We start from the raw sequence: 114,113 nt of genomic DNA, 5'->3' as shown, positions 1-114,113 counted from the left end.
TGAACTGGTCGCCGGTGTTGGAGACCGCCGTCTCCGACATCGAGGTGGTGTACAAGGATGTCGACGGCGAGTTCGTGTCCATCCGCTATGGCTCGCTCAACGACGACGAGCCGCACCTGGTGGTGGCCACCACGCGCGTGGAGACGATGCTGGGCGACGTGGCGATCGCCGTCCACCCGGACGACGAGCGCTATGCCCACCTGATCGGCGAGGTCTTCGAGCACCCGCTGCGCGAAGGCATGGAAGTCAAGGTCATCGCCGACGACTACGTGGACATGGAGCTGGGCACCGGCGCGGTGAAGATCACCCCGGCGCACGACCCGAACGACTACGAGATGGGCCTGCGCCACAACCTGGACATGCCGATCGTCATGGACGAAAAGGGCCGCATCGCCGATACCGGCACCGAGTTCGACGGCATGACCCGCGAAGACGCCCGCGTGGCCGTGCGCGAGGCGCTTTCGCAGCAGGGCCGCATTGTCAAGGAGGTGCGCCCCTACGTGCACTCCGTGGGCCACTCGGAACGCTCCGGCGAGCCGATCGAGCCGCGCCTGTCGCTGCAGTGGTTTGTCAAGGTCGACGAGCTGGCGAAGATGTCCGGCGAGGCGGTGCGTTCGGGCGATACCGTCATCCACCCGGAGTCAATGGAGAAGCGCTACTTCGACTGGGTGGACAACATGCACGACTGGACCATCTCGCGCCAGCTGTGGTGGGGCCACCGCATCCCGATCTGGTACGGCCCGGCCGACGAGAACGGCGAGCGCGACGTGGTCTGCGTCGGCCCGGACGAGCAGCCGCCGGCAGGCTATGAGCAGGACCCGGACGTGCTGGACACCTGGTTCTCTTCCGCGCTGTGGCCGTTTTCCACCATGGGCTGGCCGGAAAAGACCCCGGAGCTGGAGAAGTTCTACCCGACCACGGTGCTGGTCACCGCCTACGACATCCTGTTTTTCTGGGTGGCGCGCATGATGATGTTCGGCACCTTCGCCGGCAAGAACACTCCTGAAGTCCTTGGGGCCGGAGCGGAGCGGAGGCCTCAAGTCCCGTTCGAGCACCTGTACCTGCACGGCCTGGTGCGCGACGAAAAGGGCCGCAAGATGTCCAAGTCGCTGGGCAACGGCATCGACCCGATGGACTGGGTGGAGCGCTACGGCGCGGACGCGCTGCGCTTCGCCCTGGCCCGTGGCGCGAACCCGGGCGTGGACCTGCCCATCGGCGAAGACCACGCCACCGCCGCCCGCAACTTCGCCACCAAGCTGTTCAACGCCACCAAGTTCGCGCTGATGAACGGCGCGCACGTCGGCGAGCTGCCGGCCCGCGAGGAGCTGACGGACGCCGACCGCTGGATCTTAGACCGCGCCGAAGAGGTGCGCGCCAAGGTGGACGCCTACCTTGACGACTACCAGTTTGCCAAGGCCAACGAGGCGCTCTACCACTTCGCGTGGGACGAGCTGTGCGACTGGTACCTCGAGATTGCCAAGACCCAGATCCCCCGCTCCTTCTCCTCCGACGTCGCTGAAGCGACGTCGGAGGAGAAGGAGCGGGGAGAAATCACCAAGATCGTGCTCGGCCGCGTTCTCGACGTCATGCTGCGCCTGCTGCACCCAACCATGCCGTTTGTCACCGAGGTGCTGTGGAAGGCGCTCACCGGCGAGGAGACCATCACCGTCGCCGCCTGGCCGACGGCCCAAGACACCAACGGCGGCGCGGACACCGACGCACAGGCCCGCACCCGCGTGGAAGATGCCATCAAGCTCATCACCGAGCTGCGCCGCTTCCGCTCCGACCAGGGCGTCAAGCCTTCGCAGAAGGTGCCCGCGCGCGTGGACTTCGCCTCCGCGGACCTGTCGGAGCTGGAGGACGTGGTTCGCCAGATCGCCAGGGTTGAGCAGCCGGGCGAGGACTTTGAGCCGTCGGCAAGCATTGAGATGCGCCTGAGCAAGGCCAACCTCGACGTCGCGCTGGACACGTCTGGCACCGTGGACGTCGCCGCCGAGCGCAAGCGCCTGGAAAAGGAGCTCGCCGCGGCGCAGAAGGAGCTGGACACCACCGGCGCGAAGCTGTCCAACGAGCAGTTCCTGGCCAACGCGCCGGAGCAGGTCGTGGAGAAGATCAAGGTCCGCCAGCAGGTGGCGCAGGAGGAGTTCGAGCGCGTCACCGCACGTCTGGAACAGCTGCCGGAGGCGTAAGTGGCGCAAGACGATTTTGAGCTGCCGGAGCTGCCCGAGCAGTACGACATCCAGCAGAACGACGCGGGCCTGACGCTCAACCTCGGCGCGCCGGGGGAGGGCCGCGAGGACGACCAGCTCGCCCCGCGCGGCGTGAGCGAGGCCGACCTGGTCGCGCTCGCGCAGGTGGAAGCGGAGCTCACCGCCCGCTGGCCGGAGACGGACATCGATCCGTCGCTGGAGCGCATCGAGCTGCTCATGGACTTTCTCGGCGAGCCGCAGAAGTCCTTCAAGGTCATCCACATCGCCGGCACCAACGGCAAAACGTCCACGGTGCGGATGGTGGAGTCGCTGTTGCGCTCGTTCGGCAACCGCGTGGGCCGCACGACCAGCCCGCACCTGCAGTCGGTCACCGAGCGCATCGGCATCGACGGCGAGCCGATCCATCCGGCCGATTTCGTGCGCATCTACCGCGAGATCGAGCCCTACATCCAGATGGTGGACGAGCGCACTGGCGTGCCCATGAGCTACTTCGAGGTCATGGTCGGCCTCGCGTTCGCGGCGTTCGCCGACGCGCCGGTGGATGTCGCCGTAGTCGAAGTCGGCATGGGCGGGCGCTGGGACGCGACCAACGTGGTCGACGCCGACGTGGACGTGATCATGCCGGTCGGTCTCGACCACACCGACTACCTGGGCGACACGATCGGGGAGATCGCCGGCGAGAAGGCCGGGATTATCCGCAGCGCGGATGCCGTGGCCGTGATCGGCCAGCAGGACCCGGACGCGATGCGCGTGATCCTGGAGCGCACCGTGGAAATCGGCGCGCCGGTGGCCCGCTTCGGCCAGGAGTTCGGCGTGGCCGCCTCCGAGGTGGCCGTGGGCGGGCAGACGCTCACGCTGAAGGGCCTGTCCGGCGAGTACCCGGAGGTGTTCCTCCCGCTGTCCGGCCCGCACCAGGCGCATAACGCGTCCGTGGCGTTGGCGGCGGTGGAGGCGTTTTTGGGCGCCTCGTCCGAGCGCACGCTGGACGCGGACACGGTGCGCGAAGGATTCGCCGCCACCACCTCGCCGGGGCGCTTGGAGCGCGTGCGCGCCACCCCGACGACGTTCATCGACGCTACTCACAACCCGCACGGCGCAAAGGCGCTGGCCGCGGCGTTGGAGCGCGACTTCGACTTCACCCGCCTGATCGGCGTGCTGGGCATTTTGGGCGACAAGGACGCGCGCGGGATCATGGAGGCACTCGAGCCGGTGCTCACCGAAGTCGTGATCACCCAGAACACCTCACCGCGCGCCACCGACGCCTACGAGCTGGCCGATACCGCCCGCGAGATCTTCGGCGACGAGCGCGTCCACGTCTCCGAGCACCTCCCGTCGGCCTACGAGCTGGCCGTGGAGCTGGCGGAAGAGGCGCTCGCCGAGGTGGGCGTGCAGTCCGGCTCCGGAGTCTTGATCACCGGCTCGGTGGTCACCGCCGGCGAGGCGCGCGCAATGTTTGGAAAGGACCCGCAATGACACGCCGCACACAGCAGATGGGCCCGCTCGGCCCCGGCAAGCAGCCCGTTAAAGACCCGATGTCGGGTTTGACCGGTGTGCTTGCCGGCACGCTGATCATGGAGGCGATCACGGTGCTGCTCATCCTCACCGTGATCCTCAAAGTCGACGACGGCGCGCACTGGACCACCTTCAACTGGGTCTACATCACCGTCATCGGCCTGGCGCACGTGGTCATGGCGTTCTTCCAGAAAAAACCGGCCGCCCTGTGGATCGACCTGGCGCTGCAGATCCCGCTCATCGCAGGATTTTTCATCCACTGGTCGGTCACCGCGGTGGGCATCATCTTCGGCGTTGTCTGGTACTTCGTCATCCGCATGCGCTCTGAGATCCTGCAGCGCATGCGCGGCGGCTACCTCACCACCCAGCATTTGGGCACTTAGAGGTCTTTGCGCAGAATCTTGCCTGCCGCGTTGCGCGGGATCGCGTCGACGAACGCGACCTCGCGCACTTTTTTGTAGGCGGTGACACGCTCGGCCACCCACGCCATGACGGCGTCTTCGTCCAAGCCTTCCCGCTTGACGACGAATGCCTTCGGTACCCCGCCCCGCTGCGCGACAGCCGCGTCGCTGATGAGCGGGTGGGTGAGCAAGACCGCCTCCAGCTCGGCGGGGGCGATCTGGAACCCGTGGTACTTAAACACGTCTTTGGCCCGGTCGACAACGGTGACGGTCTCGTCCGGGTTCACGCGCGCGATGTCGCCGGTGCGCAGCCAGCCGTCCGAAAGCGCGGCGCGGGTGGCTTCCGCGTCGTCTAAGTAGCCGCGCATGAGTTGGGGGCCCGCGACCTGCAGCTCGCCGTCCTCGCCGTCGGGCAGCTCGGCGCCGGTGTCCAGGTCCACCACCCGGAAACGCGTGTTGGGCAGGGCGAAGCCGATGGTGCCCGGGTTGGATTTGCCGGCGATGCCCACGTGCGTCACCGGCGAGGATTCGGTGGTGCCGTAGCCCTGCAGCACGACCGTGTCCAGGCGCTGCTCCACCCGGCGGGCTAGCGCCTCATCGAGCGGTGCCGCACCGCAGACCATGTGGGCGGTGTCGGCGAAGTCCGCCGGGTCGAGATCGGGGGAGTTGGCCAGCGCCAGCGCGATCGGCGGGGCGATGAAGCTCAGCTCGATGCCGTGGACGCGGTGGGCACGGGAAAACGCGGCCAGATCGAAGCGCGCGGCCGTGAACACATGGCGCCGCGCCGCCAGCGAGGACAGCAGCAGCGTGTTCAGCCCGTAGATGTGCGAAAAGGGCAGGGGAGCGGCCACGCGCGTGCCCTCGCCGATGCCGCTTGCTGCAAGGGCGGCGTTGAACTGGGCGGCGTTGGCGGCAATCGAGCGGTGCGTCAGCTCCACGCCCTTGGGCAGGCCCGTGGTGCCGGAGGAAAACGGGATGACGGCCACCGCGTCCGGCACCGCTGCCGAGGCGAAATGCGCGTTGCCCGGGGCGAGGTCGCCGGGTGCGATGCGGTGGGTGACGCCGGAGAGGGTGCGCAGGCGGGACGCTTCGTCGTCGATAAGCATGTGCCCGAGAAGGCACACCGTGGCACCCGTGCGGGCGACGGCGAGCAGTGCCACCACAAAGTCGATGGAGTTGGGCAGGCGCACCTCCACCACGCAGCCGGGGCCCACCCCGCGGCCGGCCAGGCGGGCTGCGGCGGCGCCGACGAGCGCGCCAAGCTTGGCGTAGGTGACGCTGCGCCCGGTGTCCAATTCCGTGAGCGCGGGCAGCGCCGAGTCGTACGGGACCATGCGGTCGAGGGTTGTGCCGGGCAGTGCGATATCCGGCAGCGGACTGCTATGCACCATGGCCCATAAGGCTACGGTATTGCCCATGCGCATCGTGAGCTTTGTCCTAGCGGCCGTGTTTTCCGTCGTCGCAGTCGCCGCCGTCTACACCACGCTGCCCGGATGGGTCGGCACTGTGGCGATCCTGGCCGGCGGGCTGTTTCTCTTGCTCGGCTTCTACGAGCAATACAAGCTGCGTGAAGAGGTGGAGCCCGAGCTCGATTCCGAGCAGCGGGCCACCGTCCAGCGCATGAAGTCCGAGGGCAATTTCCAGCTCGCGGTGCAGCAGGTGCAGCTGTGGTTTCGCGGCACCAACCCGGAGGACGCGGCGCGCATCGTACGCGAGGCATAAATAGGACTTTGGGGTAAGATTTTGGGCTATGACTGAACGTACTTTGATCCTGATCAAGCCCGACGGTGTTGCAAACGGCCACGTTGGCGACATCATCTCCCGCATCGAGCGCAAGGGCCTCAAGCTGGTGGAGCTGGACCTGCGCACCGCCGACCGCGAGACCGCCGAGAAGCACTACGCAGAGCACAAGGACAAGCCGTTCTTCGGCGAGCTGGTGGACTTCATCACCTCCGCACCGCTGGTCGCCGGCATCGTCGAGGGCGAGCGCGCCATCGAGGCATGGCGCCAGCTCGCCGGCGGCACCGACCCGGTGTCCAAGGCCACCCCGGGCACCATCCGCGGCGACTTCGCCCTGTCCGTGGCAGAAAATGTCGTCCACGGCTCCGACTCGCCGGAGTCCGCCGAGCGCGAGATTGGCATCTGGTTCCCCAACCTCTAAACGCCACCGAGCACAACACCGCAGCCAACCGGCTGCGGTTTTTTCACGGCTACAGCGGGGGAATGTCAAACGGCTCCGCGGGTTATTGTATAAATAGATTTGCATGTAAACGGCAAGTAAGAAAGGTGCTCAGAAGTGGCAACCCGCAGCGAACAGGCACGAGCGGTGGAAAAGCGCTCTGCAATCCTGGATGCGGCGACTAACTTGCTGCTGTCGGAGGGGCTGAAGGGCGTGACCCACCGCCAAGTTGCGTCGCTGGCGGGGGTTCCGGTGGGCTCGATCGGCTACTACTACTCCACCCGCGACAAGCTGGTGGCCACCTGCTTCGAGCGACTCGTGGAAGGGCGCCGCGCCGCGTTTGAGCGTGCAGTGGCGGACGGATCCGACCTGACCGACCCGGTCCACTTGGCGGAGGTGACCGTCGACGTGGTCGCGTGCGGGCTTACGGGGCGGGCGCGCGCCGTGATTTCCGCGTTCATTGAGGCGCAACGCGAAAACTCCGAAGTGGGCGAGGCTATGGAGCGCGACCTCGTCGAGCTTAAAGAGATGATCGCCGAGCTGCTGCAGCGCGCAGGGGTGGAGCAGCTCAACGCCTCGCGCGTGCTGCAGATTGTGGTGGGCACCGCAGTCACGGAGCACCACCACAACGCGCCGGTGGCGGCGGTGGCGGACTTGCTGCGGCTGGCGGGGACCTAAACCTCGCTCCCCGTAGCGTGCTGCGCTGTGCCACAATAGGCACCGCAGGCGCCGCGACGCGGTGCCAGGAAACTTTTACAAGTCCCGCACTGCGGGGTTCGCCGCGCGGCTGCTTCGGCACCGATATTGCCAGCGCCCGGCCCACCCCAGCGCGGTGCGGCTGAGCAAAATTGGAGAGTGACGCACTTTGGCTGGTCACAAGGCATCCCCAGCAAAGGACGACGCGCAAGAAAAGAACCCCTACGCGGCGTTCGACCGTTCCCAGCTTGCAGACAAGACCCGCGTGTTCGCGCTGGCGAAAGCCCTCGGCGTGCCCTCGAAGGAACTCGTGGTGGCGCTGTCTGAACTGGGCGTGGTCAAGGTGGCGCAATCGACGCTGACGCGCGCCGAGGCGGAGCAGCTTCTCGACGCGCTGGCGAACACCGCCGCCGCACCCGCCGCCGACGAGGCATCCGCCGCCGCGGACGCCGCGGACGAGAAGATCCGCCAGCGCGTGCGCAAGGACGTGGAAAACGAAATCCACCAGATCGAAGAAAAGGTCGAGGCGGACCTGCGCGAGACGGAAAGCGAAGATCCCCTCACCGACGTCGAACCGGACGTCACCCCGGTGCCGGAGGAGACCAGCAACCGCGCGCCGCTGTTCAAGGCCCCGGAGCGCAAGCGTCGCCGCGCCACCCGCTCGGCAGCGCCGACGCAACCTGAGGCGGCGGAAGTTGAGCAGGGGGAGGAACCGGAGGACGTTGATACGCACACCCCCGAGGTCATCGAGGAGCCCAAGGCGATCAAGGGATCTTCCCGCCTCGAGGCGCAGCGTCGCCGCCGCAGTGAAAAGCGTGAAGAGCAGCGCAAGCGCTCCCGCATTGTCAGCCAGGCCGAGTTCTTGGCGCGCCGCGAGTCCGTGGAGCGCCACATGGTGGTGCGCGAGCGCGACCGCCACGACGGCCACGGCAGGATCACCCAGGTTGGCGTGCTCGAAGACGGGCTGCTCGTGGAGCACTTCGTCACCGCGGAAAGCCAGTCCTCCATGATCGGCAACATCTATTTGGGCCGCGTGCAAAACGTGCTGTCCAGCATGGAGGCTGCCTTCATCGACATCGGGCAGGGCCGAAACGGCGTGCTCTACGCCAGCGAAGTGGATTGGAAGGCCGCTGGGTTGGGCGGGCGCTCGCGCCGCATCGAGCAGGCCCTCAAGTCGGGCGACCAGGTGCTGGTGCAGGTGACCAAAGACCCGGTCGGCCACAAGGGTGCGCGTCTGACCACGCAGATCTCGCTTGCTGGCCGCTACCTGGTGTACGTGCCGGGTGGGCGCAGTGCGGGCATCTCGCGCAAGCTGCCGGCGCCGGAGCGCAAGCGCCTCAAGGAGATCCTGAACAACGTCGTGCCCGGCAAGGGCGGCGCGATCATCCGCACCGCGGCCGAGAACGTGCCGGAAGAAGCCATCGCGGCGGACGTGAACCGCCTGCACAACCAGTGGACCGCCATCCAGGAACAGGCCGAGAAGGAGAAGCACTCCAAGGGCGCGAAGCCGGTGACCTTGTATGAGGAGCCGAACATCCTGGTCAAGGTCGTGCGCGACCTGTTCAACGAGGACTTCACCTCCTTGATCGTGGACGGCCGCAAGCCGTGGAACACGGTGCACGCCTACGTGCAGTCCGTTGCGCCCGACCTGCTGGACCGGCTGGAAAAGTTCGACCGCGCCGCACACGACGGCAAGGACGCCTTCGAGGTCCACCGCATCGACGAGCAGCTGCAGAAGGCGCTGTCGCGCACCGTGTGGCTGCCCTCCGGCGGCACCCTGGTGATCGACCGCACCGAGGCGATGACCGTCATCGACGTCAACACCGGCAAGTTCACCGGCTCCGGCGGCTCGCTGGAGGAGACGGTGACCTCCAACAACCTGGAGGCGGCCGAGGAAATCGTGCGTCAGATCCGCCTGCGCGACATCGGCGGCATGATCATCATCGACTTCATCGACATGATCCTGCCCGAAAACCAGGAGCTCGTGCTGCGCCGCCTCAACGAGGCGCTCGGCCGGGACCGCACCCGCCACCAGGTCTCCGAGGTGACCTCGCTGGGCCTGGTGCAGATGACGCGCAAGCGCCTGGGCAACGGCCTGCTCGAGACGTTTTCCACCGAATGCGAGTGCTGCGGAGGCCGCGGCATCATCGTCATGGACGACCCCGTCGAGCACGACCCGTACTCCGAGCGCGGCCGGGACGAGCGCTCCAAGCGCGGCACGCGTGACGACGAGCGCCGCACCGCCCGCGGCAGGGACAAAGGCGCGGGCAAGAGCTCCGAAAAGGGTGCCGATAAGGGTGGCAAGAAACACGCCGACAGGGACGCTGAGCGCGAGCAACAGCCGCACAAGTCGCGCCGCTCCAAGCACAAGCCGCTCAACGAAGACGAGATGGACAACCTGCTCAATTCCATCTTCAGTGAGGAACCCGCCGAGGAAAATGCCTCCGACGAGGTTTCCCGCGACGATTCCCGCGAAGAGGAAAGCGGCGAGGCCCGCCGCCGCTCCACGCGCCGGCGCGGACGCCGCGGCGGTAACCGCGGGCGCGGACGTCAGACCGACGTGCCGGAGCAGCAAGAGCAGCAGGAGCAGCCGGAAGCACAGGAACAGCAGGAACGCGCGCCTGAGGTGAGCTACGAAGAGGCGGTCCAGGAATTCGACAACTCTCCGCGCCGCAAGCGCCGCACCCGCGGCAACTCCCGCTCGGACCACCGCCCGCGCCGCGAGGACTACGACGACACGCCCGCTGAGGAAAGCGACGACAAGCCGAAGAAGAAGGCTGCGGCCTCCGCTTCGACTGCGGCCGCAGGACGGCGTCGCCGCCGCCGCGCCGTGCGCAAGTCCGGCGCATCCGCGGAGCAGACGGCGAAGGCGAGCTCTCCGCAGCGCGAGGAGGCCTCCGAGGGCAAGGCGACGGAACGCCGTCGTCAAGCAAAAGCTTCCCCGCGACGTGGACGCAGGCGCGCCGCACGCCGCAGCAGCTAACGCGGTTTGGAAAAACGCGAGGTGCCGGTGTAGTCTTGCCGAGTCGCTGTTTCGGGGCGTGCCGCCTCGTTGCCTACGCATGCGGGCACGGCAGGCTCACGATGGGCCCCGAAGCGCTCAAACTGTTCCATTTCCGCCCCCGTGCATGCCGGGGGCGGGCGAGTAGAGATAAGGGGTAACCCTCTATGTACGCGATCGTCAAGACCGGCGGCAAGCAGTACAAGGTTGCCGAGGGCGACCTCGTCAAGGTCGAGAAGCTTGAGGGTGAAGCAGGCGACAAGGTCGAACTCACCCCGGTCCTTCTCGTTGATGGCGCAGACGTCACCTCCGGTGCCGACGCCCTGTCCAAGGTGTCCGTGGAAGCGGAGATCGTTGAGCACGGCAAGGGCAAGAAGGTCGACATTCTGAAGTACAAGAACAAGACCGGCTACAAGGTTCGCCAGGGCCACCGCCAGCCGCAGACCACCGTTAAGATCACCGGCATCAAGTAACCACTAGGAGAATTTGAACAATGGCACACAAGAAGGGTGCATCCAGCTCCTCGAACGGTCGTGACTCTGAGTCCAAGCGCCTCGGTGTGAAGCGCTTCGGCGGCCAGCAGGTCAAGGCCGGCGAGATCCTCGTCCGCCAGCGCGGCACCAAGTTCCACCCGGGCGACAACGTCGGCCGCGGCGGCGACGACACGCTGTTCGCGCTGACCGCTGGCTCCGTCCAGTTCGGCATCAAGCGCAAGCGCCGCATCGTCAACATCGTCCCGGCCGATGGCGCCGGTGTCGCTTCCGAGGTCCTCGAGCAGGCTGAGGCAGCAGGCGTTGTCGACGAAGAGGCAACCGCCACCGCGTAACCGCGCGTTAACGGCGCCGCCGGTCCATTCGGGCCGACGGCGCTTTTTGCATATCATCGTCCGTGTCTTAAAGAAAGGCGGCAAACCCACCATGGCCCAATTCGTTGATCGCGCCACCCTGCACCTGCAAGCAGGCGACGGCGGCCACGGCTGCGCCTCCGTCCACCGCGAGAAGTTCAAGCCGCTCGGCGGCCCGGACGGCGGCAACGGCGGGCACGGCGGCGATATCGTCCTCGAAGTGTCCACCCAGGTGCACACCCTTCTGGACTTCCAGTACCGCCCGCACCTGAAATCGCAGCGCGGCGCGAACGGCGCAGGTGACTGGCGCAACGGCGCCCGCGGAGAGGACTTGGTGCTTGAGGTGCCGGTGGGCACGGTTGTGCGCAGCGAGGACGGAGAGGTGCTGGCGGACCTGACGGTGCCGGGCACCCGCTTCATCGCGGCGGAGGGCGGTTTCGGCGGCCTGGGCAACGCCGCCTTGGCCACGGCGAAGCGCAAAGCGCCCGGCTTCGCACTCAAAGGCGAGCCGGGGGAGGCGCACGATCTGATCCTGGAGCTGAAGTCGATGGCGGACGTGGGCCTGGTGGGGTTCCCGTCCGCCGGCAAGTCCTCGCTGATCTCCGTGCTCTCCGCGGCGAAACCGAAGATCGCGGACTACCCGTTTACCACGCTCGCGCCGAACCTGGGTGTGGTCAACGTCGGCCACGACACGTTCACCATCGCGGATGTGCCGGGCCTGATCCCGGGCGCCAGCGAGGGCAAGGGCCTCGGCCTCGACTTCTTGCGCCACATCGAGCGCACCGCGGTGCTGGCCCATATCGTTGATGTGGCGACGATGGAGCCTGGGCGCGACCCGATCTCCGATATTGAGGCGCTCGAGCACGAACTGGACTCCTACGCTGACGCGTTGGACATGGATTCGGGCCTGGGCGATCTGCGCGAGCGCCCCCGCCTGGTGGTGCTGAACAAGATGGATGTGCCGGAGGCGAAGGAGCTCGCGGAGTTCTTGCGCGGCGACATCGAGGAGAAGTTCGGCTGGCCGGTGTTCATGATCTCCACGGCCACCCGCGAAGGGCTCGATGAGCTGAAGTGGGCCATGTGGGACATTGTGAAGCGCTCGCGCAAAAAGCGCCGCAGCATGCCTGCCGACGAACCGCAGGTCATCCGCCCCAACTTCGTCGGTCGCAGCCGCGATGATGCCGGTGTGGAGGTCGTGCGCGACCCGATGTACCCGGAGGGCTGGCTGGTCACCGGCGAGAAGGTGGAGCGCTGGGTGCGCCAGACCGACTTCGAAAACGACGAGGCCGTGGGCTACCTGTCCGACCGCCTGAACAAGGCCGGTGTGGAGGAGATGCTGCGCAAGCAGGGCGCGCACGAGGGCGACACCGTGACCATCGGCGAGATTTCCTTCGACTGGGAACCTTCCATCGGCGGCGACCCCACGTTGGCCGGCCGTGGCCAGGACGCGCGCCTGGGTGGCACGGACCGCACCTCTGCGGCGGAGCGCAAGCGCGCCTCGCAGGCCCGCCGCGGCCTGATCGACGAGTACGACTACGGCACCGGCGAAGAGGCAGACCGCGAGCGTTGGCAGGGCTAGTGCCCCGCCCGGGCCTCCTCGGGGCTAAGCGGTGGAGCGTGGCCGATACACTGACTGGCTATGACTTCCCTGCGCGCACAGATCGCCTCCGCCCGCCGTATTGTGGTGAAACTGGGCACAAGCTCCCTGGTCAACGAGGTGGGCGAGCTGGATCCGGCGAAGATCGACCGGATCGTAGACGCCATCGAGCACCGCATCGCGCGGGGCAGCGACGTCATCGTGGTCTCTTCCGGCGCTATCGCCGCGGGCATGGCGCCGCTCGGGCTGAAAACGCGCCCGCGCGATTTGGCTACGAAGCAGGCGGCCGCTTCGGTGGGACAGATCCACCTGGCTCGCGCGTGGGGTGAATCCTTCGCCCGTTACGGCCGCACCACCGGCCAGGTGCTGCTCACCCAGTCGGACGCGGGTTCGCGCGAGCGCGCCCGCAACGCGCAGCGCACGATCGACCGCCTGCGCCAGATGGGGGCGGTGCCGATTGTCAACGAAAACGACACCGTGGCCACCTCCGAGATGCGCTTCGGCGACAACGACCGCCTCTCCGCCATCGTGGCCACGCTGATTTCTGCGGACGCGCTCGTGCTGCTGTCGGACGTGGACGGCCTGTACGACATGAACCCGGCTGATCCGGGTGCGCAGCTTATCGACGAAGTACGTTCCGGCAACGACCTCCACGGCGTGCAGGCCGGCGACGGGGGAGTCTTCGGCACCGGCGGCATGGCCGCGAAGGTCTCGGCGGCGCGCCTTGCCACCCGTGGCGGCGTGCCGGTGCTGCTCACCGCCACCGAGAAGATCGAAGACGCGCTTGACGCCGCGCAGGTGGGCACGGTGTTCCACACGCGCCCGGAAAGCAGGCTGAACGCCTGGAAGTTCTGGGCGCTCTACGCCGCGGACGCGGAAGGGGTCCTGCGCCTGGACGAAGGCGCCGTCGAGGCGGTCACCCGCGGCGGCACCAGTTTGCTCGCAGTCGGGATCACCGGCGTAGAGGGAGAGTTCCACGCCGGCGACATCGTGGAGATTTTGGGGCCCGATTCTGTGGCGGTGGGCCGCGGCGAGGTCGCCTACGACGCCGCGGAGCTCGCCTCTATGGTTGGCAAACCCACCAGCGAGCTGCCGCAGCACCAGCACCGCGCAGTGGTCCACGCGGACTACCTGTCCAACTACGCTTCGCGTTTGTAGCAGCTACCCTGGGCGGGCATGAAGTTTGCGTACCTGCCCAAGCCCAAAGACGAGCCGATCGCCGCACTGGAGGCAAAAGGCCATACCCACGTCGGCCTCGAGGACAACCCGGACATGGTGGTCTTCGGCGGCGGCCCGGAGGACTTCCCGGATGAGCTGCCGGCAAGCGTGAAGGTGGTCCAGATTATCTATGCGGGCGTGGAGAACCTGCAGGACGTCTTTGCCAAGCACTCGAAAAATGGTGTGCGCTTCGCCAACGCTGGAGGGCTTTACGACGACACCGTGGCCGAATCTACCCTCGCGCTGCTGCTCGCCGTCGAACACCGCCTTAAAGCCGTGACCGAGCAGTGGAACAACACGCAGCTGTTCGAAGAGAAGCAGTACCTCTTCGACAACAAGAAGCTGGCGCTGATCGGCGCGGGCGGCATCGGCAAAACGCTGATCCGCTTCCTCGAGCCGTTTGGCATGGAGGTCACTGCGGTGAACCGTTCCGGCAACCCTGTCGAGGGCGCGGACCGTACCGTCACGCTTTCCGACGAGGTGTGGGCCGAGCACGACTACTTTGTCCTGCTCACCCCGTTGACGGAGGAAACCCGCCACATGGTCAACGCGGAGACGATCGCGAAAATGCGCGACAGCGCTGTGATTGTCAACGTGGGGCGCGGTCCGCTCGTGGACACTGAAGCGCTCACCCAGGCGCTTGGGAGCGGCACCCTTCGGGGCGCCGGCCTCGACGTCACAGAGCCCGAGCCGCTGCCCGCTGACCATGAGCTATGGGACCTGGACAACTGCGTGATCACCCCGCACGTGGCCAACATCCCGAGGTTTACGCTGCGCCGCATCGGCGGCCTGGCTGCGAAGAACTGGGAGCTGTTCGAGGCCGGTGAAACAATGTCCACCGAGGTCGACGTAAAGACCGGGTACTGAGACCGGGTACTGAGGCCGGTGTATGAGGCTAGGATTGCCGCATGAGTGCGCAGCAAACTGACTTGGATCGTGCAGCCGAACGCGCGGAGGTGCTGGCAAAGGCCCGCCGCGCAAAGGAAGTGGCGCCCGAGGTTGCGGCGCTGCCCACCCCGGCCAAGGACGCGGTGCTTTACCGCGCAGCCGAGGCGCTTACAAAGCGCGTAGACGAGGTCCTGCAGGTTAACCAGCAGGACCTGGAGGCGGGCCGGGAAGCCGGCCTGGTGGAGTCGGTGCTGGACCGCCTGGCGTTAGATGCTGGCCGCATCGAAGGCATCGCCGACGGCCTGCGCCAGGTGGCCAGCCTGCAGGACCCGGTGGGGGAGGTGCTCACCGGTCGCACGCTGCCCAACGGCATTCAGATGAAGCAGGTGCGCGTGCCGCTGGGTGTGATGGGCATGGTCTACGAGGCCCGCCCGAACGTCACTGTCGACGCCTTCGGGCTGGCCCTGAAGTCGGGCAACGTAGCCCTTCTGCGAGGGTCCAAAACGGCGCGGCACTCCAACAAGAAGCTGGTGGAGGTGCTGCAGGACACCCTCGCTGCCCACGGTTTGCCGCGCGAGGCGGTGCAGCTGTTGCCGTGCGAGACGCACGATTCGGTCCAGGACCTCATCACCGCCCGCGGGCTGGTGGATGTGGTGATCCCGCGCGGCAGCGCGCGATTGATCGAGGCGGTGGTCACCGGCGCGACCGTGCCCACCATCGAAACGGGCACGGGCAACTGCCACTTCTACATCGACGCCTCCGCGGACCTGGACAAGGCGATTGCGATGCTGCTCAACGGAAAGACGCGCCGGGTCAGCGTGTGCAACGCCACGGAAACGGTGCTTTTAGACGCAGGCCTCGCGGACGCCGACAAGCAAGCGGTTGTCTCCGCGTTGCAGAAGGCGGGGGTTGTGGTGCACGGAGACGTCGCAAAGCATGCTGCGTTTGGTGCGGAAGTAGCCCCCGCCACGGAGGCTGACTTCGCTGAGGAGTACCTCAGCATGGACATCGCCAGCGCGGTCGTGGACGGTGTCGAGGGCGCAATCGCCCACATCACGCGCTATTCCAGCGGCCACACGGAAGCGATTGCGGCGCAAGACGCAGATGCTTTGCGACGTTTCGCCGACGGGGTCGACGCCGCCGCCGTCGTACTCAACGCGTCGACGGCGTTCACGGACGGCGAGCAGTACGGCATGGGCGCGGAGATCGGCATCTCCACCCAGAAATTGCACGCGCGCGGACCGATGGCGCTGCCGGAGCTGACCACCACGAAATGGATCCTGGAAGGTACAGGACAGGTGCGCTAGTCTATCCGCGTGAAAAAATCCCGGACCTCCTGGCGCGCCCGCTTTGGCCTGCTCGCCACCGCCGTCGCCACCGCAGTCACGGCCACTGTCACCCCCGTCGCTCCCGTTGAAGAAGCCCAGGCGCAAACCCGCTGCCCGGCCGTTGCAGTGATCGCCGCGCGCGGCTCCGGCCAGAACAACCAGATCTACCCCACGAAGTACTCGTGGGCCGCACCGTGGACCTCCAATGGCTGGGAGGCGGAGACCATCCGCGCCTTCCTGCAGCACGCGGAGCGCCGCTACACCGCCACCCACGGCGGCAACTCTCTGATGAAGGACGTGGAGGTCATCGGCCTGGAGCCGCGCTACTACCCGGCGACCTTCCCGGAGTACGACGTGCCCGAGGTGGCTGTGCCGTCCACGCTGCTGCAGGCGCTCGGCCTGGCTATCCAGTGGGCCAGCCCGGTGTTCCTCACCGCCCGCCGCGCTGGGAGCCAGTTCCTGGACTCCGTGCAGATCGGCCGCGGCGGCGTGATGCAGATGATCAACGACTACCAGGCGGCAACCGGATGCCGCCCGAAGTACATCCTGTCCGGCTACTCGCAGGGCGCGATGATTCTGCTGGAACACGAACGTGAGCTCGCCCGCCGCGGCCAGCTCGCCGGCGTGGTCTACTTCGGCAACCCGAACACCGCGCCGGGCGACTGGTCCACCGTGGGCGTGCCCGGCGGCGGCGCGGGCGGCATGCTGGGCCTGCTGCCGTTCAACAGCAAGACGGCTGGGGCGACGCGCAACCGCGTGAACTACTGCCTGCCGCAGGACGCAGTGTGCGACCTGTCCGTGCAGACGCTGCAGGCTTCTCAGCCCACTGGCGGCAACCACGCGCGCTACTTCCGCTGGCCCTCGCGCTGGGATAACCAGGTCTCCGACGCGTTTGGCCGGTTCGTGGATCAGGTACGCTACGGATAATGAAACACCTCATCAGGACTACCGCCGCTGCAACCACCTGCGCCGTCGCGCTGTGCGCCGCCCCCGCGCAGGCGCAGACCATCAAACGCGACTCCACGCAGCGCGTGGTGGTGGAAAAAACCTGCGAGTGGGAGGTCGACGAGGACGGCAAGCCGATCTACGGCGCGGACGGCAAGCCGCTGCCGGTAATGAAAAACGGCAAGCAGGTGTGCAAGGAGGAGCAGGTGTCGCAGTCCTCGAGCATTGGCTCGGACGGCCTGCCCAAAAAGTGGGCGGACGATACCCGGGACGAGCTGGGCATCGGTGCCGCCGTCGGCGTCGTCGGCGCGCTGCTGGCGCTCATCTTTGGCGCCGGCCTGCTGTTCATTGAGAACGTGAACATCATCCCGTTGCCGCAGGTGAGGTAGCCCGATGAGCGACCACTACGCCGCCTCCCTGGACAGGGCACGGCGCATCGGAGTCATGGGTGGCACCTTCGACCCGATCCACCACGGCCACCTGGTCGCCGCGAGCGAGGTGGCAGACCGGTTCAACCTGGACGAGGTCATCTTCGTGCCCACCGGACAGCCGTGGCAGAAGGCGGGCAAAACCATCAGCCCGGCGGAAGACCGCTACCTGATGACCGTGATCGCCACCGCCTCAAACCCGCGGTTTTCCGTCTCGCGCGTGGACATCGACCGTGACGGTCCGACCTACACCATCGACACGCTGCGGGACCTGCGCGAGCAGTTCCCCGACGAGGACCTGTACTTCATCACCGGCGCTGACGCACTGGCCTCCATCATGTCCTGGCACGACTGGGAGGAGATGTTCCAGCTCGCGGAGTTCGTCGGCGTGACCCGCCCGGGCTACGAGCTGCGCGAGGACATGCTGCCCGCGGACATTCAGCGGCGCGTGCACCTGGTGGAGATCCCCGCGATGGCCATCTCGTCCACCGACTGCCGCGCCCGCGCCGCCGAGGGGCGCCCCGTGTGGTACCTGGTGCCGGACGGGGTGGTGCAGTACATCGCCAAGAACCGCCTCTACGCCTAACTAGCACGACCGGGCTGTGTCGTGGGACAATGGCGAAGTCTGTCCGCATAACCAACGAAGGGTTTCCCACTTGACCGCTCCGCAGATCTCCATCGACCGGGCCAAGGTAGCCGCCAAGGCGGCCGACGAGAAGCTTGGCAAGAACATCGCCGTCATCGACGTCGCAGGCGTCATGGCCATCACCGACGTGTTCGTCATCGTCTCGGCGGACAATGAACGCCAGGTCGGCGCCATCGTCCAGGAGGTCGAGGACGACCTGACCGAGCTCGGCGTGGAGCCGAAGCGCCGCGAAGGCAACCGCGAGAACCGCTGGGTGCTGCTGGACTACGGCAACTTCGTCGTGCACATCCAGCGCGACGCGGAGCGCGAGTTCTACGGCCTGGACCGCCTGTACGCGGACTGCCCGGCCATCGAGGTCGAGGGCCTCGATCCCTACGAGCGCCCCGCCACCTTCGGCAACGAGGCGGAGATGCGCGAGGCCCAGCAGCTCGAGGACCTGCCCCTGGCGGGCGAGGGCCCGGCTGTCGCCGACGACGAGTACTAGGCCCTGCGCATGCAACGACGCTTAATCCTGCTGCGCCACGGCGAGACGGAATACAACGCCACCTCGCGTATGCAGGGACAATTGGACACCGTGCTGTCCCAGCGCGGCGTGGACCAAGCGCACGCGGCGGCCAAAGAACTGCTCGACCTGGGCATTTCCAAGATCGTTTCCTCCGACCTGATGCGCGCGAAAAACACGGCGGAGGTTGTGGCTGCGGATTTGGGGCTGCCTGTGGGCGTGGACGAGCGCCTGCGCGAGACGCACCTGGGCGAGTGGCAGGGCAAAACCCACAACGAAGTGGACTCGGCGCACGAAGGGGCGCGCGCCGTGTGGCGCACGGACGCCTCGTGGGCACCGCCGCGCGGCGAAAGCCGGCTGCAGGTCGCCGAGCGCTCCCGTGCAGTGGTGGACGAGCTCATGCGCGACTACGACGAGTGGGACAACTCTGCGGTGCTGTTGGTCTCCCACGGCGGCACGATCGCCGCGTTGACCGCCTCGCTGCTCGGCTTCGTGGTGGCGCAGTACCCGGCGATCAAGGGGCTCGGCAACGCCAACACCGCCCGGCTTGTGGCGATGCCGCGGTTGGACGAGCCGACGGAGACTCGCTGGTTCCTGGAAGCCTGGAACCGGGGGCTGAACTAAATGGCGGTACGCGTGGTGGTGGATTCGTCCGCCGGCCTGCCCGCTGAGGTTGTGCGCGAGCTGGACATCACGGTCGCGGACATGCACGTGATGGGCACCGGCGAGGAGAAGGGCACCTCCGGGCTGTCATCGTTGGAGCTGGCCGCCTGCTACGCGCGCCAGCTCGAGCGCGGCGACGACGACGGGGTGGTGGCGCTGCACTTGTCCAAGGCGCTGTCGTCCACCTGGTCCGCCGCCGTGGCCGCCTCCGGGGTGTTTCCCGGCACGGTGCGCGTGGTGGAGACGGACGCCGCTGGGATGACTATCGGCGCGGCCGCCATGGCCGCCGCCACCGTGGCGCAGGAGGGCGGGGATTTGGCCGCGTGCGAGGAGATGGCAAAGTCCACACTCGCCCGCTCCGAGACGTGGGTATACCTGCACCAGCTCGACGACCTGCGCAAGTCCGGCCGCCTGCCCACCGGCACCGCCGTGCTGTCCGCGGCGCTTCTGGCCAACAAGCCGATTTTGCGCATCCACGACGGCAAGCTGGAACTCGCCGGCAAAACCCGCACCCAGTCGAAGGCGTTTGCCAAGCTCACGGAGCTGGTGGTGGAGCGTGCCGGCGGCCAGCCGGTCTTCGCGGCGATCCAGCACGCGGACGCCGAGGAGGCGGCTGACCAGCTGGCGTCATCGCTTGAGTCCCAGCTGCCGGAGGGCTCGCGGGTGATGTGCGAGCCGCTTGTCGACGTCCTCGCGGTCCACACCGGACCCGGCGCCATTGGCCTGTCGGTTGTCTTTTCTTCTCGGGAATCTACCCAGTAGGTGTGGATAACCCGCCCTAATCGGTGACGCTGCAACAACGTTATCCACAGGTTTTCGGTTCAGGGCTTCCGGCGCGCGGCTGCCGGGCTTAGCGTGCCGGGCATGAACGCCATCGACCGTCTCCAGGAGCTCACCCGGCCCACCGGGGAAGAGGACCTGCTTGCCGTGCGCTATCCCGCGCCGCGTGTGTCCGTGCCGGTGAAGCCGGCCGCCGCGGCGGTGGTCGCACTGCTCGTTGTGGTGGGGGCGTGGGCGGCGCTGCGCGGCGGGGGCGGGGAGGGCGATGAGGTTTCGTGGGAGCAGGTGGCGTCGCCGACCGAGGTCAGCGAGGTGGTCGTCGTGGCGGTGGTGGGGGAGGTGGCCAACCCGGGGCTGATGACGCTGAACGAGGGCTCCCGCATCGCCGACGCCCTCCAAATCGCGCAGCCGCTGCCCCACGCCGATTTGTTGGCGCACAACCAGGCGCAACTGCTTGTGGACGGTCAGCAGATCCACGTCCAAGCCATCGGCGCCGCACCCCCGGCCGGCGGCGCATCCCAGGCCGGCGGTGCAGCAGGAGCGGCGCCTGCAGAGTCCGGCACCGTGTCGCTGAACTCCGCCTCCGCCGCCGAGCTGACTGCGCTTCCCGGGGTGGGGGAGGCGACCGCGGCGGCGATCGTGGCCCACCGGGAGGCCAACGGGCCATTTACCGCGGTGGAACAGCTCACGGATGTCCGCGGCATCGGGCCTGCGAAGTTCGAGGCCATGCGCGACATGGTGGGGCTGTAAGCGGTGTCGGAGCTGCGGCTGGTGCCGGCGGCGCTGGCGGTGTGGGCCGCGGCGGCGTGCTGCATCCTCTTCGGGGTCTGGGCGGCGCTTCTCGTCGCCGGGGTCCTCGCCGTATGTTGTCTGGCCGCGCGCGAGCCGGGCCAGGCTGTGCTCACCGCAGGCCTCGGCGCGGCGGCAACCCTCACAGCTGCGGTGCGCACCCGCGCAAGCGCCCCCGCCTCCGAGGTTGTGGGCACGATCAGCGGCACCCCGAAACAGACGGACACGGGTGCTTACCTGGTGCGTGTGCGGGTGCCGGGCAAGCCGTCGACGACGCCGGTGTTCGCCGACGAGCTGCCCGATGGGGCGGTCGCCGGCGCGCACGTGGTGGGCCGCGGGGTGTCCAAGGAGTCCGGCGTGCCGGGTGTGAACCCTTTCGTGCTCGACGGACACGTCGAAGTCCTCGGCCCGCCTGAAGGTTTGGCGGCGTTCGCGCACCACGTGCGTTCCACCTTCGCAGCGGCGGTGGAGGCGCAGGTGGGCGAAGGTGCGCGCGGGCTCATCCCGGGCATGGTGCTTGGCGACGTCTCCCTGCAACCCGCCGCCGAACAACAGACGTACATCGATACGGGCCTATCCCATTTGTCGGCGGTGTCTGGGGCAAATATCGCGATTGTGGCCACGTTCGCCACGGTGGCGGCGGCTGCGATAGGCGCGGGGCTGCGCGGCAGGATCGCCGCCTCCGCGGTTGCGCTTTTGGTCTACGCCGCGCTGGTGGGGCCGGAGCCGAGCGTGCTGCGCGCCTCAGTATCCGGCCTGGTGGGGCTGGTGGCGGTGCTTGCCTCCCGGCAGGCCGAGCCCATCCACGCGCTGTGCCTGTCCGTCGTCGGGTTGGTGCTGGTGGATTCGGACCTTGCGGTGCACCACGGGTTCGCCCTGTCGGTGGCGGCGACGGCGGGCATCGTGGCGCTCTACCCGCTGCTCTACCGCGCGCTGGCGGTGACTGCCTGGCCGGACATCCTCGTGCGGGCACTGGCCGTGGCGGTGGCGGCGGACCTGGCCACCATGCCGATTGTGGCGCTGATGGCGGGCAGAGTCTCGCTGGTCTCCGTCGGCGCCAACGTGCTGGTGGCGCCCGTGGTCGGGCCGGTGACGGTGCTCGGCCTCGTCGCCGCGGTTTGCTCACTGCTGCCCGGCGGCCTGGAGGTGCCGGTGCTGTGGTGCGTGGAGCCACTGGCGTGGTGGGTGCACACGGTCGCACGCATCGGCGCGGGACTGCCTGGTGCGACGGTGTCGGCGACCCCGCTTGCGGCCTTGGTGGCCTACGGGTGGGTGCTCGCTGGGTTTTTGGCGGGCCGCCCCCGCGCCACCGTGTGCGCGGCGGCCGCATGCGTGATTGTTGCCGCCGCGATGAATCAGCCCGCCGCACCGGTGGATTACACCGGGCTGCGCGCGTATGTGGTGGACACCGCCGAGGAGGCTGTGCCGGTGCCGCAGTGGGCGCAGCTGGTGGTTGTGCTTGAAAGCGGCCCGCCGAAGAAACGTCCTGTAGCCACCCGCGACGGCATCCCCGTGATCTTCCCCAACCGCAAAGGCACCTGACCGGCGGGCAAGTGCCACCGATCAGGTGCCTTTTGGGCTCAGCGAGGCCTACTCGCTGCTCGAGTCAGAGCTCAGCTGCTCGCCCGGGGTGCAGTTCTTCCACAGCAGCGTGACAACGAGTGCTGCCACGGCGACCGCGCCGGCGCCGCTGATCAACGTCTCGTGCTCGCGGCCGAACGCCTGCAACTGGCGGTTGATGCTGTCCACCTGTTGCGCAACATCCGGGTTGTACAGGCCCGTCTTCTGCTGCAGCTGGGTGTTGAAGTCCTGCAGTGCCGAGTGTGCTTGCTGCGAGAACTCGTCGACCCACGGCAGGTTGACCTGCGAGCCGATCGCGATCGGGATCAGCGCGAGCAGCGGCAGCCCGAATCCGACACCGGTGGCGATGCAGCGACCGCGCTCCTCATCCGTCAGCGCCGAGGAACCAGACGGCGCAGGGGCCGTGTCGGTGGGCTTTTCGGGCACCGGGGCGGGCTCGGTGACGGTGACGTCGATGGTGGCCTTGCTCGGGTCCTTGTCGGGGCGGGTGATTTCGACCTCGACGGGGTAGGTGCCCGGCTTGACGTCTTCCGGCGGGGTGACTACGACGTTGCCGTCGGGTTTGACCTCGACCCAGTCGGGCACGCTGGGTGCCGGGGTGACGGTGGCGTCGTCAGGCAGTGCCGGCGCCGGGATCTCTGTGGTGCCGCCCGGGGTGACGGTCACCTCCGGCGGGTAGACGTCGGTGGGCTTTTCGGGCTCGGTGACGGTGACGTCGATGGTGGCCTTGCTCGGGTCCTTGTCGGGGCGGGTGATTTCGACCTCGACGGGGTAGGTGCCCGGCTTGACGTCTTCCGGCGGGGTGACTACGACGTTGCCGTCGGGTTTGACCTCGACCCAGTCGGGCGTTTCCGGCGCCGGGGTGACGGTGGCGTCGTCCGGCAGCGTCGGTGCGGGGACCTCGGTGGAGCCGCCCGGGGTAACGGTGACTTCCGGCGGGTAGCCGCCGTTCGGCTGCTCCGGCTCGGGCTGCTCCGGCTCGGGCTGCTCCGGCTCCGTGTCGGTGCCGGCCGGCACGGATGCCGGGTCGAACGGGTTCGAGCCCTTGGCCACTTCGTCCTCGTTGGACACGCCGTCGCCGTCCCAGTCGGACACCTGGGACATCGGCGTGCCGTCGACAGCCACGAGCGTGAACCGTGCGGTGACATCCTCGTCGGCAGGGACGCCCGGGCGGTAGGTGACGGTGACGTCGGCGGAGGCGTCGAAAAGCGATGCGAGCTCCGCGATCGACTCCTTGCCGGTGTACATCTTCGCCAGCGTCTCCAACGTCGGGCCGACTGCGGTGATGTTGCCGTGCGCGTCCGGATCGGAGATGTGCCACAGCCCGTTGTGGTCGTGGGCCGCGGTGATGCGGGCCTCGGACACGTCCGGGACAACCTCGAAGGTCAGCAGCGCGGTGCCGGAGCCGCCGAGCGCCGCGGCGACGGGATCGCCGTAGCTCGGGTTGTAGGCCATCCCCGCCGTGATACGGATTTCCTCCGTCTCGTAGGAGCCGTCCGGGTAGCGGATGGTCACGGTGGTCGTGAACACGTCGCCGGGCTTCGCGTCGGCAGGCACGGTGAAGTAGGCCGTGCCGTCGTCGGCGATGACAAACGCCGGGTTGTCCACGGTGAACGTGGTGCCGGCCGGCAAGGAACGGTCGCCGACCTGCGGCAGGGTCACACGCGCGCCAGGCTGGGCGTGGGTCTGGTCCCAGAACGGCGTGTGCGTGGTGGCCAAGGACTGGCCCACGGTGAGGGTGGTCTCCACGACGTCCTTCGTACCGTCCGGGTACGTCACGGTGACGGACACGGTTTGCTCGCCGGGCACGGAGGTGTCCGGTTCGGCGGTCCACTCGATGTGAGTGCCCGGCGGGAAGGTGTCGGCGTTGACGACGGCGGTGGCGGCCGCAGGGGCGTCCACAAACTGTTTCGTGAACACCGGGCGGGTGTCGGGCTGGTAGGACTCGTTCATCGGCGTCGCGGGAGCCTCCACGACGGTGACCTCGACCGGCACGCGGTCCTCAGTCTTGTCCGGGTAAGTCACCACCACCGTCGCAGGGACGGTGCCCGGCTTGGAGGTGTCAGGCTCCTCGTCCCAGGTGATGGTGGTGCCGGCCGGCAGGTCGGAGGCGTTTTTGATTGCCGTGGCGGCGTTCGGCGCGGGTGTGTCCACCACGGCCTGGATGCCCTGGCCCTGCGGGTCCTGCTGCTCGGCCTGGCTTGCAACGTCGATGGTGACGTCGACGGTGTCCGTGGTGCCGTCCGGGTAGGTCACCACCACGGTGGCGTCCTTCGCACCCGGGGTGGAGGTGTCCGGGGCGGATTTCCAACCGGTTGTGGTGCCGGCCGGCAGGTCGGAGAGGTTGGCCACGGAGTTGCCGGCCTGCGGCACGTCGCCGCTATTGACGGTCTGGTCCTGGCCCACCGGGTCGTGCTGGTCCGCCATGGAGCCGACAGTGACCTTGACGTTGACCTTGTCGGTGGTGCCGTCCGGGTAGGTCACCACCACGGTGGCGTCCTTCGCACCCGGGGTGGAGGTGTCCGGCGCGGATTCCCAGGTGATGGTGGTTCCTTCGGGCAGCAGTTCCGGGTTGGCGATGGACCCGGACGCCTCAGGGGCCTCGCCCTCCTTCACGGACTGGTCCTGGCCCTGCGGGTTGAACTGCTGCGACTGCTCGCGGACGTCAACCTTGACCTTCACGGTCTCGCTGGAGCCGTCCGGGTAGGTCACCAGCACCTCGGCGTCCTTGGTGCCCGGCGCGGACACGTCCGGCTCGGTCTTCCAGGTCACAGTAGTGCCAGCGGGCAGCTCGGCAGCGTTGACGATGGAGCCGGTGGCCGCCGGCACCTGCCCGTGGTTGGTGCTCTGCGGCTGACCCTCTGGGGTGAACTGGTCGGCTTGGGAGCGCACGACGACGGTGACGTCGACCTTGTCGGTGGTGCGGTCCGGGTAGGTCACCACCACCGTGGCGTTCTTGGAACCCGGGGTGGAGGTGTCCACCGGCTGCTCGAACTCGAAGTAGGAGCCGGCCGGCAGGTCGGAGACGTTGTCAACGGAAGCGCGCGGCACGACGCTGTTGCCGACGTTGACCGTTTGCTCGGCGGGTTTCGGCGTGTGCTCCTCGTTCATCGGGGTTTTCGGTGCCGCGATGACGTGGACGGTGACCGGGACGCGGTCGACCGTGCCGTCGGGGTAGGTCACCAGCACCACTGCCGGGACGTCGCCGGTGGCGGAGGTGTCGGGGGCCACCGACCAGGTGTAGGTGGCGTCGGCGGGCAGGTCCGCCACGTTGGCGATGGCGGTGCGGGCCGGCGGCGCGTCCACGCCTTCGACGGCGGTGATGTCTTGGCCGGCGGCGTCGTACTGGTCAGTGTGGGTGCGCACGATGACCTTCGCCGGCACACGGTCCACGGAGCCGTCCGGGTAGGTCACCACCACTACGGCGTCCTTCACACCGGAGGTTGAGGTGTCCACCGGCTGTTCCCAGCTGAGGTTCGTGCCCTCCGGCAGGTCGCCGGTGAGGGAGTTGCGCGGGTCGGCGGAGTCGCCCTGGTTGACCACCTGGTCGGTGGCGGTGGGCTCGTGCATCGCGGCGTCGTCGCGCACCTGCACCACGACCGGGAGGGTCTCGGAGGTGCCGTCGGGGTAGGTCACCAGGACCTCGCCAGTCTTCTGGCCGGGCGAGGAGGTGTCGGGCTCGGTCACCCAGGTGATTTCGGTGCCCTCGGGAAGATCGCCGGCGTTGTCGACGGAGTCGGCGGCGGCCGGTTTTGCGCCCTTGTCCACCACCTGCAGCCCCGCGTGCGGGGTGTACTGCTGCTCGTTGGAGCGGACGTTCACGCTGACGTTGACGGTCTCGGAGGTGCCGTCCGGGTATTCCACGCGCACGACGGCGTCTTTCACGCCGGCGCTCGAGGTATCCGGTGCGCTCTCCCACGTCAGCTTGGTGCCCACCGGTAGCGAATCCGGGTTGACGATGGAGGCGGCGGGCGCCGGGTCGTCGCCGATGTTGACGGTCTGCGTCCTGCCGGTGGGCGCGTAGTACTGCTCGTCGGTGCGCACGTTGACCTGCACGCTGACGCGGTCGACGGAGCCGTCCGGGTAAGTCACCAGCACCACCGCGTCCTTGGCGCCGGACGTCGAGGTGTCCACGGGGGACTCGAAGGTGAAGGTGGTGCCTTCCGGCAGGTCGTTTGCATTGCTTATCGACGCCTTCGGGTCCACCGCAGCATCCCTATTCACCGTCTGCGGCTGGCCGGCCGGCTCGTTCGCGTCCGCAAGCGAGCTGACAACAATCTGGGTTGTGACCACCTCGGAGGAGCCGTCCGGGTAGGTGACGGTGATAGCGACGTCCTGGACGCCGGTCTTGCTGGTGTCCGGCTGCGTCTCCCAGGCGTAGGTGGCGCCGGGCAGCTCGTCCGTGTTCGCGATGGAGTCCTCCGGACGCAGGTCCTTGGCGCCGTTTTCCACGGTGCGCACCTTGGGCGCGGGGGTGGAGGTGTCGGCCTGCGGCCGCACGGTGACGGTGACCTCGACGGTGTCGGTGGAGCCGTCGGGGTAAGACACCTTCACGGTGCCGGTCTTGTCGCCGGGGGAGGAGGTGTCAGGCGCGCTGTCCCATTCCACCGTCGTGCCGGCCGGCAGGCCCGAAAGGTTGCCGATGGATGCGGCGGCGTCCGGGGTGGCGCCGTTGTCCACCGTCTGTTCCGTGGCGGTGGGAGCGTAGTCGTCCGCAAGCGGGGTGACGGTGACCGTCACGGTGATGGTGTCGACCGTGTCGTCCGGGTACACCACACGCACCTCGACGTTGTCGAACGTGCCGGGCTTGTCCGTCGACGGCGGGTTGACAAACTCGAAGTACGTGCCAGCCGGCAGCGAGTCCGCGTCTGCCACGGCATCGCGGGCGTTCAGTGCGCTGGTGGCCTGGACGGTGACGTCCTGGCCGGTGGGCTTGTTGGTCGTGTTCATCGGCTCCGCCGGCTTCTGCGTCACGTTGACCTGCACCGGAATGTCCTCGGTGGAGCCGTCCGGGTAGGTCACGCGCACCACCGCGTCCTGGGTGCCGGTCGTGCTGGTGTCAGGTTCGGTGGCCCAGGTGAACGTGGTGCCGGCGGGCAGGTCGCCGATGTTGGTGATCGCCGACTCGGGGTACGCCTTCGCACCTTCGACCACGTCGATGGTTTGGCTTTCAGGCGTGTTGGTGTCCGACTGCGGGCGCACCGTCACGGTCTTGGTGACCTTATCGGTGGAGCCGTCCGGGTACGTCACCACCACGGTGACCTGCTGCTGCCCCGGCTTCGAGGTGTCCACCGGGTTCTCCAGCGCGAGCGTGGTGCCTTCCGGCAAGTCGGCCTCGTTTGTCAGCACGTCTTCCGGGGTGACTGCTTGGCCGTTGTCGACGGTGATGTCGGCGCCCTTCGGGTCAGTGGTGTCCGAAAGCGGGCGCACGGTGACCTTCACCGGCACTGTGTCCACGCTGCCGTCGGGGTAGGTGACGATGACGTTGGTGGTGTACGTGCCTGGTTTGTTGGTCGAAGGCTGCGTCTCAAAGGCGAACTTGGTGCCCTCCGGCAGGTCGCCGGCGTTGGTGATGGAGTCCTTCGGGTCCAACGTGCTGCCGTTGTCCACGGTGCGGTCCTGGCTCTCGGGGGTGAGCGCGTCGGCCTGCGTGCGCACAACCACGCTCACCGGGATCTTTTCGGTGGACCCGTCCGGGTAGGTGACCACGACGACGGCGTCCTTCGATCCCGGGGAGGAGGTGTCGGGGGCGCTCTCCCAGGCAATCTTGGTGCCCTTCGGCAGCGACCCTGCGTCTGCGATGGAGTCTTCCGCCTTCGGTGTGGCGCCGTTGTCCACGGTCTGCGTCTTCGCCGCCGGGGCGTACTGGTCCGCCTGGGTGCGGACCTCCACCTGCACCTTGACTTCGTCGGTGGTGCCGTCCGGGTACGTCACGCGCACAACGCCGTCCTTGGTGCCCGGCGTGGAGGTGTCCGGGGTGGTGGCCCATTCGATGCGGGTGCCGTCGGGAAGCTGCTGGTTCGGCAGCAGGGACAGCGCCGGGTCGAGCTCGGTGTTCTGGTCCACCACCTGCACCGCGGGCTGCGGGTCGTACTGCTCATTTTGCGCCGTCACCGTGACCTTCACGGGGACCTTGTCCACGCTGCCGTCCGGGTACGTCACCACCACAACGGCATCCTTGGTGCCCGGCGTCGTGGTGTCCGGCGCCTTCTCAAACTCGAAGGTGGTGCCCTCGGGGAGGTCGCCTGCGTTGCTTATCGACGCCTTCGGGTCCACCTCAGCCCCATTGTCCACCGTCTGCTGCGTTCCGGACGGGTCGAACTGCTCCGCCTGGGAGCGCACGTGCACCGACACCGGCACGCGGTCCACGGTGTCGTCGGGGTAGGTGACAATGACGTCGGCCTGCTTGTCGCCGGACGTGGAGGTGTCCACCGGCGACTCGAAACGGTAGAACGTGCCTGCCGGCATGTCGTCTGCGTTGGCGATGGAAGCGCGCGCGACCGGCGTGTCGCCCAGGTTCACCGTCTGGTCCTGGCCGGCCGGGTCGTTGGTCTGGTTCAGCGGCTTCGCTGGCGCCGGGGTGATGCGCACCGTCACCGGCACGCGGTCCACGGAGCCGTCGGGGTAGGTCACAACCACCACGGCTGGGACGTCGCCGACGTTGTCGGTGGAGGGTGCTTTCTCCCAGGTGTACGTCGCATCGCCGGGCAGGTCCGCCACGTTCGAGATGGCGGAGCGGGCCTCCGGCACGGACGTGCCCACGACAGCCTCGGTGGTCTGGCCCTGCGGGGTGAACGTGTCCGCCTGCGCGGTCGGATTGACCGTGACGGCGGCGTAGACCGTCTCCTGGGAGCCGTCCGGGTAGACCACCTGCACGGGGATCTTGTACTCGCCCGGCTTGGCGCCCGCCGGCGGGGTGGCGGTGAACCCGCCGGTCCCCGCGTCCGATGCGGGCTGCGTGGTCCATCCGGAAACGGGGTTTCCGGAGGCGTCGACAGGCGTGCCGTACGTGAACTTCGTGCCAGCCGGGACCGACGTGTCCGTCTGATTCAGCGTGACGGCGCTGCCAGGGAAGGTTTCCTTGGCGGTGTAGGCCGGTTGGCTCACCGCGTTTTGGCCCTGGGCGACAATGAAGGAGTCGGAGGCGAGCAGATCGTCGACGCCGCTGTACAGCGTCGCGGAGTACACGGTGCCGGCGGCCGCAGACGGGTCCGAGGACACCGGGAAGGTGCACGCGTTTGCGTCGGCGAGGGAGGACACCGGGCATTCCTTGACCACCTTGCCGGTGGTTTCATTGCGCCAGACAATGCGGTTGCCCTGTATCGGCGGGAGGGTGCCGGTGACGTTGAGTTTCGCGGTGCCGCCCAGCGGCGCGGGGTTGAGCAGCTGGTCGTAGTTGGGGATGTCCAGCTTCACCGGGCCGTAGGGCAGGACCGCGAAGCCGAAGTTGTAGAAGTTGTCCGGCGCCGGGTTCATGCCCGGCACAATTGCCGCGGCCGGGCGGGGCGCTTCGCCTGCGTTGTCGTTGTACTTCTGGAACACGGGGGTGGGGAACGGCGAGTAGGCGTTGACCTGCTGGCCGTTCGGGTCCGTGACCCACATGTACATGCGCGAGTTGCCGGTGAGGTCCTTGTAGCCGGTGCGCAGGGTGTACTGGCCGTTCGCATCGGTCTTGCCGGTCACTGTCACCGCGATCGGCTCTGTGCCTTCCGCGCGCATGTCCTTGAGCATGGCCTGGATCGCGCCGGCGCGCTGCGCCTGCGTGATCGTGGAGTCTTTTTCGATTGCCTCGACGCGCTTCTGCGCCTCCGGAGTCAGCACAGAGGCGAAGACGTTGTAGCCCTCGAGGTTGGTGTCGCCGTCGCCTGTGTTGCGGGTGGGCGGACCGACCGTGCGGTCGCCCTTGAGCGTGTCCTGCCACACGAAGCCGGAAATGGTGTCCGTCACGGACAAGGTGGTTGCGGGGTTGGACAGTGGGCCGAGCGGGTCCACCTTGACGTTGGGGGCGGACATGTAGTTCTTGGCGGGGTCCACCGCTTCGGTGAGGAAGATGCCGGTGCGCTGCATGTTGGTGCCGGCCAGCTGGAACATGCCGGACGCGTCCGCCGGGTACTGGCCCGATCCCGGCGCCACGCCGACCCAGGAGTTGGGCACGATGCCGCCGGATTGGCGGGTGTACACGTACGGGTTGCCGGTCTCCGGGTTGACCAGGTCTTTCTCCGCCACCCACAGGCGGTAGGCCTGCTGGCCGTTGCCCACGCCGGAGGCGTCGAACAGGTGGGGCTTGCCGTTGGCGTCGTAGAAGGAGACGTAGTTGCCCTTTTTGTCCTTGACCAGGTTGCCCTTGGCGTCGCGCATGCGGAGGTCGAAGGCGTACGCGCCGGCCGCCTGTCCCGCCAGCTTCTGGGACTGGGCCGCGTAGACGGGCGAAAGCGTGCCGTCCTTGTCACGGAACTGCATGAACACCGTCACGCCGTTGAGACCCATGGTGTCGGAGATGCTCGACGGCGCGGTCGTTTCCATCACGCCGACGCGTCCCGACAGCAGGTTCGCGGCATTGGTGAGGTCGGTGGCACTGTTGACATAGCCGTTTTTGATGGCGTCTGCGTCAATCGTTCCGGCCGGGGCAGCCCACTTCGGGTCGGCTGGATTGCTGTTGGTCACAGCCTCGGCGTCGGCGGTGGACTCCGGGGAGACCACCGCGTGGGTGAGCGGGGCGACGGTGGCGATGGCGAGTGCGGCGGCCGCGATGGACGTGCCGCGGTGGCGGGAGGTCAGATGCGTACTCATAAGGGGGTCCTTCCGTTGTGTTGTGCCGGTCCGGTACTGGCGCGCGGATGCTCGCGGGCGGTGACGCTTTGCGCAGTCTCCAATACAAGTATGAAGACTCACTGCGGAATTTGCCAGGGTTTTACGGAAACTAAAAACCCTGTGGGTTTGTGGGGAATACCCCGGTGCGGAGTCGCTCTGTGGGAAGTGGGTGCAGGACGTAAGATGGCGCGCATGCTCAACCCCGTGCACCTGGTGCTCGGCGAGGATGATTTCCTCGCCGAGCGCGCAACCAAAGCCATCGTCGCCCAAGCCGGCGAGGGCGTGGAGGTGACCACCTTGCGCGCCGGCGATGTCTCCGAGGGCGAGATCGCGATGGCCACCAGCCCGTCGCTGTTCGCGGAGGACCGCGTGGTGGTGGTCAAGCACGCGGAACTCGCCGGCAAGGAACCCACACAGATCCTGCTGAAAGCCTGCGTCGACCCAGCACCCGGGATCACCTTGATCATTGAGCACACCGGCGGCGGGCGGCAAAAAGCGATGGTGAAAAAGTTTGCCAAGGTCGCCGAGGTGCACAAGGCAGATCCGCTCAAAGACAACGAGCGCCGCTCCTGGCTGATGGAGGAATTCCGCCGCCACGGCGTGCGCCCCACCCCCGACGTGGCGGCGGCAGTGTTGGAATCGGTCGGCTCGGATTTGCGCGAGCTCGCCTCAGCGGTGAGCCAGCTGGTCAGCGACACCGAGGGCGAGCTCACGGTCGAGTCCGTGCGCGCCTACTACGTGGGCGTGGCGGAGGTCGCCGGCTTCGACATCGCGGACCAGACGGTCGCCGGCCGCGCCGACCGGGCGCTGGCTTCCACCCGCCGGGCGCTGCAGTTGGGCGTGAGCCCGGTGTCCGTCTCTGCGGCGCTGGCCCGCAAAGTCGGCGACATTGCCAAGCTCCACGGTGTCCGCGGCAACCCGGACCAGCTCGCCCGCACGGTGGGCATGCACCCCTATGTGGCGAAAAAGACCATGCAGGTCGCGCGCCAATGGAGCACTGATGCGGTCTCCAACGCCGTGATCATCGTCTCCGACCTCGACGCCGAAGTGAAAGGCCAGGGCGGCGATCCGGAGTTCGCCCTCGAAAACGCGGTGCGGCGCATCGCGGAGCTCGTATGATCGCGCCGGGCGACCTGGCCGCCATCGTCGGCCTTAACCTTGTCGGCGCCGCGGCACCGGGACCGGACCTGGTGCTGATCATGCGCACCGCCACCCGCTCGCGGAAACATGCCTGGGCCACCAACCTGGGCATCCACACCGGCGCCGCGCTGTGGTTCACACTGACGGTCTTCGGGGCGGCGGCGCTGCTGCACGCGGTGCCGCAGGCCGTGACCGTGATTCAAACCGTCGGCGGCGGGGTACTCATCTGGATGGGGTTGCACAACGTGCGCGGGGGACTGCGCGACCGCCACGACCCGCCCTCAGACTTGGACGAAGCCGTCCAACGCCTCGGCTCTGTCCGCGCCGCCTACCGCCGCGGGGTGATGACCAACCTGGCCAACCCCAAGATCGTGGTGGCGCTGACGGCCATGATCGCCCCGCTGCTGCCAGCCAACCCCTCACTGGTCACCGCGCTGTTCGTGATCGCGTCGCTGTGGCTCAGCTCCTTTACGCTGTTCGGGCTGATCGCCCAGGTCACCTCAGGCGAGCGACTGCGCCGGAAATTCCTGCGAGCCGGCCCCTACATCGACATCGGCGCAGGCGCGTTTTTCATGGTTGTCGGCGCCGTGCTCATCGGGCGCGGGCTGGTCGGCGTGGTCTAGAGGTAGCGGCGCAAAAACTGCGCCGTCTGGCGCGTCGCGCTAGGCGAGTCGAACCAGGTGTGGCCGCCGCCCTCGACGCGCTCGATGCGCACAGGGGCGGAGCAGTGCTCGAAGTCGAAGGTAGTGATGCTGCCGGAGCGCGACTTTGACGCCACCATGGCGCAATCGTTTTTGCGGGCGAAGGTGCGCGCCACTTTCTCCACCGACTCGAAGGACGCGCCGTGGCGGGTACCTCCGTTGTAGCCCACCACGCCGTCGTTAGTGCCGTGCATGATCATCGTCGGCACTTCGCCGCTCGTGCAGCCGGTGACGGTGGGGGAGTAGAACGCGCCCGCCACCGACGCCACGCCGCGCACCGTCTCCGGGGCGTGGCAGGCCAGCGCGGCGACCAAGCCGCCGCCGTTGGACAGCCCCACGGCGACGGTGCGGGAGGTGTCGGCGTTATAGCGCGAAGCAACGTCGTTCAGCACGGCTTTTGTGTACGCGACATCCTCGTCGATGCTGGTGTCCGCGTAGGGCGCGCCGCCCCACGCATTGTCCACGCCCTGGCCGTAGACCACGATCGCGTCCGAGAACTGGCTTTCCAGGTTGGAGTAGTCGTGCATGTTGCGTGAGGTGTGGTGCCAGCCGCCGAAGCCCAGCACCACCGGGTAGGACTTCTCGGCGTCGAAGCCGCGCGGCAGCACCACGTCGTAGGTGCGGGCGCGCCCATCAACCTGCAGCGAGTGGGTGTGCTCGCGGCTGGGTGAGCCGACGGCGACGTTTTTCACCATCGGAATCGCGATAGCGATGCTGGCCACCAACGCCGCCAGCACCCCGAGCGCGCGCACCTGGTCCGGGTCCACGCCCGGAGCGTAGCGGGCCAACAGCGCCTCAAACTCGGGGGAGGAGCTGAACTGCTGCGCCTCGGCCGGCGCGACCGGCAAGGACAACGACAGGGAGGTGGCAAGCGCAGCTGCGAGCGCGCGGCGGGAGTGTTTCACAGCGGGTACATCGATTCTTAGTTCAAGGGGGTTACACACGAAACGCCCCGTGCACCAGTTGAGCGATGCACGGGGCGAAACACGATGGAATTAATCCATCTTGTTCAGGGCGCGAGCCATGTTGGACTTCTTGTTCGCCGCAGAGTTGCGGTGGAACACGCCCTTGGTCACAGCCTTGTCGAGCTTGCGGGAAGCCACGCGCAGCTGCGCCTCAGCGGCAGCCTTGTCGCCGGACTCCACAGCCTCGCGGAACTTGCGGATCTCCGTGCGGGTGGCGGAGCGGACGGACTTGTTGCGCATGCGGCGCTTCTCGTTGGTGAGGACGCGCTTCTTCTGCTGCTTGATGTTAGCCATCGTGATATACCTCTTGGTTTCTCAATCGAACATGGATGTCGTCGTCCCAGCTGGGGTTATCTGCGCACTGCTTTGGGTATGAACGCGAACCCAAGGTCCTGTCCGCGTAGCAACGCGCACCCGGAAAAGCTAGCCGGTGACGGGCAACTCGCGCAGAATACCAGGATGGACGGTGCAGTCCAAACCGCCTACGACCACTGGAAGCGCTCGCGCAGCGTGTTGGCAACCCGCTCGAAGCGGCGCTGCGGCACCGTGGTGCCGCGCCGGTGCACGTCCGCCTCCGGCACCACGAGCGTTTTGTCTAGGCGCACCCAGCACGGGCTGCCTGAGGCGTCCCAATCTCCGGGGCCGATTTCGAACCAGCGGTCGTCGTCCGCGTGCTCTTCTTCCGGAGAGATGAGCAGCCCCAAAATGTCGGTGTGCTCGCGTCCGACCACCAGCATGGAGCGCTCTTTCGGCGGGTGTGAAGGCACCGTCACCCACACCACTTCGCCAGCCTCGGCAACACTGTCCATGTCGGCGGCGTAGCACACGTAGCGCGGCACAGATCCGGTGGGGCGCACGTGCACACGGGAGGCGCGGTTGCGGCGGTGTTCGATCTGGTTGGTCACCCGCTCGTGCAGCTGGGCGAGTCCTTGGTCGAGCGAGGCCGTGCGCGGCCGCTCACCTTTGCGCGCCATGCGCTTCAGCCGCTCGAACGCCTTCATTAATCCTCCAGTGTGCAGTTGCCTCAAACCTTAAGCTGTCGTGTCCACAGTGACAAGCTGTTCCTGCCGTTGGTTAGAAACTTCTTCGCCCGCCAGCGACGACTGTGCGGTAACGCCCCGCAACACCCACAGCAACAGTGCGGTGCACGCCACCGTGAATAGGGAAGCAGACAGCATCTGCTGGACACCGATGTCGGTCGCGTTCGGGTCCGTCAGGCCCACCGCACCGGAGACGAAAAACACTGTGTTGCTAATGGCGTGCAGTGCGATCGAGGCCTCCAGCCCGCCGGTGCGCCAGGTCAGCACTGCGGTGCACACGGCAAAAATGGCGATGTCGATCAGCCCCACCCAGTTGTACGTGTGCCCGGCGATAAACAGCACCCCCGGTAGCGCGTAGGCGAGCCAGGCGGGTGCGCGCCACTGGCCGAGGATCTGCGGCAGCGCACCCCGGAACACGAACTCCTCGGCCGCGGACTGCAACGGCACGGCGACGATGAGGGCCACCACGATTTGTAGCCGGAACGGGGTGACGGTTGCGTCTTCGGGCAGGCCCCGGAGGACGTCGAAAAGTACTGTCGCCCCGTAGACCGCACCGACGACTAAAAGCGCACGCGACAGGACACTCCAGCGCAGCCGTAACGCGGTGCTGTACAGCGCCCGCGGGTCGCGCCCGGAGATGCGCGCCGCGAGAAACGGCGCCGGCAGCATCGCGGCGATGATGAGCACCTGCACAAGCGGGGTCAGCGGGTCGACCGAGCCCTCGATCAGCTGCGCGAAATCGCGCCCGGAGCGACCGGCCATAAACCCGATGACAACGATGATGCCGATGGTCAACGCGGCGGCTAATGCGGCGAGCACAACGAGTTCAATCAGCGCTCGCCACCACCTTGCGGGGCGGGAGCGGTGCGCAAGTCCTAAACGGTGGTACAGCATGGCACCTACCGTAGCTGCGGGGGCGCAAAGTAGGATGTGGCAACTATGGCCGCCAAATCGAAAAACTTTGCAGAAGAGACGTTCACGGACCCCGCCCGCATCCGCAACTTCTGCATCATCGCCCACATCGACCACGGCAAGTCCACGCTGGCAGACCGCATCCTGCAGCTGTCCCACGTGGTGGACGAGCGCGAAATGCGCGACCAGTACCTGGACAACATGGACATCGAGCGCGAACGTGGCATCACCATCAAGGCGCAGAACGTGCGCCTGCCGTGGGTGCCGAGCACCGGCGAACACGCCGGCGAGCAGATGGTCCTGCAGATGATCGACACCCCCGGCCACGTGGACTTCTCCTACGAGGTCGCGCGCAGCTTGGACGCGTGCGAGGGAGCGATTTTGCTTGTCGACGCAGCCCAAGGCATCGAGGCGCAAACCCTGGCCAACCTGTATATGGCCATCGACAACGACCTCGAGATCATCCCGGTGCTGAACAAGATCGACCTGCCGGCGGCGGACCCGGAGAAGTACGCCCTGGAGATCGCCAACATCATCGGCTGCGAGCCGGAGGACGTGCTGCGCGTCTCCGGCAAGACGGGCGAGGGCGTGCCGGAGCTTTTGGATAAGGTCGTCGACCTAATTCCGGCGCCCACCTCCCCGTCGGGCGCGTCAGCGACCGATGCTCCCGCACGTGCGCTGATCTTCGACTCGGTCTACGACACCTACCGCGGCGTGGTCACCTACGTGCGCATGATGGACGGCAAGCTCGAGCCGAACCAGAAGGTGCTCATGATGAACACCGGCAAGACCCTGGAGATCCTGGAGATCGGCGTGGTCTCGCCCACGATGAAGAAGACCAAGGGGCTGGGACCGGGCGAGGTGGGCTACCTCATCACCGGTGTCAAAGACGTGCGCGATACCCGCGTGGGCGACACGGTGACGTGGGCTTCCAAGGGTGCTTCGGAGCCCTTGGAAGGTTTTGAGGACGTCAAGCCGATGGTCTACTCGGGCCTGTTCCCGGTCAGCCAGGAGGACTTCCCGGCGCTGCGCGAGTCGCTGGAGAAGCTGCAGCTTAACGACGCATCCCTGACCTGGGAGCCCGAGACCTCCGTGGCACTCGGCTTCGGCTTCCGCTGCGGATTCTTGGGCCTTTTGCACATGGAGATCACCCGCACCCGCCTGGAGCGCGAGTTCGACCTGGACCTGATCTCCACCGCGCCGAGCGTGACCTACCGCGTGGTGGCCGAAGACGGCACCGAGCAGATCGTGCACAACCCCTCCGACTGGCCCGGTGGCAAGATCCCCGAGGTCTACGAACCGATTGTGAACATGACCATCATCGTGCCCCAGGAGTTCGTCGGCTCCACCATGGAGCTGTGCCAGTCCAAGCGCGGGCAGATGAAGAACATGGAATACCTCTCCGAAGACCGCGTGGAGCTGCGCTACATCATGCCGCTCGGCGAGATCATCTTCGACTTCTTCGACATGCTCAAGTCCCGCACGAAGGGCTACGCCTCGCTGAACTACGAGGAGGCCGGCGAGCAGCTCGCCGACCTGGTCAAGGTGGACATCCTGCTGCAGGGCGAGCCGGTGGACGCGTTTTCCGCCATCGTGCACAGGGATTCCGCTCAATGGTACGGCAACAAGATGACCAAAAAGCTCAAGGAACTCATCCCGCGCCAGCAGTTCGAGGTGCCGGTCCAGGCCGCGATCGGTTCCAAGATCATCGCCCGCGAAAACATCCGCGCCCTGCGCAAGGACGTGTTGTCCAAGTGCTACGGCGGCGACATCTCCCGCAAGCGCAAGCTGTTGGAGAAGCAGAAGGCCGGTAAGAAGCGCATGAAGAACATCGGCTCGGTCACCGTGCCGCAGGAGGCGTTCGTCGCCGCGCTGTCCACCGACGGCGACGAGTAGGCGGAAGGTTAGGCGCTAGTCCGCCTCGCCGAAGGTGAACCGCTTGCCCTGCTTGAACACTGCTTGCAGGGCCCACACCAGGGCGAACATCAGCACAAAGATGATGGCGGCCATGGCGAGGTTGCCCCACAGCCCGCTCCACCCGGCGGCCTCGGCCCAGTCCGGGGCACCGATGGCCGCGGCGACGAAGCCCAAGATCAGGTTCATCGCCTCGGAGCGTTTCGCTTCCTCCTCGGCGATCTGGCCAGAGACTTGCTCGAACTGGGTGCGGATCACGCCCTGGCGGGATTTGACCTTGGTGTCGAAGTCGTCGCGTAACTGGTCGAAGCCGGTGGCGCGCTGCAGGCCTTTGAGCACGCGGGTGTCGATGTCGCGGCCGGGAACTCGGCGGAACCACAGCTTGTCTCGGATCTCAATGTGGTCCAGCTGCAGCTTCTCCAGGCGCTCCAAATCCGCCTGCAGCGCCTTTTTCTCCAGCGTCGCCGTGCCGGAAGCATCAGCCCCCGCGCGGTGCGCGCCGCGGTCGCCGATGATTTTCAAGGATTTGCGCAGGTGTGTCTCCCCGGCCTGGGCGCGCATCTGCAGCACCACGATGTCCACGAACCGGGTGCTGGCCAGCGACCAGTAGCGCATCCCTTCGCGGCTGGCGGACTTGCTGCGCACCATGCCCACCCCCGAGTCCGATGTCATCACCGTCCAGGACGACAGCTTCGCGGCGACGAAACCGCTGAGCGCCTCCGGGGTCTGCAGGGGAACTTGCTCGGGGTAGGAGTCCGCCCCGGTGAGGATCTGCCAGGCCCACTGTTCGTGCCATTTCCAGGCACTGTCCGGGTCGTCGAGGACCAAAGGTGCGTCGATAAGCGAAGGCACTGAGCCGTTGTTGCCTTCGCTGAGGGTCTCTTCAAATTGCTCGGGCTTGGCGGGGTTGGGGATGGCCACGGCGACGCGCTGCGGCGCGGGCAGCGTGAAGGTGCTTTCGGCGCAGTCGGAGGTGCACGTGGAGATCAAACTGCCACTGGTGGTCAGCTTCATCGAGCAAGGGCGGGAAAGCGCTTTGTCGATCTGCGCGACGGCGAGGTTGGTGAATTTGGTCAGCGGGTAGAGCTGCGGCGGGCTGAAGTCGTAGTCGCCCGCGCGGTCGTAAAACTGCACGGAGTTGCGCGGTTTGGTCAATGCGGCGCTCAAAAACCCAAGCGTGGCCGACGAGATGTTTTCTGCGACCACGTTGAGCACGAGAAAGTCGCTGACCACGTGTGCAGGCTCCGGGACCTTGCCAGCTAAGTCGGTCAGGTGCAGGTCGTGGAACTGCAGCACCTCGGCGGACAAAAGCCGCAGCGTTGCGCTGCCGTGGCTGCCGCGCGCGCCGCGTATCTGGTCCTCCCACGCCACCTGGTGGTCGTAGTTGACCAGCTCGAACAGAGTCTCGTTTTCGACTGCCTGAAACTCGATGTGGTGCGCCGCGATGGTCGGATCCCAGCCGGCGTCTGAAAGCTCCACCTCTTGTGCCTTGGCCGGCGGGGCCAGGCGACGCTTGCGGTTTGCCGCCACCACACTGTCGAGCTCCGCGTGGTGGAAGACTTCCCGGGCCGCGTGCGGGCGGCTGTCCGCGGTGCGCTTGACATCGGCGTCGATCGAGCCGGCGCCGACCGCGTCGTGCAACGGCTCGAGGAAGCGGCTGCGTGCGTCGTTGTAGTAGGGCCGGCCACCTTCGACGATGAGATCGCCGTAGTAGCCCTCGCGCTCGTCCGGCTTGCGAAACACTCCCGCAGCCGGGTCCCACATCGGGTTTTCAATGGTGCGGATGCCCTTGTCCCGGCCGTAGTTCCAACCGTGCGCGGCGAAGTCGAACGGAGCCCCGTCCTTTGCCACGCTGGCGCTTTCGGGGATGGGCAGCACAAGCGAAAAAGATGCGAGACGCCACTGCGGTAGCATCTTTGCCCGGAACGACTCGGCAACGACAAAGTCGTGTCCGATGTCTTGGTACGAACGCACTTTCATATGAGGGAGGGTATCCCATGGGCTCCACAGTTTTCTGGCCTGGCGTAAACGTCAGGGAGCACGAGATCGAGGTGCCGGTGTCCCGTGAGGATGCGTCGCTAGGCAGCATCAGTGTGTTCTGCCGCGAGCTTTCTGTCGACGACAACCTCCCGGCCCTGGCGTACTTCCAGGGTGGACCCGGCAAGCCGGGGCCGCGCACCCTCATGGAGTGGATCCCGGAGGCGCTGAAACGCTACCGGGTGTTCCTCATCGACGAGCGAGGCACCGGCCGCTCCACCAAGATCGACCGCACCACGCCCGAGCGCATCACCGCAGACATGCTCGCGCACCTGCGCCCGCCGGACGTGGCCGCGGATGCAGAGGCCATGCGCCAGCACCTGGGGCTCGAGCAGTGGGATCTGTTGGGCAACTCCTTCGGCGCCGCGTGCGCGGGCTCCTACCTCACCTATTTCCCGGAAGGGCTGCGGCGGGTGCACCTGGCCGGCGCCGTGCCGGAGCCGGAGATGGATGTCGACGCGTTCAACCGCCAGACGTTCCAGTTGCTCGCCCAGCGCCAGCGCGAGCTTTTCGACGCGATCCCGTGGATGCGCTCCCGCGTGAGCGAAGTCGCGGACCACGTGGACAACCACGACGAGCGCATGCCGACGGGGGAGCGCCTGTCATCCACCCGCATGAAGATGGCGGGTGTGCTGCTGGGCGAAGATGACGATTTCGCGCGGCTGGCCAACCTCTTTGAAGCGCCGTTTACCACCAGCGGCGGCGAAAAACGCCTGCGCGGCGACTTCCTGGCGCAGCTGGGCAGCATTATCTCGCTGGAGACCATGCCGCTGTGGGCCGTGATCCACGAAACGGTCATGGCCCGGCCCGGGTATGCCGTGAACTGGTCCGCGGACCGCATCTGGCGCGAGGAGTTCGCCGACCTACCCCTTTTTGGCAACCACTTCTTCCGCACCCACTTCGAGGAGGACCCCGCGCTGCGGCCCTTCTACCGGGCCGTGGATGAGGTGCACCAGCGCACCGACTTAAATGCGCAGGCAATCGACCCTGCGGACAACGAGGTGCCTGCGGCGGCGATCCTGTACGAAAAGGACGTGTTCATCCCGTACGAGCTCACCGCGCGCTCTGCGGGCAAGACCCCGAACCTGAAGGTGTGGACGCACTCGGAGTGGTTCCACGACGGCATCTGGTCGCACGGCGCCGAGGTTGCCCGCGGCCTGTTTGAGATGCTGGACTAGCCGTGCGCGAGCGCCCCCGGCGCAACCCCGAAAGTTGAACCACAGGTAAATTCTGGGAAAACGGTTGATGGGGCGATGCTGTGCGCGCCATGCCCAGGTGCTGGGGTTTTGGGCGAAAACCCGTGTTCGGCGGCGGGAATTTCAGGTCTTGCACAGTAAGTATCAGCGGGCATTAAATCATTGCTGAAAGGGCCCGGACCTCTTGCAGGAGGCCCCCGCAGCTTTCGTCGTTTTCATCCTCGCCTGACTGAAAGTTGGACACCATGAAGCTCCGCACCCGTGCCATCGCAGCTTGCGCTGCCGCCGCCGCAACAGCCCCGTTTATCCCCGGCGTCGCAGACGCCGCAACCAAGACGCCGATCGAACACGTCGTGGTGATCTATTCGGAGAACATCTCCTTCGATCACTACTTCGCCACCTACCCCAACGCGTTGAACAAGGACGGTGAGACGCTGCAGGGCAGCGGCAAGGCCGCGCCGAAATTTGAGGCGAAGCCGGACACCCCGAAGGCCGACAACCTGGAAAACGCGGACCTGTTGGGCGAGAAGAACCCGAACTCGATCAAGCCGTTCCGCATCGGCCCGGGTAATGCGGTGACCACCGACCAGAACCACCACTACGGTGATGAACAGGCTGCCTACAACGGCGGCAAGATGGATAAGTTCCCGGAGACGGTGTCCACCGACATCGACAAGTACGGCCAAGACGCGTTTGCCACCCCCGGCATGACCATGGGCTACTACGACGGCAACACCGTGACGGGTCTGTGGAACTACGCACAGAACTTTGCGCTGAACGACAACAGCTTCTCCACCATCTTCGGCCCTTCCACTCCGGGTGCGCTGAACCTGATTTCGGGCACCTTGGCCGACGCCACAATGCACGATCCCGCCACCGGCGAGCAGCAGAAGATCAAGGACGGGGAGAACCACGCACTCGCGGGGGTGTCTGAAGACGGCATGACAGCCACCGTGGTGGGCGACCCGGACCCGCTATTCGACGACTGCTCCAACAAGTCCTCGGCAGGCACCAACCAGGTCACGGCGATGCACTCGAAGAACATCGGCGATCAGCTCAATGAAAAGGATGTGACCTGGGGCTGGTTCCAGGGCGGCTTCCGCCCGACTGAGGAAGCCACCGACAACAGCCGTGCTCGCTGCGGCGCGGCGCACAAGACGTTGAGCGGCCAGGATCAAACGGACTACAACCCGCACCACCAGCCGTTCCAGTACTACGCCTCCACCGCGAACCCGCATCACCTCGCCCCGTCGTCGGACGAGATGATCGGCAAGACGGACCGCGCGAACCACCAGTACGACCTGAAGGATTTCGACACCGCGCTTCAGCAGGGCAACCTGCCGGCCGTGTCCTTCCTCAAGGCCGCGAACTACCAGGACGGCCACGCCGGCTACTCCAACCCGCTGGATGAGCAGGCGTTTATCACTCACTACATCAACGAGCTGCAGAACTCCCCGCAGTGGGACTCCACCGCCGTGGTCATCGCGTACGACGACTCCGACGGCTGGTACGACCACAAGGCGCCCGAGATCCTCAACGGCTCCAACGATCCACACCAGGACAAGGAGATCTGCACCGCCGCTGCAAAGAAGGTCGGCGTCGCCGGCGACAAGCACGGCCAGTGCGGACCGGGTACCCGTCAGCCGCTGCTGGTGGTTTCGCCGTACTCCAAGGTCAACCACATCGACTCGACCTACACGGAGCAAACCTCCATCACCAAGTTCATCCAGGACAACTGGGGCTTGGGCCGTCTCGGCGGCATCGCCTTCGACGAGCGCGCCGGCGAGCTGAATTCGATGTTCGACTTCAGCGGCGCGAAGGCGCCGAAAGTGTTCCTCAACGAAACCGACGGCACCGTGGCGAAGGACTACGCCTCCATCGAGCGCGTGGACAACACCTCCCGCGAGACCACCAACCTCAAGCCGGTCGTCGAGGGCATGAACAACCCGCTGGTGACGGAGAAGGGGGTGCCGGCCTACACCACGCTGGCTAAGAAGGACGCCTCCCCGGCCGAGCAGCAGAGCAACTCCTCCGAGTCCAGCGATGCTGATGGTTCCTCCAAGGGCGGCATCATCGCCGCTGTGGTGCTGGCGCTGGCCATCGCGGTCGGCATTGGCAGCTGGTACATGAACGGCATGCCTGGTGTCGACCCGAAGATGGTTGAGAACTTCAAGCTGCCGTTCTAAACCCGAAGTATGGACACCTACCAGTACGCAATGGCGGCGCTGGCCGCGGTTCTTGCGATCGTGACTGCCATTATCCACGCACCGCAGTCGGGATCAAGCGGGTCCAGCTCCGGCGGGGACATGCAGCCCCAGCCCGAGGTGGAGCAGGCGGAGACGCGGCTTCACGTCCGCGACGTCTACAACTGCCCGACTCCCGGGGACGTGGACGCAACTGCGCACTGGCAGGTGTACAACACATCCGGGTTGCCGTTGACCCTCTACGTCTCCGACGAGGAGGGAAACGCCTACCAAGTTCTCGAGCGCATTGGCTCTCCCGCTGAGCGTGCTTGGACGCCCAAGCTCGAAGACGGTTCCTACCACCTGACGTGCGTGTTCCACAGTGACTCGGCGGTGAAATCGGAGAAGTTCACCGTGGATGACTCGCCGTTCACCGATGCGCCGAAGATGGTGCCGGTTACGGACCGGGAAGTCTCCGCCGTATCGATTGCCCAGGCTGCAGCGCAGAAGAAGCGTCTGCCTGAGTTGCAGGCGCAGGCGCATGCGCTTGCCGACGCCATCCGGTCCGGCGACCGCTCCGCGGCCCAACGTGCCTACCTGGTCTACCTGGAAACGTACCGCTCCTTCGACGACGCAAATGAGATGTGGCCGGGGGAGGGCCTCGACGGATACGCGGAAGTGGAGCGGATGCTGTTTTCTGATCGTGCATTATCCGCCGATCCTGCCGACGCACTCGCGGCTGCGGTGGATCACACGGTGCAGGCGCTGGAGACAGGGCATTTTGCCATCCCCGCACCGGACTATGGTTTGCGCACGCACGAGGTGATGGAGGAGTTCGAACGCTTCGACCTCCGCGGCGAGCGCGACTACGGAGCTCACGCGATGAGCGCCGCGCTGCGGGGGAGCGTGCGATCTACCCGCGAAACGCTGGATCCGTTGCGCGAGCTGGTGGAAAGCCGCGGTCTCGATACCGCGCCAATTTACGACCAGCTGGATGTGTTGGACGGCCTCGCCGGCGATTTTGACGGCAAGTACGACACCGCGTTCGACCAGTGGCCGCAAGAAGATCGTCTGCGCCTGCAAGCGGAAGTGGCCAAAGCCAATGAACTGCTCGCACCCGTGGCCACAATGACCGTGATCCGGAGGATGAACTAGTGCCCTGCCCGTTTACTTTTTCCCGCCGCACGTTTTTGACCGGTGCGGCCGCCGCGAGCGCCGCGTTGGGGGCACAGGCGACGGCGCAGGGGATTTCTGCGCGTTCGCGTGACGCAGGCACGCCGCGCTCAGACCACTCTCACACCAACGACCCCGATGCGCGGCTGGAGTTCCACGGCGACCACCAGCAGGGAATAGTCAACCAACCGCAGAAGTACGCGGAGGTGGTGGCCCTCGATCTCCAATGCACCGGAAAGCAGCGGCTGGAGCAGCTGCTGCGCACCATCACCGACCGCGCCCGCGCCTTGACCGCCGGCGGTGCAACCCCGCCGGACGGCATCGCGTTTCCCGCTGGGGATTCCGGGGAGCTCGGCCCGGAGCTGCCCACCGACAACCTCTCCATCACGGTGGCGGTAGGCGATTCGTTGTTCGACGGCCGGTTCGGTCTGTCAGACAAGAAGCCGGCGCGCTTGCGGGAGATGGAAGCCTTCGCCGACGACACGCTCGTTGCGGAGAAGTGCCACGGCGATCTGGTGCTGCAGCTGTGCGCGGACCAGCACGACACGGTCACCCATGCGCTGCGCGATATTTTGCGCCACACTCGTGGCGATGTCGCGGTGAAGTGGCGCCAGAACGGCTACATGAACGAGCCGCGCCCGACCGGCACGCAGCGCAACCACTTCGGGTTTAAGGACGGGATAGTCAACCCCAGTCCCGACGAATTCGACCACCTCGTGTGGGCTGGCGCCGACGAACCAGCCTGGACTTCAGGCGGCAGCTACATGGTGGTTCGCCTGATCGCCATGTATTCGGAGTTCTGGGATCGGATCTCCATTGCCGAGCAGGAGCAGATTTTCGGCCGCGACCGCGCCACAGGCGGGCCGCTGTCCGGCGGTGACGAGTACGCCGAGCCAGACTATTTGGACGACGCGAACGGCGATGTCATCCCCACAGACGCGCACATTCGTCTAGCCAACCCGCGCACTGCGGAGACTGCGGACCAACTTATGCTGCGCCGGGCGTACAACTACGACAACGGTGTGCGCGACAATGGCACCCTCGATATCGGCCTGCTGTTTGTGTGCTTCCAACAGGACCTCGAACGCCAGTTTGTCACCGTGCAACAACGTCTCGAGGGCGAACCTCTCGCAGACTATATCCGCCCCTACGGTGGCGGCTACTTCTTCGCCTTGCCGGGTGTGCGCGACGAGGACGACTTCCTCGGCCGTACCCTGCTTGCATGATGCGCGAGATCGAATTTTCCCGCGGCGATTTCACCGTCTTCGCCCGCGTGGTGGGCGAGCCGCAGTCGCCGGCCCTATTGTACCTGCAGGGCGGCCCGGGGTTCCCGGCGCCGCGGCAGGGCTTCGCGTGGATCACCCACGCGCTTCAGCGCGGTTACCAGGTGGTGCTGCTGGACCAGCGCGGCACGGGCCGGTCCACCAGGATCGATGCGGCGACGCCCGAGCTCATCAACGCTGAAACGCTCGCCCAGCTGCGCGCCGACGAGATCGTGGCCGACGCTGAGGCGCTGCGCCAGCAGATGGGGTTGAAGCGCTGGGACGTGCTGGGCCAATCCTTCGGCGGGTTCTGCTTGGCGCACTACCTGGCCGCGCACCCGGAGAGTGTGGGCAGGGCGTTGTTTACCGGAGGGGTGCCGTCGATAGGCGAGAGCGCGGACGGGGTATACCGGGCCACGTTTGCGAAGCTAAAGCGCCGCCACCTGCGTTTCAACGCGGCCTACCCGACGGCCGAGAAGATGGTGCGCGAGGTGTGCCGGCACCTGGAGGTGCAAGAAGAGCTGCTGCCCACCGGTGAACGCCTCAGCGCGCGCAGACTGCGCACCGTGGGCATCGAGCTGGGCCGCGAGGGCGGCTTCGAATCGCTGGCGCGGCTGTTTGAGGCGCCGTTTCACCCCAACGGCAGGCTCCGCACGGATTTTCTCGCGGAGGTGGGCGAGCGGGTCAGCTTTGCCAAGGGGCCGCTGTACGCCGTGGTGCACGAATCAATCTACGGCGGCACCGTGCCGGGGCCGACCGCGTGGGCGGCGGAGCGCGTGGTCCGCGAGCTGGACGGGTTCGCGCCAGACGCGCACCCGGACGACGCTGAGTTCTACCTCACCGGCGAGCACATCTTCCCGTTCCAATTCGACGAGGATCCGGCGCTGCGCCCGTTCAAGGCGGCGGCGCACGAGCTGGCGGCGAAGGAGAACTGGGCAAACCTGTACGCGGGCCTCAGTGGCGGCCACGACGCGTACGCGGCGGTCTACACCGAGGACATCTTCGTCCCGCGCGAGCTTTCGCTGGATACTGCGCAGGTCATCGGCGCGCAGGTGTTTGAAACGGATACATTCCAGCACGACGGGCTGCGCCGCCACGGCGAGGCGGTGCTGGGCCGCCTGCTGGACATGGCGGGCGTTTAGACCTCCGGCAGCTCGTCCGCGGCGGCCGGATACGACGGCTGCGCGCCGGGCCGGGTGACCGAAAAGGCGCCGACGCGGCAGGCGAAGCGGGCTGCGTCCACCATGGAATCGCCTTCCAGCAGTCGGTGGCAGAATGCGCCCGCGAAGGAGTCGCCGGCGCCGACGGTGTCCACCGCCTCCACCTTGGGGGAGTCGATGTGAATCAGTTCGCCCTCTGTGCCTTTGGTGCCCACCAGCGACCCGGCGGAGCCGAGCGTGAGCACCACGGAGGAAAAACCGGCCTCGAGCAGCCGCCGGGCCAGCTCCTCCGGCGTGCCCGTGCCGTCGAGGCCGAGTTGCTGCAGGATGAGCCCGGCTTCGTGCTCGTTGGCCATGAGCGGATCCGCCTTGACAAGCGCCTCGCGCGGCACGTCCACAACCGGCGCGAGGTTGACCACCACGCGCCCGCGGGCCAGCTCCACGGCGCGGGCGAAGCCGTCGGCGGGGATCTCGCCCTGTAGCAGGACCAGGTCGGCGGAGTCCACCGCGCCGGCGTGGCGTTCGACAAATCCCGCGTCCACCCGCGCGTTCGCCCCCGGGATCACCAGCACGGTGTTCTCGCCATTGGCGGCCACCGTGATCACGGCCAGCCCGGTGACGTCTTCGAGCTTCTCGACGTGGGTGAGATCCACCCCGGCCTCGCGCAACAGCGCGGTGGCGGGCTTGGCGTTCGCGTCGGTGCCGGTGGCGCCCACCAGCACCACGTGCGTGCCCAGTTTTGCGGCGGCGACGGCCTGGTTGGCGCCTTTGCCGCCGGCGGTGATGCCGCCGCCGGAGCCCATCAGGGTCTCGCCTGGGGTGGGGTGGCGCTCGACGTTGACGGTCAAGTCAGCGTTGATGGATCCGACGACGCACATACTCATGGCCGTCAATCTACCGCACCTGCGCTACAGCACCGCGTCTAACAGCGCCCGGGTGTACGGGTGCTCGGGGGCGGCCCAGATCCGCTCGGTGTCCCCCTGTTCCACGATGCGTCCGGCCTGCATCACGGCGACGGTGGGGCATAGCTCGCGCGCGACTTTCAGGTCGTGGGTGACAAAGATCAAGGTGTTGCCGCCGACGGTGTCGCGCAGCAGGTCCAGCACCTGGTCTTGGATGGTGGCGTCGAGGGCGGAGACGGGCTCGTCCGCAAGCAAAATGCTTGGGCGCGGGGCGGCGGCGCGTGCGATGGAGATGCGCTGGCGCTGCCCGCCGGAAAACTGCCGCGGGGTGCGCTCGCCGGTGCCTTCGAGCCCCACGCGTGCGAGCATCTCGTCGGCGCGGGCGGCGTCCACGCCTGCCTCGCGTATCGACGTCCTCACGGCCATGCGCGGATCCAGCGAGGAGTACGGGTCCTGGAAGACCATCTGCACGTCGCCTTTCACCCGCACGGTGCCGGCAGTCGGTTCCCGCAGTCCCGCGATGAGGTGCAGCAGCGAGGTCTTGCCGGAGCCGGAGCCGCCGACGATGGCCAGCCGCTCGCCGGCGCGCACGCGCAGCGTGACGTCGTCGACGGCACGCGTTGCCCCGCGGGTCAGCGTGGCGCCTTCGAGTGACACCACCGGCTCGCCCAGCGTCACCGGTGCTGCCGGCGGGCCGGGCACGGCGGCAGCCGCGAGCGCTTTGGCGTAGTCAGAGTCGGGTGCGACGATTCGCCCTGATTGGAACACCAGCACCCGGTCGGTCATCCGGCGCACCACCGCCAGGTCGTGGGAGATGAACAAAAGCCCCATGCCGCGCTCGCGCACGAGGCGGTCCAACAGCTGCAGGATCTCCGCCTGCACGATGGCGTCGAGGGCGGTGGTGGGCTCGTCGCAGATGAGCACGTCCGGGTTCTGCGACAGGGCGAGCGCGATGAGCACGCGCTGGCGCTGCCCGCCGGACAACTCGTGCGGGTAGGCGCCAGGGCGGTCCACGCCGACGTCGCGCAGCAGCTCGCGCGAGACGAGCTTGCCAATCTTTTTCAGCGGGTCCAGCGCCGTCATGGGCTCCTGGAAGACCATGGCCACTTTGGTGCCGCGCACCTTCCGGCGCACGCGGTCGGGGGTGCCCACCATCTCGGTGCCGTCGACGGTGACCGAGCCTGTAGCCGGCAGGTCTGTCAGCCCCATGATGGAAAGCGCGGTGACGGATTTGCCGGAGCCGGATTCGCCGATGATGCCGACGCGCTGCCCGGGCGCGACGTGGAAGGTGATGTCGTGCAGGATGCCGGGGATGGACAGGTGCTTAACGTCGATCATCAGCGTGTCCCAACAAGTTGAAGCCCAGCACGGTCAGCGCGATTGCTGCGCCCGGCCACAGCGCGAGGTGAGGGGCGGTGGCCAGGTACGGCTGGGAGGCCTGCAGCATCCGCCCCCAGGAGGCGTACGGCGCCGGTGCACCCAGCCCCAAAAACGACAGGCCGGCCTCCGCCAAAATGGCCAGCGCGACAGCGACGGAGACCTGGGTGAGCACGATCGGCCAGATGTTGGGCGCGACGTGGCGCCACGCAATCGCCGGACCGGAAACCTTGGCCACCCGCGCGGCGAGGATGTAGTCCTGCTGCATCACCTGCATCGTGCCGGCGCGCGCCACGCGCACAAACCCGGGCACCCCGGCGATCCCGATGGCCAGCACCACAATCCAGATGGAGGCACCGAAGACGGCGGTGAACACGATGGCCAGAAGCAGCGCGGGGAAGGCGAGCAGCAGGTCCGCGCCCGCCATGACAAACCGGGAAGCGCCCCGGCGCATCCCGGCCCAAATCCCCAGCGGCACGCCCACCAGGGCGCTCAACCCCACCGCGCCCACGGTGACGGTGAGTGTCAGGCGGGCGCCGTCCATCACGCGCGAGGCGATGTCGCGGCCGAACTGGTCGGTGCCCATCCAGTGCGCGGGCGAGGTCGGCTGAAGCCGCGAGGACACCTCCGTCTGCAGCGGGTCGTAGGGCGTCCACACCAGCGACAGAAGCGCCGCGAGGGCCACCAGCGCAACGATCGCCGCGCCGAGTTTGCGCTGCCAGCTCATGCCTTCCTCCGAATCCGTGGGTCCACCACCGCGTACGTCAGGTCCACCACCAGGTTGACCACTAGGGTGAATGCGACGAGGACCATCATCACGGTCTGCACGGTGGTGAGGTCGCGGTTACCGACGGCGTCGAGAAGCATGGTGCCCAGCCCCGGAATGGTAAACACGCGCTCGATGACCACCGCGCCCACCACCAGCGACGCGAGCTGCACGCCCACAACCGTGATCACAGGCAGCGCGGCGCCGCGCAGGGCGGAGGAGAAGAGCACATTGCTTATCGACGCACCGAGGGACCTGCCCGTGCGCACGTAGTCCTTGCCCATTTCCTCGCGCACCGCCGCGGCGACGTAGCGGGTCAGGATTGAGGCCTGCACCAGCGCCAGCGACGCCACCGGCAGCACCGCGTGCGCGGGCGTGCCCCAGCCGTTGGCCGGCAGCCAGCCCAGCCGCACCGAAAACAGCGCGACCAGTGCGATGCCCACCAGAAACGACGGCACGATGATGCCCACCTGCGACAGGGCACCGACTATTAGCCCGCCGGGGGAGTGCGAACGCTGCGCCAAGTACACGCCCACGGGCACGGCCACCAGCAGCGAGACCGCCATCGCCGCAAGCGTCAGCGTCAGCGAGACCCCGGCGCGCTCGAGCACGGTGTCGGTGATGTCTTTGCCGCTGGACATGGAGATGCCGAAGTCGCCTTGAAGCAGGGATGCGATCCAGCCGAAGTACTGCACAGCCAGCGGCTTATCCAGGCCCAGGCGGGCGGACAACTCGGCCACGGCTTCCTCGGTGGCGGACACGCCGAGCGCCACACGCGCCGGGTCGCCGGGCACCGCGCGCAACAGGGCGAAGATGATGACGCTGGCCGCGGCGAGCAGCAGCACGAAGCGCAACAGGTGCTTGCCTATCGTGCGGATCATTTCTCCACCTCGCTCACACGCAAAGAATCGGTGACCACGTTGGGGTCCAGCCCGCCCACGCCCGGGGCGAACAGGACGATGTTGGGAGCGTTGACCAAGGTCAGCGCAGCTGCATCGGCCATGATCTGGTCCACGGCGCCGCCGATGTCGCCGGCGGCGATCTGCGCGCGCACCTCGGCGTTGTCGTAGCCGAGGTAGTAGTCCGGGGTGCCAAAGAGCATCGGCACGTCGCGCGGCTCCACGTGGGAGACGATCGAGGCCTGGTAGTTGCGGCCTTTGAGCACCTCGTTGAGCCACACGGCGGGAAATTCCACCGTTTCGAGGCGCACGCGGAAGCCGACGTCGCGAAGCTGCGAGTACAAAAGTTCGCTGGCCTCTTGCGCGTAGGGCCGGTTGGGCACCGTGATCGTGATCTCCGGGGTGCGCCCGGCCAGCAGCTGGCGCGCCTTGTCTGGGTCGTACGGGAAGTAGTTGCGGCCCGTGTACCAGGGGTCCGTGGGCGGGACTGGCGCGCCGCCGGTGTCGGTGGCCAAACCGTTGTAGACCACCTGGTTGATCGCGTCGCGGTCCACCGCGTAGGCCACCGCGCGGCGCACGTCCGGGTCGTCGAAGGGCGCGCGGTTGTTGTTCATGGAAAGCAGCACCTCGCCGTTGGTGGAGCCCACCTCGACGCGGATGTCGTCCGGTAGCGTGTCTATCAGCTGCGGCGCCTGCATGCCCCACACCACGTCCGCGTCGCCCACCCGCAAAGCGTTGACGGCGGAGACCGGGTCCTCGAAGTAGCGGATCGCCGCGTCGTGCTCCACCGGCCCGCCCCAGTAGTCCTCGCGGGCGTCGAATTCGATTGCCTCGCCCACGTCGAAGCGGGCCACGGTGTACGGGCCGGTGCCCAGTGGGGCGGTGGCGAGCGTGCCAACGCCTTCCGGCGTCATCATCGCGCCGGTGAGCGTGCCCATGGACCACAGCCAGGCGTCTTCTGCGGCTGCGCCGCCGTCGACGTGCACGCGCACGGTGCGCTCGTCCAGCACCTCCACGCCGGTCACCGGCGCCATCTGCGCCTTCAGCCCGTTCGTCCACTCGTGCTGGACGTAGTTGATGGAAAACGCGGCGTCGTCGGCCGTGAACGGTTTGCCGTTGGAGAAGGTGACACCGCCGCGGAGGTGGAAGGTGAAGGCGCCGCCGTCGCGCTCCCAGCGCTCGGCCAGGTACGGCACGGGGTTACCGGAGGCGTCGATACGCACAAGCGTTTCGTAGACGTTGCCCACGAGCGCTTGGGGTGCCGCCGCGCCGCCGGTGGTGGTGAAGTCCAGCCCGGCGGGGGCAGCGGAGGCCGCGACGACAACATTGTCGCGCGGCTGCGAGTCACTGCATGCAGTGAGAAGGAGAGCTAGGGCGGCCGTGGCCGCCAGCGTCCGAACGTGCATGCTGTGAGGTTACTGGATGGAGGATTCCGTCTGGAACCAAAGGGGGGAGGAGTGGCCGCGGACGTTGTTCAGGCCGAACGAGAGGTTGTCCACGCGGTAGGTGTGCACCGCGGCTTCGAGCACCTCGCCGTTGTGGGTGAGCGCCTTGATTTTCACCCGGAGGATCGGCGCGCCCTCTTCGATGCCCAGCTTGCCCGCGGTTTCGGCGTCCGCCTGCTCGATGATGAACGCGCGGGAGATGTTGTTGAAGTCGGCGCCGGCGCGGATGAGCTCGCGGTGGATGGACTGCTCGGAGGTGTCCACCGCCTCGATGGCCTCTGCCAGCTCCGGCTGAAACGCCATCTCCTCAATCACCATCGGCTCGCCGTCGGCGCTGCGCACGCGGCGCACGATGAAGACCTCGTCGCCTTCGTTGATGCGCATGCACTCGGCAAGGGTGGCGTCGGCGGTGTCGCGGCCGAACTGCTCCACCTGCTCGCTGGGGTCTTTGCCCATGCGGTACATCCAGGAGGTGTTGGACAGGATCTCTTCGAACGTCTCGGTGCGGGTGTTGGACAGCACCAGGGACCGGCGGCCGCGGCCGGAGGAAAGCAAGCCCTCCGCGCGCAGCGTCGCTACTGCCTGGCGCACCGGGCCGCGGGAGGTGTTGAACTGCTCGCACAGCTCCACCTCACTGGGCAGGGACTCGCCGGCCGGGATGTGCCCGGCGAAAATCTCGTCGCGCAGGTAGTCTGCGATTTCCTCGTGCTGCTGCGGGCGGCGGAGCGGGCCGGAAGGCAGTTGCGCCATGGTGTTGGTCACGTCCTTTTATTGACATCCGCTTGTGTAATGACCACCCGATACTAGACCAAGGAGTGCTCACCGCCTATTACTTGGAGAGCTGTCCCACATAATCCGTGGATGCCGTGCTCTTGCGCGCCCGGCGGGGGCTAGTTCCAGGCCTCGGCGAGGATCTCCATGGAGCGCGAGACCTCTTCGTGGCTGCCGGCCTGCAACGAGATCATCAGCTCGTCCGCCTGCGCGGTCGCGCGGAACTTCTCCAGGTACTGCGCCACCTGCTCGCCGGTGCCTTCTGCGGTGTAGCGCAGCATGTCGGTGATCTGGCGGCCCTGGAAGGAGTTGACCACGCTATCGAGCTGGTCGTCGCTCAGCTTTTTGCCCTGCCGTCCCATGAAGGCGCGCACCCGGTTGCGGTGCACGACGGTCGTCTGCCGTTTGGCGTCTTCTTCCGTCTCGGCCGCGGTGACGTTGACTGCGGCGATGCAGTAGGGCTCCGGGTGGCGCGTGGACGGCTGGTAGTTGTCGCGGTAGTAGGCGGTGGCCTGCTCCAGGTGCTGCGGCGCGAAGTGGGAGGCGAAGGCGTACGGCAAGCCCAGCTGCGCGGCCAAGGACGCGCCAAACATGGACGAGCCCAGGATGATCAGCGGCACGTTCGTGTTAAATCCTGGCATGGCGGTCACCCCGGGCAGGGGAGATTCGTTGGACAGCCACGCCTGCAGCTCTTGGACGTCCTGCGGGAAGTTCTCCGCGGCGCGCGGGTCGCGCCGCAGTGCGCGGCCGAGAGTTTGCTGGTCGGTGCCGGGGGCGCGGCCCAGGCCCAGGTCGATGCGGCCCGGGTAGAGCTCTTCGAGCATGCCGAACTGCTCGGCGACGACGTAAGGGGCGTGGTTGGGCAGCATCACGCCGCCGGAGCCAAGCCGGATGCGGCTGGTGTGCGCGCCGATGTGGCTGATCAGCACCGCCGGGGAGGAGGAGACGATGCTGGACATGTTGTGGTGCTCCGCGTACCAGATGCGCTCATAACCTAAGGCCTCCGCCTGTTGGGCGAAGGCCACGGAGCGCTTCAGCGATTCTCCGACGGATTCGTCGGGGTAGCGGGTGCAGAAATCGATCAGCGAAAGTGGGGCGTTCATGCGCTCCACCGTACGCCGTTTGCTTGACGACGCGCCCGCCGCCGGCAGGCCTAGTTTTTGGCGGCGAGCACCGGCACCGCGTCACCTTCGGCGGAGAGGTCTTCGCCCTCGACAGATTCCATCGTGCCCGGGATCATGGCGGGCTTGGGGCGGACGAAGTCGACCACCAGGCCGATGACGAAGGCGGCGACGACCGGCACCACCCAGCCCAGGCCCTCCTCGAACAGCGGGGCCCACTGCACAAGCGGGGTCAGCGCTTCCGCGCCCCACTCGAGGGAGATGCAGGTCTCGACGGCGGACCAGATCACTGCGGCCCACAGCGGCAGGAAGAACGCCCAGCTGAAACGGGTGCGGGCGCGGAACGCGGGCTCGATCAAGGTGAGCGCGATCAGGGTGATTGCCGGCGGGTAGAGGAAGCCGATCACCGGGGCGGCGATGGCCATGACGAACTCGAGGCCCTGGGTGGCCATGGCCATGGACGTCACGGTGAAGATGACGGCCCACACGTGGTAGCTGCCCGGGAACTGCTCGGAGAAGTACTCGGCGGTGGCGGTGATCAGGCCGACGGCGGTGGTCAGGCAGGCCAGCAGCACGATGGCGGAGAACACGACCTGGCCGGCGCCGCCCATAGTCAGGTGCGCGGCTTCGGCGAGCAGGCCTGCGCCGTTGTCGAAGTCTGCCGCGCCCGGCATGACGCGGCCGATCAGGCCCAGTCCGACGTAGACCAAGGCGAGCATGATGCCGGCGCCGACGCCTGCGGTGATGGTGCTGCCGACGAGCTCTTTGCCTTCGTTGAAGCCGCGGTTGCGCAGCGTGGAGATGACCACGATGGAAAACGCCAGGGCCGCGATGGAGTCCATAGTGAGGTAGCCCTCGAGCAGGCCGGCGGTCAGCGGGCCGTCGTCGTACGGTGCGTTGGGCGTTGCCGGCTCGGACGTCCAGCGGAATGCGGCGACGGCGATCATGACCACCAGCAACACCAGCAGCGCCGGGGTGAGGAACTTGCCCAGCTTTTCCATGATTGCGGTCGGGTTCCACGACAGCGCGAGCGCGACGCCGAAGAAGACCACGTTAAAGATGCCGGAGGCGGCCAGGGACTCGAAGCCGAACAGCGGGGTGATCGCCGTTTCAAAGGACACTGCACCGGTGCGCGGCAGGGCGTAGAAGGCGCCGATGGACAAATACGCCAGCACCGGGAAGACCACGCCGAAGGCGGAGCCAGCGCGCTGCGCCAAATCGCGCAGGTTGGAGCCGGACAGCGCAATCGCGATCACGGCGAGGACGGGCAGCAGCGAGCCGGTGAGCAAAAAGCCGATGAGGGCCGGCCAGAAGTTGTCGCCCGCCTCGACGGCCAGCATGGGCGGGAAGATGAGGTTGCCCGCGCCGAAGAACATGGAAAACAGGGCGAGCGCGGTGACGATGATCGCGCTGTTCGAGCGCTTCGCCCCCTTGTCGCCGGACTGTGTGACTGCTGTGGAACCCATCGGAGAACCTCTCTGCTTTGGTGGAAGTGGCCTAAAGCATAAACCACCCGACCGCTAGATGGGAACTAGGTTCCATAAAGTGGGACACCCGAGGGGGCTACAGCTTTGCGACGGCGTCACCGATGCGCCGCACCGCCTCCGCCAAAATCTCCGGGGAGGTGGCGAAGTTCATCCGCGCGCGGTGCTCGCCGCCGGGCCCGAAGTCGATGCCCTCGTTCATGGCCACCTTGGCGTGGCGGCGTAACCAGGCGGCCGGCTTCTTGTCGTCCAGCTTCGTGTTCTTGAAATTCAAGAACATCAGATAGGTCGCGGCCGGCACCTCGATCTCGATGCCCGGCACGGCCTGCGGCAGGTGCTCCACCAGCCAGTCGCGGTTCGCCTTGAGCTGCGCGATCTCCTCGTCCAAAAACTCCCGGCCGTGGTCGTAGCAGGCCTCTGCGGCCACGATGCCGAGCGTGCCCACCCCATCTTTGGCCACGCCTGACAGGCCATTCCACACCTTGACATCCTCGTCGTTGGAGAAGATCAGCTGCGCGCACTTCAGCCCCGCCACGTTCCACGCCTTCGACGTGGCGGTGACCGTGATGCACACGTCCGGGTTGTTCGCTGCGGCGCACACGTGCGCCCCGTCGTAGACCAGCGGGGCATGGATCTCGTCGACGATCACCCGCGCGCTGTGCTTGCGCGCCAGGGCGCACACCTCGTCGAGCTGGTCCTTAGTGAACACGTAGCCGCCCGGGTTAAACGGGTTAGTCACGATGATGCTGCCCGCACCGTTGGCAAACGCCGCCTCGACTTCATCCAGGTCGAGGCCGCCGGCGAAGCTGACGTCGACACGCTTGCGGCCTGCAACCTGCGCCACGTCCAAAAACGGGAAGTAGGCTGGCACCGGCACCACCACATCGCCCTCGGTGAAATATTGGATGGCAAGCATCACGCCGCGCACCACGTCCGCGACCGGGAAGATCTTCTCCGCGTCCGGGCGCCATCCGTAGCGCTCGGCGTAAAAATCACTCACGGCCTCGCCCAGGCGGTGCGCGTGCGGGGCGGGGGTGTAGCCGAACATCTCGCGCTCCACGGCGTCGGAAATCGCCCGCTTGACCTCCGGGGCAGTGGGAAAATCGCTTTCGGCGATAAACAGCGGCAAGACGTCAGCGTCGAACTGCGTCCACTTCCTCGTGCCGCGGGCTTGCAGGGTGTGAAGGTCGGGAAATTGCATAGCGCCCACGGTAGCCATCGTCCTCGCGCGCGTGGGTGAGCGCCCACAGCGCGAACACCGTCGCGGCAAGCAGCGTCCACCACACCACAGAGGACATCACCCAATCACCGAGGACCCTGCCCCGCTCGCCGATCGTGTCCATGCCCTTAAACTGCGAGTGCGGCACGAACACGGTGGTCAACCCCAGGTAGAGCAGGGAAACCAGCAGGGTGGAGACATCGCGGTGGCGCCACGCGAACTCGCCGACGACGAACACTCCGGGCAGCATCCACGCCCAGCTGTAGGGCGGCGCCCAGGCAGAGACCGTCAGGGCCGCCAGGGCCAGGCTGACGGCGCCCATCGGGGCCTCGCCGCGCTGAATAAAAACACGGGCCGCGTACACCAGCGCCGTGCCGACGACGAACACGGACAGCACCCACAGCGCGCTTGCGCCCTCGGCGGAGGTGAAGCGTTGCGCGGCACCGAACAGGGTGAGGTTTTGCGCCTGGGACAGGTCGTAGCGCTCGCCGATGTGCGGCAGGTAATCTCCGAAATACGCCGAGGTCATGCCCGGGCGAGGAGCCGCACCGAGTGCGGTGAGCGCGGCAAACGCGCCGCCGAACCACCCGAGTGCGCGGTAGTCCTTGCGCAGCAGGAAGTACACGGCGAAAACGATGGGGCGCAGCGTAAACGCGGCCGCGATACCGGTGAGCAGCCCCGCGGGCACGACGCGCTCGAGGCGCGCCGGGCGGGGCCACCACAGATCTGTGCACACGAAGGCCACAGCGAAGATGGTCAGCTCGCCGAAGTAGAAGTTGAAGCGCACCGGGTCCAGCCACAGCGCCGCCGGCAGCAGCACCGTCGCGCACGCCACCGGCGACGGCCACGAAAAGCGGGTGAACACCAGGTAGATGATCCACCACACCGCCAGCGTGCCGGCGATGGTGTGCAGCGCCTCCCAGGTACCCATCTCCCCGAAGCCGAGCAGCTTGCCAAACAGCATGGTCACCGGCGGGTAAGTGAAAAACTCCTGCCGCCCGTCGGGGTAGCTAAACGCCACGGAATAGATATCCGGCTGCGCGCCAAAGCCGGCGCCGGCCCCGCTGAGGATCTGCAGGTGCTCCAGCGGGTGGAACGTTCCTTCGTAGGCGGAGAGCATCGGGGATTCCATCTTGCGCCACCAGGCAGTGGCGACGGTGCACAGCACCGCGTAGACCACAAGCGGCGCAAACGCGATGAAGGAGGTGAAGCGCAGCGGCGCGCGGGTGCCGGTCAGGCTGAAGCCGGGGGCCTGCACCCACATCACCAGCAGCACCACGATCGCCCACATGACCAGGCTGGACTGCGCCAAATCCCGCACCGTGTACGCGTCCGGGGTGGTGACCATCGGGTCCACGATCTGCTTGTGGGGGATGAAGATCAAGGAGATGGTGGCGTACACCGCAACGAGAAACGGCGGCCACGGGTTGGCGTTGCGGATGCCGGAGCAGACCATGAGGATGCACAGTGGCACGACCCACACGTAGTGGTGCTGCCACGTAATCGGCGCGACCAGCAGCGACAGCAGCGCGATACACATGACCGCGGCTTCCTCGGCGCGGGAGGCGAACAGCCGGCGCAGCGCCAAAACCGCGAGCGCGACAATGCCGGCGAACATGATGGCGGTGAAATAGGTCTGCGCGTCGGCGGGGACGAAGCGGGCGACCAGGCCGCGGGCGGACTGGTTGTGGGCGCGGTTGAGCCCAAGCACCCCGGACATCTGGCCGATCTGGGTGGTGAAGTAGTACGCGAGCGCTTCCGGCTTGAGCGCGCCTGCGAATCCGAGCGCGGCCGCGCCCGTGGCAACAGCGGCGCCGAGCGCTTTCCAGTTGCGGGTGAAAATGAAGTAGAGCCCGAACAGCGCCGGCGTCATCTTCACTGCTGCGGCGACGCCGATGAGTATGCCTGTGGGCAAATACTTGCGCTTCGGGGAGTCCCACCACAGGTCCGTGAGCACGAGCGCCATGAGCACGATGTTGACTTGGCCGTGGTGGAACGTGTTGTGGACGGGATCGACCCAAAACGCCAACGGCAGGGCAACCAGCGCCCATTTAGCGGCGTCCCCGATGCCGCACTTGCGCAGGGTTAGCGTGATCACCCACCACAGCGCAGCGAGGGAGACCAGCGAGAACAAGGCCAGCCCGAGGGTCTCGCCAAACAGCGTCAGCGGGGAGAAAAACAGCAGCGACGACGGCGGGTAGGAATACGGCAGGTCCCCGGCGACGCCGGTGTTGATCTGCGACTCGTACACGTTCGGGGTTGACCAAAACGCCTTCGCCCCGCGGTAGTAGACGAGAAAGTCCTCCACCTCGCGCCGGTCCGTGGTGTAGAAGGGCACGTAGCTGTGCTGGTACCAGCCAACCAGCAGACTCACCACGCAAAGCAGCAGCGAGACCACCATCATCGGCGCAGACAGAAGTACTTTTCGCATAGGCAGAGATGTTAGGGCCCGAAGCCTCACCTCGCGCCCCGGAAGGTGCTGGCTACGCCCCGTCTACTGAATGGTCTTCTGCGCCATCCTCTGAGTCATCCTCTGGGTCCTCGTCTGAGCCGTCGACATGGAAGCCGAACGCCTTCAGCCTCTCGCGGTCGGCGGCGGACGAGGACGCGGTCAAGCGCAAAAGCTCCGAGTAGATGCCGCCGGAGACGGCCAGCTGCTCCGGGGAGCCGATTTCGTCGACGTGGCCGTCGCGAAGCGTGATGATCGTGTCCACGCCCGCGATGGTGGACAACCGGTGCGCGATCATGATGGTGGTGCGGCCCACCATCAGCTCGTCCAGGCCGGCCTGCACGGCGCGTTCGGCTTTGGTGTCCAGGGCGGAGGTGGCCTCGTCCAGGATCAGAATCGGCGCGTCTTTGAGCATCGCGCGCGCCACCGCCACGCGCTGGCGCTGGCCGCCGGACAGTCGCAGGCCACGCTCGCCGATGACGGTGTCGTAGCCGTCGGCGAATTTCATGATGAACTCGTGGGCGTTGGCTCGCTTGGCCACCGCCACGACGTCCTCCAAGGTGGCATCGGGCTTGCCGTAGGCGATGTTTTCAAACACCGAGCCAGAAAACAGCGCCGCCTCCTGGAACACCACGCCGGTGGTGGCGCGCAGCTTCTCCACGTCCAGTTCCGAAAGCTCCTCGCCGCACACGCGCAGCCGGCCCTGGGTGATGGGGTAGAGGCCCAGCAGGAGGTTGACAATCGTGGACTTGCCGCCGCCCGACTCGCCGACAAGCGCAATCTTTTCTCCCTCGCGGGCGGTGAACGAGACGTTGTGCAGCACCGGCTCGCCCGGGGCGTACTCGAAGGTCACGTCCTCGAAGGCGACCACCGGCTCGCGCACGGGCAGGGGAGTTTGCTGGGTCAGCTCCACCTCCGGCATGTCGGAGGCCTGCGTCGCTGCCACGAGCTGGCGGTTCGCGGTGGGCTCCACCGACTCGTCCATCACCTGGAAGTAGTCGCGCGAGCCTGCCACGGCGCGCTGCGCGGAGTCGACGATCCAGCTCATCATGGTCACCGGCTGGCGCGCCATGGTGACCATCTGGATGAGCATGACCATCTCGCCGATGGAGAAGTGACCGTGCAAGGTGCGGGTGAACAAGATCAGGTAGATGCCCAAAAAGATCAGGTTCATGGCCACGCCGCGCAGCGTGTCCATGGAGTGCCACCAGCGCGACTGCGGGCGGGTGATGTCCACCGTGTTGGTGTAGTGGCGGCCGAACTTTGCCAGCTCGCGGGTTTCCGCGCCGTAGGACTTGGTCACCTTGACCTGACCGACTACCTCGGCGAAGCGGCCGTTGCCTTCGTCGATGTTGGCGTTTTTGTCCTTCTCAAAGCCCTGCCAGCGCTTCGACGTCAGCGCGGTCAGCCAGGTGTAGAGGGGAAACAGAAGCGCCAGCAGCACGGTCAGCGGCCAGTAGTAGTACGCCGTGATGCCCAAGATCGCCGCGACCTGCAGCAGCATGGGCAAAAAGTTGTTGGTGAAGGACTGGATGAACTGCGTGACGTTGGCAATCGAGCGGTCCAGCCGGGCGATGATGGTGCCGGTGACTTGGTTGTCGTAGTAGCGCTGGGGCAGCGCGAGCAGCTTGGCAAAATAGCGGGTGGACAAGATCTGCCGGATGCGCGCGACCATCACGTCGCCGAGGTAGCCGGAGACGTTGCGCAGCAGCGACGCCGCGGCCTCGGCGGCGAAGAGTGCGACGGCGAGCCAGACTACGGTGCGGATGGGGTCCGGCAGGGAAGCGTCGTTAAGCTTTGCGACGATCGTGTCCGTGGCCTCCCGGATCAGAAACGGCGAGACCAGCCCGAGTGCCGCCACCAGCGTCGACACCACCACCACCGCGATATAGAACGGCCAGAGGGCGGAAGCGCTGCGGGTAATGCGCATCATTGACTGCATAGTTTCCAGAGGGTACCCGGGCTGTAAAGTGGGGCAGCAAACCTTCACAAGCCCGACCCGCGAAAAAGAAGAGGCGCCCATGTCCCACCGCACCCGCCGCCCGCAGGCAGCAATGCTCACCTCCGCAGCCCTGGCCGCCACGCTGGCGCTTTCTGCCTGCGCGGACGCAGAGATGGCGGACGATACGATCAGCTCCACCCAGGTCACCGCCGCGGAAGACGCCCCGCAGGGCCAGGCGGACGACCGCATCGGAGTGCAGCGCAAGGGCTTCGAGGTCAACGAGGTGGACCCGACGGTCAGTGACAAGACCGACGGCGAGCGCGTGAAGGACCCGGCCATGGAGCTGTCCTACAAGTGGCAGGGCACCTCGTACACCCCCAGCGGCGGCTCTGTTGTCGTGGTGGCCATCACCAACGAATCGGACGCACCGCTGCCGGAGGACGCGCTGGAGCCGAAGCTGCGCTACAACGTCAACAGCACATCCAACCCGGACTTCAAGGACGCGAAGTACCAGCCGATCGCGGAAGACGCAGGCGTGGACGTCGTGGGGCTGGACCGCCCGCTGGGGCCGGGCGCGACCGTGAACGCGAAGTACCCCTTCGACGTGTCCACCGGCAACCTGTGGGACGCGGAGTTCACCATCGGCAACATCACCTTCAAGGGCAACCTGAACAACTAGCGGGAAAACCGGGCGATCTCGCGCGCGTTAACGTCGCGTTCGACGTGCACGACGGCGAGGTCGGCCAGCTCGGCGGCGTCGTAAGGCTGCGGGCCCATGGGGCCGAAGAACTTTGCGTAGCGACGGTAGCTTCGCGCCACCCTGCCCGGCCTATCTTCCGCCAGCTCGTTGAGCTTGTCGCTCGTCAGGGGAGCAGACAATAAGGCGCGCACCGCCCACTTGCGCTTCTCGTAGGACCTACGCGGAAAGACCGGGTCCGCCGCCCACACGCGGCGGAACTCGCCGGTGTAATGGTCACGCCGGCACAGCCACAGCGCCACCGCCGCGTCCTCGCCCGCGCCCACGAGCGTGACGTTGGTGGGGTCGCCGCCGAACGCCTCGATGTTGCGCTGGATCCAGTGCAGGGCCTCGGCCGCGTCCGCCACGCCGCGGAAGTGCCCGATCGCATCCGCGGCGAAGGGCAAAAACCCCTCGAAGCCGCCGCGGTGTGGCACGCGCACGTGGACGGTGTTGTCGTCGGAGACTCCGACCGGGTCGGACAGCCACACCACCACCGGGCAGTCCGCGCCGGGGCTCGCGTGGCGCGGGGTGCGGATGGAAAGGGCGTTCGGGTGGGGCACCGTGGCGTCGATGAGCACGCCCTGCGCCAGCGGCACGGGGTCGTCGAAGGCGCCGCCGGCCGCGAGGTATTCCACGGAGTCGAACACGCGCGCGCCGTCGCGCACCGCGCCGATGATCGTGCCTGCCGCGCATGTGATTTCCGTTTCAGCCATGCGCCAGATCGTATCCGCATACACTGACCGCCATGACAAACCCGCTTCTTACCCCCTCGACCCTGCCGTACAACCTGCCGGACTTCGCCAACATCCGCCTCGAGCACGTGGAGCCCGCGTTCGAGGAGGCGTTGAAGCGCCACGCCGCCGAGATCGCGGAGACCACCACCGCAGACACCCCGACGTGGGAAACCACCGTGGAGGCCTTCGAGCTTGCCGGGGCGGACCTGGACCGCGTGATGGCCTGGTTTTTCAACCTGCAGGGCACCGACTCCACCGACGAGTTCGACGCCGTGGCGGACCGCATCGTGCCGAAGCTGTCGGCGCATGTGGACTCGATGTACCAAAACGACGCGCTCTACCAGCGCATCAAGAGCGTCGAAGTGCCGGAAGACGAAGAGTCGCAAAGGCTTCACAGCGAGCTTCTGCGCCGCTTCACCCGCCGCGGCGCGGACCTCGACGCCGCCGGCAAGTCCCGCCTGCAGGAGATCAACCAGCGCTTATCCGAGCTGTCCGAACGCTTCGGGCGCAACCTGCTGGCGGACACCAAAAAACTCGCGGTGACGTTCGACCGCGCAGAGCTTGCCGGCCTGTCCGAAGACCAGCTCGCCGCCTACGAAGAAGACGGTGCCTACGTGGTGCCGATCGAGCTGCCCACCACCCAGGCGCTGCAGTCCGAGCTGGAGGAGTCCTCGGCGCGCCACAAGCTTTTCGACGCCTCCCGTGCCCGCGGCCGGGACACCAACCGCGACATCGTGCTGGAATCCGTGGCACTGCGCCAAGAACGCGCGAAGCTGCTCGGCTTTGATACCCACGCCGATTACGTCATCGCGGAAGAAACCGCCGGTACCGCCGCGGCTGCGCGCCAGCTCATTGCCGACTTGGCTCCCGCGGCCGCGGCGAACGCGGAGGCGGAACGTAAGCTCGCCGGGGAGTTGGCCGGTGCGGAGATCGACGGCGCGGATTGGCCGTACTGGCAGGCGAAGCGGCGCGAGGAGGAACTCGGCATCGACGAGGCGCAGCTGCGCAAGTACTTCCCGCTCGAGCAGGTGCTCACCGACGGCGTGTTCTACGCCGCCAACCTGCTCTACGGCATCACGGTGGAAAAACGCGAAGACCTCGCCGGATACCGCGCCGACGTCGACGTGTGGGAGGTCAAAGAAGAAGACGGCACCGGCATCGGCCTGCTGCTCACGGACTACAACGCGCGCTCTTCGAAGCGCGGCGGCGCCTGGATGAGCTCGTTTGTGGACCAGTCCCACCTCGCCGGCACGAAGCCGGTGGTGGTCAACGTCATGTCGATTACCTCCAACCTGCTCACGATCGACGAGGTGACCACGCTGTTCCACGAGTTCGGCCACGCCCTGCACGGTCTGCTCTCCGACGTGCGCTACCCGTCGCACTCCGGCACCAACGTCCCGCGCGACTGGGTGGAGTTTCCCTCCCAGATCAACGAGAACTACGCGTTCGCCCCCGAAATCGCCCGCAACTACGCGCGCCACGTGGACACCGGCGAGCCCATCCCGGCGCCGCTGCTCGAGGCAATGGACGCCTCCCGCCAGTTCGGCCAGGGCTTTTCCACCGCCGAGTACCTCGCTGCCAGCGCGATCGACCTGGCGTGGCACTCGCTTGAAGGCGAGGTGCCCGAAGACATCGACGCGTTCGAGGCGGGGGTCCTGCGCGAGCTGGGCCTCGACGTGGAGGGGCTAGAGCCACGCTACCGCTCCACCTGGTTCAACCACATCTTCGCCGGCGGGTACTCCGCGGGCTACTACTCCTACCTGTGGGCCGAGGCGCTCGACGCGGACGGCTACGAGCTCGTCGCCGCCGAGGGCATCAACCGCGCGACGGGCGCGAAGTTCCGCGACGCGATCTTGTCCAAGGGCTCCTCGCGCGACTACGCGGAGGCCTACCGCGCCTTCCGCGGCCGCGACAAAGACACCCGTCCGCTACTTCAGCGCCGCGGCTTGGCCGGCACCGACCTCTAACAGGAAGTTCCGGCAAAATGGGGCGGTGATGTACAGTTCGTGTCGGTCTCACCGTTAAAAAGCAAGACAAGGACAGCTGCATGCCGAACGGATACCTGCGGCGCCCTCTCGCGGGCGCACTGGCTGCCGTTTCGGCGATCGCGCTGCACGTGGCGGCGCCCGCAACTGTCGTAGGGGCGGCGGGGCCGCTCGTCGCGAAGCAGGGCGAGCGGGTGTTCGTCGACAATCTGGGCTCCGAAGACCTCACCGCCTGCACGATCGGCTACAACGAGGTTGATCAGCGGCGCAGTTACACCGCCGGCCACTGCGCGGCGCACGGAGACACGCCCTCCGACGACGGCGCCGTGGTCTACCTCGCCGACGAGCGTGGCCGCCAACTGCCCACGCCCGCCGGCATGATCTACCCGGCCGCCTACTACTACGGTCCCACCAACGCGAACGACTGGGCCGTGATCTACTGGTTCAACAACGTTGAGGTGGGGCGGAACCGCTTCGGCGGCGACTACGTGCCCATCGATGAGGTCCGTGTCGGCGAGACGCTGTGCTACCACGGCTACGCCTCCCACGCGGGCGAGGATGACGCGTCCTGCGGGCCGTACGTGGGCATGATCGAACGGACCATCTACTTCGACGCCCCCGGCATGCCGGACCACGGCGACTCCGGCGGGCCCGTCTACGTGCCCGGCAGGGGAGTCGTTGGCGTGATGTCCGGCGCGAACGCTCTGGTGGACGGCTCCGGCAACGAGATCGTGGGGTTCGAGCGCGCCAGCTCGCTGGTGAGCGGGCCGATCTACGGCGACACCCGCATCGACGCCTTCCTGCGCTCGCGCTACGACTGGACCGGCGCCAAGGTGCCGACGTCAGGCACGTCGGCACCGCGGCCCGACTCGGTGCTTACCACGGTGGTCACCCCAACCGCGGCGGTCGCGCCCGCGCGAGCCACTGCCACCGAGACCCCAGAAACCACCCAGCCTTCGAAGGGATTTGCCGGGCTGACCGTCCCGGCGGCCCCGGCTGAGCCTGTTGAGCCGATTGGGAAGGACGGGACGTACACCGTCACGGGCGAGACAAAGACCACGCGTGTGGTGGTCGCCCCGCCGGCGCCCCTCCAGCCATCGTTTCCGACAGGTGCCGCAACTCCCTCGAGCGTGCCCAGCGAGCCGCCCGAAACCCCGGAGGAGGTCCCCGAGGCCCGCGAGCGCCACACGGCGAATGCCCTGTTGATCGCATTCGGCGTGGTGGCCTCGTTGGCGGTGCTGGTCTCCGCCGTCGGTTACGTGTTGGGGGCGGGCAAATGAGCTGGCTTGCAGGATGGCTGATGGGGCTGAGCCCCTGGGCGCAGGTGCCGCTGATCCTCGCCGCGGCTACCCCGGTGTGCGCCGGGGTGGGCTACGCGCTGCTGCGCATCGTCGACGGTGTTTCGCGGGCGGGAACCCGCGGAGTTTCCCGCGCAGTTTCCAGACGCTGACTCGCGGCGCTAGGCTTACACCCCATGGCCAACCCGGAAGAGCTGCGCAAGCAGGATCAGAAGCTGCCCAAGCCGCAGCGCAAGTACCCGCAGTCGCGGGTGACCCAGGTGATGTGGGCGCTGATCGCGCTTGTGGTCATCGCCGCGGTCGTCGGCGCCCTTTAGCGTCCCGCGCCCGAGCGCTGTGAGGCAGCCGCGATGCGGCGGAACAACGGCACGTCGGGCAGGTCTTCGACGAGGACGGGGGTGCCGGAGGCGTCGCAAAGCGGGATGCACCAGTTGGAATACATCTCCCGGTTGGTGCCCGGCTGGTTTTGAATGCGCGTATCGCCCACCATGTCCACCAGGTTCGTGCACGTCATCGCGGACGGGGTGGAGGCGATAAACCGCGTCAGGCCCTCCACTAGGGCGTCCACGTCGTCGTACTCGCCCAAATCCCGGTCCAAAAAGTCCACGTCCGCCAGCGCGGTGGCCTCGAACGCGCCCTCCGCCTGGGCGGCGGCGAGCACCTGGGAGATCCACACCGCGTCGGCGGCGTTGAGCTCCTCCAAGGATTCAGCCACCAGGCCCAGCTTGTGGCGCAGCGCGTTGTGAGCACCCTCGAGGTAGCCGGCAGTGGGCGGCAGGTCGTGCGTGCCCACCGCGGTCAGCGCCAGGTTGCGGTACTGCTGCGACGGCCTCGGCGCCTCCGGCGGCACGGACTCGAACCACAACACCGACGTGCCCAAAATGCCCTTGTCGCGCAGCACGTCTTGCACCCACGGCTCGAAGGTGCCCAGATCTTCGCCCACCACGACGGCCCCGGCGCGCTGCGCCTCCAGCACGAGCACGCCGACCATGGCCTCGAAGTCGTAATGCATGTACGCGCCGTGCGCCGGGGTGTCCATGCGTGGCAGCCAGAACAGGCGGAACAGCCCGAGCACGTGGTCGACGCGGATGCCGCCGGAGTGACGCAGCACGGTGCGCAAAAGGTCGCGCCACGGGCGGTAGCCGGCCTGGGCGAGTTGCTGCGGGTTCCACGGCGGCTGCGACCAGTCCTGGCCTTGCTGCGAGTACTGGTCCGGCGGCGCGCCCACCGAGGCGTCCGGCACCAGCACCTCGTGCAACGTGGCCGCATCGGCGCCGCCGGGGTGGATGCCTACGGCCAGGTCCGTCATAATGCCCAGCCGCATGCCGGCCGCCAGGGCCCGCTGCTGGGCGACGCGGCGCTGTTCGTCGGCGATGAACTGCAGCCACATGTAGAACTCCACGAGTTCCTGCGGGTCTTCGCCGGCGTGCTTCGGCGCGCCGTGGTGCTCGGATTCGGAAGCCTGGGCGGCGCACCATTGCGCGAATTGGCGCAGGCCTTCGCCTTCGTCCAGGCAGAACAGCTCGAAGTCGTGCCTGCGCGCCTCGTCGGCGGCGGAGGCGTAGAACAGCGCGCGCAGCGCCGCCAGCTTCGCGGCGAAGATGGTGTCGCGCTCGAGCGGCCGCGCGGTGTGGTTCATGGCCTTCAGCGGGGCGGCAAGCTTTGCGACGTCCTCCCGGTCGCCCTCCTCCAACAACCCGAACTCCGGCACCTGCTCGACTGCGATGTAGATGGGATTGACAAAGCGGCGGGAGGTGGGCAGGTAGGGCGAGTCCTCCACCGGTGGGACCGGCTGGGCGGCGTGCACCGGGTTAATCAGCAGGTAGTCCGCGCCCTGCTGCGCCACCGCTTCGGCGATCGCGCCCAAGTCGTTGAAGTCGCCGATGCCCCAGGAGTCCAGGGAGCGCACCGAATACAGCTGCGCCATCACGCCCCACACCGGCTCGCGCACCACCTCCGCGTTGGTGGACAGCGCCGCCGGCACCACCAGCAGCGGGCAGACCTCGTCCAAGTTGTCCGATTCTAGGTGCAGCTCGTGGTAGCCGGCGGGCAGATCGCCCGGCACGTGGAAGGTGGCCTCGCCCCACACCACCCCGTCGGAGGCGGTACACGGCGGCGCCCAGTTCTCGTCCTGGTAGCAGTCGCGCGAGGAGCCGTCTTCTAACCGGATCCAGCAGTGGGCGTAGTGGCCCTCGTGCACGTGGACGTTGAAGTGCTTCTCCGCGCCCTGGGTGGCCACCACGCACGGCGGGGTGGGGCGGGTGGCCCAGAATTCCCGGCGGGCGTCGAGGTGGAATTGGAGTTCTTCGTCCGAAGGTTCGTCGCTAAGCGAAAGGCCCAGTGCGTTGAGCAGCTTCACAAACGACTCGGCGGGCGGCTCGGTGACCAGCCCGTTCGAGGCGCGGTACGAGGTGGCGAAACCGTAGGACTCGGCGAGTGCGTGCAGCAGTTGAGCGTTGGTCACGCCACGCATTCTGCCAAAGCCGCGCCGCACACGCTGGGGTAGTGTTGGGCACCATGCCTTCTAATGCGCACACAACGGAACTTGGATTCACGCTCACGGACACCGACACCTGCCTGAGCAGGTTGGTGCACACGTGCGAGGAAAGCCCCCACTTGGTGCTGTATTACCGGCCGCGCAACTACGAGTGGGTCTCCGTCACGGCGGAGGAGTTCCTGCAGGAGGTCTACGACGTGGCGAAGGGCCTTGTCGCCGCGGGTGTGGAGCCGGGCGACCGCGTGGCCATCTTGTCGTCCACCCGCTACGAGTGGTCGCTTCTCGACTTTGCCATTTGGGCCGCCGGCGCCGCCTCGGTGCCGATCTACCCGACGTCGTCCATGCACCAGATCCAGTGGATTCTGGAGGATTCCGGCGCGAAGATCGCGTTCACCGAAACGCGCGACCACACCCAGCTGATGAGCCCGTTTTTGCTGGACGAGACAGGCAAGCCGAAGTTCGCGGACTCGCCGTCGCAGCTCGAGCGCATCTACGAGTTCAACGCGGCGGGCGTGGAGACCATCAAGTTCGAAGGCCGCGACGTCGAGCAATCGCTTATCGACGAACGTGTCCGCGCCATCCGCCACGCAGACTTAGGCTCCATCGTCTACACCTCCGGCACCACCGGCCGGCCCAAAGGCGTGGAGATCACCCACGGCAACTGGGCGTACCAGACCTGGGCGCTGCTGGAAAACGAGATCGGCGCCGTGTCCTTCCCCGGCCAGCGCATGGTGACGTTCTTGCCGCTGGCGCACGTGTTGGCGCGCGCGGTGTCGCTGGCGTGGACCATTTCGGGGGCGACCCAGTCGCACTGGTCGGACACCTCCACGCTGATGGTGGAGCTGCAGCGCGTGCGCCCCAACCTGGTGGTGGGCGTGCCGCGCGTGTTTGAGAAGGTGCGCGAGGGCGCCTACAACAAGGCCGCGGACGGCTCCGCGGTGGGCAAGCGGATGTTCCTGGAAGCGGAAAAGGCCGCCATCGAGTACTCCAAGGCCCTGGAGAGCGCCGACGGCCCGTCGCGGGTGCAAAAGGCAAAACGTGCGGTCTCCGAAAAGCTCGTCTACGGCAAGATCAAGGAGGCCATGGGTGGTTCCGTCTGGTACGGCATCACCGGCGGCTCCGCCATGAGCCCGGACCTGTCGCACTTCTTCCGCGGCATGGGCGTGCCCATCTACGAGGGCTACGGGCTGACCGAGACCTGCGCCGCGGCGTGCGTGAACAACGCCCACGGCAACAAGATCGGCACCGTGGGCCGGCCCGTCAACGGCTACTCCGTGCGCATCAACGACGACGGCGAGATCGAGTTCAAGGGCCCCGGCGTGTTCTCTGAGTACTGGCAGAACCCGGCCGCGACCGAGGAAGCGGTCACGGACGGCTGGTTCAACACCGGCGATCTGGGCGAGGTGGACGAGGACGGCTACGTCTCAATCACCGGCCGCAAGAAGGACCTGATCGTCACCGCCGGCGGCAAGAACATCTCGCCCGGGCCGATGGAGGAGATCATCCGCCAGGACCCGCTGATCTCCAACGCGCTGGTGGTCGGCGACGGCAAGCCGTTCGTCGGCGTGCTGGTCACCCTGGATGAAGAAGAGCTCAAGCGCTGGAAGGCCAACCACAACATCCCGGCCAACAAGAAGATTGCCGATCTCGCCCAGGACCCCGCGTTGCGCGCGGAGGTCCAGGACGCGGTGAACCTGGCCAACGCCACCGTCTCGCGCACCGAGGCGATCAAGAAGTTCCGCATCCTGGACCGCGACCTGTCGGAACAGCACGACGAGATGACGCCGACGATGAAGGTCAAGCGCAACGTGGTCTTCCAGCGCTTCCAGGAAGACATTGACAAGCTGTACCAGCGCTAGTTCGGCGCGCCTTCCTTCCACCGCCGCGGCTGTGGCCTAGCATGCCAATTTGTCACTTCCCACAGGCGCTTCCAAGGAGGGCTCGCGATGCACAAGACCGCCGCTGTACTGCGTCACCGCGAGCTCACGCAGGAGATTTACAACATCGGCGACGAGGTGGCGGAGTACACCGAGCACCTCGCGGAGGCGATCGCGGATTACGACGGCGAGCTCACCGAGGATTGCCTCGCCGAGTTCGTTGAAATCGTCGACGACGCCCGCCAAGACGCCCGCCGCGTCGTTGCCGAGCTGATCGGGCTGCGCCAGGCGCTGACCTCGGGGCGTGCCGCCGGCCACCTTTCAGTCGGCGTGAAGCCGGAGGAGCGCATCCCGGAGCCCGAGCTTCTCGACGCCTCCGGCCTCAACGACCTGTTCCCCCTCAAAGCCCCCTTCTCGGTGCAGACCATGCAGGACGCGCTGACCGGCCGCACCGACCTGGTGGTCCAGCACCTGGGCGAGGTGGTGTCCTACTGCCTGGAGCAGACCGACATGGTCGCCCGTGAGCTCGGCGTGGTCAGCCTGCCTCACCTGTACGCCCGCGTCGGCGAGATCGTGGAGGAGGCCGTGGTGGGCTGGGTGGAAACCGTCTGCGTGGACCACCCGGCGTTCGTGCGCACCATGCGCGGGATGAACCCGCCGGAGTTTTTGGAGGAGCGCGCCCGCATCGACCGAATCGTGGCCAAGGTCGCCGCGAAGCGTTCCCGCCGCGGGGCCTAACCTAGGCGCCATGGATTCCTTCGGCGTCTATATCCACGTCCCGTTTTGCGCTACGCGCTGCGGGTACTGCGACTTCAACACCTACACACCCACCGAGGTGGACTCCTCGCACGCCCAGTACTTGGACGCGCTCGAGCGAGAACTCGAACTCGCCGCCGCGCGAGGGCTGCCGGCCGCGGACACCGTGTTCATCGGCGGCGGCACCCCCAGCCTGCTCGGCGCCGAGGGGCTGGGCCGCATCCTTGCTGCGGTGCGCAACACGTTCGGGCTCGCCGACGGCGCGGAGGTCACCACCGAGTCCAACCCGGAATCCACCAGCCCCGTCTACTTCGAGGGCCTGCGCGACGCCGGGTTCACGCGCGTGTCGCTGGGCATGCAGTCCGCCTCCACACCGGTGCTGCGGGTGCTGGACCGCCAGCACACCCCGGGCCGTGCCGTCGCCGCCGCGCGCGAGGCGCTCGCCGCCGGGTTCGCGCACGTGAACCTGGACATGATCTACGGCACGCCCACCGAAACCGACGACGACGTGCGCCGCACCCTCGACGCCATTTTGGCCACGGGCGTGGACCACGTCTCGGCGTACTCGCTCATCGTCGAGGATGGCACCGCCATGGCCCGCAAGGTCCGCCGCGGCGAGCTGCCGGCGCCGCAGGAAGACGTCTACGCGGACCGCTACGAGCTCATCGCAGGCACCCTCGAAGCGCACGGCTATTCCTGGTACGAGGTGTCCAACTGGGCCAAACCGGGCGGAAAGTGCCGCCACAACCTGATCTACTGGCACAACCGCCAGTGGTGGGGCGCAGGCCCCGGCGCGCACAGCTTCATCGGCGCGCAGCGCTTCTTCAACGTCAAGCGCCCCGAGAAGTATGCGCAGCTGCTTAGCGACGGCATCCTGCCCATCCAGGACCGCGAAACCATCACCGAGGCCGAAGCCCACACCGAGGCGGTCATGCTGGGGCTGCGCCTGAAAGAAGGCATCCCGGCGGGGTGGGTTGGTGCGGGGGCGCGGGACGTCGTCGATAGGCATGTGCGCGCGGGCCTGCTTCAGGCGGACGAGCGGCTGCGGCTGACGGACGAAGGGCGGCTTCTTGCAGACGGCATCATCACCGATATCCTGGCAGCCGAGTAAGGAGGCGTGATGGGTACTGCGGACCAGCGGCGCCAAGCGGTGCTGCGCGCGATCGTGGCCGACTACATTGCCAGCCAGGAACCCGTGGGGTCGAAGTCGCTGGTGGAGCGGCACAAGATGGGGGTCAGCTCCGCGACTATCCGCAACGACATGGCGGTGCTGGAGCAGCAGGGCTACATCTCCCAAACCCACGCGTCGTCCGGGCGCATCCCCACGGAGGCCGGCTACCGCGCGTTCGTGGACGCGCTGCACGACGTCAAGCCGCTCTCCGCCGCCGAACGGCACGCGATTTTGGACTTTTTGGAAAACGGCGTGGACCTCGAAGACGTGCTGCGCCGCTCCGTGCAGCTGCTCGCGCAGCTGACCAACCAGGCGGCGGTGGTGCAGCTGCCCACCTTAAACGTCTCGCGCGTGAAGCACTGCGAGGTGGTGGAGCTGACCCCGACGCGCCTGTTGCTCGTACTCATCACCGACGCCGGGCGCGTGGACCAGCGCAACGTCGACCTTGCCGCGCCCATCGGCGAGGACGGGGTGCGGCTGCTGCGCGATTTGCTTAACGACGCCCTTGTCGGCGCGACCATGCGCGACGCCTCCGCCGAGCTGGCCCGCCTGACCGCGAAGGCGCCGCCGCATTTGGCCGATCCCGCCAGCCGGGCGGCTGAGGTGCTGATCACCACCCTCGTGGACGCGTCGCCGGACCGGCTGATCATCGCCGGCTCATCGAACCTAGTGGTGCCCTCCGGCGGCCTGCAAGGTGTGATTGACGCGCTAGAGCAGCAGGTGGTGGTGCTCAAACTGCTCGCCGGCGCCCAGGAATTAGAGCGGGTGTCAGTGCGCATCGGGCGCGAAAACGAGGACGAGGAATTTTCGCGCGCCTCGATTGTTACAACAGCGTATGGCTCGGGCGACGAGGCACTCGGCGGGCTCGGGGTAGTGGGTCCGACCCACATGGACTACCCCGGTACCATGCAGAAGGTTGCCACCGTGGCCCGCTACATCAGCCGCATCCTGCGGGGCGAATAGAAGGGAAGATATGGCTCGCGATTACTACGGCATCCTCGGCGTGGACCAGGAAGCCACCGAGCAGGAGATTAAGAAGGCGTACCGCAAACTGGCGCGCAAGTACCACCCGGACGTTAACCCGTCCGAAGAGGCGGCCGAGAAGTTCGCGGAGATCGCGGCGGCCCAGGAGGTGCTGCTGGACCCGCAGAAACGCGCGATCGTGGACCGCGGCGGGGATCCGATGGAGGCCGGCGGCGGCATGGGCGGCGCGGCCGGGTTCGGCGGTGGCGGCTTGGGCGACATCTTCGAGGCGTTCTTCGGCGGCGGGGCAGGCGCGCGCCAGCCGCGCTCGCGCGTGCAGCCGGGCAACGATGCCCTGCTGCGCACCAGCATCACCCTGGAAGAGGCCTTCGCGGGCGCGAAGAAAGAGGTCACGGTGGATACCGCCGTGCTGTGCGACAAGTGCCACGGCACCGGGTCCAAAACCGAGGCGAAGCCGGTGCCCTGCGGCACCTGCGGCGGCGCGGGCCAGGTCCAGGAGATGCAGCAGTCCTTCCTGGGCAACGTCATGACCACCCGCGAGTGCCCCACCTGCCACGGCTACGGCGAGGTGATCAAGGACCCGTGCACCCAGTGCGCCGGAGACGGGCGCGTGCGCGCCACCCGCGACCTGACGGTGAACATCCCCGCCGGCATCAACTCCGGCATGCGCATCCGCATGGCCAACCAGGGCGAGGTCGGCCACGGCGGCGGCCCGGCCGGCGACCTGTACGTGGAGGTCCAGGTCCAGCCGCACCCCGTGTTCATGCGGGAGAACAACGACCTGCACCTGCGTCTGACCGTGCCCATGTACGACGCGGCGTTGGGCACCGAGCTTTCCGTGGACAACCTGGCCGGGCAGCCCACCGCCATCGAGGTGCCCGGCGGCACCCAGCCGGGAGACACCATTCACCTGCAGGGCGAGGGCATGCCGCGACTGCGCGCCGAGGGCGCCGGCGACATGATCGCGCACGTGCAGGTCACCGTTCCCACCGCGCTGACGAACGACGAGCGCGCCGCATTGGAGGACCTGCGCGACGGCCACCAGGACAACCCGGCCGTCCACGTCGAGTCCGACGAGGCGCACGACGGGTTCTTCTCCCGCATGCGCGGCAAGTTCCGCCGATGAGCCTGCCGTACTTCCTCGCCGACGACCCGGCCGCCGGCACACTCGCCGGCGCCGAGGCTAAGCACGCCCATGTCAAGCGCATCCAGCCCGGCGAGCGCATCATGCTTTTCGACGGCCACGGCACCACCGCCGAAGCCACCGTCACCCGGATCGATGCGCGGGGCGTGGAGTGTGACGTCGACAAGCTGGAGCGCATCCCGCAACCCACACCCCGCGTGACGGTCGTGCAGGCGGTGCCCAAAGGCGAGCGCGCCGAGCTGGCCGTCGACCTGGCGGTCCAGGGCGGGGCGGACGCGATCGTGCCGTGGATTTCGCACCGCACCATCGCCCGGTGGCCGGCGAACAAGCAGGCCAAACAGGTGGATAAGTGGCGTGCCCAGGCGCTGGCCAGCGCGAAGCAGGCCCGCCGGGCGTGGGTGCCCGAAGTGGCAGAGCCCGTGACGACGAACCAACTCGCCGCCTTTTTGCGTGAGCCGAGAAACGAGGCTCACGCGCTGGTGCTGCACGAAGACGCCACCGACGCCATCCGGGACGTCGACTTCGGCGCGCTCGGCGAGGACATCTGGCTCATCGTCGGCCCGGAAGGCGGCATCGGCGCCGACGAACTTGAGGCGCTCGGCGCCCATCCGGTCAAGCTCGGGCCGGAGGTGCTGCGCACCGCGTCTGCGGCGTTTGCGGGCCTTTGCGCCATCGGGGCGTTGACCTCCCGCTGGTAGGGTTGGCCCCCATGGAAGAAATGGTGATGCGCAAAGTCGAGCTCGACTCGGCATACGCGCAGTCCGTTCTGGGAATCAACGACGACAACCTGCGGGTGCTCGAAGACCAGCTCGGGGTGGGCTTCCACGCCCGCGGCACCGAGCTGACCGTCAAGGGGCATGCGGAGCAGGCGGCGCACGCGCTGCGCGTGGTCGAAGAGCTCGAGTCCATGGCGCGCCGCGGCGTGCCACTGGGCACCGACACGGTGATTCAGGCCGTGCGCATCATGGAGGCCGAAGCCCCCGGCTCCGTGGCCGACATTTTGGGCGAGGAGATCATCTCCCGCCGCGGCAAGGTCATCCGCCCCAAGACCCACGGGCAGCGCGCCTACGTCGACGCGATCGACGACAACACCATCACCTTCGGCATCGGCCCAGCCGGCTCCGGCAAGACGTACCTGGCCGTGGCGAAGGGTGTGCAGGCGCTGCAGAACAAGGAAGTCAAGCGCATCATTTTGACGCGCCCCGCGGTGGAGGCCGGCGAGAAGCTTGGCTTTTTGCCCGGCACGCTAAGCGACAAGATCGACCCCTACCTGCGCCCGCTGTACGACTCGCTGCGCGACATGATGGACCCGGAGGCGATTCCGAAGCTCATTGAGGCCGGCATCATCGAGGTCGCGCCGCTGGCCTACATGCGCGGCCGCACCCTCTCCGACGCGTTTGTCATCTTGGACGAGGCACAAAACACCACGGGCGCGCAGATGAAGATGTTCCTCACCCGTTTGGGCTTCGGCTCGAAGATGGTGGTCACCGGCGATACCTCCCAGGTGGATCTGCCGCGCGGCACCGTGTCGGGCCTGCGCGTGGCGCGTCGCATCCTGGCGGATATCGACGACATTTCCTTCCAGGAACTCTCCGCCACCGACGTGGTGCGCCACCACCTGATTTCGCGCATCGTCGCCGCTTACGACCGGCACGACGCGCAGAACGCGCTGCGCTACGAGAAGCGCCAGCAGGCCATCGAGGCGGAGCGGGAAGCGGAGGCATCGCGATGAGCATCGAAGTGCTAAACGAGTCCGGCGAGGCGGAAGTCAATGAGCAGATGCTTGTCGACGTCGCCTCGTACGCCATGCGTTCCATGGACGTCCACCCCGACACCGAGGCCACCATCACGCTGGTGGATGAGAACACGATGGCCGACCTGCACGTGCGCTGGATGGACCTGGAAGGCCCCACGGACGTGATGAGCTTTCCCATGGACGAGCTCACTCCGGGCGGTGGCCGCCCCGATGCGGACGCGCCTGGCCCGGCGATGCTCGGCGACATCATTTTGTGCCCGTCCTACGACCGGAAGCAGGCCGAGATGGCCGGCCACGACCTCGCTCACGAGATGGCGCTGCTGACCGTCCACGGCGTGCTGCACCTGTTGGGCTACGACCACATCGAGCCGCAGGACGAGCGTGAAATGTTCGCCCTGCAGAACGAAATTTTGGCGGACTGGTACGACGACCTTGCCCGCCGCGGGGTTGAGTACCAGCCCAAACCCACCGGCGCGCACGCCTTCCCCTCGGCGGCGGACCGCGACGAGTTGGACAAGCTGATGAAGGGCGCCGAGTGAGCCTGACCTTTACCTACGCGGCGGTCGCCGTTGTCGCGTTGCTGCTGTCCGGACTGCTCGGCTCCATCGAGTCCGCGCTCGCACCCATTTCGCGCGCCCGTGTGGAGGGCATGGTCAAAGACGACGTGCCCGGTGCCGCGGCGCTTTTGCGGGTGGTGGACCACCGGGCGAACCACGTCAACACGCTTGTGCTGGTGAAAACGGTGCTGGACGTCGTCGCCTCCGTTACGGCCGCGATGGTCGCGATGGACCTGCTGCCGTCTGTCGGGTGGGCGATTGCGGTGGCGGTGGTTGTGGTGACGTTGCTGCAGTTTTCCATCGTCGGCGTGTTCGCGCGCACCGCGGGCAAGCGCAACCCCTACACCATTTCACTCAAGGCCGCGCAGGGCTTGGGGGTGTTCCAGGCGGTCCTTGGGCCCGTCGCAAAGCTGCTGATTTGGGTGGGCAACCTGTTCCACCCCGGCGAGGACTTCCGCGACGGCCCCTACGCCACCGAGGTGGAGCTGCGCGAGATGGTCGAGGTGGCGCAGGAGAAGGGCGTGGTGGAAACCACCGAGGGCCGCATGATCCAGAACATCTTCGACCTCGCCTCCAGCTACGCGCGCCAGGTGATGGTGCCGCGCCCGGAGATGGTGTGGATCGAGGGCGAGAAAACCGCCCGCCAGGCCACCGCGCTGATGGTGCGTTCGGGGCATTCGCGTGTGCCAGTGATCGGGGAGAGCGTCGACGAGATCGTCGGCGTGGCTTACCTGAAGGACATGTTCAACGAGCGCGGCGTCCCGCTCGATCCCGCCACGGAAATCACCGAGTTCATGCGCGAGCCGCTGTTCATCCCGGATTCGAAGCCGCTGGATGTGTTGCTTAAGGAGATGCAGCAGGCGAACACGCACATCGCGCTGCTTATCGACGAATACGGTACCGTCGCCGGCCTTTTGACCATGGAGGACCTGCTGGAGGAGATCGTCGGCGAGATCACCGACGAGTACGACGAGGACGAGGAAGCACCGATCACGGAGGTCGAGCCGCGCGTGTTCCGCGTGCAGGCGCGCCTGCCGCTGGACGACCTGGTGGATTACCTGGCGGACCACCTGGACTACGAGCTGGAGTATCCCGAGGACGTGGTGGACAACGTCGAGACCGTTGCCGGGTTGCTGTCGTTTGAGCTGGGGCGTGTGCCACTGCCCGGGTCGTCGATTCTGCGCGACGGGGTGCGCTACACCGCGGAGGGCGGGCGCGACCGCCGCGGCCGGATGAAGACGCGCACGGTGTTGGTTTCAGTGGCGGAGGCCACAGAGCCGCTCGCGGGCGAATAGTCGCACTTTTGGGTAGAATTAGGCCCGTAAGCTGGTTTTTCCACCGAGAGGAGCTTCCCATGCGCGCTGTGCGTTACTACGGCCAGAAGGACATCCGCGTCGAGGACATTGACGCCCCGGTTGCCGGCCCCGGCGAGGTGCTCATCGACATCGCCTGGTGCGGCATCTGCGGCACCGACCTTCACGAGTACCTCGAGGGCCCGATCTTCTGCCCGAAGCCGGGTCACCCGCACCCGATCACGGGCGAGGAGCCGCCGGTCACCCTCGGCCACGAGTTCTCCGGTGTCGTCGCGGAGCTCGGCGAGGGCGTGGACGACCTTGAGGTCGGCCAGCACGTCGTCGTTGAGCCGTACGTCCTGCCGGACGACGTCGACCCGAAGGAGCCGGGCCCGTACAACCTGCACCCGGACGTGAACTTCATCGGTCTCGCCGGCGGTGGCGGCGGCCTGTCCGAGAAGGTTGCGGTGCAGCGCCGCTGGGTCCACCCGATCAGCAACGACGTGCCGCTGGACGAGGCCGCGCTGATCGAGCCGCTGTCCGTCGCCCACCACGCCTTCGTCGCCTCTGAGGCGAAGGAGGGCGACGTGGCGCTCATCGGCGGTGCCGGCCCGATTGGTGTGCTCACCGCCGCTGTGGCGAAGGCGTACGGCTGCACGGTCATCGTCTCCGAGCTGTCTGAGCTGCGCCGCCAGAAGGCCCTGGACGCCGGGGTGGCCGACTACGCCATCGACCCGTCGAAGCAGGACCTGAAGGAAGAGGTGCTGAAGATCACTGACGGCAAGGGCGTCGACGTCGCTTTCGAGGCCACCTCCGTCAACGTCGTGCTCGACCAGCTCGTCGATTGCCTGAAGCTCAAGGGCACCCTCGTGGTGGAGTCCATCTGGTCGAAGAAGGCTGAGCTGGACATCCACGCTGTGGTGATGAAGGAGCTGACCCTGCGCGGCATCATCGGCTACGCGCACGACCACCCGGCGACCATCAAGCTCGTCGAGTCCGGCAAGGTCGATCTCAAGCCGTTCATCACCGGCAAGATCGGCTTCGACGGTGTGGTCGACGAAGGCTTTGACACCCTGATCAACCGCAACGAGACCGCAGTGAAGATCCTGGTGTCGCCGGAGCTCTAAGATGCTCGTATGAGCAATATCCTCTCTATCCAGTCCGCTGTCGCGTATGGCCATGTCGGCAACTCGGCAGCGGTCTTTCCTTTGCAGCGCATCGGCCACGAGGTGTGGCCCGTCTACACGGTGAACTACTCCAACCACACGGGCTACGGCGCGTGGGAGGGCCCGATGATCCCGGCGGCGGATGTCTCGTCCGTGATCAAGGGCGTTGAGGACCGCGGGGCATTTCCGCTTATCGACGCCATTCTGTCCGGCTACCAAGGCGGCGACGACATCGCCGACGTGATCATCGACGCCGTCGCGCGCATCAAGGCCGCCAACCCGGACGCGATTTACGCGTGCGACCCGGTGATGGGCAACGCGAAGTCGGGCTGCTTCGTCGCCGACACCATCCCGCCGCTGCTGCGCGACAAGGTGGTGCCCGTGGCCGATCTGATCACCCCGAACCAGTTCGAGCTGGGCTACCTCACTGAGCGCGATGTGGTGGACCTGGATTCCACCCTCGCCGCCGTCGAGGCCGCCCGCGAGATGGGCCCGTTGACGGTGTTGGTCACGTCGGTCAATCACCCGGAAACCCCCGAGGACGCCATTGAGATGATCGCCGTGGACGACCACGGTTCTTGGATCGTGCGCACCCCGCGCCTGCCGGTGAAGCGCAACGGCTCCGGCGACGTCACCGCGGCGTTGTTCACGGGCCACTACCTGCGCGGTATTGCAGGCCAGGACCTGCACACCGCGGCGAAGGAGGCGCTGGCGAAGACGGCGTCGTCGGTCTACGACCTGCTGCGCGTGACCTACGAGGCAGATTCGCAGGAGCTCAAGCTGGTTGAGGCGCAGGATTTTTACGCCAACCCGCAGCTGCAGTTCGAGGTCGAGGCCCTCTAGCCGTTTTCGGGCATGCTGTTTTTCCCGCCCCTGTGTGGGGCGGGTGTTGTGTGTGGTGGGTTAGGTGGGGTCGAAAAGCAGTTCCATGGCGCCGGGGGTGGTCATGGGTACGTGTGTGCCGTTGGGGGCGATCCAGCGGATGCGCCCGTTCGGGTTGTTGATGTAGCCGAAGGCGCCGTGGTGGTTGTCGGCGTTGACGCCGTTGTGGAAGGGGCACAGTTCGGCGAGGTTGTCCATGTTGGTCATCCCGCCGTAGCGCCATGCTCTGATGTGGTGGGTCTGGGTGGTCTCGGCGGAGTGTTTGCAGTCGGGAAACGCGCACGCCGGGCAGCACAGCTTCGACATTGTTTTCTGTTTCGCGTTGGCGAAGCGCTGGGCCTTGTACAGGTTGACCGGGCCGTGCTGGGGGTGAAACGCGGCGACTTCGAGGATGTCGCCGAATTCGTGCTGGAGGTATTGCGCTCCGGTCATGGTGGTGCCGTCGGTGCAGGTGAGGGTGACGTCGTCGCCGGTGCCGGCGTGGATGCGTGCCCAGTTGGCGATCGGCACCAACACGATCGGGCGGAAGGTTGCGTGCGGGATGGTGTCGCCGTCGCGCAAAAGCTGCATCAGTGCGTCGGCGAGTTGGGCGGCGGCGGGGGTGGTGTTGTCGATCATGGCGCGAAGCGTGTGTTCGACATCGGCGAGGTCGCGTTCGTTGTAGGTGAAAATCATGGTGCGCATCCCGGCCCGTGAGCGGGTGAACCGGCACGCGGCGGCTGGGGGCTTGACCGGTGGTTTGATCAACCGTGCGATGCGTTTGCTCAGTGTGCGAAAGGCCCCGCGGTGGCGCACCAGATCAAGGCGGATGCGCCAGCGCTCTGCCGTATCGTCGACGGCGCGCAGCTTCTTCTCTATCAGGATGAGCTGGTCGATCGGCATGCCCTCGGCGAGGGTGAGGGCTTCGGCTTGTTTGCGGGTGTAGCGCGTCGGGCCGTAAAACGCTTCGTGCACCCGGGCTAAGTCGCGCACCCGACCCGGTGAGAGCCCGGCGGCCATTGCGACGTCGCGGTCGAAGTCGGCAAGCACCGCCACACTTGCGGAAACAAAGGACATAAAGTTCATGTCCCGGAAGGTAGGGGGTGCTGTAGACGTCGCCAAGCACCCCGCGAAGATTCTGTGGATAACTCCGTTGCAGCGTCAACAAACAACCCCGGTTATCCACAGGTAGAATCGCTGGCCATGAACGACTTCCCCGATTTTCCGGACGACCTGCCCGCAGACGCCGCCGCTGGCGGCTTCACCGACACCCCCGAGGGGTTCAAGTCCGGCTTTGTCAGCTTCGTGGGCCGGCCGAACACCGGCAAGTCCACGCTGACCAACGCGCTGGTAGGGGAGAAGATCGCGATCATGGCGGACCAGCCGGAGACCACCCGACATCCGATCCGCGGTGTGATCAACCGCCCGGACGCGCAGGTGATCGTGGTGGACACCCCCGGCATCCACCGCCCGCGCACGCTGCTGGGCGAGCGCCTCAACGACGTGGTCAAAGACACCTTCGCGGACGTGGACGTGATCGGGTTTACGGTGCCGGCGGACGAGAAGATCGGCCCCGGCGACCGCTACATCCTGGAGCAGATCAGGGCGACGAAGCCGAACACGCCGATCGTCGGCATCGTGACCAAGCTGGACAAGACCGGCAAGGACGCCGTCGGCGAGCGCCTGCTGGAGCTGCACGAGCTGCTCGGCGAAGACTGCGAGCTCGTGCCGGTCTCCGCCACCGAAGGCGTGCAAATGGACACGCTGCTCGACGTGATGGTGGACAAGCTGCCGGAGGGCCCGCGCTTCTACCCGGAGGGCCACACCACCGACGAGGAGATGGAAACGCGCATCGCGGAGCTGATCCGCGAGGAGGCGCTGCAGGGGCTTCGCGACGAGCTGCCGCACTCCGTCGCCGTCCAGATCGACGAGATGCACCCGGACCCGGACAACCCGCGCCGCACGATGATCTACGCGGTGCTCTACCTCGAGCGCCCGGGCCAAAAGCGCATTATCGAGGGCCCGGACGGGCGGCGTTTAAGCGGCATCGTGCACCGCGCGCGCAAGCAGATCATTGAGCTGACCGGGCAGAACGTCTACCTGGACGTGCGCGTGAAGGTGCTGAAGAACTGGCAGCAGGACCCGAAGGCGCTGGGCCGGCTTGGCTTCTAGGGCAGCGCGCCCGAACTGGCGCGACCGCGCGTTTGTGGTGCGCACCTACGATTTCGGCGAGGCGGACCGGGTGGTGGTGCTGCTGACCCAGAACCACGGCCTGGTGCGCGGCGTGGCGAAGGGGGTGCGCAAGGCGAAAAGCAGGTTCGGCTCGCGCCTCCAGCCCTTCGTCGAGGTGGATGCGCTGGTCTATCCGGGCAGAAGCTTGGCGACGATCGCTTCCGCCGACACCGTGTCCTATTACGGCGCCCGCATCATCGATGATTTCGACCGCTACGCCGCCGCGTGCGCCGTGATGGAAACGGCGGAGCGGCTCAGCTACGACCAGGCGGACCCGGAGCTGTTCGCGCTGGTGCAGGAGGCGCTTTCGCACCTGCAGTCACGGCAGCACCCGACGATGGTGCTCGACGCGTTTATCCTGCAGGCCACCGAGCACGCCGGTTGGGGTTTGTCGCTGTTCGATTGCGCGAACTGCGGCACGCCGGGCCCGCACAAGGCGTTCAACGCCGCGGTGGGCGGGGCGGTGTGCAACAACTGCCGCCCGCCGGGTTCGATGGATGTGGACCGCGAGACGCTGCACGACATGTGGTTGATGCAGCGCGGCCACGCGGCATCCGAGGCGCGGGTGGGTCAGATCCACCGCGCGACCGTGGCCCACCTGCAGTACAACCTTGAGGCCGGGCTGAAAAGCTTCAAGATCATGGAGCAGGCATAATTGACGCCCATGGGCGCCCCACAGATTGACAAGAAGTTTATTCCGAAGCACATCGCGCTGGTGATGGACGGCAACGGCCGTTGGGCGCAAAAGCGCGGCTTGAAGCGCACCGAGGGCCACAAGGTGGGCGAGCAGAAGCTGATGGATGCCGTCGACGCGTGCATTGAGCTCGGCGGTGTGCAGTGGCTCTCCGCGTACGCGTTTTCCACGGAGAACTGGAAGCGCAGCCCCTCCGAGGTGCACTTTTTGATGAACTTCACCCGCGAGGTGCTGCGCCGCCAGCGCGACGAGCTGCACGAGAAAAACGTGCGCGTGGTGTGGTGCGGGCGCCGCCCGAAGCTGTGGGGCAGCGTGATTGAGGAGCTCGAGGTCGCCGAGGAGCTGACCAAAAACAACACGGGCCTGACCTTGGCGATGTGCGTGAACTACGGCGGGCGCGCCGAGCTTGCGGATGCGGTGCAAAAGCTTATCGACGATGGCGTGACCGCCGTCGACGAAAAGACCATTGCCCGCTACCTGTACCGCGCGGACATGCCGGATGTGGACCTGTTCTTGCGCCCGTCCGGGGAGCAGCGCACCTCGAACTTCCTGCTGTGGCAGTCCGCGTACGCGGAGATGGTCTACCAAGACGTGCTGTTTCCGGACTTTACTAAGCAGGACCTGTGGGACGCGGTGCTCGAGTACGCCAAGCGCGACCGCCGGTTCGGCGGCGCGGTGGATAAGTTCGCCAACTAGACCCGCGCGGCCTGGCAGGGGCGGCACACTCCGTAGACTTCGGCGTCGTGGCCGGACAGTTCGTAGCCGTAGCGCGCGGCGATGAGCTCGGCCCATTTCTCCACCGGGCCGCCCTCGATCTCTTCGCTGCGGCCGCACTCGGTGCACACGAGGTGGTGATGGTGGTGGCCGCTGAAGCAGTCGCGGTAGAGCGTTTCGCCGTCGGGGGAGTGCAGCACGTCGACCGCTTCGACCTCGGCGAGGGATTGGAGGGTGCGGTAGACGGTGGTGAGGCCGACGGAATCGCCGTCGTCAAGCAATTGCTCGTGGATCGTTTTCGCGGACACGAACTTGTCCATCCCGCGCAGCGTCTCTACGACGGCAGCGCGCTGGCGCGTCATGCGCGGGCCCAGCTTGGGGACGGGCCGCGAGTGGGAAGTACGGCGGTTCGGTTGCGTCATACCGGTCCAGTGTAGCTAGTCATGCACCGGCTTCGGCGTCTGCGGCGCCAAACCGGGATCGAGCGGGGGACGCACCGTGGCGGGCGGATCGATGATGGCGGCGCCGGTCACGCTTTCCAGGCCTGCGGCACTCGTGCCGGTGTGGCGCTTGCGTTTGCGCAGGCTGGCCAGCTCGTCTTTCGCCGCGTCGAGCGCTTCCAGGTTGGCCAGGTCGTGGATGATGCCGATGACGTTCGGCTGGTCCAGCGCGTAGAGCACCTCGCGGCCGTTGCGCGACGACGACACCAACCCAGACGCGCGCAGCACGCGCAGGTGCTGGGAGATCAGCGGCTGGGATTTTTGTAACTCGTCGACGAGCTGGTGGACCACCATCTCTTTGTCGGCGAGCAGCAGCAAGATCTCCAGCCGCGTCTTCGAGTCGAGCACCTTGACAAGGGCAGCGGCACGGTCCAGGTCGTGGTCGGTCAACTCCGCCAGGTTGGCCAGACGGGAACGGTCGCTCATCGGCGTCCCCTTTCGTCAGCGCCAGTGGGCAAAAAGTGTTGATCACCATTTAGAGTACAAGACACCCAACCGCACTGGGACTTATGTCCAAACTGGGCGAGTGGCCGGAGGCGTCGGCAGGCGGGCTATGCTGTTGACGGTAAATTGCACGCGCTTTCCCACCAGGAGATGTTGATGCCCGCATCAAAGATTGAGACCGTCGTTAACCTCTGCAAACGCCGCGGGCTGGTGTACCCCGCGGGCGAGATTTACGGCGGCACCCGCTCCGCATGGGATTACGGCCCGCTCGGCGTCGAGCTGAAAGAAAATCTCAAGCGCCAGTGGTGGAAGCACATGGTCCAGTCCCGCCGCGACACCGTCGGCGTGGACACCTCCGTGATCCTGCCCACCAAGGTGTGGGAGGCATCCGGCCACGTCGAGGTGTTCACCGACCCGCTGGTCGAGTCCCTCTACACCCACAAGCGCTACCGCGCCGACCACCTGCTGGAGGCCTACGAGGAAAAGCACGGCCACCCGCCGGCAAATGGCCTGGCCGACATCAACGACCCGGAGACCGGCCAGCCCGGCAACTGGACCGAGCCGAAGGCCTTTTCGGGGTTGATGAAGACCTACCTCGGCCCCGTCGACGACAAGGAAGGCCTGCACTACCTGCGTCCGGAGACCGCGCAGGGCATCTTCGTCAACTTCAAGAATGTGATGACGTCGGCGCGCATGAAGCCGCCGTTCGGCATCGCGAACACCGGCAAGAGCTTCCGCAACGAGATCACCCCGGGCAACTTCATCTTCCGCACCCGCGAGTTCGAGCAGATGGAGATGGAGTTCTTTGTCAAGCCCGGCGAGGACGAAAAGTGGCACGAGTACTGGATTGACAACCGCTACAACTGGTACGTCGACCTGGGCATCAACCCGGACAACCTGCGCCTGTACGAGCACCCGCAGGAGAAGCTGTCGCATTACTCCAAGCGCACCGTCGACATCGAGTACGCCTTCGGCTTCACCGGCTCCAAGTGGGGCGAGCTCGAGGGCGTGGCCAACCGCACCGACTACGACCTGCGCACCCACGCCGAGGCCTCCGGCGAGGACCTGAGCTACTTCGACCAGGAAAACAACGAGCGCTGGATCCCGTACTGCATCGAGCCGGCCGCAGGTCTCGGCCGCGCGATGATGGCCTTCCTCATCGACGCCTACGACGAAGAGGAAGCCCCCAACGCCAAGGGCGGGACCGACACCCGCGTGGTGCTGCGCCTGGACCGTCGCCTCGCGCCGGTGAAGGTGGCTGTGCTGCCGCTGTCGAAGAAGCCGGAGCTGGCCGGACCGGCCGAGGAGCTGGCCGCGAAGCTGCGCCAGCACTGGAACGTGGACTACGACACCTCCGGCGCCATCGGCCGCCGCTACCGCCGCCAGGACGAGACCGGCACGCCGTTCTGCGTCACCTACGACTTCGACTCCCTGGAGGACCAGGCCGTGACCGTGCGCGAGCGCGACACGATGGAGCAGGAGCGCATCCCGCTCGACGAGCTCGAGGCGTACCTGGCCGCCCGCCTGATCGGCTGCTAATGCACTACGTCAGCTGGGACCGGACGAACCGGGACGCACCGAAGCTGCTCGCCGAGGACGGCCCGGACGTGCTCGGCGTGTTCGAGCACGACCGCGCGATTGTGTGCGGCGAGCACTGGGAGCTGACCTCCCACCCGGAGTCGGGCGCGGTGGCCACGTGCGGAGGCCGCGAGGTGGTGCGCACCGGCGACAGTTTGAAGCGCTCCAAGCGCATCGACGCGGTGGTGGAGGACACCCCGTACGCCTTGATCCCGGAGACCTCCAAGAACTGGGTGGTTGAGGGCCCGGACGGGGAGAAGGTCGCCCAGTTCACTCAGGACCACAACGGCGTGCGCCGCGCGATTCTGGAGTTCGAGGGCGAGACCGATTTGCCGCCGACGCATGTGGCAGGGTTGGCGTGGTTGTCGCGCTGTGTGCTGGAGGCGCGCAAGATGGCCATGTCCACCGTGCTGATAGCCACGCTGGTGTTCCTGTCGCTGTTTTCGGTTCTGGTGGCACTGCTGTGATCTGGCGGGGCGCGACGCTTTACGACGGCCACAGGTCCGTCGCCCACACCACCGCCGACACGGTGACAGTGGGCGAGACCGTCCTGGGGGTCACCTCAGACAACCCGGTGGACTTCCGCGCCGTCGATGCGGCAACGGGGCAGGAGTACCTGCTGCGCAAGGCCGGGTTCACGGTGTCGCGCTACGTCGCGGATTGCGCAGGCCGGCGCTACAGCCTCAACCGCTCCGGCTTTGATCTGCTTTCCGGCGCGGTGGCCCCCAAGCGCGAGATCCGCGACGCGGCCGGCGAGATCGTCGCAGTGACCCGCGGGTCCGCGTCGGGCGAGTTGGACGTGGACGTTACCGCCCGCGCCGAACTGGTGGACATCGTGTTTTTGTCTTGGGCGCTGACGTTTGTCGATGCCCCAGCCCGCCGCACCCGCTACTAGCGCGCTAGAAGGTCCCGCCGCGGTTTGAGGGGCGCCCGCCGGAAAATCCTCCGCCGCCCCCGCCGAAACCGCCGCCGCCAAATCCTCCGCCTCCGCCGAAGCCGCCGGAGAGCACGGAGCCCCACAGCACGGCGTTGGCCAGCGAGTCCGCGGTTTGGCGGTTGCGCTGGGCCTGGTAGCGGCGCAGGTCGTCGTTCGCGGCTGCCTCGGCGCGGCGCGCGGTGTCGGTGGCGGCGCGGGCGGCGTCGATGGCCGTGCGGGTGTCGCGGGTGCGCAGCTGGTGGGCTTCGGCGTACTGGCGCTTCGCCTCCGCCAGCAGGGTGCGGGCGTGGGAGCCGATGATGCGCCCGCGCGAGAGGATCAAGTCCTCGGCGCGCTGGATCTGGGCGCCGGCCACCTGCATCTGCTGGTCGAACAGCTGCAGGGCGCGGGTCTGATCGCCGGCGATGCCCTTGGCGCGGTCGAGCGCGGCGTCGATTTCGGCGTCCATGCCGGTGAGCTCCTGGTAGAGCGCCAGCGGGTCGCTGGTGTCCCGGTCGCCGATGTTGTCCAGCATGCGCTGGGCTTTGGCGGAGGTGGCGTCGAGCGAAGCGACGTCGATAGGCGCGCCCTGCGAACGCGCGCCCTTGACCTGCTCGATCTCGCGCAGCTCGCCGCGGATTTCGTCGATGAGGGCGGGCAGGTTCGTCTTGGCGGCGCGGATGTTGTCCTCGGCGTGCTCGATGGCGGCGAGGTTGTTGTCGGAGACGTTGACGGCACGCGTGGCGGCGGCCAGCGTGTCCAGCAGCGCTCCCTGGCGCCCGGCTGGCTGCTGCGCGATCGTGCGGGCCTCGCCGAGGGCCTTTTCCGCCTCGTTCAGAGAGGCCTCTGCCAGGTCGACGTTGTCTACGATGGATTCAAGGATCTGCGCCGGGTAGTCGCCCTTAAGCTGCGAAAGCGTCGCGCGGGCGGGCTCGAGGCGCGCCCGGATGTCCACGGTGCGCTCCAGCACCTTGTCCACTTCTTCGGGCGCGCGCATGAGCACGCCGCGCATCTCGTTGAACTCGTTGGTCTTGTCGCGCAGCGCCTGCTCCGCGCGGCCAGAAGAGGAGATGATGTCCACCAACATGGCGCGTTTTTCGGGTTCGGTCTCCGGGATCGCGTCGTAAAGCTTCTGGTGGGTGGAAAAGGCGCGCTGCAGGGTGGAGGTGGCCTCGTTCATCGCGGAGGTAAACGGGCGCACGCGCTCGGCGCCGAACTCGGACTGCGCCAGCTGAAGTTCCTGCTTGCCCTGAGTGATGGAGTCGTCGGCGGAAACCAGCGCGTCGCGCGCGACCTGCTCCAGCGTCGGCGTGGGCAGCCGCCCCAGCGAGTCGGTGTCCGCCGGGTCGAGCGCCTTCGCGGACTCGATCTGCTTGGCCTGCTGCTTCTTGTTGCCCTTGCGGGTGGCCGCGTAGATGCCGCCGCCAGCCAGCGCCGCAACGCCCAGCCCGCCGGCGACCCAGCCTGCGCCCGAGCCGTCGCCTGACGACGCACCTCCGGAAGATCCCACCGCATTGACCGCGTTGAGCGCCGCGGAAAACCAGTTCATCTCAGCCAGCTGCGCGTGGGCGGCTTCGTTCATGCGGTCGATCTCGCTTTGGGTCCACTCTTCGCCGCCGCCGACGTTGTACAAGCGCTCGTCGGGCGAGATGGCCAGCACGGCGGTGTTGGAGCCGTTGGCTGCCACGGCCTTGTCCACCCACTCGGACGGGGTGTACTGGCCGAAGGTGCGCAAAAACACCACGCGCACGGACTTGCCCTTTGTCCGGCTGACCTGCTGGATCGCGGCTTCGATCTCGGAGAGTTCGTCGGCGGAGAGCACCGCGGCGTCGTCGGTGACCGGTTGCGTCAGCCGCCCAGGCTCGAGCGATGCCTTGGTGGCGGTGGCTTGTGCCTGGAGTTGGGCGGGCGGAGCTTCCGTCGCAAAGCTGAGTGCGGGTGCGGTAGCGACAAAAAGGCCGCCGGACACGGCGAGGATGCGCAAGTAACGGCTAGTCATGCCGACTAGGGTAGCGCGACGTGTACGTTTACAACGCCGCCGATACCGAACGCCGCGCCGACGAGGCTCCGAAGGGCGCGCAGCTGGCGCCGGAGTCGCGCGGGGCGTTCTCCCGCGACCGCGCCCGCGTGCTGCATTCTGCGGCGCTGCGCCGCCTGGCGGACAAGACCCAGGTGGTCGGACCCCGCGACGGCGACACCCCGCGCACGCGACTGACGCACTCGCTTGAGGTGGCGCAGATTTCGCGCGGCATCGGCGAGGGGCTGGGCCTGAACCCGGATCTGTGCGAGATGGCGGGGCTGACCCACGACATCGGGCACCCGCCTTACGGCCACAACGGCGAGGTGGCGCTCAACGACGTCGCGCCCTGCGGCTTCGAGGGCAACGCGCAAACGCTGCGGATTCTGGTGCGCTTGGAGCCGAAAGTGCTTATCGACGCCACCTCCTTCGGCCTCAACCTCACCCGCGCCTCCCTCGACGCGGCGGTGAAATACCCGCTCACCCGCACGAATGCGGACGGGTCCATCAACCGCAAGTACTCCGCCTACGACGAGGACGCAGAAGTGCTCGAGTGGGTGCGCGAAGGCCACACCGACTCCGTGCCGCCGATGGAGGCGCAGGTGATGGATTTCTCCGACGACATCGCCTATTCCGTCCACGATGTCGAAGACGGCATTGTCTCCGGGCGCGTGTCGCTTCGCGTGCTGTGGGACTTCGTGGAGCTGGCGGCGCTCGCCGACAAGGGCGCGGCGGCGTTCGGCGGGGATGCGGATTCCTTGGTGGAAGCGGCCGACCGGCTGCGGTCCCTGCCCGCCATCGCCGCCGCCAGCGAGTTCGACTATTCGCTGCAGGCGTGGACCGGGCTGAAGGCGCTGACCTCGCAGCTGGTGGGCCGCTACGTCGGCGCCGTGACCCGCGCGACCCTCGACGGCAACGAATCTGGCGTGCTCGGCCGCCAACACGGCCGCCTGATCGTGCCGCCGGACGTGGAAGCGGAGGTGCGCCTGCTCAAGACGGTCGCCGTGCTCTACGTCATGGACCAGCCGTCGCACCAGGCGCGCCAGGACCGCCAGCGCGACCGCATCTACCGCGTGCACGAGTACCTGCGCGCCGGCGCGCCGGGCACCCTGGACACCATGTTCCAGGCGTGGTTCAACGCCGCGGAGACGGACCTGGAGCGCGAGCGGGTGATCGTGGACCAGATCGCGTCCATGACCGAGTCGCGCCTCGAGCGCACCGCCGACAAGGCCTCCGCGTTCGAGGGGTATTTCTAGGGCCTACAAGCGCGCCGCGATCTGGGCCAGCGCTTCGCGGCTGCCAATCTCACCCGCGAGCCACGGCAGCTCCGTGCGCGCCACGCTGGGCAGCAGGGAGTCGAGCAGCGCCAGCGCGTCGTCTTCCACCGCGCGCCGTGCGGCCATGAACTCGCCGGCGTCGGCGGGGCTGCGGCGGTTGATCACCAGCGAGCCGACGCGGATGCGGTTTTCCGAAAGGTCGCGGTGGAGCTCAGCGCTTTCGAGCACCGGCAGCCGCTCGGCGGTGAGCACGATGTGAAAGCAACAGGCGGCGGGGTCGGTGAGGACTTCGCGCAGGCGCTCGAACTTGCGACGCCTGCGCAACAAGGTGGTGCGGATTTCCTGGTTGCGGCGCTCCACTGGGTCGTCGACGGTCCCGCCGAGGCCGCGCACCGCACGCGAGAACTTGTCGGAGCGCTCACGCCGCTGCATCAACCCGCCGGTGTAGGCGGCCATTAGCTCCGGCAGCGCCAGCAGACGCGAGGTGTGGCCCGACGGGGCGGTGTCGAAGATGATGTGGTCGAAGCCTTCGCTGAGCGCGAGCTCCGCCACCGCCTCCAGCATCGCCGCCTCGTGCATACCCGGGGAATTTCGCGACAGGTCTAAGTGCCGGCGAATCTCCGGGTGCATGCGCTCCGGCATCATCGCGCGCATGGAGCGCTCCACCTCGGCAAGGTGGCGCTCGGTGGTCGCGGCCGGGTCGAGCTCCACGACAACCAGGCCCGGCTCCAACTCGGTCGGCTCCGCGGACAAGCGCTGGTCCCAGATATGGCCCAAGTTGTGCGCCGGGTCCGTCGACACCAGCAGCACGCGCCGGCCCGCCTCGGCCAGGCGCACCGCCGCGGCGGCGGAGACGGTGGTTTTGCCCACCCCGCCCTTGCCGCCGAAGAACATCACCGGGGCGGCCTCTAGCAGCATCGCACGCCGTCCAAGGGGGAGCGCTCCATGCCCATGCGGGTGTGCCAGGCGTGGAACTCGTCGTAAAGCAATGGCAAAAGCTCGAGGGTGTAAAAGCTTGCGGGGTTGGCAATGCCGAGGGTCTCCGAGGCGACGAGCAGGGTAAACAAGTCGTCCTCCTCGCGCGCGGCGCGGGCGAACTCGCGGCGGTACGGCGCCTTGTAAAACTCGTCCAAGCCGCGGGCGAATGCCTTACAGCGCTCGAACATCCGCCAACTCACCCGGCATCGTCTCGTCGTCGCGCCAGACCACCGCAGGCTCTCGCCGGGCCTTCGACAGCGCCGTCAACGCCTCCGCGACCACCCAGATCGCGCAGCAGATGATGACCGCGTCGAGCACCAGCAGCAGCCAGTTGCCCGAACCCCACAGCGTGCGCAGCTGCAGCACGGCCGCCCACAGAGACATCACCGTGACGAAGAACAGCGGGATGAGCGCCGGCCACGACGGACGGCGCAGCTGCGTGAGAATGATGGCCACAATCGCCAGCGTCAAGCCCGCCATCAGCTGGTTCGTCGTGCCGAACAGCGGCCAAATCAACATGCCGCCGGAGCCGTCCAGACCCATGGAGAACGTCAGACCCATCGCGCAACCGACCGCGATGACGGTGGCCACCACCCCGGACAGCTTCACGCCGGCGAGCTCCGCAATCTCCGAAACCACCAGGCGCTGCAGGCGGATGCCCGAATCCATCGTGGTGGCGGCGAACAGCACCGCCATCGTGGCCAGGATCGTCGCGGACAGGGAAGTGGGGATACCCAAACCGGCGTGCATCAGATCGCCGCCGCCCTTGATAAACGCATCCACGCCGCCGGCGTTCCACTCGTTGTAGATCTCCTCCCACTGCGCCAGCGAGGCAAAACCGGAGGTCGTCGCCACAATCGTGCCCAGCGCCAGCAGGCCCTCGCCGACCGCGCCGAAGTAGCCCACAAAACGCGTGTCCGTCTCCTTGTCCAGCTGCTTCGACGACGTGCCCGAAGCGACAATGCCGTGGAAGCCCGAGATTGCGCCGCACGCGATGGTGACAAACAACAGCGGGAGGATGCCGGGGGTGCCGGACGGGACGTCGTCGCGAAGCATGGGCGCGACAACCTCCGGCCGCACGATGAAAAACGAACCGTACAAAATGATCAGCCCCACAAACAGCTGCAAGCCGTTGATGTAGTCGCGCGGCTGCAAAAGCACCCACACCGGCAGCAGCGAAGCCACAAACGCGTAGACGAACAGGAAGATGATCCACCAGCCGCGATCCGGGATGCCCAGCATCGTCTCCGGCAGCGAGACCGGGAACTGATCGCCGAGGATCATCAGCCCGTACAGCGCCGCAACACCCACGATCGAGACCAGCGGTAGGTTCCAGTTGAAACGGTAGATGGCCTGGCCGATCAAGAGCGCCACCACAATCGCGCCCCACGTGGGGATCACCGCCGTCGGCGTGGAAATGAGCAGGTTAGAGATGACCACCGCGAACGCCGTGTTGACCATGAGCAGCAGCAGGAAAATCACCACGAGGAACAGGTTGCGCCCGCGCGCGCCGATGTAGCGGCCGGACAAGGTGCCGATGGATTGGCCGCGATGCCTTTGCGACGCCCACAGCGCCCCCAAATCGTGCATGCCTGCGAAAAAGACCGTGCCGAGCGTGACCCACAAAAACGCCGGCAGCCAACCCCAGATCACCGCGACGGCTGGGCCGATGATGGGCGCCGCGCCCGCCACCGAGGTGAAGTGGTGGCCCCACAGGACGTACTTGTTGGTGGGGACGAAGTCGATGCCGTCCTCCATCGAGTGCGCCGGAGTGGTGTAGGTGTCCGAGAGCTGGTACACCCGGCTGCCCAGGAACCTGGAGTACAACAGGTAGCCGGCGGCCATCATCGCCAGGCCAACGAGCACCAGGATTAACGAGCTCATAGGTCTTCTCCGATCGTGTCGCGGTTCACATTTTCACGTATTATGGCACACGACACTTTCTCTCGGCGCGTTCGGCATGTAGGTGCGCGACGGCGCGAGCGGGCGTCAGCCTCTGAGTAGGCCGCGCTCATTCCCACAAACCCCTAGTAAGCCCTCCTGAGAATGCCCGTTTGTCGGCCTTACTAGGGGTTTGTTGCTAGGGGTCTGCGGGGTCGGGAGAGGGGACAGGCCCGCCGGGCGCCGGGGACCGGCCCCGCCGGCCGGGCTCGCCGGCTGGGCCCGATACCCGGTGGGAACAACGCGCCTCCGGTAGTCTCCGCAGCGGGGTAATTAGTCAAGGGGGGGCTAATGAAAGACACGCGCAAGAAGGAACTGCGGGAAAAGCTCGTCGACCTGCGGAGGGTGTCGTCCGTGGACACCGAGACGCACCGGCGCATCAGCGATGGCGAGATGGTGCAGTTGACCAAGTCGATGTACTTCTGCGCCGCGACGTGGAAGAAGCTCAAGGAGTACCAGCGGGCGTTTTTGCGGTGCTACGCAGCAGGGTGCCAGAGCAGACGCGCGGTACTCATCGGCTGCTCGGCAGCCAGGCTAAACGGCGTGTGGACCATTGCACGCAACGCACCAGTCACGCTTGCGGTGCCGAATGGGCGCCCGGCCTCCACCAAAGGCGGCTGGACCGGTTACGAGTACCGCTACCGGCAAATACCGGAAGTCGACATTATCTACGACGGGCCGGTGCGCTACACCAATGCGGTCCGAACCGCCATCGACATCGCGCGGGAACGCGGCGTGCGTGAAGGCGTCATAGCGATAGACAGCGTGCTTTCCGGCCACGGCGACCACCTGTACGCGGAACTGCTGCACCAGTTCCGCGCAACCATCGCCCGGCTTGCCGGCACGAAAGGCATCGCCAACGCCCGGAAAGCGTTGCCGCTGGCTAGCAGACTTTCGGATTCGCCCTACGAGTCCCTCTTGCGCCTGATCCTCGATGCCCACGGGGTCCCGTACCGCACACAGGCGGCGATCGGACCGTACCGGGTTGACTTCCTTATCGGCGACAACCTTGTCGTGGAGGTCGACGGGTGGGAAAAATACGAGGAGGTTCCCCACGACGTCCTGCGCAAGCAGCGTATCCGTGACGACTGGCTCGCCGAGCGCGGATACAAAGTCTTGCACTTCTACACCAGCGATTTCTGGGGCGACGAAGCGGATTTGATCCAACGCATCCGCAACGCCTGGCCGATTGCCCGGAGATTGCTCCCCGTGCAGGTGAAGCCGAAGGGCTACACGCCGATCGGCCCGGGGCGCAACGTGGCGCTGCCGCCGGACTTGCAGGAAGCCGTCGACATGCTCCGCAGACCATGACCCCTCGACTTCCGAATACATTCCGAATATCCTCAGAGGCATGACACTCGCAGCAGGAACTCCACCGCATTCCCGCCGCTCCTCTGATCTGAGCAAGCGGTCCGCCGAGGTGTTCGCCGAAGCGGAAAAGCACCCGGTCACGGTCACGCGCCGCGACGGGGAGTCGCTGGTGCTCATGTCCGCGCGGGAGGCGCAACGGCGGGCGCAGTTGCTGGAACTCGCGGCTCAACTCATCACCGTGGCAACGGAAGGCGTCGGCAGCCTCGGCGAACGAATGGCTCGAGCGTTCCCCTGGATGTTGGCGCTGTCGCAGGCAGACAGGGAATTGTGTGCGCAGGAGCTTATCGACGCAGCACGCGCCTCCTTCGCCACCGAACAACCACACCTTGCCCTCGTTGAGTTCACTGCGTGGAAAGAAACCGCCACCGCTGTCGCGGCAGGGCTCGGGCAAGAGGAAACCGACTGGCTTGCAGACAGTGAGCCGGTGGAGCGCCCCTAGCGATGGCAGCCGGGAGGAAGGGGGAGCTGGTCCCGCGCCCCGCGAAGAAGGTCGAGTACGACATCCGCTTCGCCTCGGCTGGGGCGAAGAAGGGATGGCGCGACCTGGTGGCGACCATACGAAACCCGATGGCCGACGCATGGGATTTCCTCACTCGTACCCCGACGGCAACCACTTCCACCAATTACCGTCTGAAGGGGGAGCTGGGGACTGTGCAGCGCGGCGGGCAGTCGTTCGAGCGGTGGCAACACAAACCGACGCTGAAAGGTTCAGCGCGGATCTGGTTCTACATCGATGACCGCACGGTCTTTCTCGAGGCTGTGTATACCAGTCACCCGAACGAGACGAAGTAGTCCCTCCCAGCCGCAAACCCCGAGTAACAGAGCCCTAGTATGCGCCATTTTGGGCCTTAATAGGGGTTTGATACTTGGGGTCTAGTGGACGAGCTCCACGCCTTCGTCGGCAAGCACTTCGAGCAGCCCGCCTCTCGACGCCTCCGGCATCCCCCAATCCGTCACCACCACACGTTTGACGCGGGCCTCGCGCAACAGGTCGGCCAGGGCGTCGAGGTTGCGCGGCACCGGGCGGGCGTCGGGGGACGCGTCGGCAGGGGACGTTGCCGCGCCAGCGCCGTAGACGGCGGCGATGATGGCGGCGCCGAGGTCCTCGATCGAGCGCACCGGGCGGGTGAGAAACACAGCGGTCATTAGTTGACCTCCATTTCGCAGAAGGATTCGTAGTGGTCGGCGGTGTAGAACCACTCGTCGACGTGCCCGTCGGCACCGCCGCCGGTGACGATGCGTCGCGCGCCGCGGTGGCTTACGCCCGGGGTGTCCACGGTGTACTCGCGGTAGTAATTCCTCGGCTGCTCGGGCAGGATGCGTTCGTAGTTGCCGAAGCGGCGGTCGTCGTTGTCCGGGTGGGGGAAGGGGCCGCCGGCTTCGATGAGGTCGACGGTGTCCCAGGCCTCGCCGGGCAGCCCCTCGCAGGCGGGCAGGCCGGAGGCGGAGGGCGCGGACTCCTGTGGGGTGGTCTCGAGGATTGGGGGAGGGGCCGAAGGTGGCGTCGATAGGCAGCTGCTCAGAAAGAGGCAGGAGAGCAGGACGGATAGGCGCTTCATGGGCAATATCGTGCCACGCGCTAGAGTGAGCGCCATGGCTAGGGGCAGAATTCCGGATAGTGATATTGAGGCTATCCGTCAGCGCGCGCCGCTCGACGAGATCGTCGGCGAATACGTGCAGCTCAAGCCCGCCGGACACGACTCGCTGAAGGGCCTAAGCCCGTTCAAGGATGAGCGCACCCCAAGTTTCCACGTCCGCCCCGCGCACGGCTACTACCACTGCTTTTCCACGGGCAAGGGCGGCGACGTCTTTTCCTTCATGATGGAAATGGAACAGCTCACCTTCCCGGAGGCTGTGGAGGCGGTGGCGGACCACATCGGCTACCACATCAACTACCAGGGCGGGTCCACGGGCGCGCGCAAGGTGGACCGCGGCACGCGCCAGCGCCTGTTGGCGGCGAACAAGGCGGCGCACGAGTACTTCCGCGAGCAGCTGGAGTCGGAGGAGGCGGCCCCGGCGCGCGACATGCTGCTGCAGCGCGGCTTTTCGCGCGAGCTCATCTACGACTTCGAGTGCGGCTACGCGCCCCGCGGCTGGGATCCGATGACGAAGCACTTGCTGCGCAAGGGCTTTGAGGTGCAGGAGCTTATCGACGCCGGATTGTCCTCAATGGGCAAACGCGGGCCCATCGATAAGTTCCGTGGCCGGTTGATCTGGCCGATCAAAGACACCGCCTCGAACGTGATCGGCTTCGGCGCGCGCAAGCTTTACGACGACGACCGCCTCGGCAAATACATCAACACCCAGGACACCCTGCTGTACCACAAGTCCAAGGTGCTCTTCGGTATTGATAAGGCGAAGAAGAACATCGCGGAGAAGCACCAGACGGTGGTGGTGGAGGGATACACCGACGTCATGGCGATGCACGCCGCGGGTGTGGATACCGCCGTGGCCACGTGCGGCACTGCGTTCGGCGGCGACCACATGAGCCTGATCCGCCGCCTCATGCTCGACGACAGTTTCTTCCGCGGCGAGCTGATTTACACCTTCGACGGCGACGAGGCTGGCCAGAAGGCGGCGATGCGCGCGTTTGAGACGGATGCGGAGTTCGGCGCGCAGTCTTTCGTCGCGGTCGCCCCGGACGGCATGGACCCCTGTGACCTGCGCCTTGCGCGCGGCGACGCGGCGGTGCGCGACCTGGTGGCCGGCCGCGTGCCCGTCTACGAGTTCGTCATCGAGTCGCTTCTGCAGGACTACTCGCTGGATTCTGCGGAGGGGCGGGTGCAAGCCTTACGACGCACCGTTCCCGTCGTCGCCACCATCTCCGACCGTGTGCTCCAGCAGGAATACGCCCGCCGCCTGGCCGGCTGGGTGGGTTGGCCGAACCCGGACGAGGTGTTAGAGCAGGTCCGCGCCGAGGCCAAGAAGCCGAAGAAGCAGAAGCGCGCGCCGAAGGTTGCGCCGAAAGACCCGGCCGCGGCGGGCCCCTCGAGCTCCGGCGCGCAGTCCGAGATCCTCATCCCGCCGCGCCCCGACGACCCGGTGCTGTGGCCCCAGCGCGAAGCCCTCAAGATTGCGCTGCAGCACCCGGCGGCGGCCGGCAACTACTTCGACGGCATCAACCCAGACGCGTTTACCCACGACGCCTACCACCAGGTCCGCGAGGCCATCACCGCGGCCGGTGGCTGCGCCCGCGCCGGGGCTGCCGCTGCCGCTGCGGGCGGTGGTGCCGGCGCTAGTGCCGCTGGTGCCGATGGCGCCCCCGACGCCTCGAACTTCCTCGCCGCGGTGGCCGGCGAGATGCGCGACTACGCCGGCCGCAACTTCGTCTCCGAGCTGGCCGTCGAACCCATCCACGCCGACGACCTCTACGAATACGCCGACTCCGTGCTCTCGCGCCTGCAGGAGACCCGCGTGGGCCAGCAGATCGCGCAGCTGAAGTCCCAGCTGCAGCGCATGCGCCCCTCCGACGACGAGGAGGCCTACAACGCGCTGTTTTCAGACCTGGTCGCGCTCGAGCAGGCCCGCCGCGACCTCAACGACCGCGCCTTCCGCAGCAACCGGTAGGGGGACGGCGCCGCGCTGGTCGGGGGAGACCGGCCGCGCCTGAGGTCCTTGCGCCGTGGCCGTGCGCTGCGCCGCGTCCACCCTGCTTTGGCCGCAAAACCGGCTATCTGCATCCGGCTACCACGCCGAAAATCGAGCGGTAGCCGGTTCTAGGTAGCCGGTTTTGCGGTTGAGGGGCGGGGCAAGGCGGGACCCCCGACCCCGAGACGGTCCCCGAGCCCGGCCGCAACCCTGGCCCCCAACGCCAGGCCCCCAACCCCAAGCCCCAGCCCCCGCCCCCGCGGCCCCTATTCCTGCGTGGCGGCGTACTTGCGCGCGGCCCACTCCACGGCGTCCAGCGGAAGTTCGGCGTCGTAAGCATCCCGCGCCGCCGCCAGCGCCTCCAGGTACTCGCCGTACTCCTCGGCAGACCAGTCGCCCTCCGATGCCAGACCAGCAACGCGCGCACGGTTGGAGCAGATGATCGCCGGCTTCGACGCCTCCCCGGCCTCCTGCTCCCCGGCCAGGAAGTAGGCCACCGCGGAGGCGAATTTCGCGGGCAGGCTGGTTGCCGTCAACGCCCCGTAGGCGTCGATAGGCGAGGCCCCGTCCAGGCGTCGCACGGCGGCCAGGAGTTTCTGCGCGTTGCCCTTGTTGCGCAGGAACGCCTGCATCTGCATCACCTGGTTGGATTGGCCGGCCATGTAGGCGAAGCAGGCGCCCAAAAAGTCGATGATCTGCTCGCGCGCGTAGCCGGACTCACGCACGTCGGCGCCGAACGCGAACACTTCGGAGCGGGTGATGGACGCGGTGGCGTCGTCGCGGAACGGCGGCACGCGGCGCAGGTGGTGCGGCCAGCCGGTTTTCCAGCGGATGGGGGAGAAGGTCGCGGAGTCGCCCAGCACGTCCTGCGCGGTGGGCTTCACGGTTTCGAGGGCTTGTGCAATCTGAGTCATGCGCACCATCTTAGAGGCCTTAGACTTGCCCACCATGACCGCAACCGTCCTGCTTCTCGACCCCCGCTGGCCCACCCTCATCCCCCTTCACCTCACCGACCGCATCTGCGGCGACGTCGCGTTTACCGCGGAGGTTCCGGTGTCGGTGCGGTGGGCGCTCAACGTCGAGGGCGGCGCGGGCCGCTGGCTCATTTCCACCAATCCGGACGACCCCGAGGTCGCGCGTTGGGTTGAGGAGGGCGCGGTTACGGAACGCGTCGATAGTTTGGATGACCCTGTCTTCCAGGCCACCCGCACGATGCACGCCGCCCGCCGCCGCGGCGAGTGGGAGCAGGCCATGACGCATGAAAGCCTCCTGCCCTTTCTTAGGGAGGAGGCGGCGGAGGTCGCGGAGGCGATTGAGGGCAATCTGCTTGACGACGCTCTAAAGTCCGAACTCTCAGACCTCCTCCTGCAGATCTTGTTCCACGCGGAGTTGGCATCGGAGCGGGGCGCGTTTGAGTTTTCGGACGTGGCGGACGCGTTCGTGCAGAAGATGCGCCGCCGCGCGCCGTACCTTTTCGACGGCTCCACCGGCCCGGTGGACAAGGCCACCCAGGACCGCCTGTGGGAGGAAGGGAAGGCCGCCGAGGCTTAAGTAGTGCCCGGTTTTAGCGCAGCGCGCCGATGTAGGTGCGGATGTCCGGCAGGCCGGCTTGGGAGGACATCTGGGAGCTCATCTCGAAGAACTTGTCCATCGGGGTGGCCGGGTCGGGCTTGACGATGCCGCACTCCAAAGCGCGGTCCGCAAGCGCACCGACCGTGGACGCGGACACGAGGCGCAGCGTGGCGTCTGTGCCCACGGCGTTGTTGACGTTGGAAACCAGCTCGGAGCGGGTGGTGTCCGGGCCGACCATGCGGGTGGCGGTCAGGCCGGTGCGCAGGGCGTCGCAGTTTGCGGTGGCGACGTTGCCGTTGAGCAGCTTGATCAGTTCGAAGGTCTGAGCCTGGGCTGCGGTGGGGGTGGCGATGGCGGCCGCGGTCATCAGGCCTGCGGCGGCAAGGGTTGCGATACGGCGCATGGGTGGAATTCCTTTCGGGGGAGAAACTAGGTCGAAAGGAAGCATACCTGTTACGCAAGTGGCGCGTGTGACAACTGTGGCCAATCTGCCGTCACGCCCACTGCCGACACTCGCCGCACCGGCGCGCGCACCCGCCCGGTACACTTTCCGCCCATGACAGCAGCCAGGCGAGTAGCGCGCGGGTGCGGCTGCGCGGGTGTGATCGCGGCGGCCGCCGTTGTGGTGGTGGTCGTTGCGCTCGTCGCTTGGCTGCTCGCCGCGTTTACCACGCAAGACAAGCAGGAGCCGCTCCAGCCGGTGCCCACCACGATGCCGCCGCCGGCCGCCCAAGCACCCCCGCTTATCGACGTCCACGGCCCGGGGCGGACCTCCGACTTGCTGTTCGACTGGTCGCAGGACATCGGCAACCAGACCAACATGTCCGGCCAGGCCGTCCGCGCCTACGCAAACGCGGCCCTGATCGCCGCCGAGTCCTGGCCGGAGTGCCACTTGCAGTGGAACACGCTCGCGGGCATCGGTTGGGTGGAGACCCGCCACGGCACTTACACGGGCAAGTTCGAGCATTCGCAGTTGGACGAAGGCGGCTACCCGGATCCGCGGATCATCGGCCCGCGTTTGGACGGGGAGGACTTCGCCCACGTCGGAGATTCTGACGACGGCGCGTTCGACAACGACCCGGAGTTCGACCGCGCGGTGGGGCCCATGCAGTTCATCCCGGAGTCGTGGGCCCGCTACGGCCGCGACGCCAACGGCGACGGCCACCCGGACCCGCAGCAGATCGATGACGCAGCACTCGGCGCCGCCAACCTGTTGTGCAATTCCGGCGGTGGCATGCGCGACCTGAATACGGAGCAGGGCTGGCGCGACGCGATTTTCGCCTATAACCAGTCCAACGACTATGTGGCCCGGGTGCGCGACGCGGCGGCGAATTACGCGCTGAACCAACCGGCGCATCGCTGAAAGCGTCGCCAAGCACAGCTAAGCTAGTTACCGGTATTACAACGCATTCGACCCATGCAAGGAGTCACCATGGCCGATATCATGCACATCTTCGCCCGCGAGATTCTGGATTCCCGCGGTAACCCGACCGTGGAGGTTGAGGCGCTGCTGGCGGACGGCTCGCATGGCCGCGCTGGCGTGCCGTCGGGCGCGTCCACTGGCGAGCACGAGGCGCACGAGCTTCGCGACGGCGACGAGCGTTACTCCGGCAAAGGCGTGCTGAAGGCCGTCAACAACGTCAACGAGACCATCGCGGACGAGCTGGCTGGTCTGGAGGCGGATGACCAGCGGATCGTCGATACGCTCATGCTCGAGCTTGACGGCACCGACAACAAGAAGAACCTCGGCGCGAACGCGATTCTGGGTGTGTCCATGGCTGTGGCGAAGGCCGCGGCGGATTCGGCTGCGCTGCCGCTGTACCGCTACATCGGCGGCCCGAACGCGCACCTTTTGCCGGTGCCGATGATGAACATCCTCAACGGCGGCGCGCACGCGGATTCCGGCGTGGACGTGCAGGAGTTCATGATCGCCCCGGTCGGTGCGGAGACGTTCACCGAGGCGCTGCGCATGGGCACCGAGGTCTACCACGCGCTCAAGAGCGTGCTGAAGTCCAAGGACCTGTCCACGGGTCTTGGCGACGAGGGCGGCTTCGCCCCGTCCGTCGGCTCCACCAAGGAGGCCCTGGACCTGATCGTGGAGGCGATTGAGAAGGCTGGCTACACCGTGGGCGAGGATGTCGCGCTCGCCCTCGACGTGGCATCTTCGGAGTTCTTCGAGGACGGCGCCTACAACTTCGAGGGCGGCAAGCACACCGCCGAGGAGATGATCAAGGTCTACGCCGACCTGGTGGAGCAGTACCCGATCGTCTCCATCGAGGACCCGCTGGATGAAAACGACTGGGACGGCTACGTGACCCTCACCGAGCAGCTGGGCGACAAGGTGCAGATCGTCGGCGACGACTTCTTCGTCACCAACCCGAAGCGCCTGGCCGAGGGCATCGAGAAGAATGCCGCGAACGCGCTGTTGGTCAAGGTCAACCAGATTGGCACCCTGACCGAGACCTTCGACGCCGTGGAGCTGGCCCACCGCAACGGCTACCGCACCATGATGTCGCACCGCTCCGGCGAGACCGAGGACACCACCATCGCCGATCTGGCCGTGGCGCTGTCCTGCGGCCAGATCAAGACCGGTGCGCCGGCGCGCTCCGAGCGCGTGGCCAAGTACAACCGCCTCCTGCGCATCGAGGAGGAGCTCGGCCCGGCCGCCGAGTACGCGGGCCGCTCCGCGTTCCCGCGCTTCAAGTAAGCACCTGCCTATCGACGCACCTTCGGCCCCGCCCGTTTCCGGCGCGGGGCCGTCGTCGTGTCGGTGAGGTCCCCGAACGTATCTCACCTCTGGCGTATCATCTGCTGATTATGACGAAGCGCTCCCGCACCCGCCGCCCCAGCACGGTCCCCGTTGCCAGCCGCGACCGGGAAAACGCCGAGCGCGCCGCGCGCCGCAAGCAGCGCGGCAGGGCTATCGCGTTCCCGAAACAGGACATGGCGAGTGTGGTCATCCTCATCGCCGTGCTGATCCTCGTGCTGCTGGCGATTGCGGCCCCGCTTCGCAACTTCTACGAGGGCCGCGCCGAGATCGCCCGCGCCAACGAGTCCATCGCCCGCCTGGAGGCCCAAAAGCAGGCTCTTGAGGACGACATCGCCATGTACGACGACGACGCCTTCCTCAAACAGGAAGCCCGCCGCCGCCTCGGCGTCATGGAAGAAGGTGAGACCGCGTGGCGCATCATCGACCCCCGCATGACCGCCCCCGAGGCCATCACCACCGGCAAGGACGACATCCCCGACACCCGCACCTGGCCGCAAGTGATGTGGGATTCCCTGCGCGAGGTCCCGGGGGAGGAGCTTCCGCCTATCGACGACGCTCCGCCCGCCCCCGCGCCCGAAGCCCCCGAGGCACCGGCCGCGCCTGAGGAGCCCGCGCCCGAGCCTGGCGCGCCCGAAGCGCCGGCAGTACCGGAGGCCCCGGCACCGGAAGCTCCCGCGCCAGCGCAGTAGAAGCGTTTTCGAACGTTTTTCGTTTGCGAAATGCCCTGATGTAGGGGAGTGGTGCTACATTCTGCGTAAACGCTATTCCAGTGGCGATTGTGGGAGGAGGCGGAAATGGCGAAGATTCTTGACGTAGCTCAGTTCATATATGACGAACTTGGCTGGGTGAATGCATGGCGCTTGGAAAAGTTGACCTACTACGCCGATTCTTGGTTTGCCGCTTGGTACGGTACGCCCCTCTTCAACGAGCACTTTGAAGCATGGGTTGACGGGCCAGTATCACCAGCGTTGTATCACGCAAATAAAGATCGCGACAGTTTTATGTCCCGGGATCTTCCCCACGGTGACGGTAGCGCGCTGCTCCCGCGTGAGGCGGCAGCGATTGCCAGTGTTCTTGATTTCTATGGCGACTGGAGTAAAGAGCAGCTCATCGAGCAAACTCACAAAGAGGAGCCGTGGCTCGAGGCAAGGGAAGGTCTTGGCAAACATGCTCGTTCCAGCAGAGTGATTTCGAAGGAAACAACAATGCGCTTCTATGCTCGTTGCGAAGCTAAAGGGAACAAGGTCCCCAGGCGACCGTTCGACGGACGCCCGAATTGGAGCACTGAAGATGTGCGCGCCACTTTTGAATCGAACACCGCGAGGTGGGCCGAAGCCATCGCTCTGTTGGCGGACCGTTAACTCCGAGCTGAATGAATCACTATTGCTTGCCTCCCGAGGAAGTCATTGAGCTGAATCGCCAGTTAATCGCCAATGACTTCAATGTTTTAGACCGAGGCAAGCTTGAGGGGGCTCTTGCTGCCCCGATTCAAACCTTCGGCCGGCAGTATCTGATTTCGTCAGTGTTTGGCAGAACTGCCGAATTGTTGATGATGCTCATCAACGCCCATGCGTTTTCCGACGGAAACAAGCGGACCGCCTGGGTGTGCGCCGTCACCTATCTGAACCTCGAGGGATTCAACTTGGTTGATATCGATGCGGAAGTGGTCGCAGACTTCGTGGAGGATGTTGCCTTAGACTTGCATGATCGCGATTCGATCGCCGTTTGGTTTGCCGACCATTTGGCTTGAGACGAGTTGCAGGGCGTTAATCGCGGCGGTCCGAGTCATGGGACAATGGCCCACATGCACACTCCTCCCACTGACGAACAGCTGGCCGTCGTCGCCGAACAGCTCGGCCGCACCCCGCGCGGCGTGCTCGCCATCGCGTACACCACCCCGGACAACCAACCGGCCGTGGTGAAGACCGCACCCAAACTTGACGACGGCACCCCGTTCCCCACCCTCTACTACCTCACCGACCCGCGCCTGACCGCCGAGGCCTCCCGCCTCGAGGTCGCGCAGGTAATGAAGTGGATGGAAAGCCGCCTCAATGCCGACAGCGACGAAGGCGAAGACCTCCGTGCCGACTACCAAGCCGCCCACGAGCATTTCCTCGCCGAGCGCAACGCCATCGAGGATCTGGGTACTGACTTCTCCGGCGGCGGCATGCCCGAGCGTGTGAAGTGCCTCCACGTGCTCATCGCTTACGCTCTTGCCGAAGGCCCGGAGCGCGTCCGTTTCGGCACGGAAGCCGTGGCCCTGGCCGCCGAGCACGGTGACCTGCGCGGCACCGCCATCCCCACCGACTGGCCCACCCTCGACGACCTCGGCATCACCCTCGCTGAAGCAGGGGAGGGGCTGGCATGACGCGCGTGGCTGCCGTGGACTGCGGCACAAACTCCATCCGCCTGCTCATCCACGACACGGACACCGGTGAGGTTTCCCGCCGCAACACCATCGTCCGCCTCGGACAAGGAGTCGATGAGACCGGCCAGTTCGCCCCAGAGGCCATCGAGCGCACCCGCGCAGCACTTGCGGACTACGTCAAGGAGATGCAGCGCGAGCACGTCACCCGCGTGCGTATGGTGGCCACTTCCGCCACCCGCGATGCCGCCAACCGCGAGGACTTCTTCGCCATGACCCGGGACCTCCTCGGCCAGATCCAGCCGGGAGCAGTCGCGGAAGTGATCTCCGGTGAGGAGGAGGCGGCACTGTCATTCGCCGGCGCCACCGCGGACATCGACCCTGCCCGCGGTCCGTTCTGCGTGATCGATCTCGGCGGCGGCTCCACCGAGTTCGTCATGGAGGGCCATGCCATCTCCACCCAAATGGGGTGTGTGCGCATCACCGAGCGCATCATGCGCACCGACCCGCCCACCCCGGAGGAGACCGCCGAGGCGCGTGCATTCATCGACGAGAAAATCGCTGACGCCGCGTCCACCATTCCTTTTGCAGATGCGCGAACGTTCGTCGGCTGCGCCGGCACTTTCACCACACTCTCTGCGCTAGCGCAGGGGCTGGAATCCTACGACCCCGAGCGCATCCACATGTCGGAGATCCCATTCGATCGGCTGCGCGAGGTGACCGCGGACCTGCGCGCCGAGTCTGCAGCGCAACGTCGTGAGAACCCGGTGGTCCACCCCGGCCGGGCCGACGTGATCGGCTCCGGCTCCACCGTGGTGGAGCAGCTCATGGACACCTTCGAGCGCGAAGCCGGCGCGACCAGTTTCATCGTCAGCGAGAAGGACATCCTCGACGGGATCGTCGCAGGCCTTGCCCAAGACTAGGGGCGGATGCTTCTAGTCCTGGTCCGGCTCGTAGATCGTGTCCTCGATCTGCTTGTCCGAGCCGCGGAGCTTCTTGCCCTTGCGCAGGTCTTTGACCTCGCGCATGCGCGGCTCCGGATCAATCTTGTTCGCGATCGCTCGGCGAGCAGAGGCCGTGACCTGCTTGGTCACCGGCGAGTTAGCGACCGCCTGCGCGGCGTTGACGATCTGGTGGTAGCGCTTCCGGCCGGCTTTCGTGCCGAGCACATACCCGGCGGCGGCCCCGACAACGTATTGGTACATGGTGGCTAGAGTACAGCGGGGAAGCGGGTCGGGTTTGCTGCCCTTGGCTCACCTGACTAACGGTGCTGTATTAAGTTGTAGTGAGTATCCCTGTGACGAACGACCCTTAAGGAATCTATGTCGGACAAGCCCAAGATTATGACCGTCTACGGTACCCGCCCGGAGGCGATTAAGGTCGCACCGGTCGTGAGCGCGCTCCAGGACGACGACCGCTTCGATTCCGTAGTGGTCTCTACCGGTCAGCACAAGGAAATGCTGGAGCAGGTGAACAAGCGTTTCGGTATCACTCCAGACCACGACATGGCGCTGATGAAGCCGGGGCAAACGCTCAACGAGTTGGTGGCGCGTGCGATTCAAGGTCTTGATCCGATTATCGAGGAAGAAAAGCCCGACGTGATCATCTCCCAGGGTGACACCTCGACGGCAATGGTCGCGGCACTTGCTGGTTTTCACAAGGGCGTGAAGGTTGTTCACCTCGAGGCTGGCCTGCGCACCGGTAACATCTTCTCCCCGTTCCCCGAGGAGGCGAACCGTAAGATCATCGGGCAGATCACGTCGCTCCACTTAGCTCCGACCAACGAATCGCGCGAGAACCTGCGACGGGAGAACTTCCGCTCCAAGGACATTGTTGTGACGGGTAACACCGTCATTGATGCCTTGCTGGCCGCGTCAGAATGGGACGTTCAATTCGATGATCCGCGGCTGGAGGAGCTTCGATCCTCCGACGAGAAACTCGTCCTCGTTACCACCCACCGCCGCGAGAACCTTGACGCGATGAAAGAAATCGGTGGCGCTGTCCAGGACCTCGCAAAGTCCTACCCGGATCACATTTTCGCGTTGCCTCTGCACCTCAACCCAAAGGTCCGAGATGCGGTTCTTCCGGAAGTTGAGGACCTTCCAAACGTCATCATCACGGACCCGCTGCCGTATGACCAGTTCACTGCGCTGATGAGCCGCGCTTACCTCGTCCTCACAGACTCGGGCGGCGTACAAGAAGAAGCGCCTTCGCTCGGCAAGCCGGTCCTCGTGATGCGCGAGAACACCGAGCGCCCCGAGGCCGTTGTGGCTGGAACGGTGAAGCTTGTTGGTACAGATCGAGGTCGGATTGTGGCAGAGGCAAGGAACCTCCTCGATCAGGATGCGGCTTACGCAGCGATGGCAAACGCAGTCAACCCTTACGGCGACGGCAAAGCTGCAGAGCGTGCGGTGGCAGCTATTGCTGAGTTGATGGGGGTTGGCGAACGAATCGGAGAGTTTGAACCGGAAATCGACGGCAAGTAAACGGGACTGAGAACACACGCAAAGCAGGCGAGGGTACGCTTTAGAAGAACGATCCGAGCCGCCGAGATAGCGGGTCTCAATTAGACCCTTGCGAAAGGAATAGAAAGTGGCAAACACCGCGGTGCAAAATACGTTTAAAGATGTCTGCGTCGTTGGCCTTGGGTACATCGGTCTTCCTACGGCAGCGTTTATCGCCTCCAAGGGAATCAAGGTAACTGGTGTTGATGTCAACCCGACCTTTGTCGAGTCCATCAATAAGGGCGAAGTGCCGTTCGTTGAACCGGGGTTTGACGAGCTGCTCAAGGACGTCGTGGAACGTGGTCTGCTGACCGCGCGCTTCGACCAGGTCGAGGCGGATGCCTACATCGTCTGCGTGCCAACCCCGTTCAAGGGTGACAATCACGAGGTAGACACCAAATACATCAATTCAGCTGTCGATGCGATGGCTCCGCACCTGCGTCCGGGTGCCCTTGTGGTGTTGGAATCCACCTCTCCTCCGGGAACGACTCGCAACATGGCGGAGTACATCATCGAGAAGCGGCCTGACCTCTCGCTGAACGAAGAAGACGAAAATGCCATCTTCGTTGCTCACTGTCCTGAGCGCGTCCTGCCGGGGCAGATCATGGAAGAGATGGAGAACAACGACCGCGTCATCGGTGGCTTGACTCCCAAGGGCACGGAGCTTGCTCGTGATTTGTACGCAACGTTCTGCACCGCTGAATTGCTGACGACGGATGCGACTACAGCGGAGATGGCGAAGCTCACCGAGAACTCCTTCCGGGATGTCAATATCGCATTCGCGAACGAGCTCTCCCTCATTAGCGACCGTCTTGGAATTGACGTCTGGGAGCTGATCGAGCTCGCCAACCACCACCCACGTGTCAACATCCTCAAGCCCGGCCCCGGCGTCGGTGGACACTGCATCGCTGTTGATCCGTGGTTCATCGTTTCTTCAGTACCGGAGGAAGCCAAGATTGTTCGCCAGGCACGAGAGATCAACGATGGCAAGCCGTCGTTCGTCCTGGACAAGGTAGAGAAGGCGCTAAGCGAGTCTGACAATAAGAGGGTTGCAGCGCTTGGTATCGCTTTCAAGGCGGACATTGACGATCTCCGAGAGTCGCCGGCGCTGGGTATCGTTGAGCAGTTGGCTCAACGAAATCCCGAAACCACGGTTTCTGTTGTGGAACCGAACGTAGATTCCCTGCCCGATCGTCTCGCTGCGCACAAGAACATCGAATTGGCTGATTTCACCTCAGCCATCGAAAGCGCAGACGTTGTAGTCCTCCTCGTTGACCACCGAGAGTTCGTTGGTGTCGATCAGAATTTGCTCAACGGAAAGACTGTGATTGATACTAGAGGCATCTGGCGCTAACACACTCGTGCTTTACGCCTAAGTATTGCGGCTCTAGGAACAAGAGTTCCGGAGCCACACTAGGGGCTATAGCTCAGTCGGTTAGAGCCGCGGACTCATAATCCGCTGGTCGCGGGTTCGAGCCCCGCTGGCCCCACAATCATTCAGCCCATAGTCAAACGGAGGTGGCGAGGACGTGCGTATTCTTCTCGTCACCCAGTATTGGTACCCAGAAAATGGAGTGCCGCAACGACGTTGGTCTTGGCTTGCAAAAATGCTCATCGATGCAGGGCATGAAGTTTGCGTGATTGCACCGCCACCGCGGAACAGTCGTTCTGTCGACACCACGGGTGACAGTAAGCTGACGCGTAGAATCCCGTACAAGGGAACACAAGGCGAGACTATCTTCCGTAGTTCCGCGTACCGGGTAGGCGATTCGATTACATCGAAGGCTGCTAGCCAGCTCCTGATTGCTCTTTCGCAAGTTCGCACGCTCATTAGGAACAGGAAGCAGATTGAGCCGGATCTTGTTATAGGGACGGTTCCCGCTTTGCCAACCGCGGGGGTTACGTGGGTGGCCGCGAAGATTTTCGATCGCCCCTACGTTATCGACCTCCGAGATGCGTGGCCAGACCTCATGGGGCAAGCTTCGTCCTGGAATGCTGAAGTCGGGGATCCGTCGATCCGAGAGAAGCTGGCAAAGAACGGACCTCTTCAGCTCGTCACTCGAGTGTCCACGAAGGTACTGAATTCTCTCCTGCGGGGAGCAAGGGCGATTTTAGTCACTTCGAGCACCTTGAAAGCCTCTTTGGAGTCTCGCCGTGAATTGTCTACGCGAGGAAATAGCCCCGAAGTTGTAGTAATTCGAAATGTCTTTCCAGTAGCTAGCCAGCCGACGGAAGATAGAGGGAGTCACCGCAAGAGCGGCCACTTAAACGTACTGTATGCAGGGACAATAGGCCGCGCGCAAAATCTGCAGAATGCCTTGGAAGCTGCCAAGCTGGCTAAACAACAGGGGCTCCAAGTTCATATGATTTTTGTGGGCGCAGGTGCAGCCCGTGAGTTGCTTCAGGAGAAGGCTCAAGAGTTTGGTGTCGACGCGCGTTTTATTCGTCTGAAACCAGCAGAACTCTTGAACGCGTATTACGACTGGGCTGACACAGCGCTGGTGCATTTGGCCGAATGGGAACCGCTGCGACGCACAGTGCCGTCCAAGACGTATGAGTTACTTTTTAACCGGATTCATATTTCGGGGGTTGTGGAGGGGGAGGCCGCTGATCTTATCTCAAGCCTGGGCGGCGGAGACGTTGTCCCACCGCAGGATCCATCGGCGCTCGCAAATCTATGGGTGTCGCTCGAAAATAACCCACAGCGTCTCAGTGTCGGAACCACTGGCCGTGATTGGGTGATTCGGGAGCGTGAAGAAATGACACCTGTACGATTGCTGCAGATACTGCAGCAGATCGAAGCATCGGATGGTAATGCGTCCAGCTAGGTACTGCCAGCTTTTTCTATCTGCGATGGCGACGGACTTCTTGTCGGGGCCGAAGCCGTTTCTGCGGAAAGTCTTCGTAAAAATTGGCCGAAAACTCCAGGAATGTGGCTTCAGATTGCCTGTTTTCTTGGAGGGCATGTCTCGTGCGGGAGTTCCGGACACTACCTCCTGGCAAGACTTTTGCGATCCAATTTTTCCATCAGATATTCGGCAGCCTAGTGACGAAGCTCGAGTCCTGTATTTTGTCAATAGTGCGCAGCCGTACACAGTTAGTGGATACACGGTGCGTACTCAAAAACTTCTCCACGAACTTAGGTGGCAAGATGTAGCTGTCTACCCAGCTACAAGAATGGGATATCCGGCGACAATTGGCGTAGTTCCCACAGAGAATTCCGTTTCGGTTGACGGCATCGATTACTTCTTGTTGTTACCAAGCCGGATGTCTTTGCGGAGAGGCAAGAATCGGCGTAAGGCCATTAATTTGCTTGCAGAGATAGCACGGCAGCTCGATATCACCCTGTTGCACACGACAACAGACTTCAGGAATGCAAGCTTGATCAGCGAGGTCGCACGGCTCCTTGGGATCCCATGGGTTTACGAAGTGCGTGGGGAGCGCGACAAAACCTTGGAGCTAGAAAACTCGGGACAAAGAAGCAGGGATTTTCTCGCGGAGTTCAGGCGACGCGAAACCCTAGCTATGCAATCGGCTTCTGCAGTCCTTGTGCTCAGCGATGTATCACGGCGTCGCGTTGAAGAACGCGGAGTTCCAAAGGACAAGATCTACGTTGTTCCGAATGGGTTCGATCGTGATGAGGCCATAGAAGCCCCCACCAGGGACTTCGCAAGAGAAAAGATCGGGATTCCGTCGAGCACAAAACTAGTCGGGACAATCACCTCGGTTGTTGACTATGAGGGGCTCGATTCGCTCGTCTTAGCCTTGGAGTTCCTTGATGACGACACCAAAGCATTGATAGTCGGTAGTGGCTCTGAGCTTCCTGTCCTACAACATTTAGTAGAGGAGAGGGGTTTAGCAGATCGCGTTGTCTTTGCAGGCAAGCAAGACCCCAAAGCTATTCCTTTGTGGTGTGCTGCATTAGACGTGTTTGTGTTGCCACGACGTGACTACGAAGTTTGCAGGGCAGTCACCCCGCTTAAGCCGATGCTTGCAATGGGAATGAAGATTCCAGTGGTTGCCTCCGACCTTCCCGCAGTTAGGGAAGCCACTGGTGAGTTGGCTTTGTATGTTCCACCCGATGATCCCGAAGCGTTGAGCGACGCGATTAGGAAGGCACTTGTGGAACCAGACCACTTTTATGGTAATCAACTAGAGGCCTTCTTGGATACACGGACATGGCAGTCCAGTGCTGAACGACTGATCCAAGCTTACGAGGAGACACTCTCGCCTGACGCGTAGTTCAGAATGGGACGATAGAGGCCAAAACGTAAAGGAGTAACCGCGATGGTCAAATTTCGAGAGCAAGCGCGTTCGGTGGGCGACGACATGTCTCGCTTCGTAAATGTCATGCGAAGGCAGGGTGCGCGGAAAGCAGCAGAAAAGGCTGCCTTCGCTCTGTCGCGACGCATTGCCCCGAGGTCTTTTGGTGAGTGGTCTGACGTTGAAGAGATCACTCCTGCGATTAACCCGAGAAAGCCTTTTCGGAAAATAACGGTTGGATCGATTTTGGATGAGTTTTCCGAACGAGCGTGGGGGTACGAGTTTGACCTGCGCCCAGTGCATCCTGGGGAGTCCTTTGAACTCAATGCACAAAACGGCAAGGGACCATTCGAGCTCCTTTTGGTCGAATCCGCGTGGAATGGCAATGGAGGCAAGTGGCAGTATCAGCTGACTGGAGAAAACGCGCCGTCTCCAGCCCTGAAGGAATTGGTGGATTGGTGCAAAGCTAGTGGCATTCCGACGGTGTTCTGGAATAAAGAAGATCCGGCTCACTTCGACGACTTCATCAAAACAGCGGAACTCTTCGATTTCGTGTTCACGACAGACGCGAACTTGGTCCCGCAGTATGAGGCCGCTTTGCCAAGTGCAAAAGTGGGCGTCCTACCGTTCGCTGCTCAGCCGGTTCTTCATAACCCGATTTTGAAAGCAGGGGAAGAACGCCGGGGCGACATCGCATTCGCCGGCACGTATTTTGCGCATAAGTTTGAATCGCGCCAACAACAGATCGCACTTGTTTTAGACGCTGCGGTGCGAGCATCTCGGAGCCTTAAGAACGGTTTAGTAGTCTTTTCTCGCTTTGCAGGAAAAGAAGATAAATACCAGTTTCCCTCAGAATACGAGCGCTACGTAGCAGGTGCGTTGCCGTACAACAAGATGTTGTCGGCCTTCAAGAGATTTAAGGTTGTTCTCAACGTCAACACGATCACACAAAGCCCTACGATGTGCAGCCGTCGTATTTTTGAAGCGGGTGCGTCCGGTGCGGTGGTCGTTTCAACCGACAGTGTCGCTTTACATGAAATGTTTAGCGAGGATGAGATCCCAATCATCCGCGATGTGGAGGGGGGCAGCTATGTGCTTCGACGCATCGTTAATTCCCCAGAAGTCCGAGACCGAATCAGCCACAGGGCACAACGGAAAATTTGGGAGAACCACACCTATACGGATCGCGCCTTCACTCTTCTTAATTCAATTGGATTAGTTGAGGCGCAAAGCGATGTTCGTCCGAAAGTGTCGATTCTGGCTTCGACAAACCGCCCGCAACAGTTGAGTCATCTCTTCTCACAGGTTGCGCGGCAACGTAATGTCGAAGTTGAGCTCATGATGATGCTTCATGGAATCGACGAACAACCGGACGCCGTCAGAGCGCAGTTTCCTGAGGGGGTGTCAGGACAGGTCTTTCAGGCGCCAAAGTCTTGGTCCCTCGGTAAATGTATGAACCACTTGGCGGCCGAAGCAACCGGCGACTTCATGGCCAAGTTTGATGACGACGACCTCTATTTTGAAAACTACCTGCGGGATCAGATCAACGCACTTGAGTATTCTGGCGCCGACATCGTAGGTAAGCGGGCATCGTATTTGTACCATGGGCAGTCGGACAGTTTCTTGCTCAGGAATCCAGACCACGAAATGTGTTTCACGGATTTTGTGGCAGGCCCGACATTAGTCTGGCGTCGCCAGGTAACTGAAGGGTTGGCGTTTCCGGATCTCACCAAGGGCGAAGACACGGGTTTTCTCAACGGTGCGGTCAAGAACGGATACACCATCTATTCCGCGGACCGCTTTAACTTCGTCCAGATGCGATCGCCTTCAGTAGCACACACTTGGGAAGTCGATGACGAAGTCATCTTTGCGAATGCTCGGGTAATTGCGATCGGATCGGGCATACTCAACGTCGAGTGTTAGCGGGAGGCAGTTTCGCTGGAAAGACGGATAGTGGGAGGGGTATAGGAAGCCGCTGTTTCGCGAATGATTTTCTCAGCCTCGTCGTCCTTTCCGGTGGCTGCTCGGTTACTCCACACTCTGTACCGCTTCGTAAGCGACTCGGCGGGGCCGTCTGCGATGATTTCGCCCTCGTGAAGCCACAGCGCTCGCGAACAATTGTCCTGAATCGTCTTTGCTCCGTGCGATACAAGGAAAACAGTGCCAGATTCCTCGAGGAATGAATCCATTCGTTTCTTAGCTTTTGAGGTGAAGGTTGAATCTCCTGTGGACAGAGCTTCATCCACGAGCAAGATTTCGGCACGCACTGATGTTGCGATGGAGAACTTCAGGCGGGCAGACATACCTGAGGAATAAGTACGCAGTGGTCGATCGATGGAATCCGTTAAGTCGGCCCATTCGATTACGGAGTCTTCTAGTTGCGCAACTTCGTCAGGATGCAGTCCCATGGCAAGCAAGCCGAGTCTTACGTTTTCCCTTCCAGTCAAAGCGCCTTGAAGGGCGGCTGACACGCCCAGGAGCCGTGGCTCAGCAGA

General features: G+C 66.0%; 102 protein-coding genes and 1 tRNA gene (2 of these 103 only partly in view). 70 read left to right on the top strand and 33 right to left on the bottom strand.

The features are described 5' to 3' along the window. The 3 genes in view from CFOUR_RS08675 to CFOUR_RS08665 are tightly spaced (each overlapping or abutting the next) and all read left to right on the top strand, a layout consistent with a single transcriptional unit that may run on beyond the window. Positions 1-2,189, top strand: partial view of a valine--tRNA ligase gene (locus CFOUR_RS08675; RefSeq protein ID WP_230471871.1) — the 3' portion only. Its footprint begins 559 nt before the window's first position; 2,189 of the gene's 2,748 nt are visible here — the last part of the coding sequence; the start codon falls outside the window, past its left edge; its stop codon occupies positions 2,187-2,189. Beyond that, entirely contained in the window at positions 2,190-3,683 is a 1,494-nt protein-coding gene (gene folC, locus CFOUR_RS08670) for a bifunctional tetrahydrofolate synthase/dihydrofolate synthase (RefSeq protein ID WP_085956713.1), read from the top strand. Next, positions 3,680-4,105 carry a DUF4233 domain-containing protein gene (locus CFOUR_RS08665; protein WP_085956712.1) on the top strand — a complete coding sequence of 142 codons (426 nt, stop codon included), beginning with the start codon at positions 3,680-3,682 and terminating at the stop codon, positions 4,103-4,105. The genes folC and CFOUR_RS08665 overlap by 4 nt, the downstream gene beginning before the upstream one ends. On the opposite strand, the gene CFOUR_RS08660 is transcribed toward CFOUR_RS08665, so the two are convergent. After that, on the bottom strand, positions 4,102-5,514 hold the full coding sequence (locus tag CFOUR_RS08660) for an AMP-binding protein (protein ID WP_290179175.1): 1,413 nt from the start codon (positions 5,512-5,514) through the stop codon (positions 4,102-4,104). The genes CFOUR_RS08665 and CFOUR_RS08660 overlap by 4 nt on opposite strands. A 25-nt stretch (positions 5,515-5,539) precedes the next feature. Between CFOUR_RS08660 and CFOUR_RS08655 the strand changes: the two genes are divergently transcribed. From CFOUR_RS08655 to CFOUR_RS08570, 18 genes are all read left to right on the top strand, one after another. Further along, positions 5,540-5,845, top strand: a complete 306-nt coding sequence (locus CFOUR_RS08655) for a hypothetical protein (RefSeq protein ID WP_085956708.1) — start codon at positions 5,540-5,542, stop codon at positions 5,843-5,845. A gap of 28 nt (positions 5,846-5,873) precedes the next feature. Then, entirely contained in the window at positions 5,874-6,284 is a 411-nt protein-coding gene (gene ndk, locus CFOUR_RS08650; RefSeq protein WP_070473709.1) for a nucleoside-diphosphate kinase, read from the top strand. Positions 6,285-6,419: 135 nt separating this feature from the next. After that, entirely contained in the window at positions 6,420-6,980 is a 561-nt protein-coding gene (locus CFOUR_RS08645; protein ID WP_085956710.1) for a TetR/AcrR family transcriptional regulator, read from the top strand. Positions 6,981-7,263: 283 nt separating this feature from the next. Beyond that, positions 7,264-9,981 carry a translation initiation factor IF-2 N-terminal domain-containing protein gene (locus tag CFOUR_RS08640; RefSeq protein WP_290180272.1) on the top strand — a complete coding sequence of 906 codons (2,718 nt, stop codon included), beginning with the start codon at positions 7,264-7,266 and terminating at the stop codon, positions 9,979-9,981. A 185-nt stretch (positions 9,982-10,166) separates the two neighbouring features. After that, positions 10,167-10,472 carry a 50S ribosomal protein L21 gene (rplU, locus tag CFOUR_RS08635; protein ID WP_085956707.1) on the top strand — a complete coding sequence of 102 codons (306 nt, stop codon included), beginning with the start codon at positions 10,167-10,169 and terminating at the stop codon, positions 10,470-10,472. A gap of 20 nt (positions 10,473-10,492) precedes the next feature. Further along, complete coding sequence (gene rpmA, locus CFOUR_RS08630; protein WP_085956706.1) at positions 10,493-10,825, top strand: 50S ribosomal protein L27; 333 nt, start codon at positions 10,493-10,495, stop codon at positions 10,823-10,825. A gap of 91 nt (positions 10,826-10,916) precedes the next feature. Next, complete coding sequence (gene obgE / locus CFOUR_RS08625; RefSeq protein ID WP_290179170.1) at positions 10,917-12,422, top strand: GTPase ObgE; 1,506 nt, start codon at positions 10,917-10,919, stop codon at positions 12,420-12,422. Between the two features lie 60 nt (positions 12,423-12,482). Next, entirely contained in the window at positions 12,483-13,598 is a 1,116-nt protein-coding gene (gene proB, locus CFOUR_RS08620; protein WP_290179168.1) for a glutamate 5-kinase, read from the top strand. 18 nt (positions 13,599-13,616) lie between these two features. Then, complete coding sequence (locus CFOUR_RS08615; RefSeq protein WP_085956703.1) at positions 13,617-14,525, top strand: D-isomer specific 2-hydroxyacid dehydrogenase family protein; 909 nt, start codon at positions 13,617-13,619, stop codon at positions 14,523-14,525. Positions 14,526-14,566: 41 nt separating this feature from the next. Continuing rightward, positions 14,567-15,853 carry a glutamate-5-semialdehyde dehydrogenase gene (locus tag CFOUR_RS08610; protein ID WP_085956702.1) on the top strand — a complete coding sequence of 429 codons (1,287 nt, stop codon included), beginning with the start codon at positions 14,567-14,569 and terminating at the stop codon, positions 15,851-15,853. Between the two features lie 9 nt (positions 15,854-15,862). Next, positions 15,863-16,801 carry a cutinase family protein gene (locus CFOUR_RS08605; protein WP_085956701.1) on the top strand — a complete coding sequence of 313 codons (939 nt, stop codon included), beginning with the start codon at positions 15,863-15,865 and terminating at the stop codon, positions 16,799-16,801. Then, positions 16,801-17,208, top strand: a complete 408-nt coding sequence (locus tag CFOUR_RS08600) for a hypothetical protein (protein WP_085956699.1) — start codon at positions 16,801-16,803, stop codon at positions 17,206-17,208. Before CFOUR_RS08605 ends, CFOUR_RS08600 begins: the two co-directional genes overlap by 1 nt. A 4-nt stretch (positions 17,209-17,212) precedes the next feature. Continuing rightward, positions 17,213-17,833, top strand: coding sequence for a nicotinate-nucleotide adenylyltransferase (gene nadD / locus CFOUR_RS08595; RefSeq protein WP_085956698.1), 621 nt, complete (start codon positions 17,213-17,215; stop codon positions 17,831-17,833). A gap of 70 nt (positions 17,834-17,903) precedes the next feature. Continuing rightward, entirely contained in the window at positions 17,904-18,377 is a 474-nt protein-coding gene (gene rsfS, locus CFOUR_RS08590) for a ribosome silencing factor (protein WP_085956697.1), read from the top strand. Between the two features lie 9 nt (positions 18,378-18,386). Then, complete coding sequence (locus CFOUR_RS08585; protein WP_085956696.1) at positions 18,387-19,019, top strand: histidine phosphatase family protein; 633 nt, start codon at positions 18,387-18,389, stop codon at positions 19,017-19,019. Beyond that, a complete protein-coding gene (locus CFOUR_RS08580; RefSeq protein ID WP_085956695.1) occupies positions 19,020-19,820 on the top strand; it encodes a DegV family protein in 801 nt (266 codons plus the stop codon). 102 nt (positions 19,821-19,922) lie between these two features. After that, a complete protein-coding gene (locus CFOUR_RS08575) occupies positions 19,923-20,588 on the top strand; it encodes a ComEA family DNA-binding protein (RefSeq protein WP_290179159.1) in 666 nt (221 codons plus the stop codon). A 3-nt stretch (positions 20,589-20,591) separates the two neighbouring features. Then, positions 20,592-22,169 (top strand): ComEC/Rec2 family competence protein, encoded by a 1,578-nt coding sequence (locus CFOUR_RS08570; RefSeq protein WP_290179157.1) that lies wholly within the window; start codon positions 20,592-20,594, stop codon positions 22,167-22,169. Positions 22,170-22,217: 48 nt separating this feature from the next. Here CFOUR_RS08570 and CFOUR_RS08565 read toward each other — a convergent pair whose 3' ends face one another. Then, positions 22,218-30,998, bottom strand: coding sequence for a Rib/alpha-like domain-containing protein (locus tag CFOUR_RS08565; protein WP_290179155.1), 8,781 nt, complete (start codon positions 30,996-30,998; stop codon positions 22,218-22,220). A 204-nt stretch (positions 30,999-31,202) separates the two neighbouring features. Here CFOUR_RS08565 and holA point away from each other — a divergent pair, with 204 nt between their 5' ends. Together holA and CFOUR_RS08555 are read left to right on the top strand one after the other, a co-directional pair. After that, positions 31,203-32,138, top strand: coding sequence for a DNA polymerase III subunit delta (gene holA, locus CFOUR_RS08560; RefSeq protein WP_085956693.1), 936 nt, complete (start codon positions 31,203-31,205; stop codon positions 32,136-32,138). Then, positions 32,135-32,782, top strand: coding sequence for a LysE family translocator (locus CFOUR_RS08555; protein ID WP_085956692.1), 648 nt, complete (start codon positions 32,135-32,137; stop codon positions 32,780-32,782). Before holA ends, CFOUR_RS08555 begins: the two co-directional genes overlap by 4 nt. Here the strand turns inward: CFOUR_RS08555 and CFOUR_RS08550 are convergent. From CFOUR_RS08550 to CFOUR_RS08535, 4 genes are all read right to left on the bottom strand, one after another. Continuing rightward, the gene (locus CFOUR_RS08550) at positions 32,779-33,765 is read right to left on the bottom strand and encodes a CE1 family esterase (protein WP_230471730.1); all 987 of its coding nucleotides are present in this window, start codon (positions 33,763-33,765) and stop codon (positions 32,779-32,781) included. The genes CFOUR_RS08555 and CFOUR_RS08550 overlap by 4 nt on opposite strands. 90 nt (positions 33,766-33,855) lie before the next feature. Next, a complete protein-coding gene (rpsT, locus tag CFOUR_RS08545) occupies positions 33,856-34,119 on the bottom strand; it encodes a 30S ribosomal protein S20 (RefSeq protein WP_038612735.1) in 264 nt (87 codons plus the stop codon). A gap of 188 nt (positions 34,120-34,307) precedes the next feature. Continuing rightward, positions 34,308-34,826 carry a type II toxin-antitoxin system PemK/MazF family toxin gene (locus CFOUR_RS08540; protein ID WP_230471729.1) on the bottom strand — a complete coding sequence of 173 codons (519 nt, stop codon included), beginning with the start codon at positions 34,824-34,826 and terminating at the stop codon, positions 34,308-34,310. Between the two features lie 30 nt (positions 34,827-34,856). Beyond that, positions 34,857-35,759: a CPBP family intramembrane glutamic endopeptidase gene (locus tag CFOUR_RS08535; RefSeq protein WP_085956691.1), complete on the bottom strand. Its 903-nt coding sequence runs from the start codon at positions 35,757-35,759 to the stop codon at positions 34,857-34,859. Positions 35,760-35,804: 45 nt separating this feature from the next. On the opposite strand from CFOUR_RS08535, the gene lepA reads away from it, so the two are divergent. Then, positions 35,805-37,673 carry a translation elongation factor 4 gene (lepA, locus tag CFOUR_RS08530; RefSeq protein WP_085956690.1) on the top strand — a complete coding sequence of 623 codons (1,869 nt, stop codon included), beginning with the start codon at positions 35,805-35,807 and terminating at the stop codon, positions 37,671-37,673. 15 nt (positions 37,674-37,688) lie between these two features. Here the strand turns inward: lepA and CFOUR_RS08525 are convergent, their stop codons facing one another. Next, positions 37,689-39,671: a hypothetical protein gene (locus tag CFOUR_RS08525; protein WP_290179145.1), complete on the bottom strand. Its 1,983-nt coding sequence runs from the start codon at positions 39,669-39,671 to the stop codon at positions 37,689-37,691. A 17-nt stretch (positions 39,672-39,688) separates the two neighbouring features. Here CFOUR_RS08525 and CFOUR_RS08520 point away from each other — a divergent pair, with 17 nt between their 5' ends. From CFOUR_RS08520 to CFOUR_RS08500, 5 genes are all read left to right on the top strand, one after another. Continuing rightward, positions 39,689-40,906 carry an alpha/beta fold hydrolase gene (locus tag CFOUR_RS08520; protein ID WP_179154765.1) on the top strand — a complete coding sequence of 406 codons (1,218 nt, stop codon included), beginning with the start codon at positions 39,689-39,691 and terminating at the stop codon, positions 40,904-40,906. A 263-nt stretch (positions 40,907-41,169) separates the two neighbouring features. Continuing rightward, entirely contained in the window at positions 41,170-43,110 is a 1,941-nt protein-coding gene (locus tag CFOUR_RS08515) for a phospholipase C (RefSeq protein WP_085956687.1), read from the top strand. A 9-nt stretch (positions 43,111-43,119) separates the two neighbouring features. After that, positions 43,120-44,262, top strand: a complete 1,143-nt coding sequence (locus CFOUR_RS08510; RefSeq protein ID WP_085956686.1) for an EfeM/EfeO family lipoprotein — start codon at positions 43,120-43,122, stop codon at positions 44,260-44,262. Continuing rightward, positions 44,262-45,506, top strand: coding sequence for an iron uptake transporter deferrochelatase/peroxidase subunit (gene efeB / locus CFOUR_RS08505; RefSeq protein WP_085956685.1), 1,245 nt, complete (start codon positions 44,262-44,264; stop codon positions 45,504-45,506). Before CFOUR_RS08510 ends, efeB begins: the two co-directional genes overlap by 1 nt. Beyond that, the gene (locus CFOUR_RS08500) at positions 45,503-46,684 is read left to right on the top strand and encodes an alpha/beta fold hydrolase (RefSeq protein ID WP_290179139.1); all 1,182 of its coding nucleotides are present in this window, start codon (positions 45,503-45,505) and stop codon (positions 46,682-46,684) included. The genes efeB and CFOUR_RS08500 overlap by 4 nt, the downstream gene beginning before the upstream one ends. Here the strand turns inward: CFOUR_RS08500 and CFOUR_RS08495 are convergent. The 11 genes from CFOUR_RS08495 to CFOUR_RS08445 all read right to left on the bottom strand — a co-directional run bounded on the left by CFOUR_RS08495 (position 46,681) and on the right by CFOUR_RS08445 (position 61,077). Continuing rightward, on the bottom strand, positions 46,681-47,586 hold the full coding sequence (locus CFOUR_RS08495; RefSeq protein WP_290179137.1) for a ribokinase: 906 nt from the start codon (positions 47,584-47,586) through the stop codon (positions 46,681-46,683). The genes CFOUR_RS08500 and CFOUR_RS08495 overlap by 4 nt on opposite strands. 24 nt (positions 47,587-47,610) lie before the next feature. Further along, a complete protein-coding gene (locus CFOUR_RS08490) occupies positions 47,611-48,942 on the bottom strand; it encodes an ATP-binding cassette domain-containing protein (RefSeq protein WP_290179135.1) in 1,332 nt (443 codons plus the stop codon). Next, entirely contained in the window at positions 48,929-49,708 is a 780-nt protein-coding gene (locus CFOUR_RS08485; protein ID WP_085956683.1) for an ABC transporter permease, read from the bottom strand. Before CFOUR_RS08485 ends, CFOUR_RS08490 begins: the two co-directional genes overlap by 14 nt. Continuing rightward, complete coding sequence (locus CFOUR_RS08480; protein WP_085956682.1) at positions 49,705-50,628, bottom strand: ABC transporter permease; 924 nt, start codon at positions 50,626-50,628, stop codon at positions 49,705-49,707. The genes CFOUR_RS08485 and CFOUR_RS08480 overlap by 4 nt, the downstream gene beginning before the upstream one ends. After that, the gene (locus tag CFOUR_RS08475) at positions 50,625-52,052 is read right to left on the bottom strand and encodes an ABC transporter substrate-binding protein (protein ID WP_085956681.1); all 1,428 of its coding nucleotides are present in this window, start codon (positions 52,050-52,052) and stop codon (positions 50,625-50,627) included. The genes CFOUR_RS08480 and CFOUR_RS08475 overlap by 4 nt, the downstream gene beginning before the upstream one ends. Before the next feature lie 9 nt (positions 52,053-52,061). Further along, a complete protein-coding gene (locus CFOUR_RS08470; RefSeq protein ID WP_085958320.1) occupies positions 52,062-52,841 on the bottom strand; it encodes a GntR family transcriptional regulator in 780 nt (259 codons plus the stop codon). A 140-nt stretch (positions 52,842-52,981) separates the two neighbouring features. Further along, positions 52,982-53,965 carry an LLM class flavin-dependent oxidoreductase gene (locus CFOUR_RS08465; protein ID WP_085958319.1) on the bottom strand — a complete coding sequence of 328 codons (984 nt, stop codon included), beginning with the start codon at positions 53,963-53,965 and terminating at the stop codon, positions 52,982-52,984. Positions 53,966-54,015: 50 nt separating this feature from the next. Further along, the gene (gene brnQ / locus CFOUR_RS08460) at positions 54,016-55,449 is read right to left on the bottom strand and encodes a branched-chain amino acid transport system II carrier protein (protein ID WP_085956680.1); all 1,434 of its coding nucleotides are present in this window, start codon (positions 55,447-55,449) and stop codon (positions 54,016-54,018) included. Positions 55,450-55,546: 97 nt separating this feature from the next. After that, positions 55,547-56,668 (bottom strand): MalY/PatB family protein, encoded by a 1,122-nt coding sequence (locus tag CFOUR_RS08455; RefSeq protein WP_085956679.1) that lies wholly within the window; start codon positions 56,666-56,668, stop codon positions 55,547-55,549. After that, positions 56,601-59,117, bottom strand: coding sequence for a glycosyltransferase 87 family protein (locus tag CFOUR_RS08450; protein WP_085956678.1), 2,517 nt, complete (start codon positions 59,115-59,117; stop codon positions 56,601-56,603). Before CFOUR_RS08450 ends, CFOUR_RS08455 begins: the two co-directional genes overlap by 68 nt. Positions 59,118-59,169: 52 nt before the next feature. Beyond that, positions 59,170-61,077 (bottom strand): ABC transporter ATP-binding protein, encoded by a 1,908-nt coding sequence (locus tag CFOUR_RS08445; protein WP_085956677.1) that lies wholly within the window; start codon positions 61,075-61,077, stop codon positions 59,170-59,172. A 79-nt stretch (positions 61,078-61,156) separates the two neighbouring features. Between CFOUR_RS08445 and CFOUR_RS08440 the strand changes: the two genes are divergently transcribed. After that, positions 61,157-61,756 (top strand): hypothetical protein, encoded by a 600-nt coding sequence (locus CFOUR_RS08440; protein ID WP_085956676.1) that lies wholly within the window; start codon positions 61,157-61,159, stop codon positions 61,754-61,756. Here the strand turns inward: CFOUR_RS08440 and CFOUR_RS08435 are convergent. After that, positions 61,753-62,529, bottom strand: a complete 777-nt coding sequence (locus CFOUR_RS08435) for a carboxylesterase family protein (protein WP_101706340.1) — start codon at positions 62,527-62,529, stop codon at positions 61,753-61,755. The genes CFOUR_RS08440 and CFOUR_RS08435 overlap by 4 nt on opposite strands. A 32-nt stretch (positions 62,530-62,561) precedes the next feature. Between CFOUR_RS08435 and CFOUR_RS08430 the strand changes: the two genes are divergently transcribed. From CFOUR_RS08430 to CFOUR_RS08415, 4 genes are all read left to right on the top strand, one after another. Beyond that, on the top strand, positions 62,562-64,517 hold the full coding sequence (locus CFOUR_RS08430) for a M3 family metallopeptidase (protein ID WP_290179124.1): 1,956 nt from the start codon (positions 62,562-62,564) through the stop codon (positions 64,515-64,517). Positions 64,518-64,597: 80 nt separating this feature from the next. Continuing rightward, complete coding sequence (locus tag CFOUR_RS08425; protein ID WP_290179122.1) at positions 64,598-65,815, top strand: chymotrypsin family serine protease; 1,218 nt, start codon at positions 64,598-64,600, stop codon at positions 65,813-65,815. Further along, the gene (locus tag CFOUR_RS08420; protein WP_179154764.1) at positions 65,812-65,985 is read left to right on the top strand and encodes a hypothetical protein; all 174 of its coding nucleotides are present in this window, start codon (positions 65,812-65,814) and stop codon (positions 65,983-65,985) included. The genes CFOUR_RS08425 and CFOUR_RS08420 overlap by 4 nt, the downstream gene beginning before the upstream one ends. Positions 65,986-66,009: 24 nt before the next feature. Further along, entirely contained in the window at positions 66,010-66,150 is a 141-nt protein-coding gene (locus CFOUR_RS08415) for a hypothetical protein (RefSeq protein ID WP_179154763.1), read from the top strand. Here CFOUR_RS08415 and malQ read toward each other — a convergent pair. Beyond that, on the bottom strand, positions 66,147-68,297 hold the full coding sequence (gene malQ / locus CFOUR_RS08410) for a 4-alpha-glucanotransferase (RefSeq protein WP_435383872.1): 2,151 nt from the start codon (positions 68,295-68,297) through the stop codon (positions 66,147-66,149). The two genes, CFOUR_RS08415 and malQ, sit on opposite strands and share 4 nt — an antisense overlap. Before the next feature lie 53 nt (positions 68,298-68,350). Here malQ and CFOUR_RS08405 point away from each other — a divergent pair, with 53 nt between their 5' ends. The 11 genes from CFOUR_RS08405 (at position 68,351) to pdxY (ending at position 79,876) form a co-directional block, all read left to right on the top strand. Next, complete coding sequence (locus CFOUR_RS08405) at positions 68,351-70,189, top strand: AMP-dependent synthetase/ligase (protein ID WP_085958318.1); 1,839 nt, start codon at positions 68,351-68,353, stop codon at positions 70,187-70,189. An 87-nt stretch (positions 70,190-70,276) separates the two neighbouring features. After that, positions 70,277-70,945 carry a hypothetical protein gene (locus CFOUR_RS08400; RefSeq protein ID WP_085956673.1) on the top strand — a complete coding sequence of 223 codons (669 nt, stop codon included), beginning with the start codon at positions 70,277-70,279 and terminating at the stop codon, positions 70,943-70,945. Between the two features lie 10 nt (positions 70,946-70,955). Continuing rightward, entirely contained in the window at positions 70,956-72,074 is a 1,119-nt protein-coding gene (gene hemW / locus CFOUR_RS08395; RefSeq protein ID WP_290179118.1) for a radical SAM family heme chaperone HemW, read from the top strand. A 6-nt stretch (positions 72,075-72,080) separates the two neighbouring features. Next, positions 72,081-73,097, top strand: a complete 1,017-nt coding sequence (gene hrcA / locus CFOUR_RS08390) for a heat-inducible transcriptional repressor HrcA (RefSeq protein ID WP_413540766.1) — start codon at positions 72,081-72,083, stop codon at positions 73,095-73,097. A gap of 10 nt (positions 73,098-73,107) precedes the next feature. Next, positions 73,108-74,244 (top strand): molecular chaperone DnaJ, encoded by a 1,137-nt coding sequence (dnaJ, locus tag CFOUR_RS08385; protein ID WP_085956671.1) that lies wholly within the window; start codon positions 73,108-73,110, stop codon positions 74,242-74,244. After that, positions 74,241-74,960, top strand: a complete 720-nt coding sequence (locus CFOUR_RS08380; RefSeq protein ID WP_290179116.1) for a 16S rRNA (uracil(1498)-N(3))-methyltransferase — start codon at positions 74,241-74,243, stop codon at positions 74,958-74,960. Before dnaJ ends, CFOUR_RS08380 begins: the two co-directional genes overlap by 4 nt. Before the next feature lie 11 nt (positions 74,961-74,971). Next, positions 74,972-75,994, top strand: a complete 1,023-nt coding sequence (locus CFOUR_RS08375; protein ID WP_085956669.1) for a PhoH family protein — start codon at positions 74,972-74,974, stop codon at positions 75,992-75,994. Beyond that, positions 75,991-76,557: an rRNA maturation RNase YbeY gene (ybeY, locus tag CFOUR_RS08370; protein ID WP_085956668.1), complete on the top strand. Its 567-nt coding sequence runs from the start codon at positions 75,991-75,993 to the stop codon at positions 76,555-76,557. The genes CFOUR_RS08375 and ybeY overlap by 4 nt, the downstream gene beginning before the upstream one ends. Continuing rightward, a complete protein-coding gene (locus CFOUR_RS08365) occupies positions 76,554-77,870 on the top strand; it encodes a hemolysin family protein (protein ID WP_085956667.1) in 1,317 nt (438 codons plus the stop codon). The genes ybeY and CFOUR_RS08365 overlap by 4 nt, the downstream gene beginning before the upstream one ends. A gap of 59 nt (positions 77,871-77,929) precedes the next feature. After that, on the top strand, positions 77,930-78,994 hold the full coding sequence (locus CFOUR_RS08360; RefSeq protein ID WP_085956666.1) for a 2,3-butanediol dehydrogenase: 1,065 nt from the start codon (positions 77,930-77,932) through the stop codon (positions 78,992-78,994). Between the two features lie 9 nt (positions 78,995-79,003). Further along, positions 79,004-79,876 carry a pyridoxal kinase PdxY gene (pdxY, locus tag CFOUR_RS08355; protein ID WP_085956665.1) on the top strand — a complete coding sequence of 291 codons (873 nt, stop codon included), beginning with the start codon at positions 79,004-79,006 and terminating at the stop codon, positions 79,874-79,876. Positions 79,877-79,936: 60 nt separating this feature from the next. On the opposite strand, the gene CFOUR_RS08350 is transcribed toward pdxY, so the two are convergent. Next, positions 79,937-80,980: an HNH endonuclease signature motif containing protein gene (locus tag CFOUR_RS08350; protein ID WP_085956664.1), complete on the bottom strand. Its 1,044-nt coding sequence runs from the start codon at positions 80,978-80,980 to the stop codon at positions 79,937-79,939. Between the two features lie 117 nt (positions 80,981-81,097). Here CFOUR_RS08350 and era point away from each other — a divergent pair, with 117 nt between their 5' ends. From era to CFOUR_RS08335, 3 genes are read left to right on the top strand one after another with little or no spacing between them, the layout of a single operon-like run. After that, positions 81,098-82,066: a GTPase Era gene (gene era, locus CFOUR_RS08345; RefSeq protein ID WP_085956663.1), complete on the top strand. Its 969-nt coding sequence runs from the start codon at positions 81,098-81,100 to the stop codon at positions 82,064-82,066. Further along, on the top strand, positions 82,056-82,781 hold the full coding sequence (gene recO / locus CFOUR_RS08340; RefSeq protein WP_085956662.1) for a DNA repair protein RecO: 726 nt from the start codon (positions 82,056-82,058) through the stop codon (positions 82,779-82,781). The genes era and recO overlap by 11 nt, the downstream gene beginning before the upstream one ends. Before the next feature lie 9 nt (positions 82,782-82,790). Then, positions 82,791-83,516 (top strand): isoprenyl transferase, encoded by a 726-nt coding sequence (locus CFOUR_RS08335; protein WP_085956661.1) that lies wholly within the window; start codon positions 82,791-82,793, stop codon positions 83,514-83,516. On the opposite strand, the gene CFOUR_RS08330 is transcribed toward CFOUR_RS08335, so the two are convergent. Together CFOUR_RS08330 and CFOUR_RS08325 are read right to left on the bottom strand one after the other, a co-directional pair. Beyond that, positions 83,513-83,956: a Fur family transcriptional regulator gene (locus CFOUR_RS08330; RefSeq protein ID WP_085956660.1), complete on the bottom strand. Its 444-nt coding sequence runs from the start codon at positions 83,954-83,956 to the stop codon at positions 83,513-83,515. The genes CFOUR_RS08335 and CFOUR_RS08330 overlap by 4 nt on opposite strands. Positions 83,957-83,971: 15 nt before the next feature. After that, a complete protein-coding gene (locus CFOUR_RS08325) occupies positions 83,972-84,460 on the bottom strand; it encodes an ArsR/SmtB family transcription factor (protein ID WP_085956659.1) in 489 nt (162 codons plus the stop codon). 174 nt (positions 84,461-84,634) lie between these two features. Here CFOUR_RS08325 and CFOUR_RS08320 point away from each other — a divergent pair, with 174 nt between their 5' ends. Genes CFOUR_RS08320 through CFOUR_RS08310 form a run of 3 tightly spaced genes read left to right on the top strand, consistent with a single transcriptional unit; the run spans position 84,635 to position 86,951 of the window. Then, positions 84,635-86,017 carry a glycine--tRNA ligase gene (locus CFOUR_RS08320; protein WP_085958317.1) on the top strand — a complete coding sequence of 461 codons (1,383 nt, stop codon included), beginning with the start codon at positions 84,635-84,637 and terminating at the stop codon, positions 86,015-86,017. Then, positions 86,017-86,523 carry a hypothetical protein gene (locus tag CFOUR_RS08315; protein ID WP_085956658.1) on the top strand — a complete coding sequence of 169 codons (507 nt, stop codon included), beginning with the start codon at positions 86,017-86,019 and terminating at the stop codon, positions 86,521-86,523. Before CFOUR_RS08320 ends, CFOUR_RS08315 begins: the two co-directional genes overlap by 1 nt. Further along, positions 86,520-86,951 (top strand): hypothetical protein, encoded by a 432-nt coding sequence (locus tag CFOUR_RS08310; protein ID WP_085956657.1) that lies wholly within the window; start codon positions 86,520-86,522, stop codon positions 86,949-86,951. The genes CFOUR_RS08315 and CFOUR_RS08310 overlap by 4 nt, the downstream gene beginning before the upstream one ends. 4 nt (positions 86,952-86,955) lie before the next feature. On the opposite strand, the gene CFOUR_RS08305 is transcribed toward CFOUR_RS08310, so the two are convergent. After that, complete coding sequence (locus tag CFOUR_RS08305; protein ID WP_290179105.1) at positions 86,956-88,971, bottom strand: TPM domain-containing protein; 2,016 nt, start codon at positions 88,969-88,971, stop codon at positions 86,956-86,958. 20 nt (positions 88,972-88,991) lie between these two features. On the opposite strand from CFOUR_RS08305, the gene CFOUR_RS08300 reads away from it, so the two are divergent. Continuing rightward, on the top strand, positions 88,992-90,245 hold the full coding sequence (locus CFOUR_RS08300) for a deoxyguanosinetriphosphate triphosphohydrolase (protein WP_290179104.1): 1,254 nt from the start codon (positions 88,992-88,994) through the stop codon (positions 90,243-90,245). A 3-nt stretch (positions 90,246-90,248) separates the two neighbouring features. Here the strand turns inward: CFOUR_RS08300 and CFOUR_RS08295 are convergent, their stop codons facing one another. From CFOUR_RS08295 to CFOUR_RS08285, 3 genes are read right to left on the bottom strand one after another with little or no spacing between them, the layout of a single operon-like run. Further along, complete coding sequence (locus CFOUR_RS08295; RefSeq protein WP_290179103.1) at positions 90,249-91,184, bottom strand: ArsA family ATPase; 936 nt, start codon at positions 91,182-91,184, stop codon at positions 90,249-90,251. After that, a complete protein-coding gene (locus tag CFOUR_RS08290; protein WP_085956652.1) occupies positions 91,175-91,432 on the bottom strand; it encodes a cory-CC-star protein in 258 nt (85 codons plus the stop codon). Before CFOUR_RS08290 ends, CFOUR_RS08295 begins: the two co-directional genes overlap by 10 nt. Further along, positions 91,416-93,128 (bottom strand): carbon starvation CstA family protein, encoded by a 1,713-nt coding sequence (locus tag CFOUR_RS08285; RefSeq protein WP_085956651.1) that lies wholly within the window; start codon positions 93,126-93,128, stop codon positions 91,416-91,418. Before CFOUR_RS08285 ends, CFOUR_RS08290 begins: the two co-directional genes overlap by 17 nt. 348 nt (positions 93,129-93,476) lie before the next feature. Here CFOUR_RS08285 and CFOUR_RS08280 point away from each other — a divergent pair, with 348 nt between their 5' ends. The 3 genes from CFOUR_RS08280 to CFOUR_RS08270 are packed head-to-tail and all read left to right on the top strand — an operon-like array spanning position 93,477 to position 95,348. After that, a complete protein-coding gene (locus tag CFOUR_RS08280; protein ID WP_085956650.1) occupies positions 93,477-94,496 on the top strand; it encodes an endonuclease domain-containing protein in 1,020 nt (339 codons plus the stop codon). A gap of 40 nt (positions 94,497-94,536) precedes the next feature. Further along, positions 94,537-94,995, top strand: a complete 459-nt coding sequence (locus CFOUR_RS08275; RefSeq protein ID WP_290179102.1) for a prevent-host-death protein — start codon at positions 94,537-94,539, stop codon at positions 94,993-94,995. 2 nt (positions 94,996-94,997) lie between these two features. Continuing rightward, a complete protein-coding gene (locus CFOUR_RS08270; protein ID WP_085956643.1) occupies positions 94,998-95,348 on the top strand; it encodes a hypothetical protein in 351 nt (116 codons plus the stop codon). Between the two features lie 81 nt (positions 95,349-95,429). On the opposite strand, the gene CFOUR_RS08265 is transcribed toward CFOUR_RS08270, so the two are convergent. Together CFOUR_RS08265 and CFOUR_RS08260 are read right to left on the bottom strand one after the other, a co-directional pair. Next, positions 95,430-95,702 carry a hypothetical protein gene (locus CFOUR_RS08265; protein WP_290179100.1) on the bottom strand — a complete coding sequence of 91 codons (273 nt, stop codon included), beginning with the start codon at positions 95,700-95,702 and terminating at the stop codon, positions 95,430-95,432. Further along, positions 95,702-96,115 carry a guanyl-specific ribonuclease gene (locus tag CFOUR_RS08260; RefSeq protein ID WP_230471723.1) on the bottom strand — a complete coding sequence of 138 codons (414 nt, stop codon included), beginning with the start codon at positions 96,113-96,115 and terminating at the stop codon, positions 95,702-95,704. Before CFOUR_RS08260 ends, CFOUR_RS08265 begins: the two co-directional genes overlap by 1 nt. A 34-nt stretch (positions 96,116-96,149) precedes the next feature. On the opposite strand from CFOUR_RS08260, the gene dnaG reads away from it, so the two are divergent. Beyond that, complete coding sequence (dnaG, locus tag CFOUR_RS08255) at positions 96,150-98,123, top strand: DNA primase (protein WP_085956648.1); 1,974 nt, start codon at positions 96,150-96,152, stop codon at positions 98,121-98,123. A 287-nt stretch (positions 98,124-98,410) separates the two neighbouring features. Here dnaG and CFOUR_RS08250 read toward each other — a convergent pair whose 3' ends face one another. Beyond that, on the bottom strand, positions 98,411-99,058 hold the full coding sequence (locus tag CFOUR_RS08250; protein WP_085958316.1) for an 8-oxoguanine DNA glycosylase OGG fold protein: 648 nt from the start codon (positions 99,056-99,058) through the stop codon (positions 98,411-98,413). 34 nt (positions 99,059-99,092) lie between these two features. Here CFOUR_RS08250 and CFOUR_RS08245 point away from each other — a divergent pair, with 34 nt between their 5' ends. Beyond that, positions 99,093-99,695 carry a MazG nucleotide pyrophosphohydrolase domain-containing protein gene (locus CFOUR_RS08245; RefSeq protein ID WP_085958315.1) on the top strand — a complete coding sequence of 201 codons (603 nt, stop codon included), beginning with the start codon at positions 99,093-99,095 and terminating at the stop codon, positions 99,693-99,695. 13 nt (positions 99,696-99,708) lie between these two features. Here the strand turns inward: CFOUR_RS08245 and CFOUR_RS08240 are convergent, their stop codons facing one another. Next, positions 99,709-100,119, bottom strand: coding sequence for a hypothetical protein (locus tag CFOUR_RS08240; RefSeq protein ID WP_085956647.1), 411 nt, complete (start codon positions 100,117-100,119; stop codon positions 99,709-99,711). A 153-nt stretch (positions 100,120-100,272) separates the two neighbouring features. Between CFOUR_RS08240 and CFOUR_RS08235 the strand changes: the two genes are divergently transcribed. The 7 genes from CFOUR_RS08235 (at position 100,273) to CFOUR_RS08205 (ending at position 105,774) form a co-directional block, all read left to right on the top strand. Then, positions 100,273-101,079, top strand: a complete 807-nt coding sequence (locus CFOUR_RS08235) for a lytic transglycosylase domain-containing protein (RefSeq protein WP_085956646.1) — start codon at positions 100,273-100,275, stop codon at positions 101,077-101,079. A gap of 69 nt (positions 101,080-101,148) precedes the next feature. Beyond that, the gene (gene eno, locus CFOUR_RS08230) at positions 101,149-102,423 is read left to right on the top strand and encodes a phosphopyruvate hydratase (protein ID WP_290179097.1); all 1,275 of its coding nucleotides are present in this window, start codon (positions 101,149-101,151) and stop codon (positions 102,421-102,423) included. A gap of 110 nt (positions 102,424-102,533) precedes the next feature. Then, entirely contained in the window at positions 102,534-103,175 is a 642-nt protein-coding gene (locus tag CFOUR_RS08225; RefSeq protein ID WP_290179096.1) for a septum formation initiator family protein, read from the top strand. Positions 103,176-103,280: 105 nt separating this feature from the next. Next, positions 103,281-103,847: a Panacea domain-containing protein gene (locus tag CFOUR_RS08220; RefSeq protein ID WP_085958550.1), complete on the top strand. Its 567-nt coding sequence runs from the start codon at positions 103,281-103,283 to the stop codon at positions 103,845-103,847. 26 nt (positions 103,848-103,873) lie between these two features. Beyond that, the gene (locus tag CFOUR_RS08215) at positions 103,874-104,236 is read left to right on the top strand and encodes a type II toxin-antitoxin system death-on-curing family toxin (protein WP_161970705.1); all 363 of its coding nucleotides are present in this window, start codon (positions 103,874-103,876) and stop codon (positions 104,234-104,236) included. A gap of 54 nt (positions 104,237-104,290) precedes the next feature. After that, entirely contained in the window at positions 104,291-104,854 is a 564-nt protein-coding gene (locus tag CFOUR_RS08210) for a DUF501 domain-containing protein (RefSeq protein ID WP_085958552.1), read from the top strand. Beyond that, a complete protein-coding gene (locus CFOUR_RS08205) occupies positions 104,851-105,774 on the top strand; it encodes a Ppx/GppA phosphatase family protein (protein WP_085958553.1) in 924 nt (307 codons plus the stop codon). The genes CFOUR_RS08210 and CFOUR_RS08205 overlap by 4 nt, the downstream gene beginning before the upstream one ends. A 12-nt stretch (positions 105,775-105,786) precedes the next feature. Here the strand turns inward: CFOUR_RS08205 and CFOUR_RS08200 are convergent, their stop codons facing one another. Next, positions 105,787-106,056 carry a hypothetical protein gene (locus CFOUR_RS08200; RefSeq protein ID WP_085958554.1) on the bottom strand — a complete coding sequence of 90 codons (270 nt, stop codon included), beginning with the start codon at positions 106,054-106,056 and terminating at the stop codon, positions 105,787-105,789. Between the two features lie 117 nt (positions 106,057-106,173). Between CFOUR_RS08200 and wecB the strand changes: the two genes are divergently transcribed. From wecB to CFOUR_RS08170, 6 genes are all read left to right on the top strand, one after another. Then, positions 106,174-107,337, top strand: a complete 1,164-nt coding sequence (gene wecB, locus CFOUR_RS08195) for a non-hydrolyzing UDP-N-acetylglucosamine 2-epimerase (RefSeq protein WP_085958555.1) — start codon at positions 106,174-106,176, stop codon at positions 107,335-107,337. Positions 107,338-107,443: 106 nt separating this feature from the next. Continuing rightward, positions 107,444-108,709, top strand: coding sequence for a UDP-N-acetyl-D-mannosamine dehydrogenase (wecC, locus tag CFOUR_RS08190; protein WP_085958556.1), 1,266 nt, complete (start codon positions 107,444-107,446; stop codon positions 108,707-108,709). Between the two features lie 62 nt (positions 108,710-108,771). Beyond that, positions 108,772-108,845: transfer RNA gene (locus CFOUR_RS08185), tRNA-Ile, on the top strand. Positions 108,846-108,884: 39 nt separating this feature from the next. Then, complete coding sequence (locus tag CFOUR_RS08180) at positions 108,885-110,183, top strand: glycosyltransferase family 4 protein (protein ID WP_143339061.1); 1,299 nt, start codon at positions 108,885-108,887, stop codon at positions 110,181-110,183. Between the two features lie 283 nt (positions 110,184-110,466). Then, complete coding sequence (locus CFOUR_RS08175; protein WP_179154893.1) at positions 110,467-111,597, top strand: glycosyltransferase family 4 protein; 1,131 nt, start codon at positions 110,467-110,469, stop codon at positions 111,595-111,597. A 45-nt stretch (positions 111,598-111,642) separates the two neighbouring features. Then, the gene (locus CFOUR_RS08170) at positions 111,643-113,541 is read left to right on the top strand and encodes a glycosyltransferase family protein (RefSeq protein WP_101706459.1); all 1,899 of its coding nucleotides are present in this window, start codon (positions 111,643-111,645) and stop codon (positions 113,539-113,541) included. Here the strand turns inward: CFOUR_RS08170 and CFOUR_RS08165 are convergent. Further along, positions 113,538-114,113: the 3' portion of an ABC transporter ATP-binding protein gene (locus CFOUR_RS08165; RefSeq protein WP_230471924.1), read on the bottom strand. It continues 240 nt past the right edge of the window; the window shows 576 of its 816 coding nt (coding positions 241-816); its start codon lies off the right edge, out of view; it ends in the stop codon at positions 113,538-113,540. The genes CFOUR_RS08170 and CFOUR_RS08165 overlap by 4 nt on opposite strands.

The organism is Corynebacterium fournieri (assembly GCF_030408775.1).
Lineage (GTDB): Bacteria > Actinomycetota > Actinomycetes > Mycobacteriales > Mycobacteriaceae > Corynebacterium > Corynebacterium fournieri.
The sequence above is the reverse complement of the archived record's forward strand: the minus strand, read 5'-3'. Positions and strand labels throughout refer to the sequence as shown.

What these genes read in the sequence shown, in the direction of transcription:
- pdxY (WP_085956665.1), top strand. Translation starts at nt 79,004, where the DNA reads ATGAGCAATATCCTCTCTATCCAGTCCGCTGTCGCGTATGGCCATGTC.
- brnQ (WP_085956680.1), bottom strand. Translation starts at nt 55,449, where the DNA reads ATGGGTTCCACAGCAGTCACACAGTCCGGCGACAAGGGGGCGAAGCGC.
- proB (WP_290179168.1), top strand. Translation starts at nt 12,483, where the DNA reads ATGACTTCCCTGCGCGCACAGATCGCCTCCGCCCGCCGTATTGTGGTG.
- CFOUR_RS08360 (WP_085956666.1), top strand. Translation starts at nt 77,930, where the DNA reads ATGCGCGCTGTGCGTTACTACGGCCAGAAGGACATCCGCGTCGAGGAC.
- CFOUR_RS08415 (WP_179154763.1), top strand. Translation starts at nt 66,010, where the DNA reads ATGGCCAACCCGGAAGAGCTGCGCAAGCAGGATCAGAAGCTGCCCAAG.
- CFOUR_RS08520 (WP_179154765.1), top strand. Translation starts at nt 39,689, where the DNA reads ATGGGCTCCACAGTTTTCTGGCCTGGCGTAAACGTCAGGGAGCACGAG.
- CFOUR_RS08485 (WP_085956683.1), bottom strand. Translation starts at nt 49,708, where the DNA reads ATGAGCTGGCAGCGCAAACTCGGCGCGGCGATCGTTGCGCTGGTGGCC.
- CFOUR_RS08490 (WP_290179135.1), bottom strand. Translation starts at nt 48,942, where the DNA reads ATGATCGACGTTAAGCACCTGTCCATCCCCGGCATCCTGCACGACATC.
- CFOUR_RS08335 (WP_085956661.1), top strand. Translation starts at nt 82,791, where the DNA reads ATGGGCGCCCCACAGATTGACAAGAAGTTTATTCCGAAGCACATCGCG.
- CFOUR_RS08290 (WP_085956652.1), bottom strand. Translation starts at nt 91,432, where the DNA reads ATGTTCGAGCGCTGTAAGGCATTCGCCCGCGGCTTGGACGAGTTTTAC.
- CFOUR_RS08265 (WP_290179100.1), bottom strand. Translation starts at nt 95,702, where the DNA reads ATGACCGCTGTGTTTCTCACCCGCCCGGTGCGCTCGATCGAGGACCTC.
- CFOUR_RS08205 (WP_085958553.1), top strand. Translation starts at nt 104,851, where the DNA reads ATGACGCGCGTGGCTGCCGTGGACTGCGGCACAAACTCCATCCGCCTG.
- CFOUR_RS08610 (WP_085956702.1), top strand. Translation starts at nt 14,567, where the DNA reads ATGAGTGCGCAGCAAACTGACTTGGATCGTGCAGCCGAACGCGCGGAG.
- CFOUR_RS08400 (WP_085956673.1), top strand. Translation starts at nt 70,277, where the DNA reads ATGCACAAGACCGCCGCTGTACTGCGTCACCGCGAGCTCACGCAGGAG.
- dnaG (WP_085956648.1), top strand. Translation starts at nt 96,150, where the DNA reads ATGGCTAGGGGCAGAATTCCGGATAGTGATATTGAGGCTATCCGTCAG.
- CFOUR_RS08435 (WP_101706340.1), bottom strand. Translation starts at nt 62,529, where the DNA reads ATGGCTGAAACGGAAATCACATGCGCGGCAGGCACGATCATCGGCGCG.
- CFOUR_RS08655 (WP_085956708.1), top strand. Translation starts at nt 5,540, where the DNA reads ATGCGCATCGTGAGCTTTGTCCTAGCGGCCGTGTTTTCCGTCGTCGCA.
- ndk (WP_070473709.1), top strand. Translation starts at nt 5,874, where the DNA reads ATGACTGAACGTACTTTGATCCTGATCAAGCCCGACGGTGTTGCAAAC.
- rpsT (WP_038612735.1), bottom strand. Translation starts at nt 34,119, where the DNA reads ATGGCTAACATCAAGCAGCAGAAGAAGCGCGTCCTCACCAACGAGAAG.
- CFOUR_RS08495 (WP_290179137.1), bottom strand. Translation starts at nt 47,586, where the DNA reads ATGAGTATGTGCGTCGTCGGATCCATCAACGCTGACTTGACCGTCAAC.
- rpmA (WP_085956706.1), top strand. Translation starts at nt 10,493, where the DNA reads ATGGCACACAAGAAGGGTGCATCCAGCTCCTCGAACGGTCGTGACTCT.
- CFOUR_RS08245 (WP_085958315.1), top strand. Translation starts at nt 99,093, where the DNA reads ATGACCGCAACCGTCCTGCTTCTCGACCCCCGCTGGCCCACCCTCATC.
- CFOUR_RS08315 (WP_085956658.1), top strand. Translation starts at nt 86,017, where the DNA reads ATGCACTACGTCAGCTGGGACCGGACGAACCGGGACGCACCGAAGCTG.
- CFOUR_RS08405 (WP_085958318.1), top strand. Translation starts at nt 68,351, where the DNA reads ATGCCTTCTAATGCGCACACAACGGAACTTGGATTCACGCTCACGGAC.
- CFOUR_RS08200 (WP_085958554.1), bottom strand. Translation starts at nt 106,056, where the DNA reads ATGTACCAATACGTTGTCGGGGCCGCCGCCGGGTATGTGCTCGGCACG.
- CFOUR_RS08615 (WP_085956703.1), top strand. Translation starts at nt 13,617, where the DNA reads ATGAAGTTTGCGTACCTGCCCAAGCCCAAAGACGAGCCGATCGCCGCA.
- nadD (WP_085956698.1), top strand. Translation starts at nt 17,213, where the DNA reads ATGAGCGACCACTACGCCGCCTCCCTGGACAGGGCACGGCGCATCGGA.
- CFOUR_RS08305 (WP_290179105.1), bottom strand. Translation starts at nt 88,971, where the DNA reads ATGACTAGCCGTTACTTGCGCATCCTCGCCGTGTCCGGCGGCCTTTTT.
- CFOUR_RS08455 (WP_085956679.1), bottom strand. Translation starts at nt 56,668, where the DNA reads ATGCAATTTCCCGACCTTCACACCCTGCAAGCCCGCGGCACGAGGAAG.
- CFOUR_RS08555 (WP_085956692.1), top strand. Translation starts at nt 32,135, where the DNA reads ATGATCGCGCCGGGCGACCTGGCCGCCATCGTCGGCCTTAACCTTGTC.
- CFOUR_RS08240 (WP_085956647.1), bottom strand. Translation starts at nt 100,119, where the DNA reads ATGCGCCGTATCGCAACCCTTGCCGCCGCAGGCCTGATGACCGCGGCC.
- CFOUR_RS08235 (WP_085956646.1), top strand. Translation starts at nt 100,273, where the DNA reads ATGACAGCAGCCAGGCGAGTAGCGCGCGGGTGCGGCTGCGCGGGTGTG.
- rplU (WP_085956707.1), top strand. Translation starts at nt 10,167, where the DNA reads ATGTACGCGATCGTCAAGACCGGCGGCAAGCAGTACAAGGTTGCCGAG.
- CFOUR_RS08320 (WP_085958317.1), top strand. Translation starts at nt 84,635, where the DNA reads ATGCCCGCATCAAAGATTGAGACCGTCGTTAACCTCTGCAAACGCCGC.
- CFOUR_RS08375 (WP_085956669.1), top strand. Translation starts at nt 74,972, where the DNA reads ATGGAAGAAATGGTGATGCGCAAAGTCGAGCTCGACTCGGCATACGCG.
- CFOUR_RS08515 (WP_085956687.1), top strand. Translation starts at nt 41,170, where the DNA reads ATGAAGCTCCGCACCCGTGCCATCGCAGCTTGCGCTGCCGCCGCCGCA.
- CFOUR_RS08470 (WP_085958320.1), bottom strand. Translation starts at nt 52,841, where the DNA reads ATGGCGCAACTGCCTTCCGGCCCGCTCCGCCGCCCGCAGCAGCACGAG.
- CFOUR_RS08475 (WP_085956681.1), bottom strand. Translation starts at nt 52,052, where the DNA reads ATGCACGTTCGGACGCTGGCGGCCACGGCCGCCCTAGCTCTCCTTCTC.
- CFOUR_RS08565 (WP_290179155.1), bottom strand. Translation starts at nt 30,998, where the DNA reads ATGAGTACGCATCTGACCTCCCGCCACCGCGGCACGTCCATCGCGGCC.
- CFOUR_RS08430 (WP_290179124.1), top strand. Translation starts at nt 62,562, where the DNA reads ATGACAAACCCGCTTCTTACCCCCTCGACCCTGCCGTACAACCTGCCG.
- CFOUR_RS08325 (WP_085956659.1), bottom strand. Translation starts at nt 84,460, where the DNA reads ATGAGCGACCGTTCCCGTCTGGCCAACCTGGCGGAGTTGACCGACCAC.
- CFOUR_RS08380 (WP_290179116.1), top strand. Translation starts at nt 74,241, where the DNA reads ATGAGCCTGCCGTACTTCCTCGCCGACGACCCGGCCGCCGGCACACTC.
- lepA (WP_085956690.1), top strand. Translation starts at nt 35,805, where the DNA reads ATGGCCGCCAAATCGAAAAACTTTGCAGAAGAGACGTTCACGGACCCC.
- CFOUR_RS08540 (WP_230471729.1), bottom strand. Translation starts at nt 34,826, where the DNA reads ATGAAGGCGTTCGAGCGGCTGAAGCGCATGGCGCGCAAAGGTGAGCGG.
- dnaJ (WP_085956671.1), top strand. Translation starts at nt 73,108, where the DNA reads ATGGCTCGCGATTACTACGGCATCCTCGGCGTGGACCAGGAAGCCACC.
- CFOUR_RS08445 (WP_085956677.1), bottom strand. Translation starts at nt 61,077, where the DNA reads ATGCAGTCAATGATGCGCATTACCCGCAGCGCTTCCGCCCTCTGGCCG.
- CFOUR_RS08250 (WP_085958316.1), bottom strand. Translation starts at nt 99,058, where the DNA reads ATGACTCAGATTGCACAAGCCCTCGAAACCGTGAAGCCCACCGCGCAG.
- wecB (WP_085958555.1), top strand. Translation starts at nt 106,174, where the DNA reads ATGTCGGACAAGCCCAAGATTATGACCGTCTACGGTACCCGCCCGGAG.
- CFOUR_RS08330 (WP_085956660.1), bottom strand. Translation starts at nt 83,956, where the DNA reads ATGACGCAACCGAACCGCCGTACTTCCCACTCGCGGCCCGTCCCCAAG.
- CFOUR_RS08510 (WP_085956686.1), top strand. Translation starts at nt 43,120, where the DNA reads ATGGACACCTACCAGTACGCAATGGCGGCGCTGGCCGCGGTTCTTGCG.
- CFOUR_RS08660 (WP_290179175.1), bottom strand. Translation starts at nt 5,514, where the DNA reads ATGGTGCATAGCAGTCCGCTGCCGGATATCGCACTGCCCGGCACAACC.
- CFOUR_RS08420 (WP_179154764.1), top strand. Translation starts at nt 65,812, where the DNA reads ATGAGCTGGCTTGCAGGATGGCTGATGGGGCTGAGCCCCTGGGCGCAG.
- CFOUR_RS08500 (WP_290179139.1), top strand. Translation starts at nt 45,503, where the DNA reads ATGATGCGCGAGATCGAATTTTCCCGCGGCGATTTCACCGTCTTCGCC.
- obgE (WP_290179170.1), top strand. Translation starts at nt 10,917, where the DNA reads ATGGCCCAATTCGTTGATCGCGCCACCCTGCACCTGCAAGCAGGCGAC.
- CFOUR_RS08170 (WP_101706459.1), top strand. Translation starts at nt 111,643, where the DNA reads ATGGTCAAATTTCGAGAGCAAGCGCGTTCGGTGGGCGACGACATGTCT.
- holA (WP_085956693.1), top strand. Translation starts at nt 31,203, where the DNA reads ATGGCGCGCATGCTCAACCCCGTGCACCTGGTGCTCGGCGAGGATGAT.
- CFOUR_RS08225 (WP_290179096.1), top strand. Translation starts at nt 102,534, where the DNA reads ATGACGAAGCGCTCCCGCACCCGCCGCCCCAGCACGGTCCCCGTTGCC.
- CFOUR_RS08285 (WP_085956651.1), bottom strand. Translation starts at nt 93,128, where the DNA reads ATGAGCTCGTTAATCCTGGTGCTCGTTGGCCTGGCGATGATGGCCGCC.
- CFOUR_RS08425 (WP_290179122.1), top strand. Translation starts at nt 64,598, where the DNA reads ATGCCGAACGGATACCTGCGGCGCCCTCTCGCGGGCGCACTGGCTGCC.
- CFOUR_RS08440 (WP_085956676.1), top strand. Translation starts at nt 61,157, where the DNA reads ATGTCCCACCGCACCCGCCGCCCGCAGGCAGCAATGCTCACCTCCGCA.
- CFOUR_RS08275 (WP_290179102.1), top strand. Translation starts at nt 94,537, where the DNA reads ATGACACTCGCAGCAGGAACTCCACCGCATTCCCGCCGCTCCTCTGAT.
- era (WP_085956663.1), top strand. Translation starts at nt 81,098, where the DNA reads ATGAACGACTTCCCCGATTTTCCGGACGACCTGCCCGCAGACGCCGCC.
- CFOUR_RS08585 (WP_085956696.1), top strand. Translation starts at nt 18,387, where the DNA reads ATGCAACGACGCTTAATCCTGCTGCGCCACGGCGAGACGGAATACAAC.
- CFOUR_RS08575 (WP_290179159.1), top strand. Translation starts at nt 19,923, where the DNA reads ATGAACGCCATCGACCGTCTCCAGGAGCTCACCCGGCCCACCGGGGAA.
- CFOUR_RS08535 (WP_085956691.1), bottom strand. Translation starts at nt 35,759, where the DNA reads ATGCTGTACCACCGTTTAGGACTTGCGCACCGCTCCCGCCCCGCAAGG.
- eno (WP_290179097.1), top strand. Translation starts at nt 101,149, where the DNA reads ATGGCCGATATCATGCACATCTTCGCCCGCGAGATTCTGGATTCCCGC.
- CFOUR_RS08480 (WP_085956682.1), bottom strand. Translation starts at nt 50,628, where the DNA reads ATGATCCGCACGATAGGCAAGCACCTGTTGCGCTTCGTGCTGCTGCTC.
- CFOUR_RS08350 (WP_085956664.1), bottom strand. Translation starts at nt 80,980, where the DNA reads ATGAACTTTATGTCCTTTGTTTCCGCAAGTGTGGCGGTGCTTGCCGAC.
- CFOUR_RS08600 (WP_085956699.1), top strand. Translation starts at nt 16,801, where the DNA reads ATGAAACACCTCATCAGGACTACCGCCGCTGCAACCACCTGCGCCGTC.
- CFOUR_RS08295 (WP_290179103.1), bottom strand. Translation starts at nt 91,184, where the DNA reads ATGCTGCTAGAGGCCGCCCCGGTGATGTTCTTCGGCGGCAAGGGCGGG.
- CFOUR_RS08580 (WP_085956695.1), top strand. Translation starts at nt 19,020, where the DNA reads ATGGCGGTACGCGTGGTGGTGGATTCGTCCGCCGGCCTGCCCGCTGAG.
- ybeY (WP_085956668.1), top strand. Translation starts at nt 75,991, where the DNA reads ATGAGCATCGAAGTGCTAAACGAGTCCGGCGAGGCGGAAGTCAATGAG.
- CFOUR_RS08270 (WP_085956643.1), top strand. Translation starts at nt 94,998, where the DNA reads ATGGCAGCCGGGAGGAAGGGGGAGCTGGTCCCGCGCCCCGCGAAGAAG.
- CFOUR_RS08280 (WP_085956650.1), top strand. Translation starts at nt 93,477, where the DNA reads ATGAAAGACACGCGCAAGAAGGAACTGCGGGAAAAGCTCGTCGACCTG.
- CFOUR_RS08450 (WP_085956678.1), bottom strand. Translation starts at nt 59,117, where the DNA reads ATGCGAAAAGTACTTCTGTCTGCGCCGATGATGGTGGTCTCGCTGCTG.
- CFOUR_RS08525 (WP_290179145.1), bottom strand. Translation starts at nt 39,671, where the DNA reads ATGAAAGTGCGTTCGTACCAAGACATCGGACACGACTTTGTCGTTGCC.
- CFOUR_RS08260 (WP_230471723.1), bottom strand. Translation starts at nt 96,115, where the DNA reads ATGAAGCGCCTATCCGTCCTGCTCTCCTGCCTCTTTCTGAGCAGCTGC.
- CFOUR_RS08665 (WP_085956712.1), top strand. Translation starts at nt 3,680, where the DNA reads ATGACACGCCGCACACAGCAGATGGGCCCGCTCGGCCCCGGCAAGCAG.
- CFOUR_RS08465 (WP_085958319.1), bottom strand. Translation starts at nt 53,965, where the DNA reads ATGAACGCCCCACTTTCGCTGATCGATTTCTGCACCCGCTACCCCGAC.
- CFOUR_RS08220 (WP_085958550.1), top strand. Translation starts at nt 103,281, where the DNA reads ATGGCGAAGATTCTTGACGTAGCTCAGTTCATATATGACGAACTTGGC.
- CFOUR_RS08210 (WP_085958552.1), top strand. Translation starts at nt 104,291, where the DNA reads ATGCACACTCCTCCCACTGACGAACAGCTGGCCGTCGTCGCCGAACAG.
- hemW (WP_290179118.1), top strand. Translation starts at nt 70,956, where the DNA reads ATGGATTCCTTCGGCGTCTATATCCACGTCCCGTTTTGCGCTACGCGC.